General features: G+C 40.6%; 105 protein-coding genes and 1 pseudogene (1 of these 106 cut by a window edge). 86 read left to right on the top strand and 20 right to left on the bottom strand.

Translation table 11 applies throughout. From position 1 onward, the window contains the following. From FS736_RS14240 to FS736_RS14225, 4 genes are all read left to right on the top strand, one after another. On the top strand, positions 1 to 1,692 hold a 1,692-nt coding region (locus FS736_RS14240; protein ID WP_186326796.1), incomplete at its 5' end, for an RHS repeat-associated core domain-containing protein. Beyond that, the gene (locus tag FS736_RS14235) at positions 1,692 to 2,129 is read left to right on the top strand and encodes an SMI1/KNR4 family protein (protein ID WP_144478365.1); all 438 of its coding nucleotides are present in this window, start codon (positions 1,692 to 1,694) and stop codon (positions 2,127 to 2,129) included. The genes FS736_RS14240 and FS736_RS14235, both read left to right, overlap by 1 nt. A gap of 163 nt (positions 2,130 to 2,292) precedes the next feature. Further along, positions 2,293 to 2,541 carry a hypothetical protein gene (locus FS736_RS14230; RefSeq protein ID WP_186326795.1) on the top strand — a complete coding sequence of 83 codons (249 nt, stop codon included), beginning with the start codon at positions 2,293 to 2,295 and terminating at the stop codon, positions 2,539 to 2,541. Positions 2,542 to 2,618: 77 nt separating this feature from the next. Next, complete coding sequence (locus FS736_RS14225; RefSeq protein ID WP_144478363.1) at positions 2,619 to 2,957, top strand: hypothetical protein; 339 nt, start codon at positions 2,619 to 2,621, stop codon at positions 2,955 to 2,957. 44 nt (positions 2,958 to 3,001) lie between these two features. On the opposite strand, the gene FS736_RS14220 is transcribed toward FS736_RS14225, so the two are convergent. Continuing rightward, positions 3,002 to 3,196, bottom strand: a complete 195-nt coding sequence (locus FS736_RS14220) for a hypothetical protein (RefSeq protein ID WP_144478361.1) — start codon at positions 3,194 to 3,196, stop codon at positions 3,002 to 3,004. A 296-nt stretch (positions 3,197 to 3,492) separates the two neighbouring features. Between FS736_RS14220 and mreB the strand changes: the two genes are divergently transcribed. The 6 genes from mreB (at position 3,493) to FS736_RS14190 (ending at position 7,958) form a co-directional block, all read left to right on the top strand. Next, the gene (gene mreB / locus FS736_RS14215; protein ID WP_144478359.1) at positions 3,493 to 4,497 is read left to right on the top strand and encodes a rod shape-determining protein; all 1,005 of its coding nucleotides are present in this window, start codon (positions 3,493 to 3,495) and stop codon (positions 4,495 to 4,497) included. Between the two features lie 200 nt (positions 4,498 to 4,697). Beyond that, on the top strand, positions 4,698 to 5,516 hold the full coding sequence (locus FS736_RS14210; protein WP_144478357.1) for a flagellar hook-basal body protein: 819 nt from the start codon (positions 4,698 to 4,700) through the stop codon (positions 5,514 to 5,516). A 100-nt stretch (positions 5,517 to 5,616) separates the two neighbouring features. After that, positions 5,617 to 6,465: a flagellar hook-basal body protein gene (locus FS736_RS14205; protein WP_144478355.1), complete on the top strand. Its 849-nt coding sequence runs from the start codon at positions 5,617 to 5,619 to the stop codon at positions 6,463 to 6,465. Between the two features lie 18 nt (positions 6,466 to 6,483). Further along, positions 6,484 to 6,744, top strand: coding sequence for a DNA-directed RNA polymerase subunit beta (locus FS736_RS14200; protein WP_144478353.1), 261 nt, complete (start codon positions 6,484 to 6,486; stop codon positions 6,742 to 6,744). An 88-nt stretch (positions 6,745 to 6,832) separates the two neighbouring features. After that, positions 6,833 to 7,255, top strand: a complete 423-nt coding sequence (gene fabZ / locus FS736_RS14195) for a 3-hydroxyacyl-ACP dehydratase FabZ (protein ID WP_144478351.1) — start codon at positions 6,833 to 6,835, stop codon at positions 7,253 to 7,255. Positions 7,256 to 7,643: 388 nt separating this feature from the next. Next, positions 7,644 to 7,958 (top strand): hypothetical protein, encoded by a 315-nt coding sequence (locus FS736_RS14190; protein ID WP_144478349.1) that lies wholly within the window; start codon positions 7,644 to 7,646, stop codon positions 7,956 to 7,958. Between the two features lie 100 nt (positions 7,959 to 8,058). Here the strand turns inward: FS736_RS14190 and FS736_RS14185 are convergent, their stop codons facing one another. After that, complete coding sequence (locus FS736_RS14185) at positions 8,059 to 8,493, bottom strand: YwpF family protein (protein ID WP_144478347.1); 435 nt, start codon at positions 8,491 to 8,493, stop codon at positions 8,059 to 8,061. Positions 8,494 to 8,752: 259 nt separating this feature from the next. Between FS736_RS14185 and ssb the strand changes: the two genes are divergently transcribed. The 3 genes from ssb to FS736_RS14170 all read left to right on the top strand — a co-directional run bounded on the left by ssb (position 8,753) and on the right by FS736_RS14170 (position 11,381). After that, complete coding sequence (gene ssb / locus FS736_RS14180; protein WP_144478413.1) at positions 8,753 to 9,169, top strand: single-stranded DNA-binding protein; 417 nt, start codon at positions 8,753 to 8,755, stop codon at positions 9,167 to 9,169. Then, the gene (locus FS736_RS14175; protein WP_144478345.1) at positions 9,162 to 9,368 is read left to right on the top strand and encodes a hypothetical protein; all 207 of its coding nucleotides are present in this window, start codon (positions 9,162 to 9,164) and stop codon (positions 9,366 to 9,368) included. The genes ssb and FS736_RS14175 overlap by 8 nt, the downstream gene beginning before the upstream one ends. A gap of 333 nt (positions 9,369 to 9,701) precedes the next feature. Then, positions 9,702 to 11,381, top strand: a complete 1,680-nt coding sequence (locus FS736_RS14170) for a cell wall-binding repeat-containing protein (RefSeq protein ID WP_144478343.1) — start codon at positions 9,702 to 9,704, stop codon at positions 11,379 to 11,381. A gap of 259 nt (positions 11,382 to 11,640) precedes the next feature. On the opposite strand, the gene FS736_RS14165 is transcribed toward FS736_RS14170, so the two are convergent. Beyond that, positions 11,641 to 14,466 (bottom strand): DEAD/DEAH box helicase, encoded by a 2,826-nt coding sequence (locus FS736_RS14165; RefSeq protein WP_144478341.1) that lies wholly within the window; start codon positions 14,464 to 14,466, stop codon positions 11,641 to 11,643. 91 nt (positions 14,467 to 14,557) lie between these two features. Continuing rightward, positions 14,558 to 16,186: an SWIM zinc finger family protein gene (locus tag FS736_RS14160; protein ID WP_222125073.1), complete on the bottom strand. Its 1,629-nt coding sequence runs from the start codon at positions 16,184 to 16,186 to the stop codon at positions 14,558 to 14,560. 470 nt (positions 16,187 to 16,656) lie between these two features. On the opposite strand from FS736_RS14160, the gene FS736_RS14155 reads away from it, so the two are divergent. Further along, the gene (locus FS736_RS14155) at positions 16,657 to 17,319 is read left to right on the top strand and encodes a hypothetical protein (RefSeq protein ID WP_144478337.1); all 663 of its coding nucleotides are present in this window, start codon (positions 16,657 to 16,659) and stop codon (positions 17,317 to 17,319) included. A gap of 15 nt (positions 17,320 to 17,334) precedes the next feature. Beyond that, positions 17,335 to 18,564 carry an efflux RND transporter periplasmic adaptor subunit gene (locus FS736_RS14150; protein ID WP_144478335.1) on the top strand — a complete coding sequence of 410 codons (1,230 nt, stop codon included), beginning with the start codon at positions 17,335 to 17,337 and terminating at the stop codon, positions 18,562 to 18,564. Between the two features lie 31 nt (positions 18,565 to 18,595). On the opposite strand, the gene FS736_RS14145 is transcribed toward FS736_RS14150, so the two are convergent. Together FS736_RS14145 and FS736_RS14140 are read right to left on the bottom strand one after the other, a co-directional pair. After that, positions 18,596 to 19,666 (bottom strand): DUF4367 domain-containing protein, encoded by a 1,071-nt coding sequence (locus tag FS736_RS14145; RefSeq protein ID WP_144478333.1) that lies wholly within the window; start codon positions 19,664 to 19,666, stop codon positions 18,596 to 18,598. Further along, complete coding sequence (locus tag FS736_RS14140; protein ID WP_144478331.1) at positions 19,611 to 20,177, bottom strand: sigma-70 family RNA polymerase sigma factor; 567 nt, start codon at positions 20,175 to 20,177, stop codon at positions 19,611 to 19,613. The genes FS736_RS14145 and FS736_RS14140 overlap by 56 nt, the downstream gene beginning before the upstream one ends. A gap of 321 nt (positions 20,178 to 20,498) precedes the next feature. On the opposite strand from FS736_RS14140, the gene FS736_RS14135 reads away from it, so the two are divergent. Next, a complete protein-coding gene (locus FS736_RS14135; protein WP_144478329.1) occupies positions 20,499 to 22,181 on the top strand; it encodes a cell wall-binding repeat-containing protein in 1,683 nt (560 codons plus the stop codon). A gap of 81 nt (positions 22,182 to 22,262) precedes the next feature. Here the strand turns inward: FS736_RS14135 and FS736_RS14130 are convergent, their stop codons facing one another. After that, a complete protein-coding gene (locus FS736_RS14130; RefSeq protein WP_260983608.1) occupies positions 22,263 to 23,234 on the bottom strand; it encodes a C40 family peptidase in 972 nt (323 codons plus the stop codon). 210 nt (positions 23,235 to 23,444) lie between these two features. Here FS736_RS14130 and FS736_RS24355 point away from each other — a divergent pair, with 210 nt between their 5' ends. Together FS736_RS24355 and FS736_RS14125 are read left to right on the top strand one after the other, a co-directional pair. Further along, positions 23,445 to 23,600, top strand: a complete 156-nt coding sequence (locus FS736_RS24355; RefSeq protein ID WP_186326793.1) for a YwzD family small protein — start codon at positions 23,445 to 23,447, stop codon at positions 23,598 to 23,600. A 119-nt stretch (positions 23,601 to 23,719) separates the two neighbouring features. Next, complete coding sequence (locus tag FS736_RS14125) at positions 23,720 to 23,914, top strand: hypothetical protein (RefSeq protein WP_144478325.1); 195 nt, start codon at positions 23,720 to 23,722, stop codon at positions 23,912 to 23,914. Here the strand turns inward: FS736_RS14125 and FS736_RS14120 are convergent. Continuing rightward, on the bottom strand, positions 23,901 to 24,683 hold the full coding sequence (locus FS736_RS14120; RefSeq protein ID WP_144478323.1) for an SGNH/GDSL hydrolase family protein: 783 nt from the start codon (positions 24,681 to 24,683) through the stop codon (positions 23,901 to 23,903). The two genes, FS736_RS14125 and FS736_RS14120, sit on opposite strands and share 14 nt — an antisense overlap. A 211-nt stretch (positions 24,684 to 24,894) precedes the next feature. On the opposite strand from FS736_RS14120, the gene FS736_RS14115 reads away from it, so the two are divergent. The 19 genes from FS736_RS14115 to FS736_RS14025 all read left to right on the top strand — a co-directional run bounded on the left by FS736_RS14115 (position 24,895) and on the right by FS736_RS14025 (position 45,040). Next, the gene (locus FS736_RS14115) at positions 24,895 to 25,638 is read left to right on the top strand and encodes a YveK family protein (RefSeq protein WP_144478321.1); all 744 of its coding nucleotides are present in this window, start codon (positions 24,895 to 24,897) and stop codon (positions 25,636 to 25,638) included. Beyond that, positions 25,628 to 26,332, top strand: coding sequence for a CpsD/CapB family tyrosine-protein kinase (locus tag FS736_RS14110; RefSeq protein ID WP_144478319.1), 705 nt, complete (start codon positions 25,628 to 25,630; stop codon positions 26,330 to 26,332). The genes FS736_RS14115 and FS736_RS14110 overlap by 11 nt, the downstream gene beginning before the upstream one ends. Positions 26,333 to 26,445: 113 nt before the next feature. Then, on the top strand, positions 26,446 to 27,210 hold the full coding sequence (locus FS736_RS14105; protein WP_144478317.1) for a tyrosine-protein phosphatase: 765 nt from the start codon (positions 26,446 to 26,448) through the stop codon (positions 27,208 to 27,210). A 346-nt stretch (positions 27,211 to 27,556) separates the two neighbouring features. After that, complete coding sequence (locus FS736_RS14100) at positions 27,557 to 29,377, top strand: polysaccharide biosynthesis protein (protein ID WP_144478315.1); 1,821 nt, start codon at positions 27,557 to 27,559, stop codon at positions 29,375 to 29,377. A 331-nt stretch (positions 29,378 to 29,708) separates the two neighbouring features. Then, complete coding sequence (locus FS736_RS14095; protein WP_144478313.1) at positions 29,709 to 30,839, top strand: DegT/DnrJ/EryC1/StrS family aminotransferase; 1,131 nt, start codon at positions 29,709 to 29,711, stop codon at positions 30,837 to 30,839. Further along, a complete protein-coding gene (locus tag FS736_RS14090; protein ID WP_144478311.1) occupies positions 30,839 to 31,498 on the top strand; it encodes a sugar transferase in 660 nt (219 codons plus the stop codon). Before FS736_RS14095 ends, FS736_RS14090 begins: the two co-directional genes overlap by 1 nt. After that, positions 31,495 to 32,013, top strand: coding sequence for a GNAT family N-acetyltransferase (locus FS736_RS14085; RefSeq protein WP_144478309.1), 519 nt, complete (start codon positions 31,495 to 31,497; stop codon positions 32,011 to 32,013). The genes FS736_RS14090 and FS736_RS14085 overlap by 4 nt, the downstream gene beginning before the upstream one ends. A 1-nt stretch (position 32,014) precedes the next feature. After that, complete coding sequence (locus FS736_RS14080; protein ID WP_144478307.1) at positions 32,015 to 33,076, top strand: aspartate aminotransferase family protein; 1,062 nt, start codon at positions 32,015 to 32,017, stop codon at positions 33,074 to 33,076. Positions 33,077 to 33,129: 53 nt separating this feature from the next. Then, positions 33,130 to 34,233 carry a lipid II:glycine glycyltransferase FemX gene (locus FS736_RS14075; RefSeq protein WP_144478305.1) on the top strand — a complete coding sequence of 368 codons (1,104 nt, stop codon included), beginning with the start codon at positions 33,130 to 33,132 and terminating at the stop codon, positions 34,231 to 34,233. 2 nt (positions 34,234 to 34,235) lie between these two features. Next, on the top strand, positions 34,236 to 35,447 hold the full coding sequence (locus FS736_RS14070) for a glycosyltransferase family 4 protein (RefSeq protein ID WP_144478303.1): 1,212 nt from the start codon (positions 34,236 to 34,238) through the stop codon (positions 35,445 to 35,447). 19 nt (positions 35,448 to 35,466) lie between these two features. Continuing rightward, entirely contained in the window at positions 35,467 to 36,504 is a 1,038-nt protein-coding gene (locus FS736_RS14065; protein ID WP_144478301.1) for a polysaccharide biosynthesis protein, read from the top strand. A gap of 16 nt (positions 36,505 to 36,520) precedes the next feature. Continuing rightward, the gene (locus tag FS736_RS14060; RefSeq protein ID WP_144478299.1) at positions 36,521 to 37,630 is read left to right on the top strand and encodes a capsular polysaccharide biosynthesis protein CapF; all 1,110 of its coding nucleotides are present in this window, start codon (positions 36,521 to 36,523) and stop codon (positions 37,628 to 37,630) included. Between the two features lie 3 nt (positions 37,631 to 37,633). Next, positions 37,634 to 38,764: a non-hydrolyzing UDP-N-acetylglucosamine 2-epimerase gene (gene wecB, locus FS736_RS14055; RefSeq protein ID WP_144478297.1), complete on the top strand. Its 1,131-nt coding sequence runs from the start codon at positions 37,634 to 37,636 to the stop codon at positions 38,762 to 38,764. A 414-nt stretch (positions 38,765 to 39,178) separates the two neighbouring features. Then, entirely contained in the window at positions 39,179 to 39,400 is a 222-nt protein-coding gene (locus tag FS736_RS14050) for a hypothetical protein (protein ID WP_144478295.1), read from the top strand. Positions 39,401 to 39,517: 117 nt separating this feature from the next. Next, positions 39,518 to 40,684, top strand: coding sequence for a glycosyltransferase family 4 protein (locus FS736_RS14045; RefSeq protein ID WP_144478293.1), 1,167 nt, complete (start codon positions 39,518 to 39,520; stop codon positions 40,682 to 40,684). Further along, positions 40,684 to 41,820, top strand: coding sequence for a glycosyltransferase family 4 protein (locus FS736_RS14040; RefSeq protein ID WP_222125072.1), 1,137 nt, complete (start codon positions 40,684 to 40,686; stop codon positions 41,818 to 41,820). The genes FS736_RS14045 and FS736_RS14040 overlap by 1 nt, the downstream gene beginning before the upstream one ends. Then, complete coding sequence (locus FS736_RS14035) at positions 41,810 to 43,135, top strand: O-antigen ligase family protein (RefSeq protein WP_144478291.1); 1,326 nt, start codon at positions 41,810 to 41,812, stop codon at positions 43,133 to 43,135. Before FS736_RS14040 ends, FS736_RS14035 begins: the two co-directional genes overlap by 11 nt. Positions 43,136 to 43,185: 50 nt before the next feature. Further along, entirely contained in the window at positions 43,186 to 43,686 is a 501-nt protein-coding gene (locus FS736_RS14030; RefSeq protein WP_186326792.1) for an acyltransferase, read from the top strand. Between the two features lie 85 nt (positions 43,687 to 43,771). Then, positions 43,772 to 45,040 (top strand): MATE family efflux transporter, encoded by a 1,269-nt coding sequence (locus tag FS736_RS14025; RefSeq protein ID WP_186326791.1) that lies wholly within the window; start codon positions 43,772 to 43,774, stop codon positions 45,038 to 45,040. Positions 45,041 to 45,162: 122 nt separating this feature from the next. Here the strand turns inward: FS736_RS14025 and FS736_RS14020 are convergent, their stop codons facing one another. The 3 genes from FS736_RS14020 to FS736_RS14010 are packed head-to-tail and all read right to left on the bottom strand — an operon-like array spanning position 45,163 to position 46,938. Next, entirely contained in the window at positions 45,163 to 45,465 is a 303-nt protein-coding gene (locus tag FS736_RS14020; protein ID WP_144478284.1) for a hypothetical protein, read from the bottom strand. Positions 45,466 to 45,475: 10 nt separating this feature from the next. Beyond that, positions 45,476 to 45,787 (bottom strand): hypothetical protein, encoded by a 312-nt coding sequence (locus FS736_RS14015; protein ID WP_144478281.1) that lies wholly within the window; start codon positions 45,785 to 45,787, stop codon positions 45,476 to 45,478. Then, entirely contained in the window at positions 45,784 to 46,938 is a 1,155-nt protein-coding gene (locus FS736_RS14010) for a lipase family protein (protein ID WP_144478279.1), read from the bottom strand. Before FS736_RS14010 ends, FS736_RS14015 begins: the two co-directional genes overlap by 4 nt. A 187-nt stretch (positions 46,939 to 47,125) precedes the next feature. Between FS736_RS14010 and FS736_RS14005 the strand changes: the two genes are divergently transcribed. Beyond that, entirely contained in the window at positions 47,126 to 47,425 is a 300-nt protein-coding gene (locus FS736_RS14005) for a hypothetical protein (RefSeq protein WP_144478277.1), read from the top strand. 397 nt (positions 47,426 to 47,822) lie between these two features. Here FS736_RS14005 and FS736_RS14000 read toward each other — a convergent pair. Then, positions 47,823 to 49,171 (bottom strand): IS3 family transposase gene (locus FS736_RS14000; RefSeq protein WP_144478275.1). Its coding sequence is split into 2 segments (ribosomal slippage): positions 47,823 to 48,727 and positions 48,727 to 49,171, totalling 1,350 coding nucleotides; the frame shifts between segments, so codons are not numbered across the junction. 304 nt (positions 49,172 to 49,475) lie between these two features. Between FS736_RS14000 and FS736_RS13995 the strand changes: the two genes are divergently transcribed. After that, a complete protein-coding gene (locus FS736_RS13995) occupies positions 49,476 to 51,431 on the top strand; it encodes an N-acyl-D-amino-acid deacylase family protein (protein WP_144478273.1) in 1,956 nt (651 codons plus the stop codon). A 31-nt stretch (positions 51,432 to 51,462) separates the two neighbouring features. Here FS736_RS13995 and FS736_RS24350 read toward each other — a convergent pair whose 3' ends face one another. Next, positions 51,463 to 51,636 carry a hypothetical protein gene (locus FS736_RS24350; RefSeq protein WP_186326790.1) on the bottom strand — a complete coding sequence of 58 codons (174 nt, stop codon included), beginning with the start codon at positions 51,634 to 51,636 and terminating at the stop codon, positions 51,463 to 51,465. Between the two features lie 908 nt (positions 51,637 to 52,544). Between FS736_RS24350 and FS736_RS13990 the strand changes: the two genes are divergently transcribed. From FS736_RS13990 to FS736_RS13955, 8 genes are all read left to right on the top strand, one after another. After that, the gene (locus FS736_RS13990) at positions 52,545 to 54,656 is read left to right on the top strand and encodes a BglG family transcription antiterminator (RefSeq protein ID WP_144478271.1); all 2,112 of its coding nucleotides are present in this window, start codon (positions 52,545 to 52,547) and stop codon (positions 54,654 to 54,656) included. 44 nt (positions 54,657 to 54,700) lie between these two features. Beyond that, positions 54,701 to 55,141 carry a PTS sugar transporter subunit IIA gene (locus FS736_RS13985; RefSeq protein WP_144478269.1) on the top strand — a complete coding sequence of 147 codons (441 nt, stop codon included), beginning with the start codon at positions 54,701 to 54,703 and terminating at the stop codon, positions 55,139 to 55,141. Then, positions 55,141 to 55,407: a PTS sugar transporter subunit IIB gene (locus FS736_RS13980; RefSeq protein WP_144478267.1), complete on the top strand. Its 267-nt coding sequence runs from the start codon at positions 55,141 to 55,143 to the stop codon at positions 55,405 to 55,407. The genes FS736_RS13985 and FS736_RS13980 overlap by 1 nt, the downstream gene beginning before the upstream one ends. Before the next feature lie 25 nt (positions 55,408 to 55,432). Continuing rightward, the gene (locus FS736_RS13975) at positions 55,433 to 56,728 is read left to right on the top strand and encodes a PTS ascorbate transporter subunit IIC (RefSeq protein ID WP_144478265.1); all 1,296 of its coding nucleotides are present in this window, start codon (positions 55,433 to 55,435) and stop codon (positions 56,726 to 56,728) included. 70 nt (positions 56,729 to 56,798) lie between these two features. After that, positions 56,799 to 57,791 (top strand): phosphotriesterase family protein, encoded by a 993-nt coding sequence (locus FS736_RS13970; protein WP_144478263.1) that lies wholly within the window; start codon positions 56,799 to 56,801, stop codon positions 57,789 to 57,791. Positions 57,792 to 58,049: 258 nt separating this feature from the next. Next, positions 58,050 to 58,781 carry a creatininase family protein gene (locus FS736_RS13965; protein ID WP_144478261.1) on the top strand — a complete coding sequence of 244 codons (732 nt, stop codon included), beginning with the start codon at positions 58,050 to 58,052 and terminating at the stop codon, positions 58,779 to 58,781. After that, positions 58,759 to 59,493, top strand: coding sequence for a KDGP aldolase (locus tag FS736_RS13960; protein WP_395883518.1), 735 nt, complete (start codon positions 58,759 to 58,761; stop codon positions 59,491 to 59,493). The genes FS736_RS13965 and FS736_RS13960 overlap by 23 nt, the downstream gene beginning before the upstream one ends. Continuing rightward, positions 59,493 to 60,227, top strand: coding sequence for an SIS domain-containing protein (locus FS736_RS13955; protein ID WP_144478257.1), 735 nt, complete (start codon positions 59,493 to 59,495; stop codon positions 60,225 to 60,227). The genes FS736_RS13960 and FS736_RS13955 overlap by 1 nt, the downstream gene beginning before the upstream one ends. A 455-nt stretch (positions 60,228 to 60,682) precedes the next feature. Here FS736_RS13955 and FS736_RS13950 read toward each other — a convergent pair whose 3' ends face one another. Further along, the gene (locus FS736_RS13950; protein ID WP_222125071.1) at positions 60,683 to 61,444 is read right to left on the bottom strand and encodes an SDR family NAD(P)-dependent oxidoreductase; all 762 of its coding nucleotides are present in this window, start codon (positions 61,442 to 61,444) and stop codon (positions 60,683 to 60,685) included. A gap of 34 nt (positions 61,445 to 61,478) precedes the next feature. Next, positions 61,479 to 62,249, bottom strand: a complete 771-nt coding sequence (locus FS736_RS13945) for an SDR family oxidoreductase (protein WP_313959726.1) — start codon at positions 62,247 to 62,249, stop codon at positions 61,479 to 61,481. 225 nt (positions 62,250 to 62,474) lie between these two features. Here FS736_RS13945 and FS736_RS13940 point away from each other — a divergent pair, with 225 nt between their 5' ends. The 19 genes from FS736_RS13940 (at position 62,475) to FS736_RS13855 (ending at position 81,153) form a co-directional block, all read left to right on the top strand. Then, positions 62,475 to 63,230 carry an IclR family transcriptional regulator gene (locus FS736_RS13940; RefSeq protein WP_144478255.1) on the top strand — a complete coding sequence of 252 codons (756 nt, stop codon included), beginning with the start codon at positions 62,475 to 62,477 and terminating at the stop codon, positions 63,228 to 63,230. Between the two features lie 18 nt (positions 63,231 to 63,248). Beyond that, positions 63,249 to 64,229, top strand: coding sequence for a tripartite tricarboxylate transporter substrate binding protein (locus tag FS736_RS13935; RefSeq protein ID WP_144478253.1), 981 nt, complete (start codon positions 63,249 to 63,251; stop codon positions 64,227 to 64,229). A 72-nt stretch (positions 64,230 to 64,301) separates the two neighbouring features. Beyond that, the gene (locus FS736_RS13930) at positions 64,302 to 64,748 is read left to right on the top strand and encodes a tripartite tricarboxylate transporter TctB family protein (RefSeq protein ID WP_144478251.1); all 447 of its coding nucleotides are present in this window, start codon (positions 64,302 to 64,304) and stop codon (positions 64,746 to 64,748) included. Positions 64,749 to 64,762: 14 nt separating this feature from the next. Further along, positions 64,763 to 66,262, top strand: coding sequence for a tripartite tricarboxylate transporter permease (locus tag FS736_RS13925; RefSeq protein ID WP_144478249.1), 1,500 nt, complete (start codon positions 64,763 to 64,765; stop codon positions 66,260 to 66,262). Positions 66,263 to 66,295: 33 nt separating this feature from the next. After that, a complete protein-coding gene (locus FS736_RS13920; protein ID WP_144478247.1) occupies positions 66,296 to 67,255 on the top strand; it encodes a sugar kinase in 960 nt (319 codons plus the stop codon). Positions 67,256 to 67,265: 10 nt separating this feature from the next. Continuing rightward, positions 67,266 to 67,910, top strand: coding sequence for a bifunctional 4-hydroxy-2-oxoglutarate aldolase/2-dehydro-3-deoxy-phosphogluconate aldolase (locus FS736_RS13915; protein ID WP_144478246.1), 645 nt, complete (start codon positions 67,266 to 67,268; stop codon positions 67,908 to 67,910). Between the two features lie 296 nt (positions 67,911 to 68,206). Beyond that, positions 68,207 to 69,652, top strand: coding sequence for a cell wall-binding repeat-containing protein (locus tag FS736_RS13910; protein WP_144478244.1), 1,446 nt, complete (start codon positions 68,207 to 68,209; stop codon positions 69,650 to 69,652). 496 nt (positions 69,653 to 70,148) lie between these two features. Continuing rightward, on the top strand, positions 70,149 to 70,928 hold the full coding sequence (locus tag FS736_RS13905; protein WP_144478242.1) for a transposase: 780 nt from the start codon (positions 70,149 to 70,151) through the stop codon (positions 70,926 to 70,928). Positions 70,929 to 71,011: 83 nt separating this feature from the next. Then, the gene (locus tag FS736_RS24345) at positions 71,012 to 71,185 is read left to right on the top strand and encodes a hypothetical protein (protein ID WP_186326789.1); all 174 of its coding nucleotides are present in this window, start codon (positions 71,012 to 71,014) and stop codon (positions 71,183 to 71,185) included. 248 nt (positions 71,186 to 71,433) lie between these two features. After that, positions 71,434 to 72,699 (top strand): ribulose-bisphosphate carboxylase large subunit family protein, encoded by a 1,266-nt coding sequence (locus FS736_RS13900; RefSeq protein ID WP_144478240.1) that lies wholly within the window; start codon positions 71,434 to 71,436, stop codon positions 72,697 to 72,699. A 13-nt stretch (positions 72,700 to 72,712) separates the two neighbouring features. Continuing rightward, a complete protein-coding gene (locus tag FS736_RS13895) occupies positions 72,713 to 74,071 on the top strand; it encodes a four-carbon acid sugar kinase family protein (RefSeq protein ID WP_144478238.1) in 1,359 nt (452 codons plus the stop codon). Between the two features lie 31 nt (positions 74,072 to 74,102). Continuing rightward, positions 74,103 to 74,753, top strand: coding sequence for a GntR family transcriptional regulator (locus tag FS736_RS13890; protein WP_144478236.1), 651 nt, complete (start codon positions 74,103 to 74,105; stop codon positions 74,751 to 74,753). Between the two features lie 29 nt (positions 74,754 to 74,782). Then, positions 74,783 to 75,805 carry a zinc-dependent alcohol dehydrogenase gene (locus FS736_RS13885; protein ID WP_144478234.1) on the top strand — a complete coding sequence of 341 codons (1,023 nt, stop codon included), beginning with the start codon at positions 74,783 to 74,785 and terminating at the stop codon, positions 75,803 to 75,805. A gap of 31 nt (positions 75,806 to 75,836) precedes the next feature. Then, entirely contained in the window at positions 75,837 to 76,853 is a 1,017-nt protein-coding gene (locus tag FS736_RS13880) for a TRAP transporter substrate-binding protein (RefSeq protein WP_260983607.1), read from the top strand. Positions 76,854 to 76,944: 91 nt separating this feature from the next. Continuing rightward, entirely contained in the window at positions 76,945 to 77,433 is a 489-nt protein-coding gene (locus tag FS736_RS13875; RefSeq protein ID WP_144478232.1) for a TRAP transporter small permease, read from the top strand. Then, on the top strand, positions 77,433 to 78,707 hold the full coding sequence (locus tag FS736_RS13870) for a TRAP transporter large permease (RefSeq protein WP_144478230.1): 1,275 nt from the start codon (positions 77,433 to 77,435) through the stop codon (positions 78,705 to 78,707). Before FS736_RS13875 ends, FS736_RS13870 begins: the two co-directional genes overlap by 1 nt. Before the next feature lie 13 nt (positions 78,708 to 78,720). Next, positions 78,721 to 79,374: a class II aldolase/adducin family protein gene (locus FS736_RS13865; RefSeq protein ID WP_144478228.1), complete on the top strand. Its 654-nt coding sequence runs from the start codon at positions 78,721 to 78,723 to the stop codon at positions 79,372 to 79,374. Continuing rightward, positions 79,374 to 79,679, top strand: coding sequence for a hypothetical protein (locus tag FS736_RS13860; protein WP_144478226.1), 306 nt, complete (start codon positions 79,374 to 79,376; stop codon positions 79,677 to 79,679). The genes FS736_RS13865 and FS736_RS13860 overlap by 1 nt, the downstream gene beginning before the upstream one ends. A 364-nt stretch (positions 79,680 to 80,043) precedes the next feature. Beyond that, entirely contained in the window at positions 80,044 to 81,153 is a 1,110-nt protein-coding gene (locus FS736_RS13855) for a M20 family metallopeptidase (protein WP_313959724.1), read from the top strand. A gap of 404 nt (positions 81,154 to 81,557) precedes the next feature. Here FS736_RS13855 and FS736_RS13850 read toward each other — a convergent pair. Together FS736_RS13850 and FS736_RS25165 are read right to left on the bottom strand one after the other, a co-directional pair. Next, positions 81,558 to 81,742, bottom strand: a pseudogene (locus tag FS736_RS13850) (DNA polymerase III subunit beta); the annotation flags it as partial. A gap of 48 nt (positions 81,743 to 81,790) precedes the next feature. Continuing rightward, positions 81,791 to 82,054, bottom strand: a complete 264-nt coding sequence (locus FS736_RS25165; RefSeq protein ID WP_260983606.1) for a DUF805 domain-containing protein — start codon at positions 82,052 to 82,054, stop codon at positions 81,791 to 81,793. A 370-nt stretch (positions 82,055 to 82,424) separates the two neighbouring features. Here FS736_RS25165 and FS736_RS13840 point away from each other — a divergent pair, with 370 nt between their 5' ends. The 7 genes from FS736_RS13840 (at position 82,425) to FS736_RS13810 (ending at position 89,037) form a co-directional block, all read left to right on the top strand. Next, complete coding sequence (locus FS736_RS13840; protein WP_144478224.1) at positions 82,425 to 83,405, top strand: LacI family DNA-binding transcriptional regulator; 981 nt, start codon at positions 82,425 to 82,427, stop codon at positions 83,403 to 83,405. A gap of 15 nt (positions 83,406 to 83,420) precedes the next feature. Then, positions 83,421 to 84,311: a ribokinase gene (rbsK, locus tag FS736_RS13835; protein ID WP_144478222.1), complete on the top strand. Its 891-nt coding sequence runs from the start codon at positions 83,421 to 83,423 to the stop codon at positions 84,309 to 84,311. Positions 84,312 to 84,313: 2 nt separating this feature from the next. Beyond that, the gene (gene rbsD / locus FS736_RS13830) at positions 84,314 to 84,709 is read left to right on the top strand and encodes a D-ribose pyranase (protein WP_144478220.1); all 396 of its coding nucleotides are present in this window, start codon (positions 84,314 to 84,316) and stop codon (positions 84,707 to 84,709) included. Next, entirely contained in the window at positions 84,709 to 86,211 is a 1,503-nt protein-coding gene (locus FS736_RS13825) for a sugar ABC transporter ATP-binding protein (protein WP_144478218.1), read from the top strand. Before rbsD ends, FS736_RS13825 begins: the two co-directional genes overlap by 1 nt. Continuing rightward, positions 86,198 to 87,130, top strand: coding sequence for an ABC transporter permease subunit (locus tag FS736_RS13820; RefSeq protein ID WP_144478216.1), 933 nt, complete (start codon positions 86,198 to 86,200; stop codon positions 87,128 to 87,130). Before FS736_RS13825 ends, FS736_RS13820 begins: the two co-directional genes overlap by 14 nt. 29 nt (positions 87,131 to 87,159) lie before the next feature. Next, entirely contained in the window at positions 87,160 to 88,101 is a 942-nt protein-coding gene (gene rbsB, locus FS736_RS13815) for a ribose ABC transporter substrate-binding protein RbsB (protein ID WP_144478214.1), read from the top strand. A 219-nt stretch (positions 88,102 to 88,320) separates the two neighbouring features. After that, complete coding sequence (locus tag FS736_RS13810) at positions 88,321 to 89,037, top strand: hypothetical protein (protein WP_144478212.1); 717 nt, start codon at positions 88,321 to 88,323, stop codon at positions 89,035 to 89,037. A 1,102-nt stretch (positions 89,038 to 90,139) separates the two neighbouring features. On the opposite strand, the gene FS736_RS13805 is transcribed toward FS736_RS13810, so the two are convergent. Next, positions 90,140 to 91,117 carry a hypothetical protein gene (locus FS736_RS13805; RefSeq protein ID WP_144478210.1) on the bottom strand — a complete coding sequence of 326 codons (978 nt, stop codon included), beginning with the start codon at positions 91,115 to 91,117 and terminating at the stop codon, positions 90,140 to 90,142. 372 nt (positions 91,118 to 91,489) lie between these two features. Between FS736_RS13805 and FS736_RS13795 the strand changes: the two genes are divergently transcribed. The 13 genes from FS736_RS13795 (at position 91,490) to FS736_RS13735 (ending at position 107,410) form a co-directional block, all read left to right on the top strand. Beyond that, complete coding sequence (locus tag FS736_RS13795; protein ID WP_144478208.1) at positions 91,490 to 92,497, top strand: LacI family DNA-binding transcriptional regulator; 1,008 nt, start codon at positions 91,490 to 91,492, stop codon at positions 92,495 to 92,497. Between the two features lie 73 nt (positions 92,498 to 92,570). Further along, positions 92,571 to 93,803: an ABC transporter substrate-binding protein gene (locus FS736_RS13790; RefSeq protein ID WP_144478206.1), complete on the top strand. Its 1,233-nt coding sequence runs from the start codon at positions 92,571 to 92,573 to the stop codon at positions 93,801 to 93,803. Between the two features lie 59 nt (positions 93,804 to 93,862). Continuing rightward, positions 93,863 to 94,726, top strand: coding sequence for a carbohydrate ABC transporter permease (locus tag FS736_RS13785; protein ID WP_144478204.1), 864 nt, complete (start codon positions 93,863 to 93,865; stop codon positions 94,724 to 94,726). Further along, positions 94,726 to 95,547, top strand: a complete 822-nt coding sequence (locus FS736_RS13780) for a carbohydrate ABC transporter permease (protein WP_144478202.1) — start codon at positions 94,726 to 94,728, stop codon at positions 95,545 to 95,547. The genes FS736_RS13785 and FS736_RS13780 overlap by 1 nt, the downstream gene beginning before the upstream one ends. A 45-nt stretch (positions 95,548 to 95,592) precedes the next feature. Next, complete coding sequence (locus FS736_RS13775) at positions 95,593 to 97,278, top strand: glycoside hydrolase family 13 protein (RefSeq protein ID WP_144478200.1); 1,686 nt, start codon at positions 95,593 to 95,595, stop codon at positions 97,276 to 97,278. Between the two features lie 48 nt (positions 97,279 to 97,326). Further along, positions 97,327 to 98,961, top strand: a complete 1,635-nt coding sequence (locus tag FS736_RS13770; RefSeq protein ID WP_144478198.1) for a glycoside hydrolase family 13 protein — start codon at positions 97,327 to 97,329, stop codon at positions 98,959 to 98,961. 198 nt (positions 98,962 to 99,159) lie between these two features. Further along, positions 99,160 to 100,167, top strand: coding sequence for a LacI family DNA-binding transcriptional regulator (locus FS736_RS13765; RefSeq protein ID WP_260983605.1), 1,008 nt, complete (start codon positions 99,160 to 99,162; stop codon positions 100,165 to 100,167). A gap of 221 nt (positions 100,168 to 100,388) precedes the next feature. Continuing rightward, complete coding sequence (locus FS736_RS13760) at positions 100,389 to 101,690, top strand: ABC transporter substrate-binding protein (RefSeq protein WP_144478196.1); 1,302 nt, start codon at positions 100,389 to 100,391, stop codon at positions 101,688 to 101,690. A gap of 129 nt (positions 101,691 to 101,819) precedes the next feature. Beyond that, positions 101,820 to 103,088 carry a carbohydrate ABC transporter permease gene (locus FS736_RS13755; RefSeq protein ID WP_144478399.1) on the top strand — a complete coding sequence of 423 codons (1,269 nt, stop codon included), beginning with the start codon at positions 101,820 to 101,822 and terminating at the stop codon, positions 103,086 to 103,088. Positions 103,089 to 103,104: 16 nt separating this feature from the next. Continuing rightward, on the top strand, positions 103,105 to 103,926 hold the full coding sequence (locus FS736_RS13750; RefSeq protein WP_144478194.1) for a carbohydrate ABC transporter permease: 822 nt from the start codon (positions 103,105 to 103,107) through the stop codon (positions 103,924 to 103,926). Positions 103,927 to 103,955: 29 nt separating this feature from the next. Beyond that, a complete protein-coding gene (locus FS736_RS13745; RefSeq protein ID WP_144478192.1) occupies positions 103,956 to 105,899 on the top strand; it encodes a glycoside hydrolase family 15 protein in 1,944 nt (647 codons plus the stop codon). Between the two features lie 500 nt (positions 105,900 to 106,399). After that, entirely contained in the window at positions 106,400 to 106,843 is a 444-nt protein-coding gene (locus FS736_RS13740) for an MFS transporter (protein ID WP_144478190.1), read from the top strand. 285 nt (positions 106,844 to 107,128) lie between these two features. Then, entirely contained in the window at positions 107,129 to 107,410 is a 282-nt protein-coding gene (locus tag FS736_RS13735; RefSeq protein ID WP_144478188.1) for a hypothetical protein, read from the top strand. Positions 107,411 to 107,856: 446 nt separating this feature from the next. Here FS736_RS13735 and FS736_RS13730 read toward each other — a convergent pair whose 3' ends face one another. Both FS736_RS13730 and FS736_RS13725 read right to left on the bottom strand, forming a co-directional pair. Then, positions 107,857 to 109,071 (bottom strand): M14 family zinc carboxypeptidase, encoded by a 1,215-nt coding sequence (locus FS736_RS13730; RefSeq protein ID WP_144478186.1) that lies wholly within the window; start codon positions 109,069 to 109,071, stop codon positions 107,857 to 107,859. Between the two features lie 399 nt (positions 109,072 to 109,470). Next, positions 109,471 to 111,314 carry the 3' portion of an NEW3 domain-containing protein gene (locus FS736_RS13725; RefSeq protein ID WP_144478184.1) on the bottom strand. Its footprint extends 667 nt past the window's final position, so only the last 1,844 of its 2,511 coding nucleotides appear in the window; its start codon lies off the right edge, out of view; the stop codon is at positions 109,471 to 109,473.

Genomic DNA, 111,314 nt, shown 5'->3' with positions numbered 1-111,314 from the left:
CGCAAGATGTTCGGCATGCATGGATTGTCCAACCCGGCACACGACCCGGCTCTGAAAACAACCGGCGGCATGCTTTACTACCAGTATGACGGCACACGCGCAGTGTCCGAGGTGACCGACCGCCACGGCGACATCATCGAGCGTTACCGCTACGACGCGTTCGGCAGCATCTTCACCGGCACGACGACGCCATACAACTATCATGGCTACACCGGCATGCGCTACGACGGGAAGTCCGGTTTGGTCGACATGAACGCCCGCTGGTACAACCCGGGCGCGGCCCGATTCATGAGCGAAGACACCTATCCTGGTGATGTAAGCCAGACCCAGACACTGAACCGCTATTCCTATGTCATGAACAACCCGGTCAACCAGTGGGATCCAACGGGGCATATGGCAGAAGATTTATTCGGAGCAGCAGTTCCAGCATGGGTGAAAGCAGGGGAGACCAACCTGATCCAGGTGGGTACCAACACCTATGAAAATTGGGAGCCAGTCTACCCGGGCACATCACCGAAACCAGTGCCATCGGAGATCGTCCTGGTCAACACAAGCACAGCGAAGGATGGAATCACTGACACATACCGTCAGTCATTCACCACGACGTGGTATTACCAGTACACGACGATTCTGATTCAGGATGATATTTTCAAACGGCTTCATGATCCAAGGGAGCAATCATTCTCGGAAACAGAAACCTACCAGTGGGACGTCTTCATCTCCGCAGAGGAAATTGCTAAAGGGAACCAGGAGAAGATCAGGGCGATGGTCGGGTTCCCGGCGGATGCAAAGCTTGTCTCGGTAGATGTTTCGTTGCCGTATCAATATCAGCAACTAGAAAAAGAACTTATGAAGCAATTTAGGACTAGCCAGGTTTATGGTCCTTCCAATCAGTATGCCACCGGATTCTCGGAAAAAGAGATTGCTGGAATAAGAAGCTATTTAAATGCGATTAATCAGTCATATACCGATTCGAACGGAATTCTCAGAGATAAAGGTGGAAATGTATTCTGGTCCTATTATGAAAACCAGTTAATGGTTTACGGACCTAACGATATACCAGCTAGTATTCTCAGTGAAATTACCGGGAACGGTAAACCAGATATAGTAGGCGAAATAGCAATAGACTTATTATCTGGCAGTTTAACTGGAGCCGGGGTAAGATCTGTACGTACCTTAGGAACAGTTTCAAAATCAACGACGAATTTTGTTAAAAATGGAAATATTGGTAGATATGTTTCAAATCAGAATGGATATATTAATTTTTCAAAGGGTACGGATGAGGTTAACTATGCTTTATTTAATAAAACACATAAAGGCGCACAGCCAAAGCCTAGAGTTGTTGGACCAAATGAAGGCAGATTACAGTCTCATCATGGATTACAGCAGGAATGGGCAAAGAACAACCTTAGTCAATATGGTTATAACCCTGATCTTGCTCCAACAGTGACTATCGAAACAGGAAAAGGGTTACCACATACTTTAATAAGCAATTCACAAAATGCTAGAAGGAATGCAAGGGTTGCATCAGGACAAGGCAAGTGGAGTTCTTCCTTACAAGATGAATTACAGTATTTAGTGGATGATTTTACAAAAGCAGGATATAATCGTTCAACTATTGAAGGGGTTTTAGAACAACAATATAATATGTTTGATAAACTAAAAGTACCTTACAAAAGGATTGATTATTAATGGGTATATTTGATAGATTAAATAAAATATACACAATAGAGACAAAGGATAGGCCGGCAACAGATGACGAAATAAAGCAACTTCAGGCATTTTCACCTGTAAGTTTACCATTGGATTATATTAGTTTTTTACAAGATGCAACTGATGTGGAAATAATGGTAAAAAATGGTAAATTGATTAGAGTTTGGGGGATTACCGGGATGAATGGTGTTATTGAACTAAATGAGGCATATGAAGTTCAAAAAAATATCCCTAATTCGTTAGTAATTGGTGATGATAGCGGTGATATGGCATTATTGCTTCTAAATGGTAATGATGGATTTGGTCTATATTTAACTGGTTTTGGTGACCTAGATGAAGAAACCGCTGTAAAGATAGCACCAACTTTGAACGATTTTTTTATTGATAAAGTTGGTGTAGAAAAATTTCTCTGGTAATAATAATTACATTAAGTAAGAGGAAGTAAGAATGTACTAAAAATTTATAAAACGAAAGCTTGGTTAAAAACCTTGATTGGCTTTATGCCTTTCAAGGTTTTTTTATAAACAACTAATCAAAACTACTGGCAAAATCCATTTACTTAACTTGAGCGACGGACCAGTGGATGACCTGCCAGATTACTTAGTCAATCCACAAAGCAAAGTCAAGTACACCTACGATTCAGCCGGAAACAGGCTGACGATGACGGATGACGAAGGAGCCACCGAATACACGTATAACGCGATGAACCAGCTGCAGACAGGCGGAAAAGAGCGTTATGAATATGACGACAATGGCAATGTCATCTCCAAGACAAACAGTGAAGGCAAGGTACAGTCCAGTACAGCTACAACAACAGGGACCAGCTGACACTCGTCGAGTTCGAGGATGAAAGCTACGTCGGCTACTCCTATGACGGAATGGAACGCCGCATCTACCGGGAAGAAATGTCTAGGAAGGATTTCGACTGCCTGAAAAAAGGGCAGGAAAAAGGAAAAGGCAAAGCCAACTGCAACGACAACGCCAAATCCGGCAACGGCCAATTCAACAACCCGGGACAGGGCAAGAATGGCCTGTACAAAAAATTCGGCGAGAATGACCAGGATCATGTGTACCACAAGGAAACAATGTACCTGTACGAAGGTCTGTCCAATGTCCTTCATAAGGAATACAGCGCGACCCGATCTCCTTATGCACAGTACTACAACGAGTCGGACAACCAGATCATCTCACGCAAGATGTTAGGCAAGCGTGGATTGTCCAACCCGGCTAGTTTACTATCATGATTCACCATATAACTATGTTAAAGTGTGCAATTACTGTCCTAGAATTAATCCCCACTATCCCCTCCATCACTATCCCCATCATCATCCGAATCACGTCCTTCCCCTCCGATGCTGTCGGGTGCTGAGGATGGATTGCTGATATCTGGTGCCTCGCCGCGTTGTGCGGATTGACGCAAATTTTTAATGACTGTATAGGAAAGAAATAAGATTACGACGACTGCTGCTGTTAATAAGCCCATATGATTCCTCCGTTCTCCATTTTTTCTATTTTACCATTTTACAAAAAAACCGTGAATTTTCGCTAATATGACAAATTTCCGCAAAACCTATCAAATTTATTAACAGTTAGTTACTTCTTTATTACAATTGTGATAAAATAAACAATTAGGGTAGAATATGGTTCGCAGATTGCGGCAACGTCTGAATATTCTCGGACATAGTGGTCTATTTTTACATAGATGAGGGTTTCGACAGCTGAGATAACGAGGCTAAAGTCAGCCGCAGCCAGCGCATTTGTCAAGGAGGAAAAAGAAGAATGTTTGCTAGGGATATTGGGATTGACCTTGGTACTGCCAATGTATTGATCCATGTTAAGGGCCGTGGAATTGTCTTGAATGAACCGTCTGTTGTGGCGATTGATAAGAATACGAATAAGGTTTTGGCTGTCGGGGAAGAAGCGCGCAAAATGGTTGGGCGTACACCTGGCAATATCGTAGCGATTCGTCCATTGAAAGATGGAGTAATCGCAGATTTCGATGTAACAGAATCCATGCTTAAACATTTCATCAATAAATTGAATGTAAAAGGGTTCTTGTCGAAACCGCGCATCCTGATTTGCTGTCCGACGAACATTACAAGCGTCGAGCAAAAGGCGATCAAGGAAGCAGCTGAAAAAAGCGGCGGCAAGAAGATTTATCTTGAAGAAGAACCAAAGGTTGCGGCCATCGGCGCAGGCATGGATATCTTCCAGCCTAGCGGGAATATGGTTGTTGATATCGGTGGAGGTACTACTGACGTTGCGGTCTTATCAATGGGAGACATCGTTACATCCCAGTCAATAAAAATGGCCGGTGACAAGTTCGACTCAGAAATTTTAAGTTATATTAAACGTGAATATAAGCTGTTAATCGGTGAGCGTACAGCTGAAAACATCAAGATTCAAATTGGGACTGTCTTCCCGGGCGGCCGCAGTGAGGAAATGGAAATCCGCGGACGTGATATGGTATCTGGACTTCCGCGCACGATTACGGTCCATTCTGATGAGATCGAAAAGGCATTGAGGGAATCTGTTGCTGTTATTGTCCAAGCGGCAAAAACAGTTCTGGAGAAGACTCCTCCTGAATTGTCTGCAGACATCATTGATCGAGGTGTCATCCTGACTGGCGGCGGTGCATTGCTTCACGGCATCGACCAACTGATGCAGGAAGAGTTGAAAGTTCCTGTGCTCATAGCTGATAATCCAATGGATTGCGTAGCGATTGGTACGGGTATCATGCTTGATAATATTGATAAAATCGCGGGTCGCCGCAGAATTGTATAAAACAGAAAATCTGGAATTTTCTCGGTTAAAAGGCCGCAGGATTCCAGATTTTTTTATGTTCTACCCAATTTTTCTGGAATAAAACCCAAAATCCTACATTTTCCTGCAAATTTTTAATGTTTCTTGCCGATATATTTCTTATAATAGAGAGTAGTGAAAAAATTTCCTGTCATAGGGATTTTTCCAATAGAGGTGGAAATATGTTTAGAGGCTTTTACACAGTGGCTTCCGGGATGCTTGCGCAGCAGCGCAGGACCGAAATGCTGACGAATAATATGTCCAATGCCAATACGCCAGGCTATAAGGCGGACCAGGCGGGAATGAGGGCGTTCCCGGAAATGCTGCTCCAACGCTTTGACAAGCAGCAAATTCCGACAGAAAATGGCCTGAATCTTCCGTTTAACAAGGAGATTGGCACAATCAATACAGGTGTGTACATGCAGGAAGCGATCCCGAAGTTCATTCAGGGTGATTTACGTGAAACTGGACGGAAGACGGATGTCGCGCTGCTAGATATAAATATGCCGGAGAATGGCTCGGTATTTTTTACAGTCCGCAATGCAGATGGTACGGTTCGTTATACAAGGAACGGAAATTTCACAGTCAATGCGCAGGGGTATTTAACGACGGGGAGCGGCCATTATGTCCTTGATTCAGCCGGACAGCAGATCCAGCTTTCAAGCGACCGTTTTACCATCAGTGAAGGCGGTGTGCTGACTGGTGAAAATGGAGAGACTGCTGCACTAGGTGTTGCCTACGCAAACAACCCGCTCAGGATGATCAAAGAAGGAGACGGCCTGTTTCGTACTGAAGATGGCGGCGAGCTGCCGAATGCTACTGGAGCTGAAGGTGTCCAATTCAGGACACAGCAGGGCTTTCTTGAACAATCAAATGTTGATATCAGTAAGACTATGACCGACATGATGACAGCATATCGCGCGTTTGAGGCAAACCAGAAGATCCTTCAGGCTTATGATAAAAGCATGGAGAAGGCTGCGAACGAAATTGGAAGACTGTAACTTGTATTTTGGATCGCATTGCCAGTCCGGTGGAAAACTGGATTCGAATAACGGTGCAAACTATTCCGTGTCTGTTATGGCACGCATCGAGGTATAAAATATGAACAGAACAATGATTACCGCGACAAATACATTATCCCAGCTGCAAAAACAGATGGACCTGATCAGCCACAACCTGGCGAATGTTGATACTGCAGGATATAAGCGCCGGGATGCGTCCTTCACTGATTTGCTTGTGCAGGAATACCGGAACCAGCCGAATAATGCGCTGGAGCCGCAGAACCGGATGACGCCTTTTAACATCCGCCAGGGGAATGGAGCAAGACTTGGACAGGTTCAACTGACGTTATCTCAGGGAAACCTGAAATCAACTGGCCGTTCGCTTGATACAGCCTTCACATCGGAAGGCCAATTTTACCGGGTGCTAGTTCGCAATGAGGACGGAAGCTCGGCAATGCGCTTGACTCGCAATGGTGCACTGTATCTGACACCACTGTCTGATAATGAATCCATGCTGGTCAATAGCGATGGGCATGCTATTCTGGATGAAAACAGCCAGCCTGTCACGATTTCCGGCAATGTGAAAAACTTCCGTATCAATGAAACGGGCGGTTTTTCAGCAGAAATGTACGATGGGACGAGCCAGAATTTCAATCTTGGTGTAGTATTGGTAGAGAAGCCGCAGTTTTTGGAGCAAAAAGGCGGCAATCTGCTTGGATTGCCAGATAATCTAGCGGAACTTGGAGTGGAAGAGGCAGACATCCTTACCGCTCTCAATGGTCAGCAGCGCAACAGGGTTTCGATCCAGCAGGGCTCGCTTGAGCAATCGAATGTTGACATGAGTAAAGAAATGACGGATTTAATCAATGTACAGAGGAGCTACCAGTTCCACTCGAAATCGATTACGCTGGCCGATCAAATGCTCGGGCTGGTGAACGGAATCCGTTAAGAGGGGAAGAACTAATCAATGGCTTTAAACAAGAATAATCAAGAAGCAATAACGCGTGAAGATATGAAAAAAGAAAAAAACACGCGCGAAAAAAAGAAAAGAATCCGGGTTCGCCTTATTCCGATCTGGCTTCGGATTATTATTGTAATCGTCCTTTTAGCTGCAAGCATTGTGCTTGGCGCCATATTCGGCTACGCAATAATGGGCAACGGCAAAGTGAAGGATGTTTTTGAGAAGTCTACCTGGACTCATATTATGGATTTGGTCGATAAAGAATAAATTTTCGGAAGGAAGGGAGATTTCCCTTCCTTTTTAATTGCGTTTTTTAGTACAATAGTTAGTAAGTATTAGTAGGAGGTACTAAAAAATGCTTGATATTACTCAAATCAAAGAAATCATCCCGCACCGCTATCCATTTCTGCTTGTTGATAAAATTCTTGAAATCGAAGAAGGCAAAAGGGCGGTCGGTATCAAAAACGTGACGGCAAATGAAGAGTTCTTCAACGGACATTTTCCGGATTACCCGGTTATGCCGGGTGTGCTGATCGTTGAAGCTTTGGCGCAGGTCGGGGCAGTTGCTGTTTTGAAACTAGAAGAAAACCGCGGTAAAATTGGCTTTTTCGCTGGAATCGACAATTGCCGTTTTAAAAGGCAGGTGAAACCAGGCGACCAGCTTCGACTTGAGGTGGAAATGGTCAAGCTTCGCGGACCGATTGGCAAAGGAAAAGCAGTTGCGACAGTTGATGGCGAATTGGCTTGTGAAGCCGAAATTACGTTTGCGATAAAATAATCATTTAGAGGGCCCAATTGAGATTGGGTTCTTTTTTTACATATTTAGTAAAAAGTAGTGATTATAGTTCTTTTTGTAGTGATTTTAGAAGAAAATGGAGTGATTTACTCCGGTTTTGTAGTGATTGCCATCGATTTTGGAGTGATTAAACGGAGAGGCCGATTGATTATTTCATTTTTGGATTGTATGACAACAGAAGATGAGGGTATATCAAAAACTTTATCGGTGAATAATGGTTCTTTGAACATATAGTGTTACCTTTTTATAGATAAACGATTTGAAATCTTTTTTTACAAAATAATGCAAGTTTTTTTCATAGGTGGGCAATCTAACTGCAGACCCGTGCAACAGGTCTCAAATTACCTATTTATGAAAGGGGCTTTTACCTATGAAGAAAAAGCTATTGATGTTAATCGGCGGTTCTTTGCTGTCGGCTATGTTCCTTGCTGGCTGCGCGAATAATGACGATCAAAATCCTCCACCGGATGATAACATCGAGAATCCAACGGATAATGACATGAACGATAATAACGGAAATGTCGATGACGATGGCGTAATCGATAATAATGATGAGAATGTTCCAGACACTCCGGATGTCAACACTGACGACGACGGCGATATGATGAAGGACAACAATGAGCCAGGCGAGGATGCTGTTGAAGACAACATCGATATGAATGACAAGGATAAAGAGGACGAGTAAGAAAAACGGGCAGGGATGGATTTCCTGCCCTTTAATATTGCATTCAGTACTTCACCCATTTTTCGCATAAAAAAACTCCAGCCAGTCAGCGGGAGTTCGGTTACACTTTTTTTGGCTGCAGAATCTTCGGCCGTGTAGTGATTTTATCCTTGAATTCCGAGAGCAGTTGGTCGCCTTTGTATCCTTTATCAAGCAGGTACTCGAGCAGCCTTTCCGGATAATCGCTCTTCGGTTTTGTCAGCTTTCCTGTTAAAAGGATGCTGGCATGGTTCTTAAGCTTCTTCACACAGCAAACCTTCGTAAGGAATGCAGCCGGGTCGTTTTCTCGTTTGGTGATGACGACTTGAACGATGATTTCTTTGTCGTGGTCGCATGCGTCCTGGAAATACGGTATATACTTATGGTCGGTAAAAACCTCGACAAGCCAGGTGCCTTTGTCATCCTCTTTGTTGATAATCAGGCCGTCTTCCATATCGATATCCACTAAAGAATCCTCATCTGCCAGCTGCATTGAAATCAACTTGAACGTCTTCATGTCAACCACCTCCCGTATACTTGTCCAAATTATAACACAGTGAAACTCGAAAACGAAAAAAACACCTTTTGTCGAAAGAAAAATTTCTGAATAGGCAAAATTCATTTTTGGCAGGGTGGGTATAATTGAAAACTGATTTATAGGTTGAAAATTTATGCCGTTACAGCCATTTTTTCAGCAAAAAGGCTCATTTTCGACATTTTACTCCCGGCTTAAAAAGGAATATCATCAGGCTATAACTGAGAAAGGAGATGAAAAGGTGATCAATCAAGTAACGCTAGTAGGCAGGCTGACGCGTGATCCCGACCTAAGGTATACGCCTGAGGGCAAGGCGGTGTCGAATATCACGCTCGCAGTCAACCGGCATTATAAAAATGCAAGCGGCGAAATCGAAGCCGACTTCGTCCATTGCATCCTCTGGGGCAAGACGGCCGAGAACACGACCAACTACTGTAAAAAGGGCGCTGTCCTTGGGGTGACCGGCCGAATCCAGACACGGCACTATGATAATCAGGAAGGGAAACGTGTCTATGTGACCGAGGTCGTTGCCGAGGGAGTCAGGTTTTTAAGTTCAAAACCGGTCAGTAACAAAGAAGCGCCCCAATCCCAGCAACCGGCCCAGCCGCCGCAGCCCGTCCCATCTGTGCCGCAAAGAGAGGAGCTTCCATTTGTATAACGAATCCGACTCAATCGAAAAGCTGCTGGTCAGCCTGATTAAAATGGTTGGAAAAAACAATGAGAAGATTGATGAACTTACAAAGCGTGTCCGCCAGCTAGAAATTGCCTCCAAAGAACAGCAGGTCAATCGTGTCTACTCCTTTATAGCCGAGCCTCCACGACCTAATTCCAGCCGAAAAGAATACGCCAGAAAATAACGAAGAAAATAAAATACACTTACGAATTTCCTCGGAACACCTCACTAAGGACCTTCAAGAGAGAAATTCAATAACCTGATCTCCAATATACCCTCGAATTTTGATGCCGGCTAAAATCAGCCGGTTTTTTTGTTTAGCGAAGCACCGGGAAGAAGCTTTCTTCCTTAGTTTTCCAATGGGATAAATGCATGGAATACGTGCAAATCCCCATTTTCATCTACGCGTCTATTTTACAAAAAATACTTAATTTATAGGTAAAAGTACTCGTTTTTCCTACCGTTATATCCATTAAAATATAGAAGATTAAATTTGTATAATGGGGGATTGCTTACATTGTCGATTGTAGTAAGACTGATTGTATTGTCAGTTACATTCCTGCTTGCAACTAGTCCATTTGGTAATATGACGTATGCTTATGGCCTTGATTCCGAACTGACCGATAGAGAGTCGAAAATTAACATGTTGTTTTCGCAGAAACCACAGAATGGAAATGAACCTTTATTTCAACAGCAGTTGTATACGGATCCAGTAGCAACAACAGTGAATTATCAAAGTGTGATGGATGCTTACCACATCCATGAGTATCGCTTTGGAACAAACGGAGGAAAATTCACTGTTGATTTTGCGGATAATGAGGACATTGAATTTCTCATATATGATGTGAATTTACAGGAAATAATCGAAGAAGATGCTGAAAATACCTTTGATCTGGTTCCAGGATACTATGCTTTTGTCGTTATGGGATATAGCGAGAACCCAGTTGGTTATGATTACAATTTAAATGGACCCTTCTCCCAAGTTCCTGATAATACTCTTCCTGAATTGGAGATAACCAATTGGAAGAGTAATGAATTTCGATTGCCTAAAGGGTCATCACCGGTATATCCGGTAGAAGGTTATTTTAAGGGTTACACGCTAGAATTATCTGTGAATAGTGAAAGATTCTCTATTTCAAATGGAGGTAATTTTCGTTGGGATAATGTAGTTTTCGGAAAAGGTTTTAACGAAGTCACGTTCGAGGCATACAATCCTACCGGAAACTCAATAACAGAATCCTATTATATTACTCTGCCAGGAGTTTCAAGAATATATGGGAAGGATCGATACTGGGTTACAAGCGGAGTATACAGTACCCTGGAATATTGGGAATATGGCAGTAATACTGTGATTCTTGCCCGAGGAGATATGTATCCTGATGCTTTGTCTGGAGGACCGCTTGCTTCGCTCGAAACGGCACCTATCTTATTGACGCCAACCAATAAACTGTCTGATAGAGTCGTAATGAAACTTGAACACTATCAACCTGAAAATGCCATTATTTTAGGAGGAACAGGCTCAGTATCACCTGAGGTGGAAAGCCAACTGAAGAATTTAGGGATTAAAGAAATCAATCGGATTGGCGGAAAAGATCGTTATGCTGTTTCTGCAAGTGTTGCTGAAAGGGTTTCTGAATACTCTGGTTCAGATACAGCGATTATCGCGAGTGGGGAAGTGTTCCCGGATGCTCTCTCTGCCTCTACCATTGCTGGTCCTATGGGGATGCCAATTCTGTTGGTCCAATCTGGAAAAGTACCAGATCCTATCCAAACCTTCATCAAAAATCATCCGGAGATCAAGAATTTCATTATTGTTGGAGGACCTGCAACGGTGAAGGACAATGTCGCAACACAGCTAAAACAATTACGCAGCGGATCCATTGTCAAGCGAATTAGCGGTAAGGACCGTTACGAAGTCTCAATCAATGTTGCCAAATATGGAATGGATAACTTTGGGATGGATTTAAGTACGACTGCCTTTGTCAGGGGGGATATTTTCCCGGATGCTTTATCAGGAGCGCCGCTGGCTAATTACTTCGGAGCACCTATTTTATTGACTACGTCAAATAAACTTGAAAGTAAGGTATATAACTTCCTGGTGAACAATAAGGGGAAAATGGAGCACATGTATATAATCGGTGACGTCGGATCAGTCTCTGCGAATGTCGAGCAACAGCTCAATACATTTATACAATAAGTATTCTCAAATGGCTCCGTTCTCCACTTAAAACCCATGGTGGTTTTTACACTGTTTTTATTAGAAGAGTAAAATTATGAATTTAGAACTCATCGCGGGAGAATCCTATGGAGATTAATGCCGAATACAATTTTCTGATGAAAAACACGGGGAATTAAAAGATGAGTTAAGTAAGAAAATATATGAGTTAATGGAAGAATTAAAGAAGGCAGAGCTGAATCTTAATCGCTCTGCCTTCTTTGTATGATAAGAATATAATTTACGACAAAAACACCAACTCATGCAATTCATCAGTCGACAGCTCGGTAATCCAGCTGTCACTTTGAATAATCTGATCGTTCAGCGACTGCTTCTTCTCAAGCATCGCATCGATTTTTTCCTCAAGCGTGCCGGTGCTGATTAGCTTGTGAACATGCACGAAGCGGCTCTGGCCGATGCGGTAGGCACGGTCGGTTGCCTGGTTTTCAACAGCCGGGTTCCACCAGCGGTCATAGTGGACAACATGGTTCGCCGCGGTCAGGTTGAGCCCCGTTCCGCCAGCCTTCAATGACAGCAGGAACACAGGGAACTCGCGGTTCTGGAATTTCGTGATCAGCTCATCACGCTTTGTCTTCGGCAGGCTGCCATTCAGGAACGGCACATCGATGCCAAATTTCTTTTTCAGCGCGGACTGGATCATCTCGCCCATTCCGATATACTGGGTAAAAATGATGCAGCTTTCTTCCTGTTCGAGGACGGCGCTCACGAGATCGATCATCTTCTCCATCTTTGCAGACCGGTCAATCAGCTGCTTCGGACTTTCTTCCTTCAAGTACAGTGCAGGATGGTTGCACAGCTGCTTCAGTCGGCTCAGCAACTGTAAAATCAACCCTTTGCGTTCGAAACTCGATAACGTCTCGATTTGCGCGAACGTGTCCTTCACGAGCTGCTCGTATAAGGAAGCCTGTTCGGCCGACAGCGGGCAGTATTCCTTCTGCTCGACCTTGTCCGGCAGGTTCAAAGCGACCTCTTCATCCTTCTTCGTCCGTCTCAGCAGGAACGGCTTGATCAATGACTGTAGCTTGGTGATTTTTTCTTTTTTATCTTCCTTTTCAATCGGCAAAATGAACTCTTTCTGGAATTGCCCTGCGCTGCCAAGATAGCCGCGGTTCGTGAAGTCGAAGATCGACCACAGCTCTGACAAACGGTTTTCCATCGGGGTCCCGGTCAGGGCGATATGGTGCTTGCCCTTCAGCTTCCTTACCGCACGCGACTGCTTTGTATCGGCGTTCTTGATATTCTGCGCCTCATCAATCGCGATGCTGCTCCATTCAACGCTCTCAAGATCATCGAAATCAAGGTGCGTCAGTCCGTAAGATGTCAGCACAATATCCGATGCCATCGCTTCTTCTATAAAAAGAGTACCCTTCAGGCGGTTCGGTCCGTAATGCAGATGGACGCGCAAATCGGGGGCAAAACGCTCGATTTCTTTTTGCCAGTTGCCGAGCACGGAAGTAGGGCAGATGATCAACGACGGATGATCGTCAGTTTCCTGTTCTTTTACCGACAGGATATACGAAATCAGCTGGATCGTCTTACCAAGGCCCATGTCATCGGCAAGCAAGGCGCCGAATCCATATTTCCTCAGGAATAGCAGCCAGTTCATACCGAGCTTCTGATACGGGCGCAGTTCACCGTGCAACCCCGTAGGCACCGGAGAATCCGGGATTTCCTTCGTTTCCGACAGCTGCTTCATCATCTGCTTCCAGTGGCGGTTCAGCTCGATCTGGATTTTCGCGAATGCGCGCGGATCATCGAGTGCTTCGCCGTCTTCTTCCTCATCGGAAAGCTCCTGCTGCAACAGGTCACGGATGTGCAAGCCTTCTTTATCAGCCTTTTTCATCATTTCCTGGATCTGGCGGATAAAGCCATGGTCAAGCTTGATCCAGCGGCCCTTAAGATAAACGAGCCTCCGCTTTTCATTCACCAGGCGCTGGAAGTCATCCTCACTCAGGTCCACACCGTTCATCGAGAATCGCCAGTCATAGTCGAGCATCGCGTTCAAGCCGACGAACGAGCGGCGGTAGCCAGTCTGGCCCTTCAATCGCGCCTTCACCTTCAGGTTCGCATTCTTGATCGCTTCCCACCAGGAAGGAAGGAGGATTTCAATGCCAAGCGCAATCAGCGTCTCGCTCGCCTCGGTTAAAAATATCCAGGCTTCATCTTCGCTAAGGGTAGATTTCAGGCGGCCGTCTTCCTCGATCCAAGGAAAAATCGAAGCCAGCCGCTTTTCTTCGTCTTCAACCTTGTCACTGTAATCATCCCAGCCGGCAGGGTAGCTTTCATAATCATGAGCTTCAATCATCATTGGCTCTTCTTTTCCGCGTAAAAATAACCCCAGTTTCCAATCACCGAGATCATCCATCGGCTCCTCGAGGCGCATCCCAATCGAAAACGGCGCTGGATTTTCCTTAAGTCCAATCCACTCAAGCCAGCGGTCCTCATCAAAATAAGCTGCCAGCTGCGAGGCCGAAAGCTGCTTGTTCCGCAGCACATCCAGCTTATCGCCAAGCAGGTATTTCATCGTCTCATTTTCATGGAAGTATGACTCTAAACCATGATGGAACAACTCAGCCACGAAATCCTGCACGAGAAGCTTCTCGTCTCCAATCACAAGCTCTTCCTCCCAGAACGGGTCATGGAATTCATCAAGCACACTCTCCGGGAGCTTCCAGCGGAAATCCTCGCCATCAAGCTGGGTAAAATCAGGATGCCATTCCTTCGCAAGGATCGCATCGTAAATCGCATGGGCAGTGGACAGGCAGATATCGCCGACATCATCCCATTCCCACTCAACAAGCCGGTTGAAGCTCTCCTCGCCGAAAAGCGTCACAAGCTGCCACGCGCTAAGTGTCACACCCTCAGCAACGCCCCACTTGTCAGACTCCACCATCGTCCCGTAATAACTCTCCTTATGACGGAAAAACAGCAGCTTCTTCCATTCAGAGGTCTTAAGCTCGAAGCCATCGAAATCCTCGGCACTCAAAAAATATCGTCCGCCCGCAACCGGCATCACATCTATATGAATCTGCTTGATTTCAAGCATCAAAACACCTCCTTGGGACATGGGGACGGTTCTGTTGTCCCCTTTTGTTTCGCTAAACTAAAGGAGCAAAAGGTACGTCCCTATGCTTCCGTCACTCCACCTCAATCAACTTGCTCCTTGTCAATTCTTCATGAAACGCCCGAAGTCTCTTCGTCTTCACGAGCAGCTTCGCGAAAAATTCTTCCCACTCCGGCACCCGCTTCAGCTTTTTATAGACTGTCCGCAGTTTTTTCAGCAACCGAGCTGCCTGCTTGTAGCTGCTGCGGTTTTTCATGTCGATCAAATCCCCTACCATCTGGTGGTACAGGGGAATTAGAACCTCAGGCGCCGCCTTTTGTAATTCTTTAAGGCGATCGTTCGAAATCGAATTATATTCAAAGCCAAAATACGATTGGAGCTCGCCCCATTGTTCATACTGGCCTTTTTCAAACAAAGAATCTTCATATTCGTAAAAGCTGTATGGCATCGCCTGTGCCAGCCCTCGGTCGTACAGTTCGCCGCGTCCGATCTCGCGGGTGTAAGCCCCGACAAGCTTCAACGCATAGCGCGTGAATTTTTTACAAGTATAATACTCACCCAGGTGCTTCAGATAATTCCGCAGCTGTTGGACGAGGTATTCGATGAACGGTCCCATCCTATTCCACTCGCGCTGTACACGGAAACCATCCAGCCAGTAAAACATGTAAGGAAGGGCACTGACAGGAAGAGCCGTTAACCGTTTCAGCGCGTCGCCGTCCTGCTTTGCTAAAACAAGCTGGTGAATCAAGGCAATTTCCTCAACCTGATCCCGCTTGCCCTCGCCAAACGCTTCAAGACGAGCCAACTCAGCCTCACGCCACCCTGTGTTTTTAAAAAGCTTTTCCCACAGCAAGCGGTATAAATCAATCCGGTCATAGCCGCCAGAAGCGTCAGGCTCTGTCAATCTTACGACATCATCCTTCAAGCGCTCCAGGAATGTATCGAACGAAAATGGCATCGTCCCGTAGGCGAGCCGCTCGATGTATTCCTCGGCGTCATGGAACAAATCCTCAAACAACGGCCGGTAATACCGGTCCATCGTCGCTTCCTCATCATGGCCTTGATCAATGGCAAGGTCAGTCAGCAAATTGAAGGAATGTACAGACACCGCAATCAGATAGAGGTTTTTCCAGACAGCCTCAAGCGGTGCGGAAACCTCCACACGGCGTATATACGAGCGGAACAAACCTGGCACAACATAGGCCCGCGGTTCGCCCTGGCCCTTAATGATTTCTTCGAAACTCTCACGGAAGGAGGCGGCCCAGCTATCGTAATCATGTCCAGACCGAGAATCTCTCTTGACCAGATCCTTCGCGCGCTGCAGTCCCCATTTTTCCGCATTCAGCTGTTCCTTTGCAGGTTTCCGCCAGGCCTCTACCCAATCGGAAACACTAGCGACATCGCTGTATGCCTGGAAAAATGCAGCCAGCCGGTGCCGGCAAAACGAGTTGGCAGGGCAGGTGCAGCTGCTTTCTTCAGGATCGGAAACATTTATGTACACACGGACCGGTGTCACGTCCTGGACCGTTGCCCAAATCGATTTCACCATGTATTTCAGATGGTGGACCGTCCCCTGGCGATAGAGCATCAGCCCTTTCTGCACCAAGCGCGCATCCTCCTCGACTTCGGATTTAAGGATACTATTCAGTTTTGCAGCAGCTTCTTTAAAAATCGGTGCCTGGTTATCAGGTATGACAGCCACAGCGATTCCCCCGTTCACGCAGCATCGTTCGTTCTTCTTTTCCAAATGTATTACAAAATTCGACAAGCACATCGGACATGCTTTGGTAAAATCAAAATAAGAAAAGGCTGTATTCGTAAAAATTGTTGTTAAAATCCTAAAGCCGATTTTAACGTAATAATAGTCATTTTGTATGTCGGTACTAAGTTTGCAAGCTCTTTTCTCATAATAAGCGTGTGTGAATAATCTTAGGTAATTCAATCCTATTTTGTAGGCAAACGCAGCAAAGTATTAGAAAAGAGCCTAAGAAAAAAACATATTCTTCTATTATACCCAAAAATGAGCCATTCGAGGAGTGGGGAAGTAAGATGAAACAAAATCATAGGACTAATCGTCCAACTTTATAAGAGGCTTTGGTTAATATTTCATTAATGGAAATCATTCATATAAAATAGAAGGTAGACAAGCTACTACAATCTGGGGGACTAGAGATGGAGAACAGAATAGGAGTATTTCGCGGACTTTTTAACTATAACTACTATACATATACGCTAAGAGATACTGAAAGATTTCCGGGAGCTTGGAAAAAAACGATCCTGTTCATCCTGCTTAGCGGATTGATTTTCGGGTTTAGCGCCTATTTTGGGATTGATTCCGAATATCTTTCTAGAAAATTGACCTCACTTCCGAGGGCAGAATATGAAATGAATAAATCCCTGTTCCTTGCAGGGCAGATCATCCAGGGGCTATTTTTCGGTGCGATCATGCTTTTCCTGCCGGCACTATTTTTCTGGACAGTGACAGACTTGGAGTTCAAAAGATTGCTTACCATCCAGCTGTTCGTCATGCCAATCTTGCTTCTGGAAAAATTGTTGATTGTACCAATGGCATTATATCTTGGGCTGACAAAGGTATCATCACCGTTTTCTTTAGGTGTAATTGCTCAATACATAACAGGGAATGATTTCATCATCCATTTTCTTGCTTACATATCAATCTTTAAAATCTGGGTTATTTTCATAGAATATAAGTATTTAAAAGCAATGACAGAAAAGAATCCGAAAATCGTCCTGCTGCTCGTTATTGGCATTCATCTTGTCATCTGGCTTTTTGCTGCACTCTTTTCATTTATTCGAATGGAAAATATCCTTTAAGGGAGGGGAACAACCATGAAAAAGAAGACAATCATCCTGTTGTCCGCAGGAATTCTCTTTGTATCAGGCAATCTTTATCTCGCCCTCAGGGATGACGGCAAAGCGGTTCGCTCCTCCTATATCAATAGCTGGGCAAAAATCGGGAAGGAGACGCTGACAGAAACTCTTCATGCAGAAGGCGTTGTCACTCCTAAAGAGGAGCATCATGTCTACTATGATCCCAATTCCAGCGAATTTAAAAGTTTTCTTGTAAAAGAAGGCGACGAGGTGGATTCTGGAACTCCGCTTTTTGAATACTCCTCCGATAACATCGACAAGGAGCTGGCCAGACTTGAAGCAGAAAAGGACCAGCTGGAAACAGAGGCGACATTGCTTGATGAGCAAATCAAGCAGCTTTCCTACCTGCAGACCGTTTCCGCCTCCACCACTGACAATAGCCTGCCTGTTGCCGGCAACGGAACAGCAGCCGATTCATCAAACGATCTGATGGCTGTATCAATTGAGAAAGAAATCTATGACAAGGAATTGGAGAAAAGCCGTGTTGAAGCAGAAATCGAGAAGTACGATGATCTGATTGATTCATACGATGGCAGCGACCAGCTTGAAATCAGCAGTGAAGTTGCTGGATCGGTGAAGAAAGTTAATTATGAATTGAACAATCCAATCGTGACGATCATTTCAGACACTCCAAAGGTTGAAGGGACTTTTTCAGAAAGAGACCTGAAAAATGTCCAGGAAGGCATGGAGGTGTACGTAAAATCGGATATGCTAAAAGGTGCAATCGGCGGTACCCTCACCAAAATTGCCAAACATCCAGAATCAGACCCTTCGGTAAAAAAAGAAAGCCACTTCCCTTTTGAGATCGAACTTGAACTGGAAGAGGAAGAGATTGTCCACGGAACACATGTCGATGTATCAGTCGTCACCAACCAGGTGGTCAATGCCGCCGTCGTTCCACAACGGTCAATAGATAAAGGCAAGAAAAACAGTTATGTCTATATCCTGAACGAAGTAGGAAAAGTCGAGAAACGCAAAATCAAAAAGGGTTTAGAAGTCGGCGGGAAGACCGAATTGAAAAAGGGAGCCAAGCCAGATGAACTCTTTGTCCGCAAACCTGAAAACGTCCAAAAAGCGGACAGTCCATTCTTTAGCAAACTAAAACCAGGTATTCTTAGCAAAGAAACGTTTAGCGAAGAAGGGAAACGAAATATTTTTAAGCAAATCATGGTTGGCTTTTTTAAATAAGAAGTAAAGCATGGGAATCAATCCCATGCTTTTATTTGCCTTCAATATCAGAAATCAGCCATTTATCATTATTGTAAGTAAAGGTGGCGGTGATACCGCTGTACAAGCCTTCTTTGAATGTTTGTGATAATACGTAAGTGTTTTCGTTAACCTTTTCAAAACTATATGGATCCGTTTCTGAATAAAAGGCAGGGAACTCGGTAGGGACTGCATACAAACCGCCATCTTTCTCTTCTAGTCGGGGCTCATATAGTTTAACAGCTGCCTCTTCTGTCATTAAATCATAATATAATTGATAATAGTCTTCTTTTGTATAAAGATTATTGTATTTTAAATTATCCCGACCTGAGCTGATACTTCTATTCTTTTCTTCATATTTCACAAGCAGGGCAATCGCTGATTCTTCAGTCAGTGCCTCGATAGTTGGCTGTTCCTCCGCTGGCGGCACAGCGGCTTCCTCCAATTCAGCGATTTCGCCTGCCAGCCAGGAATCATGTCCTTTCTTTAACAGGATTGAATCAACGACTTTCAATAAATCAACCTTGCTCATTGAGCCATTCTGCTCAACAACCTGATTGAATTTTTCATCTTCCCAAATTATATAGGAATGGCCCTCGTTTACGTCTACATACTTTCCTCTAATATCAGCAGTAAGCTCCAGCTCTTGCGCTTTTCCTTCACCAAGCTCTGGTTCTCCGGAACTCATCCCATAAGTAAAATTTTCCTTCTCATCTTCAGGATTTACATATACATGCTCGTAAATGTCCCCATCTGTGTGAGTGTGCTTAAAAACATATGGCTCTGGAATATAACCTGGCTCGATCAATTCAGGTTTTTCATCCTTTCCATCGGTAGCGGCCCCAGGCGGGCTTGCTGGTGCTGGATTACTTGTATAATTAGAATCTACAAGAAAATACATTCCTGAAATGAACACTGCAGCCAAAACAAAGCTTAATCCTGCAGGAACTAATCCGCGAAAGCTGAAGGATTTTGTTTTGTTCATTTTCCGGACAACTTCATCCTTCATCCTTGATGTGAATTCAAAATCAGCTAGTTCGTCCTTTAACAGCTTGCTTTTTATCTGCTTCAACTGATCCTCCATATTCATAGCTCCTTTCATCTAAAATTTTCTTTAACAGCTCCCTGGCCCTTGTAAGGCGTGATTTCACCGTATTAACATTCAAACTGCAAATAGCTGCGATTTCCTTCTGTGAACACTCCTGAAAATAATATAAGAATAGAATTTCTCTGTATTTGATTGTCAGATTGAACAGTGCATCCTGGAGCTGGTACTTTTCATCGTTCTGTAAAAACTGTTCCTCAGGTCCGGGTTGACTGTCTTTGAAAAAACCAGAAATAAAGGCCGTTACATGGGTTTTCCTAAAATACCAGCTCTTCAGGTAATCCTTGCAGTGATTGGATGCAACCCGATAAAGCCAGGTCTGCAGGCCTGCTTCCCCACGGTAGGTATCAAGATTTTCAAAGCATTTCAGGAAAATCTCCTGTGTTAAATCCTCGGCTGTCTGACGGTTGCGCACATATGAATAGGCAAGGTGCAGAACGCTGGTACCATATTGATCCATTAAATCGCTGATCATTTTATGTTTATCCACTACTTCACCTCCCGGCTTATAGACATTCGTTCAGGTTTTAGACGAGACGTAATGATAAAAAGTTGATTCTTAATCATTAAAATTTTCGTTATATTGCTTTTCTTGTCTTCATTAGAGTTTTTAAGAAGGGGAGAAATTTACAGGAATGGCTCCTTATAAAAGTTTTAAACCTATAAGAAATATAGAAATCTTGGAATATAGTTGGATAAAAATTACCAAATAGTTTACTATATTAATAGTCCAAAATATTCATTACATTTCAATATTATCCGATTAAAATGGATTTTGGATATACTTCCAATTTATTGAAGGAGCGGAAAAATGAAATCTATTACAAAGTTATATTCAACTCTCACAACAGCAGCTCTTCTAACCTCACTAGTTTTTACCCCAGCCACTCTTGCTGAAGGACCAGAAGTTCCGGATTATCAAAAAGAATTGGCCGCACAGCAGCTTGTATCAACATTGAAAAATCGTGATTACCAGCCAGAAAAACAAACTTCTTTTTCTGCTCTAGCTTCTGTCACAAAGGCAGTGTATGCTAACAAAGTAGATTACTATCACACACACGAATATAATTTTCAGTCAGCAGGCGGAAAGTTTACCGTCACTGATAATAACCATGAAAATATCGACTATATTATCTACACATACGAAACAGAAGAAATGGTTTATCCAGAAGCTGATGGTTCCTACAACCTTCCAGCCGGCAACTACTCACTTGCAGTAACGAACTTTGGCGATGGAGAAATCGACTATCGTTATGAACTAAACGGGAATTTCGTTGGACAGCCTGATTTGACATTGCCTGCATTGCAGGTTACATCACCAGCCAGCAATGAAATTCGTCTTGCCAAGGGTGCCTCCACAACCTTTACGGTAAAGGGAAGCACAGATGCTCGATATCTTACAATTGAAAGCAACGATATTGCCTATGAGCAGAATGAGAATCCGGGATCATTCAGCCAGGGTGTGAAGATTGAGAAAGGTTTAAATGGCCTTTACATGAATGCGGTAGAATCGACTGGCAACGCAGTGTACTCCAGTCACCTTATCACTCTTCCTGGTATTTCAAGAATCGCGGGCAAGGATCGCTATGAAGTATCAGCAGGTGTAAGCAAACAATTGAATAAATGGCATTACAATACGGGCACAGTGGTGATTGCGCGCGGTGATATGTACCCTGATGCGCTTTCAGGCGGACCACTGGCAGCAGTTGAGGGAGCTCCGGTACTGTTAACAGCAACAAACTCACTTCCTGCAGCAATCCAGAACCAGATTGTCAATCTTGGTGCTGATCGCGCTATCATCCTTGGCGGAACAGGCTCCGTTTCTACAAACGTAGAAGCACAGCTTAAAAAGCTTGGCGTAACAGATATCGAACGTATTGGCGGAAAAGACCGCTTTGTTGTTTCAGCTGATACAGCAGAACGTGTAGCAGCAAGTTACGGTTCTGATACAGCGATCATCGCGAGCGGAATGGTATTCCCTGATGCCTTGTCTGCATCTACGATTGCTGGTACAACAGGAATGCCGATTCTTCTTGTAAAGCAGGACGGAATCACAGATCCGGTTCAGACATTCATCAAAAACAACCCGCAAATCACGAACTATATCGTTGTTGGCGGACCAGCAACCGTGAAGGACAGCGTTGTTACGAAAATCAAGCAGCTGCGTCAAGGCGCTTATGTTGAAAGAATCGGCGGCAAGGACCGCTACGAGGTTGCAATTAATGTTGCGAAGTTTGGAATAGAAAACTTCGGGATCAGCATGGATACCCTGACAGTCGTTCGCGGGGATATCTTCCCGGATGCCCTTTCAGGTGCACCGCTTGCGAACTATCACAGAGGACCAATCCTGCTGACTACATCAGCAAAGCTTGAAGCGAAAGTCAACAGCTTCCTGCAGAGCTACCAGGCAGAGATTGATAACATCCATATAGTCGGAGGAACAGGTTCCGTTTCGACTACTGCAGAAAGTCAGCTTAATGGACATATTCGATAAAAACACAAAGGCAGCTTCCAATTGGAGGCTGCCTTGTTTTTATTTAGGTTTAAAAAGAAAAAGAACGTGGAATAAAGAAGCTTAGTAGAAACGTTTAAAACTGTCAAAATGCTTTTTATAATAAGAGTTATCCAGATTGGTAATTTCTACTCCATTGGATCCAGCGTGAATGAACTCATTGTTCCCGATATAAATGCCCATATGGGAAATACCTGGCTTATAGGTATTCGCAAAGAATACAAGGTCGCCGGGCTTCGGCTTGTCAATATAATAAGATCGGCTGAAATAACCTTCTGAGGAATAGCGGCCTATTTGTTTGCCTGCCTTATTGAAGCTGTAGTAAATGAAACCGCTGCAGTCAAACCCATCCGGTGTATTCCCGGCCCATTTATATGGTACTCCTAAAACCTTATATGCCTCATCAACAACAGCCGGTCTGTCCGGATTGGCTGGAGGAAGGGCTGTGTCGCTTGAACCGGTCACTTTTAATGTCTGTCCGACATAAATCAAATCGGAACTCAGGTTGTTCAACGTTTTAAGCTGCTGTACAGTCATTGAGTATTCGCTGCTGATCTTGCTTAATGTATCGCCAGCTTTCACGATATAAACACCCTCGTTTGCCGGTGCGGGTGCAGGGGTATTAGCAGCAGGGGTAGTGCCCCTTGGGACGACAAGCTTTTGACCAGGCTGGATGACATGGTCCCTGATTCGATTCCTGACCATAAGTTCAGCAAGGGAAACTTTATGTGTGTTGGCAATTTTAATCAGGGTATCCCCTTTTTTAACGGTATATGTATTGCTTGCATTTGAATTGGAAACTTGGCTTTTGTATACAGGTTTCGATGGAACTTCAAGTGTTTGGTTGACATAGATTACATTAGAGGTTAAGTTATTCGCATTTATGATTTCAGATACTGTGATGTTGTTTTTCTGAGCAATGCTGTACAGTGTATCGCCATTTTGAACAGTATAGGTCATGGCTGAAGCATTTGCGGCAAAGGCAGTCGAGGCAAGAAGGACAAAAGTAGCGTATGCAGTGGCTTTCTTTTTCAAATTGTTTTCAGCTCCTATAGGATTGATCGAATAGTCTATGGTCATTTTATCATATGAATCTCTTAATTTATACCTTATCTGACAATTAATAACACAATTTTTAATAGTGTGACGACAATTTTAAACTTTTGTGACATACTGGAAAAATATTTACATTGTTGATTGTTTTATATAAAATATCGATATTGGATCATCAGGGAGGTTCTTGTAGTGGAACAGCGTTTAGAGGGTACAGGACTCAGTCAGGAACACTTTTTCAATATCCTGAAAAAAGCCTATGATAAAGGCATGAATGAAAAAGAAATTACTGTGAAAAGTATTATGGATGAATTAAAAATAGAATTGAAGAATTCTTCAGCAAGATAATAGATGGCAAATGGCTGCACAGTCCATTTGCTTTTTTGTTTTAATTAAATACCTTCCTAATGTGTCATAGCTTCATGCTTTTATGATAGTTTTGAAGACTTCCTAAGGGTGCTAATTCGATGAGAAAACTACCTAAAGCAATCAATACCGAAGCAAACTTAGCAACGCATTTTTCTGCCACGGCGATGCCCAAAGCAATGCTGCCATTATTAGATAAACTAACCAATAGATTTTTTGAGGAAGCAGGGGCTTCTGGTATAGAAATAAAAAATGGTGACTCAGCTTCGAGTCACCATTTTCTTATTCTGCAATGAAATAATCAATTAAGTATTCTGCCCAAAGTTTATGACCATCTTCATTCGGGAAGTTTGGGTCTCCGCCAGCCAATAATTCCATTCTTTCCTTCTCTGTTTCCGGCCATGCCTGCCAGTGGTCAAGGTAGGTCAATCCATTTGCAGCGGCATACCCTTTAAGCGCATCAACCTGCAGAGGGTAGAATCTTGCTTTTGAGAGCGGATTCGCCGGCTGGAGAATGACTACCGTATTAGGATTTGCTGATTGGATTGCATCAATGATCACAGAATAATGATCTGATGCCTGGTCATTGGCAACTTTGCCGTTATTCATCAGGATGAAGGGCTCCAGCAGAACGAGATCTGCCTGTTCAGCAGCCAGTTCGTTTTGCTTTTTTTCCTGGATGAACTCCTGAGAGGTCATCGCATAGCTTTTCACTGTAACTTCTAAGGCATCGCCATAAGTACTTTCCAGCTTATTTTTTAAAAGTTCTGCCCAGCTGGATTCGTCATTCCCCAATGCGGGTGAACCTGCCAGGATAACTTTGAATGGTCGTTCTTCTTGAACTGCAGCCTTGAACAAAGCTTTTGCACTAACTGGCCAATTTTTTGTAAGCGCACTCAGTTTTTTATGTGAATCTTCATCAGGATTGTTATCCTGGTTTCTTTCTGTCATCGCTGCACTTGTTGAACGGCTTTTTACCTGTACCTTTTCCTTCCACTGCTGATTGCCAAGGAACAGCACAAGGGCGCAACCAATTGAAAATAAAATGAGTATAAAGTTTTTCATAATGTCAAATATTCACCCCTCAATCAATGCATGTAATTTATACCAATTTTAAAAAATCCCAAAAACATACAGATAAAATAAGTTAAAGATGATAGAATAGGGAAAGATTACAAACTAATTAAAATTATGACAACAATCAACATTTTTTACAAGCTGTTATGATATAATACCCGGGGATTTTCATTTTTTTTACATATTCAGGAGGAGCAAAATGGAAGAGACTATTAGTTTAAAAGATTTATTTGAAACACTGAAGAAACGTTTACTCCTAATCCTGGCAATTACATTAACTGCAGTTATGGTAAGTGGTATTGTCAGTTTTTTCTTTTTGACGCCAATCTACCAGGCATCGACACAAATTCTTGTTAATAAGTCGAATTCTGATCAGGTAAATTATAACCCAGCTGAACTTCAGACAAGCCTTCAGTTGATCAACACCTATATGGTCATCATTAAAAGTCCGGCTATCCTGGATAAAGTGATTGACGAAATGGATTTGGATATAACCTCGGCGCAACTGAGCGAAAAAATCACTGTTGGCAGCGAAAAAGATTCACAGGTAATGAATATTTCCGTGCAAGATGAGGATGCGAACCGTGCAGCAGATCTTGCGAACAAGATTGCGGAAGTCTTTAAAGAAGAAAACATCATGAAGGTAGACAATATCAGCATCCTGGCAAATGCACAGGTGACGGATGGCCAATCTCCAATCAAGCCACAGCCTGTTTTAAATATTGCGATTGCTTTGGTTGTCGGCCTAATGGCAGGGATTGGGCTTGCTTTCTTGCTGGAGTATCTGGATAACACAGTTAAAAATGAGCAGGATGTCGAAAAGAATCTGGAGCTTCCTATTCTGGGAGTGATTTCAGTCATTGAAGATGCAAAAATGGAAGAAATGAAGAGAAGACGTACAGATAGAAAAACAAGATCAAGAGGTGAGTCTTTTGGCTCTTAAAAAAAATAGAAAAAAGGCTGCGTCCGATTCGAAAAGGAAGCTTATTACGTTTTTTGATCCTAAATCTCCAATATCCGAGCAGTACCGGACAATCAGGACAAATATTGAATTTTCCTCCGTGGATGAAGAGATCCAGGCAATCATGGTAACATCCGCTGGACCAACGGAAGGGAAGTCAACAACTGCGGCAAACCTGGCTGTTGTATTTGCGCAGCAGGAGAAGCAGGTACTGTTGGTGGATGCAGACCTAAGGAAACCTACCGTTCATTATACATTCAATTTAACCAATACTTTTGGGATGACATCTGTATTATCGAAGCAAATGCAGCTGGTCGAGGCAGTGGATGAATCGGACATTGAAAACCTTAGTATTCTCACAAGCGGGCCAATTCCGCCCAATCCTGCAGAGTTGCTTGGGTCAAAAGCTATGGACCTATTCTTAAGAGAAGCAAGGGAGCATTTTGATATCATTATCTTTGATACACCACCTGTAATGGCAGTGACGGATGCCCAGGTAATTGCGAATAAATGTGATGGTTCCATTTTGGTTGTATACAGCGGAAAGACGGATATGGAAGAAGCAGCAAAAGCAAAGGAAATGCTGAGAAATGCTAAAAGTAAGCTGTTGGGGGCGGTCCTTAACCATAAGAAGCTGCAAAAATCAGATTACTATTACTATTATGGAAATAAATAACTGTAATTCGACTAGAATTCGACAAAATTCCCCCATTTACCCATTAGGGGTATAAATGGTAATATAAGAAAAGACCTATAAAAGTTACAAAATAATGGAAATGGGGGAGCGCGATGATAGATTTACATTGTCATATATTAGCAGGAATAGACGATGGTGCGCAATCCATGGAAGACAGCATCGAAATGGCACGTGCTGCGGTCCGGGAAGGAATCGACACAATCATTGCTACCCCTCATCATAAAAATGGACGCTACGTAAATACAAAACAGGCAATCATCCAAAAGACGAATGAACTAAATGAAGTCTTGCAAGCGGAGAAGATCCCTTTGAAAATCCTTCCCGGCCAGGAACCGGCCATTCATGGAGAACTGATGAGTGGAATTACGCTTGGGGAAGTCAGCACGCTGAACCATTCGAAATACATATTCATCGAGCTGCCTGCTGGCCATGTGCCGAGATATACCGATAAGCTATTGTACGATTTGCAGATGGAAGGGAAAATTCCAATCATTGTTCATCCGGAACGGAACCAGGAAATCCTCGAGCGCCCGGACATTCTTTATCAGTTGGTCAAAAAAGGCGCATTTTCACAGATTACTGCGTCAAGTATTTGCGGAATTTTCGGAAAAAAAATCAAAGGATTTTCAGAACAGCTAATCGAGGCCAACCTGGCTCATTTTATCGCCTCCGATGCACACAACACAAATAAACGTGCCTTTCATATGGCACACGCCTACGATCAGATTGATACCCATTACGGTGTTGATATGGTGTATTTCTTTAAAGAAAATGCGGAGTTGCTAGTTCAAGATCACCATGTATACAAAGAAGTGCCGCAGCGAGTCAAAAAGAAAAAATTCCTTGGACTCTTCTAACACCTCGTGATTCAAAATACCTCTTTTGTCAGGAAGACCTGACCGGCGATGCCTCCTGCCCGTTACCCATGGAGACACTCGGCTGTGCTGTGGGGGAGAATTTTCTCTCCTTAGATACTACGGTTATCACTAGCGCGGTGTGAGGGGGGGTTAGATGCCCGATTTTTACCAATTTTAAGAACAGAGAAAAACGAGCTGCTTTTCAACTTTTGTTTAAATCAATAATGTTCTTATAGATATCTAGTGAAAGCATGTGTCCTGACACGTGTGTTTTCATTAGATATTTATTTTTACGGCGAATTATTATCTGAATATAATCAATTTACAAATTAATAGGGGGATATGGATGAGCTACCATAAGCGTTTATTTTTACTGGCCGGCCTGGATTCATTGATCGTGTTTGCTGCAGTCTACATCAGTTATATTCCACTTCATCCAAGGATTGATACCTTTAGTTACACAAATATTCTTATGACCGCCTTCGTCCTCTTGATCTGTCACCACCTTTTTGCTTCTTTATTCATGCTTTACAACAAAGCATGGGAATACGCCAGTATCGGAGAACTGATCGGGATCACCAAATCGGTGACACTTTCGGTATTGATGGTGACACTTTTTCAATTTATTGTAGACTACGATGTGTATGGACGTGTGTTGTTCAGCGCATGGACATTGCTGATCCTGATGATTGGCGGCAGCCGTTTCTGGTGGCGCATTACTCGCGACCGCTTCATGAAGGCAGATAAAAATATGACGAAGTTACTGATTGTTGGTGCAGGACAAGCAGGCACACTGGTAGCGAGACAATTGAAGAATAACCGTGAATTAGGACTAATGCCGGCGGCGTTCATTGATGACGATCCAAACAAATACAAGCTGCATATCCTTGGTATCCCGGTAGCAGGTACAAGCAAGGATATCGCCACAGCCGTCGAAAAGTACAAGGTCGATAAAATAGTCATTGCCATTCCGTCATTAAAAAAGGAAGAGCTGACAAGAATCTTCGAAGAATGCACAAAAACAAATATCAAGCCGCAAATCATGCCAAAGATTGAAGACATCATGATTGGCAAAGTAGCCGTCAGCAGCTTCCGTGACGTCGAGGTTGAGGATTTGTTGGGACGTGAGCCGATACAATTGGATATTGACGGCATATCAGATTATGTTTCTGGAAAAACTGTGCTGGTTACCGGTGCAGGTGGATCGATTGGGTCGGAGATTTGCCGGCAGATCTGCAAGTTTGAACCAGAGAAGCTGGTGCTTGTGGGTCATGGAGAGAACAGCATTTATTTAATTGATATGGAATTGCGGAACCAGTACGGAAAACAAATCGAGATTGTGCCGGTGATCGGGGATGTCCAGGACCGTGAGAGGATGTTCGAGGTTATGGAAGAGCATGCTCCGGATGTTGTGTATCATGCAGCGGCTCATAAGCATGTACCGTTAATGGAGTATAACCCGAGAGAAGCCGTTAAGAATAATGTGTTTGGGACGAAGAATGTCGCAGAGGCGGCTGACACATTTGGGATTGGGACGTTTGTGCTTGTCTCTACTGATAAGGCAGTAAATCCAACCAATGTCATGGGATCCACAAAGAGAATAGCAGAGATGATTATTCAAAAACTCGATCAGGAAAGCAAGACAAAGTTTGTGGCTGTTCGATTTGGGAACGTGCTTGGCAGCCGTGGCAGTGTTATTCCGCTATTCAAGAAGCAAATTCAGACAGGCGGTCCGGTTACGGTTACCCATCCTGATATGACACGTTACTTCATGACGATCCCGGAAGCATCAAGACTGGTGATTCAAGCTGGATCGCTTGCTAGTGGCGGGGAAATCTTTGTGCTTGATATGGGTGAACCGGTTAAGATTGTGGATTTGGCGAAAAATCTGATAACGCTTTCGGGCTATTCTACTGATGAGATTCCGATACGTTTTTCAGGGCTGCGTCCTGGGGAGAAGATGTTTGAGGAGTTGCTGAATGAGAAAGAGATTGATCCTACTCCCGTCTTTCCAAAGATTTTTATCGGGAAGGCCGTTTTGGAGCAGGAGGATGAGATTGGATTTCTCCTGGAACGGTTTGAGAATTTTAATGCTCTTCAATTGAAGGAGTATGTGATTAATCTCGCCAATCGCAAAAAGAACAGGATGTTCCTGGTAGCGAAATAAGTTGTCACTATAAACACTATATATAATAGTAGAAACTCGGCTTTAGTTCTGTCTGAATGCATATTTTTAGATATCGGGTATACAAGAAAAGTTACTAAGATAACGGCTAAAAAAGCTAAACAGTATTGATTGACCCGGGTTCATTTTGAGTTTGAAATAAACCAGGGTGTTTTTTGATGTTTAAGCCCATGATAATTTACTTTTAAGAAAAAAAGTGAATTCGGTTTGTTTGAATTAGAGGGTTTTAGTAGTTGGTTGGAAGTATTATGAAAGTTCCAGTTAAATCCTAATCAACTAAAGTGTTTACCTAATAGAGGAGGGAAGGCTTGGGATGGAGACAACAAAAGTAAATGAAAGAATATTCCTTTCATCACCTCATATGAGTGATGAAGGTTATGAAATGCAATATGTAAAGGAAGCTTTTGATACTAACTGGATTGCTCCTCTAGGTAAGAACGTAAATGAGTTTGAAAAAGAGCTAGCTGCAAAGGTTGGTTCTAAAGCTGCAGCGGCACTTTCCTCTGGAACGGCTGCTATCCACTTAGCTCTTAAAGCCGCAGGAGTTGGAGAAGGGGATATTGTATTCTGTCCAACACTTACTTTCTCAGCAACTGCAAATCCAATCATCTATCAGAATGCCATTCCGGTTTTTATAGATAGTGATTTTGAAACCTGGAACATGAGTCCGAAAGCTTTAGAAAAAGCATTTGAGAAGTACCCAGAAGTAAAGGCGGTCATTGTTGTTCATTTATATGGCTTATCTGCAGATATGGATAGGATAATGGATATTTGTAAAAACCACAATGTAGCGGTTATAGAAGATGCTGCTGAGTCTCTGGGGACTTACTATAAAGGTAAGCATACCGGAACTTTTGGTGACTATGGCATCTTCTCTTTTAATGGAAACAAGATCATCACAACTTCGGGGGGTGGAATGCTTGTTTCTAATAATGAAGAGAGAATTGCTAAGGCAAGATTTTGGGCCACTCAATCCCGAGATCAAGCAAGGCATTATCAACATAGTGAGTTAGGGTTTAATTATCGGATGAGCAATGTAGTTGCAGGGATTGGTAGAGGGCAGCTTAAAGTGTTAGATCAAAGAGTTACCAAAAAGAACTACATTTTTGAATTCTATAAGAGAGAACTTGGTGAACTTGAAGGTGTTGGATTTATGCCTAGTAATGAATGGGATGAACCGAATTACTGGCTAAGTTCGATTACACTGACTGGTAAAGTACGACCGATTGATATCTTTAATGCATTGGAAACAGAGAATATTGAGTCAAGGCCAGTTTGGAAACCGATGCATCTGCAACCGTTCTTTGAAAAGTATGATTTTGTGGGTGAAGGTATATCGGAAAAGTTATTTAAGAATGGGGTTTGTTTGCCGTCTGATACGAAAATGACGGATGAGGACTTAGAAAGAGTCGTTAAGACTATTAAAGGGTTGTGGTTTGAATAATGAAGAATTCCAAAGGTGGTATTTATAGAAGGTTTGTAAAAAGACCGATGGATTTTATACTTTCTTTGATCGCTATTATTGTTCTAAGTCCAGTATTTCTAGTGGTTGCGTTTCTTGTGAGAACTAAACTGGGGAGTCCCGTGCTTTTTAAGCAGAAGAGACCTGGGCTTAACGAAGAACTTTTTATGATGTATAAGTTTAGGACTATGACGGATGGAAGAGATAAGGATGGAGAGTTTCTTTCTGATAGCGTTAGGTTGACGAAGTTTGGAAGACTACTAAGATCTACATCTTTGGATGAACTACCGGAACTATTTAATATTCTAAAAGGGGATATGTCTATTATTGGTCCTAGACCATTAGCAGTTCAGTATTTACCTTATTATACAGAGCAAGAAAGAGTTAGGCATACTGTGAGGCCCGGCTTATCCGGATTAGCCCAAATAAACGGAAGGAATACTGCTTCATGGGAACAAAGATTTTCTTATGATATAAAATATGTTACTAAAATAACTTTTATTGGTGATTTGAGAATTATCATAGGAACAATCATGAAAGCTGTGAAAAGAGCTGATATCGGTGAGCGTGGTGTTGATTCACCACCTGACTTTGATAAATACAGAAAGAATAAATTAGAAGTAGGAGGAACTTCAAAGTGAATATTATAGGTGAAAAAGTACTCTTACGTGCAATTGAAATGTCTGATAAAGACATATTACTAGATATTATTAACGATAGTGAAACCGAGTATTCGCTTGGAGGGTGGTCTTTTCCTACTTCTTCTTTAACTCAAGAAGAATGGATTAAAGCCCAAAAGCCAAATGCAAATATCTTAAGATGTATGGTTAGTGATAAAAAAGACAACAAGACCATAGGTACTACCATCTTATCAAGTATTGATTATAAAAACGGTACTGCGGAAATTCACATCAAGTTAATTAGTGATGCTAGAGGTAGAGGTTACGGCGCCGATACCATCAGTACCCTGGTAAAATATGCACTCGATGAATTGAGACTTGGTTGTGTTTATGCTCATGTTAATGCTTATAATATTGCATCTCAAAAGCTGTTTGAAAGATGTGGATTTGTAAAAGAGGGCGTATTACGGAAGAGGATTTATAAAAAAGGTAAATATCATGATGTCACATCGTTTTCAATAATAAAAGAGGGATAGTATGGAAATTGGAAGTGAGTTTTGGCTACAAAATATACCAGAAGAGGACTTCTTTAAAGAAGTGCCTGATTGGTTAAGTAAATATGGGGATACAATCCTTACATCATCAGGACGAGGGGCAATTAGTTTATTTTTGCAACAAGTTACCCCACAACATAAATCAGTACTACTGCCCGCGTATATTTGTGATTCTGTCATTCTTCCTTTTATTGAACAAGGTTACACATGCTACTTATATGAAGTTGATGAAAAACTATCACCAATTATCGAGAATATCGAAATGTATGAGAATATTGGTGTTTTTTTTCATATGGGATACTATGGTTTTCAAACCAATTTTAATCTATTAAAGGTACTTCGTTATTTTCAAAAGCAGTCCACTATAATCATAGAGGATGTTACGCATACATTATTCTCTCAATTTAATAGATATGAGGAAAATGATTTTTATGTGGGTAGTATTAGAAAATGGTTTGGAGTGCCAAGCGGTGGGTTTTTAGCTTCTTCTAAGAGAATTGTTAAAAGACCAGTTTCAATTAATTATGATTTTTCAATGTTAAGAACAACTGCTTTAACCAATAAAGGGAAGTATATGAAAACCAATGATGACAGTCTGAAAAGTTTATTTTTAAGCCAGTTTTCTAATGCGGAAATTTTATTAAATGAAGATTTAAATCCTTATTGTATTGATAGCTCCTCGATTATACTAATTAATTCTTTGGATGTTGATGAATTAATTAGCAGAAGAAGGGAAAATTTTAAAGTGCTTTTGGAAGGTTTAGAGAGTATTAGTTATTTAACATCTCCCTTTAAATATCTAGCCAATAATGAATGTCCATTGTTTTACCCAGTAATGGTTAAGAACAATAGGAATTATGTACGGAAAAAACTTATTGATGAGAAAATTTATTGTCCTATACATTGGCCGGTTCCAGCTCAAATTAAAGTAACTGATTTATCCAGTACTTTAGAAGTATATAATACTATCCTTTCAATACCCTGTGATCAAAGGTATGGGAAAGTTGAGATGGACAGAATAATTTCAATTTTGAGGAGCATATAAGTCAAAGGAAACCAAAGGAAACAATGTCATCCATTTGTGAGGGGAGTGAATAAATGTTGACAGTAAAAACAATTATCGAAGGTCAAAAGGAAATACACGATTTATCGGTAGTTAAATTTGATAATCCGGAAAAATGGGATCGAATTGTGAAAGGTTTCAAAAATTATGATGTGTACTATCTTTCAGATTATGTTAAAGCATTTAATATACACGGAGATGGAGAGCCAACGCTTTTCTATTATGTAGATGAAAATATTAAAGCAATGAATGTTGTTATGAAAAGGGATATTTCCTTAGATAAGAGATTTACTGGAAAAATACCTTCTAATACTTATTTTGATACAACAACACCGTATGGTTACGGTGGTTTTTTGTTAGAAGGGAAAATAACAGAAGATAGCTTGAATAATCTTAATATTGAATATAGTTCCTTATGTGAAAAAACGGGGATTATTAGCGAATTTGTTCGCTTTCATCCAGTTCTTAAAAATGGAGATGATTTAGAAAATATTTATGATATCACTACACTCGGGAAAACTATTATAGTCGATCTAAATTCACGAGAACAAGTTTGGGACAATTTAACTAGCAAGAATAGAAACATGATTAGGAAAGCTAATAAATCAGGGGTTGAAATTTACTGGGGACGCGATCCTAATTTGTTCGATAAATTTATAGGCTTATACAATGCAACAATGGATAAAGACAATGCTCATGATTATTACTACTTTAATAGTGATTTTTACAACAGTATTCTTAATGATTTGAAATATAACTCTTTAATTTTTTATGCAGTCTATGAGAAGAGGATAATTGCTATGTCAATGGTTCTTTTTTCTAACGATCAGCTTCATTATCATTTGTCTGCGTCTGTTAGAGAGTATCAAAATCTTGCGCCAACAAATTTATTATTATATGAAGTTGCATGTTGGGGTTGTGAGAATGGATATAAAACCTTTCATCTAGGTGGAGGCCTTGGAAGTAAAGAGGATAGTCTGTATAAATTTAAAAAAGTATTTAATAAAAACTCAAATACTACTTTTAAAATTGGAAGAAAAATCTTTTCAGAAGAAATGTATAATGAAATGATTTCACATAGAAAAGGTGAGTTGCCGAGTGGTAGTAACACAGGTTATTTCCCGGAATACAGAGGTTAATCATGAATATTTTATTTTTGACACTAAGTAATATTAATTCTATATATGAAAGTACAATTTATACTGATATGTTGAGAGAATTTATTAATAATGGTCATAATGTGTATATTGTAAGTCCTAGTGAGAGAAGAACCAATAACCCTACTCATATAATAGAAGAAGATATATGTAAGATATTAAAAGTTAAGGTAGGGAATATTCAAAAATCAAATGTTGTTGAAAAAGGTATTTCTACTTTAATGCTTGAAAGAAACTATAAGTCTGCAATAAGTAAGCATTTAAATAATATAAGGTTTGACTTGATACTTTACTCGACACCCCCAATTACATTGGTAAGTACAATTGAATATCTTAAAATACGTGATAATGCAAAAACATATCTTTTATTAAAAGACATTTTCCCACAAAATGCAGTAGACCTTGGGATGCTAAGTAAAACTGGAATGAAGAGCGTTCTATATAATTATTTTAGGGCAAAGGAAAAAAGGTTATATGAATTATCAGATTATATCGGGTGTATGTCACAAGCAAATGTTGATTTCTTGTTAGAACATAATCCTGAAATATCCCCCAATATTGTTGAAGTATGTCCTAATACAATAGAACCGCTCCCTGTAGAGAAAAATGAGAGAAAAATAGAAGAAATTAAGCAAAAGTATAAAATACCACTTAACAAAACAGTGTTTATTTATGGAGGAAATCTCGGAAAACCACAGGGGATTGACTTTTTGATAGAGTGCTTGGATTCTAATAAAACAAATGATCAGGTTTACTTTGTAATAGCCGGGTCCGGGACAGAGTTTACTAAACTTAAGAATTTTTTTAAAAGAGAAAAAGTAACTAATGCACAGCTATTCTCTTATTTACCAAAAGAGGATTATGAAACTTTAGCGAATTCATGTGATGTAGGATTAATATTTCTTGATAAGAGGTTTACAATACCGAATTTTCCCTCAAGACTCCTCTCCTATATGCAAGCATCAATGCCTATCTTAGCTGCGACAGATGTAAACACAGATATTGGGGACATTATTGAACAAGGAAAATTTGGTTTTTGGTGTGAAAGTAAGAGTGTTGAACAATTTGATAAAAAAGTGCAGCTGTTATGTGATAAAAAATTAAGAACCCAAATGGGTGTTAAGGGTAGAAGGTATTTAGAAGTAAACTATACAAGCAAGCATTCGTATGAAATTATAATGAGTCATTTTAAATAAAATGAAAAGAGGTAAGTGCATGTTTAAAGATAAAATTTTATTAATAACTGGTGGCACTGGTTCTTTTGGTAATGCTGTAATGCAAAGATTTCTAGATACAGACATAAAGGAAATTCGTATCTTTTCAAGAGACGAGAAGAAGCAAGATGATATGAGGAAGCTTTATAAAAATGATAAGTTAAAGTTTTATCTTGGTGATGTGAGAGACATAGCCAGTGTAAAAAACGCTATGCATGGGGTCGATTATATTTTTCATGCAGCAGCATTAAAGCAGGTTCCATCATGCGAGTTCTTCCCTCTTGAAGCCGTAAAAACTAATGTAATGGGTACTGAAAATGTGTTAACTGCCGCAATTGAGTATGGAGTAAAAAAAGTAATTTGTCTTTCAACGGATAAAGCAGCTTACCCAATTAATGCTATGGGGATTTCAAAAGCAATGATGGAAAAAGTATTTGTCGCTAAATCGAAAACTGTTGATCCTGATAGGACACTAATTTGTGGAACTAGATATGGTAATGTGATGGCTTCACGTGGATCGGTTATACCTTTGTTTATTGAACAAATTAAAAGTGGTCAGCCTTTAACAGTAACTGATCCTAATATGACAAGATTTCTCATGAGTTTAGAAGAAGCAGTAGAATTAGTAGTGTTTGCATTCCATAATGCTGAGGCAGGGGATATCATGGTTCAAAAATCTCCAGCTAGCACTATTGGAGATCTTGCTCAAGCTGTTAAAGAATTATTTAACGCGGATAATGAAATAAAAATTATTGGAACTCGTCATGGAGAAAAGCGTTATGAAACACTTCTTACCAAAGAGGAATATGTAAAAGCTGAAGATTTACCTGGCTTCTATAGAGTTCCTGTTGATCAAAGAAATCTTAACTATGATAAGTATTTTGCGGAGGGAGATAAAAAGCTCACTAGTGTAGAAGAGTATAACTCGGATAATACACAAATCCTTACTATTGAACAAATTAAAGAAACACTACTTAAATTAGATTATATACAAAATGAATTAAAAGAATGGAATAAAAAAGTTCCCGTAATGAATTAAAGGGTGGTATTGGATTATGAATATTCTTGTTACAGGGGCAAAAGGGTTTGTAGGAAAAAACCTAATAGCAGAGCTTAAAAACAACGGTTATAACGATATATTTGAGTTTACTAGGGAAAGTAATCTATTACTACTTGAGGAGTATACTAAAAATTGCGATTTTGTCTTTCATTTAGCTGGGGTCAATAGACCAAAAGATGAAAAGGAATTTATGGAAGGTAATTTTGAATTAACTTCTCAATTACTAGAGCTATTAAAGAAACATAAAAATAAAGCTCCCGTTCTTCTTACTTCTTCTATTCAAGCAGAAAAGGATAATCCATATGGAATAAGTAAGAAGGCTGGAGAGAATTTGTTTTTTAATTATTACTATGAAACAGATGCTAAAGTATATGTTTATCGACTTCCCAATTTATTTGGTAAGTGGAGCAAACCTAACTATAATACCGTGGTAGCTACATTCTGCCATAATATAGCTAATGGCATAGATATTCAGATAAACAATCCGGATGCAGAGCTTACTCTTTGTTATATAGATGACGTATTAAAGGAGTTTTTAAGAGCTCTTGAGGGAAATGCCACTATGCAAGATAATTTCTGTGTTGTGCCTATAACACATAATATTAAACTTGGAGATTTAGCGAACCTTATTAAGAGTTTTAAAGAAAGCAGAACAAATTTAAGTATCCCTAATATGGAGGATGCTCTAAATAAAAAGCTTTATAGTACCTACTTAAGCTTTTTACCAGAAGATCAGTTTTCTTATGATCTTAAAATGAATTCCGATCAAAGAGGCTCTTTTACAGAGTTTATAAGAACCCCTGAAAGTGGACAAGTTTCTGTAAATGTATCAAAGCCAGGTATCACGAAAGGAAACCATTGGCATCATACTAAAAATGAGAAATTTTTAGTTGTTAGTGGTGAGGGTTTGATTCGGTTCAGAAAAATAGATTCTGAGAATATTATTGAGTATAGAGTAAGTGGAGAAAAGCTACAGGTTGTAGATATTCCTACCGGATATACACACTCAATTGTAAACGTGGGAGAAAGTGATCTAGTAACAGTTATGTGGGCAAATGAATGCTTTGACCCAGAAAAGCCAGACACTTATTTCGTGGAGGTATAATTAATGCAAAAATTAAAGGTTATGACAGTCGTTGGTACTAGACCGGAAATTATAAGATTGTCAGCAGTTATAAATAAATTAGAGGAATCAGGTGCTATTGAACATACACTTGTCCATACGGGACAAAATTATGATTATGAATTAAATGAGGTATTTTTTAAGGATTTTAATTTAAAGAAACCAGATTATTTTCTTAATGCTGCTACGGGAACGGCAGTAGAAACTATCGGAAATATTCTGGTTAAAATTGATCCGATATTTGAAGAGGTAAAACCAGATGCTTTCTTGGTTCTTGGTGATACAAACAGTTGTTTAACTGCAATTGCAGCTAAAAGAAGGCAAATCCCGATTTTTCATATGGAAGCGGGAAATAGATGTTTTGACCAAAGGGTACCAGAAGAAACCAATCGCAAAATAGTAGATCATACAGCCGATATTAACTTAACTTATAGTGATATAGCTAGAGAATATCTTCTTAGAGAAGGTTTTCCTTCAGATCGAATTATTAAAACTGGAAGCCCTATGTTTGAGGTTCTTAATTCTAGAAAAGACGACATTGAAAAATCAGATGTACTAGAAAGATTGGATTTAGATGAAGGAAAATACTTTGTAGTATCTGCTCATAGAGAAGAAAATATTAATTCGGAAATTAATTTCTTAGATTTAGTTGATTGTTTAAATGCGATTGCAGAAAAATATAATATGCCTATTATTGTAAGTACACACCCTAGAACAAGAAAGATGATTGAAGCTAAAGGGATAGAGTTTAGTCCATTAGTGAAAACTATGAAACCTTTAGGATTTAATGATTATGTAAAACTTCAAATTAAAGCTAAAGCAGTACTTAGTGATAGTGGAACAATAAGTGAAGAATCTTCTATTCTTGGTTTTAGTGCGTTAAACATTAGACAAGCTCATGAAAGACCAGAAGCTATGGAAGAAGCATCAGTTATGATGGTAGGTTTAAATAAGGAAAGAATTTTTCAGGGATTAGAAATATTAGAAACACAAGAAAAAGGTACATTAAGAGTTGTAGGAGACTATAGTATGCCTAATGTATCGGATAAGGTACTTAGGATTATATTGTCATATACAGACTATGTAAATAGGGTTGTCTGGGGGACGAGTAAATAAAGTGAATTTATATGAAGCTAATTAAAATATGTAGTATGCCTCTAGCTGTAGCCTTTGCTAAAAAGACACATGTCATTGGTTTTGATATTATCGTGATAAAATACCCTGCTATAGTAATGGAAAAGACGTATGAAGTGATAATGAAACATAAAAATTGACTTCGGTAGTTTTTACTAGCGAAAAGGGAAAGATATAGCTTTCATGTTGTTGCTGTACCAACTCCTATAAATTCAAATAAAAATTTAAGACCATCTCCTGTAATTGATACAAGTAAAATGGAATGCCGTAAGTTAACAAAAGGTTCAATCGGTGTATGAATCGGCTGTTTATACTGGAGGAACTGAAGATATTCGTATACCTATATTGGAAAAAGAGCCGGAATTATAATATGGAGATGATTACGGCGTCTAAGTTATGGTAGTAGAGCCGTTAGTTGAACAAAAAGAAGTATTTAAGGAATATGAAATTAAATTGAAAAATGTGGAAGAGTTACTAGATTTAATTGTTGCACTCCAAAATGATTGTTTTAGAGAAATGAATTTAAAAGATATACGGAATTTTTATAAAGATGGAATTTTAAACATTGACTTTATTAATAATGAAGTAGCTGCAACTTTAAAAAAACCACATCAATAGATGCTCCTTTTGAAAATAAGGTATATGAAAGGAAGATGTAATAGCTAAAGAGCAGGAGAATTAGGTTAGCTATATGCTATATTACTTTTTGAATTTGGAAAGAAAGTAGTTGTATACATGAAAAAAAATGTATTAATAATAGGTCCATATTTACCTGGAAAGTATTTTGGAGGACCGGTTAAGTCTTTATTAAATCTTGTGGAAACTTTAAGTGATTATTTTAATTTTTATGTTGTTACTGGGGACAGAGATCTTAATGCGAAAGAAATCTATAATGATGTTGAAATAGGTTCATGGAATCAAGTAGGTAAAGCAAGAGTGTTTTATGTTCCAAAAGGAAAAGAATTTAAATATATAAGGTTTATACTAAAAGAGATAGATTATGATTTAGTATATACAAGCAGTTTTTTTTCTAAAAAATCTATAATTATACAGATGCTAAAATATCTAAATATCATAAAAAAGCCTGTTATAGTGGCTCCACGAGGAGAATTCTCATCAGGTGCTTTAGCAATTAAATCGGCAAAAAAGAAATTCTTTTTAAAGATATATAAATTACTTAAGGTATCAAGGAATCTTTCTTATACATGTACTTCAAAAAATGATAAACAAGATATCCTAAATGTACTTGGAAATAATAACAAGATAAATATAGCAGAGAATATTATAAGTGGTGATTTAGAAGTAGGTAAATCTGTGAGGGAGAAAAAATCAGGGTATTTAAAAATAGCAACAGTATCTCGAATTTCTAAAATCAAGAATATAGATTATTCTTTACGCTTACTTCAATTAATAGATAATAATGAAGTTTCATATGAAGAAATCGTTTTTGATATTTATGGTCCACTTGAGGACAGGAATTATTGGGATGAATGTTTATCGATTAGCGGAAACTTAAGCGAAAAAATAATTGTTAATTATAAAGGTCCTGTTGATTATAGTGAGGTGATAAAGATTTTATCCAATTATCATATCTTTCTATTTCCAACAAAGGGTGAAAATTTTGGACATGTAATACAGGAGGCTTTCTTATCGGGATGTCCAGTAATTACGAGTGATCAAACACCATGGAGGGATTTAGAAGAACTAGAGGTTGGTCATGATATCGCGCTAGAAAATCAAGAAGGGTTTATTGGGGCCATTAAACAATACTTATATATGAAGGATAAAGAATATAGATTAACCTCTATTAATGCGTATAGATATGGTGTTAGTAAAGTGGAACAACAATTATCCATAAAAGAACATATAGACATGTTTAATAGCGAAAGGAGTGCATTTTAGTGAACCATAAAATAAAGGTGCTTTTTTTAGCTAATATTCCTTCACCGTATAGGGTGGATTTTTTTAATGAGTTAGGTAAATATTGTGAGTTAACTGTACTGTTTGAAAGAGGAACTTCAGATGAAAGGGATTTATCTTGGTACAATAATAAATTTGATAATTTTCAAGCTATCTTCTTAAAAGGGAAAAAAATAAACAGAAATACTGCCTTATGCTTTGGTGTTTCAAAATATTTAAAAAGAGATTTATTTGACATTATTATAGTGGGTGGTTATAGCACTCCTACAGGGATGTTATCTATTAAAATACTGCGGAAAAGAAAAATTCCTTTTATTTTAAACACTGATGGTGGAATTATAAAGGAAGATAGTAAATTCAAGTATTTACTAAAGGAACACTATATTAGTAGTGCAACATATTGGTTAAGTACAGGGAACCATACTACAAATTATCTTATTCACTATGGGGCTAATAAAGAAAATGTATTTACTTATCCTTTCACATCTTTATTAGAAAAAGATATTCTAGCAAGTCCTCCTCATGACAATTTAAAAAGGGAAATAAAGACTAAGCTTGACATTAAGGAAGATAAGATTATCCTATCTGTGGGACAGTTTATAGCTAGAAAAGGTTTTGATATTCTATTAAACGCTTGTGCAGCCCTTCCTGAAAATTACGGCGTTTATATTATCGGAGGTGAACCAACACAAGAGTATTTGGATTTAAAGAACAATTTAAACTTGTCAAACGTATATTTTATTGGCTTTAAATCCAAGGAGGAGCTAAAAGAATACTATTTGGCAAGTGATTTATTTGTATTGCCGACTAGAGAAGATATATGGGGACTTGTAATAAATGAGGCTATGGCCTACGGTTTGCCGATTATTACAACAAATAAATGTGTTGCAGGATTAGAACTTATAAATAACAATGAGAATGGCTTTATAGTACCCGTTAATAATAGTAATATACTTTCACTAAAAATAAACGAGATCTTAAGAGATAATAGTGTTGTTGAGAGGATGTCAAAAAGAAGTTTGGATAGGATACAAAAATATACAATTGAATACATGGCAAAAGAACATATAAGTATTTTTAAGTCAATTTTATATAAGGATAGGGTATATGTTAACTAGTAATTCAAGTTCATTAAAGAATAATCGAGACATTAAAATTAAAAAGTCAACATTAGAGTGGTTAGTTTTAATATGTTTAATAATATTTAGCTTTATAAACTCAATTACATTATTACTATCATTAATTCTATTGCTATTTTTGTTAAAGCAAAAAGAAATTGGAGCAATAAAAATAATAAATATTATTACTTTTAGAACAGTCATTAATCCAGGAGTTGCTGTTGTTATTGACAGTTGGCAAAACCTTAAATGGGTTATTCTTTTTGGGTGTTCAATCTATTTATTATTCTCATATTTCAAATTAAACAAAAATGAATTGATGAAAATTAATAAAATTGCCTCACTAGTTATACTGTTTACTATTTATAATATTGTTATTGCTTTTGTTTTTAGTTCTTTACCAATTGTAGCTATATTTAAACTGTTTAGCTATGTAATTATTTTTTTGGGATGTTTAATTGGAGTGGCCTACACCTATAAAAATTTTAACTGGATAAAGTGGTTGTTTAATCTTTATTCTTTGATTTTTATATCTTCAATAATCTTTCTTTTTTTACCGTTAGGTTATTTAAGAACTGGAGTTTCCTTTCAAGGAATAACTAATCAGCCTAATATGTTTGGGATACTCATGGTTTTATATATTGCTCTAGTATTTTCATATGGTCAAACTAATAAAAATATTAATAGGCGTTTTTTATTTGTATTACTTGCATTAGTTTTTTATATGATTATATTGAGTGCTTCAAGAACAGCGTTAATATCCAGTTTAACTTTAACTTTGATTTATTTATTTTTTATAAAAATTAATAAGCTTATAAAGAGGGTTATTATATCATTTTTTAGTATATGCGTAATTTTACTACCTTTAAATAACAATTTTAATGAATTTTTTGTTAATTATTTATATAAAGGTCAAGAACAAGGTGAACTATTAAACTCTCGTGTCAATCAAATTGAAGGTTTGACATCAAATTTTCTAAATAACCCATGGTTTGGAAATGGGTTCATGGTTCCTGTTTTACCATTCAGATCTTTTGAATTTAATTCCAATTATATTGTGGAACCTGGAAATATAATTTTATCAATACTTTCATTTAGTGGTATTTTTGGTTTTCTTATCTTCATAGCATATCTTATTAAAATAATTTGGGTAAACAAAAGTAATTTTATATTTGTTGTTTTTTTACCTATTGCTACGATACTAGTTAGTATGGGAGAAATGGTGTTTTTTAGTAGTAATAATATAGGTATTTGGTGCTATATGTTTTTGGCGATTTATATGTTCTGGGAAAATGAAGTGGAATCTGAGATATGATCGTTCCGGTATAATTGTTAAATGACTTTAAAGGTGAAATGAGTGGTCATATGATTAAAAAGATATTATTTTATGTGATTCTTTCAATTATAAATAAGGTGCTAAAAGGTACAAGATTCTTCAAGTTAAAAAGATTTCTATTTCATACGATTGGTATAGAGGTTGGTAAAGACACTAAAATTGTTGCTCCTATTTATATAGGATATATCAATAAACTTAGTATGGGAAGTAACTGTTGGATAGGGAAAAACCTAACTATAGAAGGTAATGGAAATGTTGTTATTGGCGATAGATGTGATTTAGCTCCCAATGTGTTAATTAATACTGGTGGACATTTAATAGGTGATAAAAATAGGAGAGCGGGAGCAGGCATAAAGAATAATACACAAATTGAGAGTGGTACCTGGATTGGAACCAGGGTTACTATTATTAATGGTGCTAATATAGGAGAGTCTACAGTTGTTGCTGCAGGTTCGGTTGTAATAAAAAATGTCGAAAATAGCACTTTAGTCGCAGGAGTTCCTGCTAAAGTGAAGAAGGTGCTTGATTAATTTGGTAATAAAAATAAAGAAGATCTGGAAAAGGTTGTTAAACAATCACATAATGAAAAACATTATTGGTATAGGAGCATTTAGAATGCTTGGTATACTATCGAATTTTTTATTAGTTGGTTTAGTATATAGATATCTTATCAGCGAAGAATTAAATGGAATATGGTTAACTATTTCTTCTATTCTGACTTGGATAACTTTTTTTGATTTCGGTATGGGAAATAGCTTGAGGAATAAACTAACGGAATCTATTACTAATAAAAATGGAATTTTATCAAATATGTATATAAGCACTACTTACATACTTATGATATTCCCAACTTTAATAATTATTATTATTTCAATTACAGTTGCGTTCTTATTCGACTGGAGATCCTTTTTTAATATACACAGTACTATCATTACAAATTATTATTTAGCATTATTTATAAGTATTGTTTCTATACTTTACTCATTAAATTTTTATTTATCTATTCTTAACGCTATATTACATGCTATATATAAGTCCTATTTAATTTCAGGGATTCAATTATTGGTAAATATAATTAATATAGTTATTATATCAGCACTTCTTTTTCTTAATATAAGAGATTTAATCTTATTAGGTTTCTTTTATATAGGTACCTCTGTTATTTCTCTTATTATTTCAACAGTATTGTTGTTTAAGTTTAATAAATATGAATTGAAATTTAGTTTTAAGTACTTTAATGGAAAGTTAATAAAAGATATATTTAATCTAGGGTTAAAATTTTTAGTATTACAATTAGCAATAATTGTACTATTTAATACAGATAATGTCTTAATAAGTAAATTTGTTGGAGTTGAACAAGTAGCAACTTATCAGTTAGTAAATAAATTATTGAGCCTAAATACTATTGTATTAGGAATATTACTAACTCCAATATGGACAAAAATAATAAAAGATCATACTAACAGGAGATTTGAGGAAATAAAAGGAACAATTAATAAACTCCTTATCATTTTTTTTGTATTAATAATAGGAGTAATGATAATAGGTTTTTTTTCTACAAAGTTGATTAATCTATGGGTTGGGAGCAACTTGCACTTTCCTAATAAGCTTATTAAGTATATGGTTGTTTTCACTATTCTTCACATGTGGTGTAATATATTTCAAAGTATCTTGAATGGTATTAACAAGTTGAAAGTTCAAGTTTATAGCTATGGTATAGCAACAATTATTAATATTCCTTTATCAATTTTTTTAGTTAAGAATACTGGTCTTGGGGTTTCTGCGATTATCCTAGGAACTATATTTTCGTTATTGCTACCTAGTTTTATTTTACCTTTGTATACTATAGGATATTTTAAAAAGATCACAATACCTAAGCGATAAATACAAATGCGAAGAGAAACAGGGAGACACAGGAAAGGGAGTGGAAATAAAATGTTAGAGGCGTAAGACCGTGGCTTTGCGCTTTTTTAGTTCTTCTGTTTAAATAACCCGGGAACCCCGGGTTATTCTTCATCATATCCTATTAATGATACTTCGTATTTGTCTTCAGAAAAATTCACCATAGCATGAATCCTGTTATCCTTATTTCCCTTCTGATATCCAAAAAGAAAAATCTCCGTACCATTAGTGCGGGTTGTGAATTCATGCTCATTAATTACGACGTCCCATCCTTTTTGCTCTTTGAAATATTGGACTGCCGATTCTGTAGCTTCCTTTACGATCTTCTCTTTTTCTTCCTTGGACATATCATTACACCCCTGCAAGATTAATACTGCCAAAATCAATAACAGGCCTTTCCTTAACATCGCCATCCTCCTACCACTTTGGACCGGAATTAATCTCAGCCCGCATAAGTGAATCCAGTCTTTTTCTTGTCTGGATTATATTATACCGTTTGTCTTCCAAACGATGAATCCTTTTGGAGAGTTCCATAAAGAAGCCCTCTGACCATTGAGTTACCCGATCTGTCGCTTCGCCTGCCTTCCAACTATAAAGCAGCTCCATGCTGTTCCTGTATTTAAGTTGGATCCTTCTAAGAGTTGCTATGAAATGGTCAAGCTCTCTTTCGGCGGCACTTAGATTCTGGATATCATTTAAATATTGAGCTGTCTTTTTATTATTCATCATACCAGCTTATCCGCCTTTTCATATTCATTTGCGGCAAATTTCAAGAAGTGGGTGAATTTTGAGGTCTCTTCGTTGAGCCAGTTTGCCATACTGGTTAATTCATTTAACACTTCATAGCCAATTTCCCTTGTTTGCGGACGCTCTGCATCGTTGATCAACCTATTTTTCATTTTGCTTTTTACATCAGGTAATTCATTTAAAACACTCCGGCTTACTCTCCCCACGCTTTCTGCAACTTCATGCAAATGAGAAGGAGTTACCTGGATCAACCCAACATCCGCACTTACATAGCGTGGAGACCTGGATACTTCTACACCAGCTAGAACATCGTAAAGAATGCCGTTATTGATGTTTCCGTATTTATCAAACGAATAGTTCTCCATTCCATGATAAGTACCGATTGATTCTAGTAACCTCTTGAAAGGCCTTCCTTCATTGTCCATATTTTCATATTTGAATCTTGAGCCAATGTAATAGGTGGAACCAATATGTCTGTCATAAGGTTCTAGTCCGCCTGCTCCAATAGAATCCTTAGGATGAACGTAATTGACAATGGAGGAATCAAAAACCCCTGCGAAAGCTTTTGCCTTTGTTTGTTCATCTAGTAGATCAATGACGCTTGGTGCACTGTATGTTACTGCACCCAAGCTGAAAATTGCAGCTGTATATTGTGCAAGTGCTCCTCCCAAAGAATGGCCAGTCACAGTTATTTGCGCAGAAGGGTTATTACTTTTGATATCTCTAACTAGCTGTTCCGCTTGCTGGAACTGGTTCTTCTTATACCATTCTTTTTTCTCCGGATTATAATAAACATCCAGCCGGTCTCCTCTTGGATTGGACTGTTTTTCATGTACTTTATCCTTCATCATGATGTATTGAATATCGGTTTCTAAATCTGCCATGCCTGCTCCGAGCATATCATCCCCCTGGGTTCCACGGAACGAAACTACAATCTGGTCTTTCTTCTTAACAACCAATGCATCAAATCCAGTAGTGGAATCGGTTGTGATGTAATCCTTCTCGTTCACAACCTCCCATTTATGAGTTTGCTGATTGTTGTTGTATTCGATGAATTTAGGCAATCGTTTGTGATCAATATAATAGGCCTGCTGTGATAAAAATAAAAAAAGCTTATCCTCATTCTTCGTCATGGATGACCTCCACAAGTTTCGGAATATTTTCTTAATTTTACCATACTGAATGCAGGAAATAAAAAAAGGAAACGAGGGAAAATCATTTGAAGAGAGTTATTTCCCTTGATAAGATTATTCGCAGGTGAATAATAACCTGTATGATTCTTACATCAATTCTGGGCCAAAATGGTAAGGAGAGCGAGCGATGAAAAATCTTTTGGTGGTGTTGCTTTTTTCACTATCCATCCTCCAGGGGTGCAATAATATGGACGAAAATAAACAAGAAGAAATACTTGAAAAAGCCATTCATGCAGCAAACGAAGAATTCAAAAAGCAAATGGGATGGGAAATCGTCGTGGACGATCATGAATTCACCACAAGAACCGAAGGAACCGAACTATTCCTTTACGGATACAAAAAAGGTGATAAACAAAACAAAATCACCGCCACAGTCGACTACAGCGAAGAGTACAAAGTCCAATCTATCGGTTATACGGAGAAATAGGTAGCGGGGGAGAGGGGCACAGGGGCGGTTCTTATGTCCCTTCGGAATTCAATTAGTTAGCTGATGGTCAGGTTATTAAACTTTTTTATATTAAGTGATAATAAGAGGATAAAATAAAGTTTTAATTCTAAATCCAGGTCGAAGGGATGTTTCTGTTCTGGTTTTTGGTATATTAGGGCTTATCCTAAAGCTGTAACTGCTAGACTAAGGTGAACAGTTTTTGCTAGATAAAAATGAACACTTTTCAATACAAATTCGAATGGTATATGGTACCATCCATTTTCCAATGGACACTTTTAGTTGATTTTAATGGAGATGAGGTTAGGAATATTGAAGAGTACTAAGAAAATACAAAAAGGACTGGAGTGAAGTGAACCAAAAAAGTTAGACAATTATATTAGGCAACTTGTTGGACCTGGGTTCGGTACTCTACCGGACTCAGGTCCTTTAATTTTTCCTTTATACGTATATTGTTGTAGTAATAAATATAATCGTGTAATTCTTGTATAAAATGATCAACACTTTCAAATTCCTGAAGATAGAGGAGTTCTGTCTTAAGTATGCCAAAGAAGTTCTCAATAACGGCATTATCGAGACAGTTTCCCTTTCGGGACATGCTTTGTATAATGTTTTTCTCCTTAAGCGTCTTCTGATACTTACCCATTTGGTAATGCCATCCCTGATCTGAGTGGAGGATTAACTCATCCTCTGGTTTAAACAGCTCTAAAGCCTGTTCAAGCATGTCACCTACTAGATCAAAAGTGGGACGGGATTTAACTGTATAGGTGATCACCTCACTATTGTACAAATCAAGAATAGGGGATAGATAAAGCTTCTGTCCGAATAGACTAAATTCGGTTACATCCGTTACCCACTTCTCATTTGGTTTGTCAGCCTTAAAATTTCGATCAAGAACGTTGGGGGCAACTTTTCCTGTATTTCCTCGATAGGACTTATATTTCTTCATACGAACCTGACACTTGATTCCTAACTGATTCATTAGCTTGAGGACAGTCTTAGGATCCAGAACGAAGCCTCTTTTGTCCAAAACCTTTTTGATATTCCGGTGGCCATAACGACCTTTATGTTGATGATGAATTTCTTTTATTGCTTCTTTGGCCTTGGCGTATTTATCTGGGCGGTCTTTGTGCTTAGTCCAGTAATAATATGTGCTTCTTGGAATTCCTGCAATTTTGATTAAATCAGCGACTTTATATTCATTCCTTAGCTCAAAAATTACTTGCGCTTTGAGTTTCGTGGTAATTTTTCCTGTTCCCGAACCAAGGCATTCAACTTTTTTAAATAGGCAATTTCCATTCTCAGACGTTCATTTTCTTCTATTAGGGATTCATTGGTTTGATTGACTGACTTATTCCTTTTACTATCTTTGGTCATGGCAGGTCGCCCCTTTTTCCTTGGTAATAGGGCGTCCACTCCTCCTGTTTCAAAGGCTTTCCTCCAAACAAGGATGGTGGAGGAATCGGGTATTTTAAACTTCGCTGCAGCCTCATTTAGAGAAACCCAATGGTCGTCCATATATTTGAGTACCTCCATTTTAAACGCAGCCGAATAGTTTGTATAACTTTTTCTTAAAGAATCTTGCCCATGCGACTGATATAATTTAAACCACTTATGAATATGTTTATGACCAGTTCCCAGTTGTTTCCCGATATCCCGAAAAGATAATATTCCTTTTTCATACTCCTTTACTGCCCATAACTTATCTTCAAATGTAAATTTAGCCATATAAAAACTGCACCTCCATTGTTAGTTTTGTGTCTAACTATTTCGGTGCAGTTCAGAGGAGTCCTTTTTTATTTGGCAAAATTCAAAGATTTATACGTAAGATTAGTGTGGTGGACTAATTTACTAGCTCATTAGGAAAATATTAGGGTACCGAAATATAAGGCCTAGTTATTTACTCTCAATTATTATCTGAAATATTAGAAAAATTAGTAAACTGTGTTAATGTAAGTTTGTTAAATATTGGAGTGAGAGGAGGCGAAAAGAACAGTTTCGGTCGATATTGAAATATTAGGGAGGCTAAAAGGTGAAAAGTTTAAGCAAAAATATTCTGTCTCTAACATTATCTGTTGTTTTGCTTGTGGGAATTTTATTTGTAGGGTACCCTCAAACCGGCCAATCAAAGGAGAAAACCAAACAGGAATTTGATTTAATCCTTCAGGATGGCACAATTATTGACGGTACTGGTTCCAAACGCTATAAGGCGGATATTGGAATATCTGATGGGTATATTCAATCGATTGGAAACTTGGATGATGCCAGTGGAAAAAATGAAATCAATGTTTCGGGTAAAATTGTTTCTCCAGGATTTATTGATATGCACAGCCATGCAGATACAGATGTACTTACAACAGCAAAAAGCTCATTAACCCAAGGGGTTACGACTGAAATGATAAGCCCGGATGGAGGAGGCCCGGTTGACCTTTCCTATCTGTCCGAGCTGGAAGAAAAGGGACTTGCCATCAATGTGGGGAGCTATATTGGATTTAATTCGGTTTGGGAAGGAGTCGTGGGATATGACGACCGCCGTGCCACTCCTGAAGAAATTTCCGATATGCAGTCACTGATTGAAACAGCCCTCCAAAAAGGAGCCTGGGGAATTTCTGCAGGATTATTCTACGCTCCCGGGAACTATGCAAAAATACAGGAAGTCATTGATGTTGTCAGTGTTGCCGAAAAGTGGAGAACCAATTTTCCAAATCACATCAGAAATGAAAATTATCACGTTCTCGAAGCAACCTCTGAAACGATTGAAATAGGTGAAAGTGCAGGAATCGTCCCGGTTATTACTCATATGAAGGTAATGGGGCCGAGCAACTGGGGTAAATCTGTGGAAACGATTAAAATGATACAGGATGCCAATAAGCGGGGAACATTTGCAGCGGCCGACCAGTATCCTTACCTGGCCAGCCAAACAGGCTTAACTGCGATTGTTCCTCAGTGGATTCAGGATGGCGGCCGGGAAGAGATGCTCAAGCGCTTTGCGGATCCTGCCATGCGCACACAGATTGAAGAAGAAATCCACGCGACCATTGCCAGTAGGGTAAGAGATGCTGGTGACGTCTACTTTCCGACTAAGCAAACAACGTTAGGGGATATAGCCGCAGAACAAGGTGTTTCACCTGGAGAAGCGACTATGCAGATCCTTGAACAAGAAGGGAACATTAGAACCATCTATTTCTTTGGCCACCAGGAGGATTTTGAACGGATACTTAAAAACCCTACGACCGCCATTGCTTCTGATGGAGGAGCAACTGTTTCAAGCAGCACTCATCCGAGAAGGTATGGAACTCAGCCTAGGGTTCTAGGAAAGATTGTAAGAGAAGATGGGTTATTATCTTTGGAAGAAGCTGTTCAAAAAATGACAGGCCTTCCTGCCAATATCATAGGAATGGTTGACCGCGGATTTATTGCTGAAGGAATGGCAGCTGATATTACGGTATTTGATCCCAATATAGTAACTGATAAGGCTACATTTGATAATCCAAAGCAGTATGCGGAAGGGATTGAGAATGTGATTATCGATGGGCAGTTTGCCATAAAGAACGGTGACGTAACTGGTGTGCAGGCAGGAAAAGCTCTTAAGCGCAGCTACGACATGCCAAGCCGTCCAATGAGTCTCAATGAAGCTCACAAAGTTTCGGCCAAGGGACAGCTCGTTAATGATAAAACTCAAGGGCCTAAGATTAAAATTATGGTTGAGCAAAATGCTGATCAATCTCAATCAAAAGCTAAACTTCAAATTATCGACAAGAAGAACAATATCCATATTGAACTTGATGAACTTGGATTCCTGCAGACCTATAAAGGCTGGGCTAGCTTTACAGGAACTGTGAAATTAAAGAAATCCGAAAGATCCGTCCCTGTTCTTGTCACTGTTGATGAGGAGGATCCTTTCACTGGGAAAGAAACAATTCGTATTAAGATTGGTGAAGAATACCTGTACAGCGGTACTTTGAATGGAGAATTAGAGGTATATTAATAATTAAGAAAAAATTTAAATGTGTTACCACTTAAGGCAGAGAGATACTCTGTCTTCTTTCTTTTGAGCCATGGCCAAAGGGATGGTCTTGTTCCTTCATGAAAGAAGTGAATGAACGTATCCTTCTTCCATAGGACTCTCTTGAAGACTCGGGAGTATTTTTCAGTTCAAAGTACAAGTTTACTTTTTGATCATATGTATTCATGGTGTGCCTCCTGATTTTAATTTTGAAATTAAGATCAGAAGGCAGGAGGAGGCCTGGAAAGGGAATTAGTGTTATATATTTCTGTGTTATAATCATGGACGAAAAGTTCTTTTCTATTGTATTTGTTTGGTTTGGCGATTAAACAATACCATAAGAAAGGGAACTTTTTTTTTTATGCACTTTTTAACTGTTTAAACTAAACTTGGAGGCCATCGCGTAGCGATTTCGTTCTTCTGCCGTCGCGTTCGGGGTCGGAATAGTTTGGTTGAGGTTCATTGATGTTTGGAGGTTGATGGTGTAATTATCTGATTAGATCAGGAACTGTATTTGGGTGGGATTCTTACGAATTTTGACCTCATTTTTTTATATATCCTTACTGATTTTCAATTAAGTGAAATTGATGGTGGTTTTCTCTTTTTCGATATATTTTAGGTAGTACTTATCTTAATAATCAGTTTATGAAAGATTTGATGATTGTTTTCCTCTTTGTCGTTTCCCTCTTTTGAGTTGTCCTTCTACTTATCATCACTCCTTTTTCTTTGAGTCTATCTCTTAAGAAGCATGGGGACGTACCGAGGGTATGTCCCTATGCTTCTGTAATTTGTGTTAAGTTGCCAGGTGGCATGTTTTAAAAGGTCCAATTTTGCACAGAATCTTCGAGCGGCATTTGGTCTACTTTTTGCAAAGAACCCACAGTATAGTAAAGATAAGCAATTGCTAAAGCAAGTAATAATAAGATTTATAACAACACCTTGGGATGGAGTGGAAATTACTGCGCCAACCGAGAAACCTTTATAAGCTCATCTTTGCACCATGATTAGTATAATTGAGTCTGAAATTGCACAATTGGAATGCGCAATAATCAGACTGTATTGTGCAAACTAACAGGGCAAAGGAGGTGAACGCTAATGTCATTGGATCAACGAAGTAATGCCATATTGGCCTATTTGGTCCAGGCGGATTCCAATGTGCCGATCAAAGAACTTACGGAAAAATTCAAGATTTCGCGGAGGACGGTCTACTACGATATTGAAAAAATTAATTCGTGGCTTAAAGACCAGAAGCTTCCTGAAGTGAACTATGTAAGGTCTGTCGGCTTCCATTTGGAAGAGGAAGCGAGAAGTCAAATTCCAGAACTGATTGGTACATCTGCTGGTGTCTGGCACTATGAATATTCTCCCGATGAGCGTAAGGCTCTGATCGCGATTTATTTGATGGCCAGGGAGGCACCTATTTTTCTAGAGGATTTAATGGGAAAAACAAGGGTCAGCAGAAACACCACGCTGGAAGATGTTAAAGGCTTAAAGAACGAGCTATCCAGGTTTGACCTTGAGCTTAAGTCGGATCGAAAGTCCGGATACCTGATCCTTGGAGATGAAGATGATAAACGAAAGGCAATCGTGTTTTATCTTCAGCAGGTTTTATCGGATCAGAAACTGCAGACGATTATTAATCAAATTCCATTGCTTATCAACCAAAACCGTGAGGAATTGAACCTTTTTGATTTTGAAAAATTGAAAGCGGTTCACGGAATATTGGTGGAAACGGAAAAGGAACTGAATGTCGTTTTTACGGATGATTTCATGCAGAATCTTTCTTTAAGGCTCCTTTTATTCGGAAGAAGGCTCGCGCAAGGCAAGAGGATTGAAATTGATCCTGTTGAAAAAGAAGTTCTTAAGGAAGCAAGTGAGTTCGAAGCGGCAAAGGAAATAGGCGCCAAGCTTTCCAGGTTGTTTGGAGTTCATTTTCCGGAGGATGAAATATTTTATCTGACCAAGCATTTGCTAAGCTCAAGAGTCCAGTTTTCCGAAGCCAGGGATGAGAATATCTCACCTATGCTTGAACAGGTTGCTGATTCCATGGTTACAGATTTTCAAAAATATGCCTGTGTATTTTTTGAAGATATCAATGAAATCAAAAAGAATCTCCTTCTTCATATAAAACCTGCCTACTACCGGCTGAAATATGGGCTGGAGGACCAAAGTGATTCCGCTGAATTGATCAAGGACAAGTATCAGGTTATTTTTCAACTGACAAAAAAAGTTGTCCACCATCTTGAGGAGGCAGCGGGAAACTCGGCCAACGACAACGAAGTAGCACTGATTGCCACTCATTTTGGCGGCTGGATGAGAAGGGTTGACGCTAAGCCTCCGGAACGAAAAACTGCGTTGCTGGTTTGCACGAAGGGGCTAGGCACTTCCAAATTGCTGCAGCATCAGCTGGAAGGGCTGTTCTCTACTGTTGATATTTATGGAAGCGTTTCACTTCGGGAATATGAAAAAAACCTGATTGACGCCGACTTTATCATCTCGACCATTCCGCTTGAAAAAAGCGATAAGCCGGTTTTTGTCGTATCTCCGATTTTATCGGATGCTGAAAAAGAGGGACTTTTAAAAAAGGTTAATGCGTTGGTTGATGACTCGGCGCCACACCAAAAAAGGGCTTCAGCCGAGATCCTGCTTGACTTGATTGGCCAATATGCCGACATTCATAACCGAGATGCGCTTGAAAGGGAGCTGAAACGGTTTTTGTCTGCTCCCGTCCAGAAAGTGGCAACGGCAGAAAAGCCTTCTCTTGCTGACATTCTTCCTGTTGAAAACATTTTGATAAGGGAAGGGGCAAGCGATTGGAAGCACGCTATAAAGCTGGCTGCCGAGCCACTTTTGAATAAAGGATCTATCACCCGTGATTATATTAAAGCCATGATTGATTCGCTGATTAAAATGGGTCCTTATATCGTGATCGCGCCAAAATTCGCTATCCCGCATGCACGCCCGGAAGATGGAGTGAATAGGCTTGGCATGAGCCTTTTAAAACTGGACAGCAGTGTCGATTTTTCCGATAAAGGAACTCACCCGGTCAATCTTATACTCGTTCTTGCAGCTACCGATGGAGAATCCCATTTAAAGGCACTCGGTGAGCTGACGGACCTATTGGGAAATCAGGCAAATATAGAAGAAATAATAGCTTCAGAATCACCAAAAAATATTTTTGAATTACTAACAGCTCATAAGGTCTAGTTTTAAAATCAACAACTAAAATTGTAACAGAAAGGGTTTTCATCATGAAGTTTTTAGAATCCAGTCTGGTTGCCCTTGATGTGGAAGCGGCGACTCCCGATGAAGCAATCCGGGCGGCGGGAAGCCTTCTGGTGCGGGAGGGTGCCGTTGAGGAAAGATATGTCGATGCAATGATTGAATCGTACCACAATAATGGGCCATATTTTGTACTCGCTCCCAAAATTGCCCTGCCACATGCAAGGCCGGAGGATGGAGTAAGTGAAGCATCTGTTTCGTTTGTCCGCCTGAAGAATCCAGTAGTTTTCGGCAATGCAGCAAATGATCCTGTAACCTTTGTATTTGCCCTTGGTGCTTCAACAAGCGATCAGCACCTGCAAATTTTGCAAAAGCTAATGCTCCTTCTTGGAGACCAAAGCAATGTGGGAAAACTGCAACAAGCAACAAACTATAAAGATATTAAAACACTAATCGGGGGGAAAGAATAATGAAAATTTTATGTGTATGCGGACTTGGACAAGGAACGAGCCTTATTTTGCGAATGAATGTTGAAACTGTTCTGAGGGACCTTGTAATCACTGCGGACGTTGAAAATACGGATGTATCAACTGCTTCCAGCATGTCGCCGGATTATATCGTGACAAGCAATGAGCTTGCTCAGACACTTGAAGGAACTAGCTCGAAAGTGATTATCGTCAACAACTATTTCGACATGAACGAAATTAAAACGGCTTTACAGGAAAACTTGCAATAAAAAATTCTTTTAGGGGGAAAAAAGAATGGAAATAATCAAATGGGTTGCCACCAACGTCTTTGGAACACCTGCAATTCTGCTTGGTTTCATCGTCCTGCTCGGGCTTTTGCTGCAAAAGAAAAACTCAAGCCAGGTCATAAGCGGCACGTTTAAAGCTATTATTGGATTCCTGATTATCGGTGCTGGCGCAGGTGTTATTGTAAACGCTCTTATGGTTTTTGAACCAATGTGGAAAGAAGTGTTTAACCTTCAGGGAGAGTCGCTTGGCAAATTCATGGGCCAGGAAGGCTTCAATGCCAAATACGGAAGTGCGGTTACTTTAGCTATGACACTCGGCTTCCTGATCAACGTTCTTCTGGCGCGTTTTACTAAATTTAAGTTCATCTATCTTACAGGCCACATGATGTTCTGGACCACAACTATTTTTGCCGGGATTGTCGTTCATGCGGTCGGCGATGTTTCTTTTGTCAAACTGGTCATTTTCCTTGCTGTCATCATGGGTCTATACTGGACCATTCAGCCGGCCTTGACGCAGCCGTTCATGCGTAAAATTACTGGGAATGACAATATCGCACTCGGCCATACATCTGCATCTGTCGCACTTCTTGCAGCACTTGTCGGTAAAATTGCAGGCAACAAAGAAAACGATTCAGAAAAAATCAAGCTGCCAAAGGGACTTGAATTCCTTCGCGATTCAAATGTTATTACAGCATTGACAATGGGGCTGCTTTTCCTGGTTGGCGCAATCATTCTTTCAACAAAGGATACCCAGGGCGCAGCTGATCTTATGGCCAAAGCTGGGGAACAGAACTTCATCATTTACTCAATCATCCAGTCCTTCACTTTTGCCGGCGGTATTGCCATCGTGCTCCTGGGTGTAAGGATGTTCATTGGAGAAATCGTACCTGCATTTAACGGTATTGCAACAAAGCTTGTTCCTGGTGCCAAGCCAGCGCTTGATTGCCCTATCGTATTCCCATTTGCTCCAAACGCTGTTATTCTTGGCTTCCTTGGAGCCTTTGCCGGGGCTCTTATCTGGCTGCTGGTTCTTGGAAGCACTGTAAGCTACGTTTTTGTTCCAACTATGATCGTCCTCTTTTTCCACGGTGCGACTGCCGGGGTATTCGGAAACGCAACTGGCGGTGTGCGCGGCGCATTGCTTGGAGGATTCATCACTTCAACAGTTGTAGCCTGGGGACAATTCATCATGGTAAAAATGCTGATTTCAAGCACAGTGCCAGATACTGCAATGTGGGCAGCGGATTCAGACATGTTCATCCTGGGACCGATCGTCCGCTTCCTGGCTCAGCTTTTCTTTTAAAACTTGATTTAATTGAGGGTAAAGGGCATCAATAATGCCCTTTACCTATTCCATTAGGGAGGGAATCACCATGAGCTTCATACGTACGTTACGGGGGGATATTGCCCCAACCGACCTGGGTTTCACTTACTCTCACGAACACATTGTCTGCCGCCCCGCCTTTTGGCAGGAGAGGGGAGAAGACGATCTTCTTCTTGATGATAAGGAAAAATCCAAAAAAGATGTTGAGGATTTTAAAAACCATGGCGGGAAATCAATTGTGGATGCCACGGCGATCGACTATGGCCGCGACGTTCAGGCAGTCAAGGAAATTTCCGAAGAACTCGATATCCATATCGTCGGGACCGCCGGTTTCAACAAAAGCTTTTTATGGGATGCAAAAATCAAAGACGAGCTAAAGCCAATCATCGGTGATTATAAAACTTATTATGAGTGGATTGACCGTGCCACCATCAACCAACTGACTGAAGTAGTCATAAGGGAAGTTGAAGAAGGCTTGGAGGGCACTCCTTTCAAAGCGGGCCAGGTGAAATTTGGGACAGGTTATAACCGCATCACGCCGCTCGAGGAAAAAACTCTGCGTGCCGTTGCCCGTGCCCACCATGAAACAAAAGCACCCCTTCATTCTCACACAGAAGCTGGGACGATGGGTCTAGAGCAAATCGAACTTTTAAAATCGGAAGGCGTCGACTTGAATTTCATGAGTTTTGGTCATATGGACCGAAATCCTGATCCATATTACCACGAGAAGATCGCTTCAACAGGTGCCTACCTCAGTTTTGACGGCATTGCCAAAATCAAATACGCGCCCGAAAGCACACGCATCTCCTCCATCCTTGACCTTGTCAAAAAAGGCTATGAAAACCAAATCCTTGTCAGCGGTGATACAGCCCGTAAAACCTATTACAAACACTATGATTACGGTCTTGGGCTTGAATATATCATCGCAAAATGGGTACCGCGGTTCATTGACGATGCAAATCGGCAGGGGTTTGATGGAGAGGCTCTAATCCATAAGTTCTTTGTTGAGAATCCGGCTCGATGCTTCACTTTTAAAAAATAGGCTAGGTTAAACACGCGGTTGATTTTTGGTTCAGGCATTTGCTTCCCTAGGGCGGTTGAGCCGTCTAATCGGCTTCTGCGGGGTCACATCTTACCCTGCTGCTTGTGCAAGAATCAAATGCCCAATCAATTATATAACCAGTATCCTTAACACAGCTAAAAACAAAAGCCAGACAAGCATTTTCAAAGCTATAAAGGCGGCTGGCGAACTTACAATCCAGCCGTCTTTTTATTCCAGCAGAATTGGGAGGGAACAGCATTGATTTTTCAAAACGAAAACTCCTTTGAAGTGAAAGAAAAAATCGAGAAAAGCCAGATTGCGATTTTGCCGATTGGGGCGGTGGAGGCGCATGGCCCCCACCTGCCATTGGGAACAGATAACTTTTTGGCTGAGCGGCTATCCGAAAGGGTTGCCAAAAAGACAGGGGCGTTTGTCCTGCCTACATTGCCTTATGGGCAGGTATGGAGCCTGAAGAACTTTCCCGGAAGCATCAATATCAGCAATGAATCGCTGATCAACTTTCTGTTCGATATCGGAACCAGTCTGTACGAGCAGGGTTTCAAGCTGTTCGTCATGATTAACGGCCATCTTGGCAATGCTGTCGCCATGAAGGAAGCGGCCCGCAAATTATATAGTGAATATCCGGATCTTCGTGTTTTGTATTTATTTTATCCGGGAGTGAAGCAAATCACTGAAGAAGTTCGAGATGGTAAGTCAGCCCATTCCACTTACTTTCATGCCTGCGAAATCGAAACTTCCTATATGTTGTATTTGGCACCTGAGTACGTCGATATGTCACGAGCTATCACCGATATTCCGAACATCCCGCCAAGTGCAGATATCACGCCGACACCTTGGGAGGAATTCACCAAGACGGCAGTACTGGGTGATGCGAAGGCAGCGACAGCGGAAAAAGGCGAGAAAATCATCGAAGTAGCTATCGAAAATATGATCAAGCTGATTGAGGGTGCAAAAAATGGACTTAAGTAAACTAAAAAAAATAGACGACTTTCTTTTATTTAATTTTTTGGCAAAAGACAAGGAAAATGCAGCAGAAATTGTGGAAGCTGGAGAAGGCTATGTAGTTCCTGGAATTGTGGCTTCTGATTTTGAGAAAATTGAGGACGGGATTGCAAAAGTAAATGAGCTGAAGGAAGCTGCCCCGGTTGTTTCAGTAGGGCTTGGCGACAACGGCAATCCGGCGAATTGGGATAAGGTCCTTGCGATTGCTGCTGGCTCCAGCCCAGGCCATATCAACCAGCCATTTGATAAATCCAGCTATTCAAGAGGATATTTAAAGGCTCTTGGGCAGGACCAGACCGTTAACGCCCTTGTTTCTCCAAGCGGCAAGCCCGGAACAGTCAAGCTTGCTACTGGACTTGAAATGACAGTTGAAGACTTGCTGGACCTTGCATCGGCAATGCAGATTGAATCCATCAAGTTTATGCCGTTAAAAGGAATCCAGCATCTGGATGAACTGGTTTATCTGTGTAAGGCAGCTGCAGAGAAGGGAATCACTGCAATCGAGCCTGCCGGGGGAATCACTGCCGATAATATCAAGGAAATCGTCAATGCGGTCAAGGATACGGGCATCCCGGTATTTATGCCGCATATTTTCGGGTCGACAATTGACAAAGAAACCGGCAGGACTATTCCGGAGGAAGTCATCAGAATCCTAGACCGGGTAAGGGGGATGTTTTAGTGCTTAATAATTATTTTGAAAAGATCCATTTACTGCTTGAAGAAGTTATGAAATCTGAGCAAGATGCGATGGAGAAGGCAGCCGGGAAAGTCGCCGAAGCTATTATGAACGGGGGTATCATCCAGTTGTTCGGCTGCGGGCATTCCCATATCTTGACCGAGGAAGTTTTTTACCGTGCTGGCGGCCTCGTGCCAATCAGGCCTATCCTGGTTGAACCATTGATGCTTCATGAAGGTGCGTTGAGATCATCCCGGCTTGAACGCCAAAACGGCTATGCTGAAGGATTTATGAAGGAACAGGATATTCGTCCGGAAGATGTCGTGTTTGTATTGTCCACCTCTGGCCGCAATCCCGTTCCGGTTGACGTGGCCCAAGTGGCGATAGAAAATGGAGCCTTTACAATTGGCCTGACATCACTGGAATACTCTCAAAGCCAGCCGTCCCGCCATACAAGCGGCAAACACTTGTTCAATTCTGTTGATCTAGTGATCAATAACCACTCAGTGCCAGGGGACGCCATCCTTGCCCATGAGAAAGTAAAAGTACCCTTTGCCCCCACTTCAACAGTCATTGGGGCGGCGATTCTTAACGCCATCCTTGCAGAATCAATCAAAATCATGGCTGACAAAGGCTTCGAACCTCCAATCTTCCTGAGCGGAAACATCGACGGAGCTGATGCACACAACACTAGCCTGGTAGAAAAATATCAAAAAAGGATTCCATTATTATCTTAGAAAGCATAGGCGCGGTGCTCTTGTCTTATACAAGAGACAAAATAAAAAGGTGAGAAGCGTGAAGAGTATAGATTTACGCTTTTTTCCTTATTGTTTATATTAAAGGATTGAAAAAAATAAAATCGTTGTTTCATAATACAGGTAAATAGAGCGTTTTACATATAAAAACCAGTGTAGGGCCACTGGTCAAAATGGTGAAAAAATTTGGGATATCGGAACGGGTCTCAAGTACAGTTTCGGATCCTAAAATCAGTAGCTTCAGTTTTTAAAATCTCGCAAAAGAATCCAGCTTAATATGCCGCTGGATTTCTTTTGTTAAGCAGGGAGATGTGTGAAAATGAATATTGTTATTTTGAAATATTAAATTTACAAATAAAAAAACCATACACTATCACTTGTGTAAATTATTAATATATATTTCATTCTGTTAATGATTCAGTATTCCATAGTTAGAATTAATCCATCAACTGTCCACCATTTACTTCAATAGTTTCACCACATATGTAGCTTGCAAAGTCCGAGGCAAGGAACATGGCAGTACCCACAATTTCTGCAGGCAATCCTTCTCTCCCCATTGGGATGCCTTTTAAAAAGCCTTCACGAATCTCCGCTGGAGTATACTTATCCTGGAAAGGGGTACTGATTACACCTGGGCTTATGGCATTCACTCTGATTCCTGCAGGGAGAAATTCTTTTGCCATACCTTTAGTAAGTGTCAAAACAGCTCCTTTTGCAGAGGAATAATGAAGAGCACCGGGGCCTCCGCCATTCCTGGACGCGATGGAGGTAATATTAATAATGCTGCCCCCGCCATTCTGCTTCATAATTGGATAAGCCTCTTTAGAGCAGAGAAAAACAGATTTTACGTTAAGGTTGTAAGTCTGATCCCAAACTTCTTCCTGAAGTTCTGCAAATGGCATCCTTTTTACCAGGGCTCCTGCGTTATTAATGAGAATGTCTATTTTCCCGAACTCCTCTATCGCAGCCTCAAAAAGGGTTTTTACATCACTGGAAGAGGTAACGTCTGCTTTAATAGCAATGGCGGTTCCCCCAACTTCTTGTATTTCTTGAACAAGATGATCAGCACTAGCTTTGCTGTTTAAATAATTTATGACTACCATCGCACCCGAGGCAGCAAAACCTTTGGCAAACTCCGCTCCTATGCCTGTACTTGCCCCAGTGATTAAAACAACTTTATTATCGTAATTGATTTCCACTGAATAATCCTCCTAATACTATTCTTGAATAATTTTATCTTCCCATCCAGCCTCCATCTACAGTGACTACCGAGCCGGTCATATAATCGGATGCCTTCGAAGCAAGGAAAATAGAAATCCCTGTAAAATCGTCCGGCTGTCCCCACCGGTTTGCCGGGATTCGACTGAGGATAGCTTGGCTCCGGTCAGAATCTTCTCTTAATGCCGATGTGTTGTCTGTTGCTATGTATCCGGGTGCTATGGCATTAACCTGAATGCCGTACTGCGCCCATTCATTCGATAGGGCTTTTACTAACTGTGTAATCGCCCCTTTGCTCGCTGCATAGGAAGGAACATTGATTCCTCCTTGAAAGCTCAGTAATGAAGCAATAAAAATAATTTTTCCGGATTCCTGCTTGACCATCATTTTGCCGATTTCACGGCTTAAGATAAACTGTGAATCCAAATTAATATCCATTACACGATCCCAATAATCATCGGGGTGGCTTAATGCAGGCTCTCTAAGAATAGTACCTGCATTATTAACAAGAATATCAATTCTATCGAATTTAGCTTTAATATCCGAGATGAAATTGTATAAGTCATTCCTCTTAGAAAAGTCACAAGAAAAAGCGTGAAATTTCCTTCCTCTTTGTACTACCTCATTTTCGACACTGCTTCCAGATGATTCTAGTGTACTGCTTACGCCAATAATGTCAGCACCTGCTTCTGCCAGGGCAATAGCGATTGCCTTTCCTATACCTCTTTTGCAGCCAGTAACAAGAGCTGTTTTTCCTTGTAAAGAAAACAAATCATGAATGCTCAACTTTTTCTCCTTTCCGGTATCCTTTAATCCATATGGTAATCTTACCCACCACTTTAAAGCTAGATTATTAAATTAGTCAAATATAAAAAATATAAATATAAAAATAAATTTTCTGCAAATTATTTCTTTTGGTAGTATTGACACCGCTTTCATCAGTTACTATACTTAAACCATATTAAGGAATGCTGTTCCGTAATACGGAACAACCTCGAGGGGGGAGGTTAGTTGATTCAGTCTGTCAGCAGGGCGTTACACATTTTAGAAATCCTGAAAGATTATCCAAAAGGATTAGGTGTAACTGAATTAGCTCAAAAACTGGATGTAGCCAAAAGTACAGTCCATAGATTGTTAATGTCGCTTGAAGAGTATGATTATGTACAAAAGTTAGGTAAAGATAGTGTTTATCGGCTTGGTTTGAAATTCATCGAAATGAATGAGGTAGTGGTCGAAAATCTAAATATTGTGGAGGTTGCACGGCCGCTAATAGAGGGATTAAGCAAAAGCACAGGTGAGATTGTGCATTTGGTTATGCTAGACAACAACGAGATTATATACATCGATAAAGTCGAAAATAATTCCGCAATCAGGATTTATTCCCAGGTTGGAAGAAGAGGACCGCTGCATTGTACGGGTGTAGGCAAGAGTATTCTTGCTTTTTTAAGTGAACAAGAGGTCGATCGTTTGTTATCGGGCTATACAATGAAAAGATTCACTGAAAATACACTGACAACCATTGAGGAGTTAAAAACCGAACTAAAGTCAATCAGGGAAAATCAATTTTCTTATGATAACGAAGAACATGAAAAAGGGATTCGCTGTGTTGCAGCCCCAATTTTTGACCACAGGCAAAGGCCACAATTTGCGATTAGTGTTACTGGTCCGCTAACTAGAATGTCAGATGAACAACTGGAAGAAATCATTCCGAAGATGAAAGAAACAGCAGCAGAAATTTCCCGTCGGATGGGATATGTCCACTCATAAAATAGGGGGTAAATAATAATGAAAAAGTTTAAGTTTAGTTTTGTCCTTTTATCAATCATGCTCATATTGGCTGCTTGTGGTAACAACAAGGAAACTGGGGGAGATGGCAAGGAGGAAGCAGCGGATTTCCCTAAAAAAGCAGTTGAAATCATTGTCCCATATGCAGCAGGTGGAGGAACTGATACAGTGGCCCGTTCGTTTGCAGATATGGCGAAAAAGGAACTTGGAGAATCTGTAGCAGTTGTTAACAAAGAAGGTGGCGGCGGTGCAGTCGGCATGCAAAATGGTATCAATGCCAAGGCTGATGGGCATACAGTAACAATGGTTACTGTGGAGTTGCTGACATTGCCGCATTCCGGACTGGCTCAATTCTCATATAAAGATATTAAACCAGTAGCTTTATTGAATGAAGACCCTGCTGCAATCACAGTTCCTGCTGATGCACCTTACAATACGATCGAAGAATTCATTGAAGCAGCTAAAAAGGAAAAACTAAAAGTTGGGAACTCAGGAACAGGTGCAATCTGGCATCTGGCAGCTGCGGCTTTTGAAAAAGAAACTGGGGTTGAATTTAATCACGTACCATTTGAAGGTGCAGCTCCTGCGATCACAGCATTACTTGGCGGGCATGTGGATGCAGTTTCTGTCAGCCCGGCTGAGGTAAGCTCGCAAGTGAAGTCTGGCAAACTTAAGGTACTGGCCGTAATGGCAGAAGAAAAGGTTGCTTCGCTTCCAGAGGTCCCAACTTTAAAAGAGAAAGGAATCGACCTTTCCATTGGTACTTGGCGCGGTCTTGCTGTTCCAAAAGATACACCTGCGGAAGTTGTAAAGGTTCTTGAAGAAGCTTTTGGAAAAACAGCACAAAGCGACGAGTTTAAAGCTCAGCTTGAAAAAATGAATCTTGGATACCGTTATGAAAACAGTGAGGGTTTTTCGAAAATGCTTGAAGAAAAAGATCAATTATTTGGTGATTTAATCCCTTCATTGAAACTAAACTAAAAGCTTAATAACTACTAAACTCAAAAGGCTAGCATTGTCTAGCCTTTTGTAACATTGAGTGGAGGTATTACAATGATTGTGGCGAATCGTGTGATTGGCATAGGCCTCTTGTTATTGTCCGTTTATGCTTGGCTTGCTGCAAATACTTTTCCTGCGTCAATGGGACAGGGACCAGGTCCTGACTTTTTCCCGAAAATGTCGGCAGTCATACTGGGTATTTTAGCAATTATGCTTGTCTTTAAAAAAGAGGAGACCGAAGGGAAAGTCTATGCGTTTCATGGTAGATCTTCCGTTCGATCTTTTATATTAGCTTTCATCGCAATCATCTTATATGTAATTCTGATTGAATTTATCGGATTCGGGGTTTCAACTGTTTTAGTATCCCTGGCCTGGATGTGGCTAATGGGCGTTCGTAAGTGGACTACTCTGATTGGGGCGTCGTTAATTATTAGTGCAGGAATCAGTATCATTTTTGAATACCTGCTCGGTGTGCCGATACCTCATGGCATTCTTTATTAAAGGGGGCATGGAAAATGGATTTGCTCTTTCAGGGTATGGTAAATGTCTTTCAGCCTGAAGTTATTGCGCTTGTGATAGCAGGAGTTATAGTTGGGATCATTATAGGGGCACTGCCCGGTCTGACAGCAACAATGGGTGTAGCTTTGTTTTTGCCATTCACATTTGGTATGGAACCAACAACAGGAGTTCTTTTGCTGATAGGTGTTTATTTCGGATCTATTTATGGCGGTTCAATCTCTGCGATTCTATTGAATACTCCTGGGACCCCTGCTTCCGCTGCAACGGCAATTGATGGTTTTCAATTGACTAAGCAAGGAAAAGCGGGGAAGGCACTTGGAATTTCTGCCATTGCTTCAGGTGTAGGAGGATTAATAAGTGTGCTTATGCTTGTGTTAATTGCACCGCAGCTAGCAGAAGTGGCTCTCAATTTCAGCGCCCCTGAAATGTTTGGCCTTGCACTGTTTGGTTTGAGTATCATCTCCAGTATTTCAGGTGGTTCGGTGTTAAAGGGTCTAATCGCTGGAGTTTTCGGTCTTTTAATATCAACTATTGGAATGGACCCAATGACAAGTTTTCCTCGCTTTACATATGACCAGCTTTCTCTTTTGAATGGATTATCTTTTATTCCTGTCATGATTGGATTATTTGCTGTTTCGGAAGCACTTGTCATTATGGAAGAACAGCTTGCTGGTGAGAAGGGAATCGGAAAAGTTATTGCCAGTTATGTTCTCCCTAAATGGAATGAACTTAAAACATTATGGGTTTCCATATTCCGTTCAGGGCTGATTGGAACATTTATCGGAATTATCCCGGGAGCAGGCGCAGATATTGCTGCCTTCGTTTCCTATAATGAAGCTAAACGATTTGCGAAAAAAGAAGAAAAAGAAACTTTTGGAAAAGGGAATAAAAAAGCCATTGCTTCAGCTGAAGCAGCAAATAACGGAGTTACAGGCGGAGCGATGGTTCCATTGTTAACATTGGGAATTCCCGGTGATGCAGTAACAGCCATTCTCCTCGGTGCACTTGTGGTTCAAGGAGTACAGCCAGGACCGCAGCTGTTTGAAACAAGCGGTGAACTGGTATACACGCTGTTTGCAGGCATGATTGTGGCCAATATTCTTATGGTTGCTTTTGGACTAAGCGGGATTCGACTTTTTACAAAGATTTTGATGGTGCCAAAGAATATTCTTGGGCCAATCATTTTGGTTCTTTCTACAGTAGGAGCTTATGCGATAAGTAATAACTTTTTTGATGTTTATACGATGTTAGGTGCAGGAATCATCGGATATTTTATGAAGAAATACGGTTTCCCGGCTTCTCCTATCGTCCTAGCGCTTATTCTTGGTCCAATGGCCGAAAGTGAATTAAGAAGGTCGTTAGTTATGTCAGAGGGAAGTTACAGTATCTTCTTCGAACGTCCGATTGCGCTGGTTTTCATTATCATCTCAATCCTTTCCTTAGTCTTGCCGTTAGTATGGAGCAGATTAAAGAAAAATAAAACAGCTGCTCAATAGTCGGGAAATTCAGCAGGTTGGAGGTTAATCATTATGTTTCCTGAACTTGTAACAATAGGAGAAACGATGGCAATATTTGAAGCCAATTTGGACGGACCGCTTCGATATGTCCAGAATTTCAGCAAAAGATTCGGCGGAGCTGAATCGAATGTTGCCATAGGAGTAGCCAGACTAGGACATTCTGCAGGGTGGATCAGCCAGGTGGGGAACGACGAACTTGGCAAGTATCTTGTTTCATCAATCCGCGGTGAAGGAGTGGATACATCTCGGGTTGTCACCACTACCAAGGCAGCAACAGGTCTATATATAAAAGAAAGAATCCGTGAAGGATCTACCCAGGTATATTATTATCGAAGCGGATCCGCAGCCAGTCTTCTCACAGCTGAAGATATTGACTGGGATTATGTGAAAAACGCTAGAATTCTTCATCTGACCGGAATCACACCATTTTTAAGCAATAACTGTATGGAACTGGTTTTTGAAGCAATTCGGGTCGCGAAAAATAATAATGTGATGGTTTCCTTTGACCCAAACCTCAGATTCAAGTTGATGGAAGGGAAACCGAATGCTAGAGAAATCGTAATGGACATAGCCAGGGAATCAGATATTTTTATGCCTGGATTGGATGAAGCCGAGTTTTTAATGGGAACAAGGGATTATGACAAGATAGCTCAGCATCTTCAAAATACAGGCGTTTCTCAAATTGCAATTAAAAATGGAGAAATAGGGACGTATTATGTTTCAAAGTCTGAGGGATCTGGTTTTTCTCCGAGTATAAAAGTAGACAGAGTGATTGATCCAATTGGAGCCGGGGACGGGTTTGCGGCAGGCTTGCTTTCGGGAATCCTTGAAGGAAAGTCCCTTAAGGAATCAGTAGAACTGGGTGCAACAATAGGTGCAATGGTTGTTACTGTAAGAGGAGATATCGAAGGACTTCCAGACCGTGAAGCAATCGCTGGATTCAGGAAGAATAATAGGGACGTTTTACGTTAGGAGGTAAACCATGAAACAGGAACTGCTAAATAGAATACTAGAATCGGGTATTGTTGCGGTTGTCAGGCGTGTACCCGAAGATAAAGTCATGCATGCCATTTCAGCTCTGGTAGAAGGCGGAGTTACAGGCATCGAGATGACAATGGACTCTCCAAATGTTCTTGAAGTGATTAAAATGGCAAAGAAAGAATTCAATGGCCGGGCAGTAATAGGAGCAGGAACTGTTTTGGACGCGCAGTCTGCCCTCATGGCTATCCACGCAGGAGCCGAATTTCTGTTTGCTCCAACATTGAATGAAGAGACAATAAAAGTAGCGAACCGATATGGGAAAATTGCTATTCCAGGAGTTTTTACCCCGACTGAAATGCTTCAGGCTTATGAATGGGGAGCGGATATTGTGAAGATCTTTCCGGCCAGCACGCTTGGACCATCATTTATTAAAGACGTAAGAGGACCACTTGGGCATATAATGATGATGCCGACAGGTGGAATCGACCTGAACAATATTTCTGATTATATTAAAGCAGGAGCCGTTGCTGCAGGGGTAGGAGGCTCTTTGTTGAAAAAGGAATATATCGAAAAAGAACAATGGAATGAACTCACCCAACATGCTGGCAAGTTTGTTGAAATTGTAAAAGCTACAAGAAATGGATAGGTATTAGGAAGCATGGGAAGCATGGGGACGGTTCTCATGCTTCCTTTTTTATTTTGAAGCATGGGGACGGTTCTCATGCTTCTGGGGACATCGGTTTTACTTCTTCTTAGAAATGTGGTCACCATTTTAAAAAGGAAGCTGCCCTGCCGTCCCCCTCCGCTTAAATTAAAGAGAGGGAGCAGAAGAACCGTCCCTCTGCTCCTACCTCTGCTCCTACCTCTGCTCCTAAACATTACAATGAATAGTCCGATATGACTAGTGTGCTGAAAATTATGTAAAGAAAGGAGGATATTGGGTTGTTTAGAAAAATTGCATTTGTATTTTTGTTAACTGCGTTCATATTAGCAGGTACGATTACACAAGAGGTTTGGGCAGAAGGTGTCAAGTTGGACTCTGATGATGTAAGTTTGAAAATGAACGAATATGAGTTTGGCAAATACACTACTGGTACCGTCCAAGGCGTTTGGGAACCAGGTGAAACGGTTGACCGCTTCATCTTTAATGCTGGAGAAAATGGTCTTTATGGGGGTTTAAGTTTTGACTTAAAACGTTCATGGGCAAGGACATTGGATGATGTTAGACTTGAGAACACCCTTTTTGCAGAACTAAAAAGTGGCTCATATATTAAAATCTTTTTTGATCCAGGCGATGATGAAAATACAACAGTAAGTGGCGGACCAATACTATCCAGGAATGATGAAGTTCGAAAGCATGGCGGAGTAGGGCAGTTAACGGGAAAATTCATATTCGAGACCAAAAGAATAACTAATTTAGAAAAGGAATATACTTACGAACTTACATTCACTTTTTCAGAGCGTGCCAATGTGATCAGGTACGGAGGGAAGGATCGTTATGAAGTAGAGAAAAATTTAAATTCAGAACTATCTAATCAGAGCTTAGATACTATACTAATTTCAAGTGGCCTTAAATACTCTGATACTCTAGTAGGAGCTACCTTGAATAAGAAGAAAAATGCCACCATTCTTCTAGTGAACGACAATGATACTATTCTTGGGGCGAAAATAGAAGAGGCAAAGCGTTTGTTGAAGCCATCCGGCAAGGTATACTTACTAGGTGGGCCAGCTACCGTATCCACAAAGATTGAATCAGCGTTTAAAAAGCATTTTTCAGTAGAACGTATTGGAGGAAAGGATCGTCTCGAAGTGGCTTTGAATGTAGCAGAGATGGCAAATCCGCAGCCTACTGAACTATTTTTGGTGTATGGTTTAGTATTCAGTGATGCCTTAAGTGTTTCACCTGTTGCAACCGAACGGCAGGCTCCAATTTTGCCTCAATGGGGTGACAAACTGAAATCAGAAATTAAAGATTATGTAAAAAAGCACTCCAGCATTAAAAAGGTATACATCGTAAGTGGGACAGGGGTAGTCCCAGTTTCAATCGAGAGTGAATTAAAATCGATAGGTATTAGTGAAGTAGAAAGAATTGCTGGGAAAGACCGATTTGATACTTCTTTGGCTATTGCACAAAAGTTTTATCCCAACCCTTTAAGTGTATCAATTGCAAATGGACTGGTCTTTGCTGACGCCTTATCCGGTTCAAGAAATTCATGGGAAAATAATAGTCCCATGGTGCTAGTTAAGAGAGAGGGTGTCCCTTTCAATACACTTCAATATATTTTAAATCTAAGAAGACTTTGGTTTTTAGGCGGGCCAGCCACACTATCAGATGATATTAAAGTACTCCTGACTGGTGAAGATAGATTGGAGACTATTAAGTTTTAGTAAGCAAGGGGACGGTTCTCATGCTTCCGGAGAAATGTGGTCAGCATTTTTAAAAAAGAAGCTGCCCCGCCGTCCCTCCACTTAAAATTAAGAGAGGGAGCAGAAGAACCGTCCCTCTGCTCCTACTCTTAAAATAGTGAAACTTCTAATAAAATGGGATATGATTAATATAACTTCTAAATCACCTGTTACCTGCTTATCACCTCAATATTTCCTTCTTGCCTTTATACCATCCAAGCTAAATTACCAAGATAAAAGAGTACCCCCACTTTGACTAAAATGTAGAAAATCCGCTCATCTAATCAATCCAATCGTTATCCAACTACTTTTTGAAGCAAGGGGACGGTTCTCTTGCTTCTTGGTGCACCAGTTTTATCTCTTAGGGGAAATGTGGTCTGCGTTTTGTAAAAGTAAGTTGCCCAGCCGTGCCCCAATTAAAATTAGGAGAGGGAGCAGAAGAACCGTCCCTCTGCTCTCGAAGGGAGCGATAGATGGAATGCCACGGAAAGCAAGAGTGAAAAGTGTGAATGGAATTTATCATGTAATCCTCCGAGGGGCGAATCGACAGGTGATTTTCCATGATGATCAGGATAGTATGAGGTTTCTTGATATTTTAAAGAAATATAAAGGTAAGACAGGACTGAAGGTCTATGCCTGGTGTTTGATGAGCAACCATTTACATCTTCTTTTGAAAGAGGGGGACGAAAGCCTGTCTGTCTCTATGAAGCGAATAGCGGTAAGCTATGTCTCATATTACAATTGGAAGTACCAGACAACAGGTCACTTATTTCAAGATCGGTTCAAGAGTGAAAATGTTGAGACCCGTCTATACTTTCTTAACGTTCTAAGGTACATTCATCAGAATCCCGTTAAGGCAGGAATTACTCGTCGTGCCGAGGAGTGGGCTTGGAGCAGTTATGCTGGATACTATGAACAAGAGTACTATCCTGGAGGGTTGCTGGACCGTAAGAAGGTACTCGAATTGTTTAATGAAGATAAAGAAATTGCGGTTTTAAAACTCAAGGAGTTTAATGAAAAAGAAAGTGATGATTCCTGCATGGAAGATGAGAACTATAATCGAAGGAGAATTCCAGACGATGAAGCCAGAGCGAAGATCGAGCAGACGCTCGGTGGAATTGTAATTGCCCAGGTGAAAAGTATGCAAAAATCAGAAAGGGAAGAAGTACTAAGAAAGGTCAAAACAATCGAAGGCCTATCACAAAGACAGGCAGCGAGAATTTTAGGTATATCTGCTAGTTTAATTTTCAAAGCGTAAAATTAGGAGTGCAAGAAAACCTGACAGCTAATCTAAAGAATTAAATCTTTAGATTAGCTGTTTTTGTTTACAGGATAATAAAAATGAACAAAGGAATTTACCAAATGGGCAGCAGGGGTTACTGGTTATCTGCTAGTTTGTTTTTGGAAGGATTGGAAGCATTAGAACCGTCCCCATGCTTCCCCATGCTTCAAATTTATTGTTATTTTAAAAAAGTTTATATTTTTAATGGAAAAACTTCAGCTATTGATGAATAACGGTGTGGCTGCTATCTAAGTAATTTGGTACAGGAGGTTATATAGAAAAGAATTTTCTTAAAAAAAATCCTTCACTGAAGATCCCAAAGATAAGTTTAGTATCTCGAAATACTGTTACTATTTTCACAAATAAAAATATTCAGAAAACCATTTGACTTTGTAAGCGTTTTAAAATAATCTTAAAAACAAGAAATCTAACATAGATTTATGTTGGATATAAGTTAGATTACGAGAGCGAGGTGTGGAAATTGGAGAGTAAGAGAGTACTGGCCAGCTATCTTATTGAGACTGCTTATCCACTTGAATATGCTGCTGAAGTCATGGCAGGGGAACAGTCAACTGGTACATTCGTTAAGGTGCCAGGTGAAACTGCGGAATTGAAGGAACGGCATGGTGCCAGAGTAGTAAGCATAACAAAGCTGGAGAAAGTAAAGAATCCCTCTCTGCCGGGATCGAGAACTCCGCAACAGAAGGAAGGGGCAGCTTCGGATTATCAAAGGGCAATCGTAGTTTTATCCTTCCCATTCGATAATTTTGGTCCCTCTATACCTAATTTAATGTCGACTGTTGCGGGCAATTTGTATGAGCTAGGGGAGTTTTCAGGACTTAAATTAATCGATATCGAACTTCCTCAGGATTTTGCTGAGAAATATCCAGGTCCTCAGTTTGGAATAGCTGGAACAAGAAAACTAACTGGTGTGGAAAAGGGACCTTTAATCGGGACCATCATTAAACCGAGTATTGGTTTGCATACTGAGGAATACAGGCCAATAGTAAGGCAGCTAGCAGAAGCTGGAATAGATTTTATTAAAGATGATGAACTGTGTGCCAATCCGTCATTTGCTCCACTTGCACAACGGGTGAAAGTGATTATGGAGGAAATTGAACGGGCTGCCGACCGAACTGGGAAAAAACTGATGTATGCCTTCAATATTACAGGAGACATCGAAGAGCTTCGAAGAAATCATGATTTAGTATTAGAGGCGGGCGGAACTTGTGTAATGGTTTGTATCAACAGCGTCGGGTTTGCTGGCACCTCTTATCTTCGCAATTACTCTCAGTTGCCTATCCACGGCCACCGTACTCAGTGGGGGGCAATGTCTAGAAGTTCGCTGCTGGGGATGAGTTTCACTGTTTTTCAGAAGCTGGCAAGATTGGCTGGGGTGGATCACTTACATACAAATGGGCTGGATAATAAGTTTTCAGAGGATAACGATACAGTAGTTCAGGCGATTAAAGACTGCTTGACTCCCTTCATGGGGGGTTACGAGGTAATGCCGGTCCTCTCTTCAGCACAGTGGGCTGCAAGCGCAATCCCAACCTATGATGCAGTGTCTACAACCGATGTTATTCATCTGGCAGGTGGCGGTATTTTGGCGCATCCTTCCGGCAGTGCAGCTGGAGTCCTCAGTATGAGGCAGGGTTGGGAGGCGGCTGTGAAAGAGATACCTTTAGATGTATACGCTATGCAGCATCCTGAATTAGAACAGGCAATAAAGAAATTCACAAAATAGATTGGGTGGAATTATGAATCAGACAGAGTTGCTTCTGGCCTTTTACGGAGACGATTTCACAGGATCAACCGATGCAATGGAATCATTATCTTCCAGTGGATATCGTACAGTGCTGTTCCTTGAACCTCCATCGCAACGAATGCTGGAGAAATTCGATGGCCTGCAATGTATAGGGGTTGCAGGAACAAGCAGGGCAAAGACACCGGAAGATATGGAGGCGGAACTTAGACCGGTCTTTGAGCGGTTTGCAGAAATAGGCGCAACAGTTACACATTATAAAACATGTTCTACTTTTGACTCAAGTCCCCAGGTGGGCAGCATTGGGAAAGCAGTTGAAGTGGCAAGGGAGTATTTTACGGATCAAAAGGTGATTCCTCTTTTAGTCGGTGCACCCCCTCTTGGCCGGTATACCTTGTTTGGCAACCATTTCGCAAGAATGCATAACGCGGTATATCGACTTGATCGACATCCGGTTATGTCGAAACATCCAGTGACCCCAATGAATGAAGCAGATTTGCGAGTCCATCTGTCCGGACAATCCGCAGAAAGAGTCGGCTTAATGAGTATCCTCGATTTGGAGGGGCCGATTGAGAAGGTCAGAGAATATTTCCAAAACAAGATGAGTGAGCCGGGGATGCTGCTATTTGATGTACTTGATGTTGACAGGCTTGGGGTAAGCGGACAGCTCATTTGGGAGAAGGCAAAGGAACATAATCTGTTCATCGTAGGATCATCGGGGGTAGGATATGCCCTTGCCACACATTGGAAAAAGGCAGGAATCCAAAATACAGCACAAAACATAAATCCTAGTGAGTTACGCTCAGGTAAACCTGTTTTAGCCGTTTCCGGAAGTGCTTCCCCAGTTACACAAAAACAAATTGTAAGCGCAATTGAAAATGGGTTTCAAGGCATCAGGGTAACTCCCCAACAGATTCTAGAAGAGGAAACAATGCCTGCAGAGCTTATTGAAAAGGCAATTCAATTTATTAACGAAGGAAAAAGCGTCATTTTTTACACCGCAATGGGACCAGATGATTCCTCCATTAAAGATACTCGTGAACTCTTCGCTAAAAAGGGGATGTCAGAATTCCAATCAGGCGAACTCATCGGCAGGCAGCTAGGCAGGTGGAGCAAGGAGATTATTCGAGCTACCGGGCTTACCAGAGCGATTGTTGCTGGCGGTGATACTTCTGGATTTGTCACTAGAGAATTAGGTGTATATGGTTTGGAAGTATTACGTCAAGTTTCACCGGGTGCTCCTTTGTGCCAAACCTTTTCTGAAGATGAAGAAATGAATGGATTTGAATTGGCGTTAAAGGGAGGCCAACTGGGCGGACCAAATTATTTCTCTGATGTTAGGGACGCCAAGTAATAAACAAATGAAACATTAGGGTGGTAAGTAAATGGAAATGAAGACGAAAAATGCTGCAGCTCCTCTCCTTAAGGATGTAGCCTATCAGAAAATAAAAGAACAGATATTAGATGAAAGTTTTGCACCGGGATCGTTTTTATCTGAACGAGAATTGATTGAAATCTTGCAAATGAGCAAAACACCAATAAAGTCAGCTCTTGTCCGATTGGAAACTGAAGGTTTTGTCACAGTCTCTTCAAAGCAAGGCATTATCATCAATCCGCTTTCAATTGACCAGATCATTGATATTTATAATCTGCGAATTGCGCTGGAGAGTTATATTCTCACCCAAATATCAGGTAAGTTGACTGAAGAACAATGCAGATTGATTGAAATGAATCTAGCAGATACTGAAACAAAATGTGATGAGCTTGATATTAAAGGATTTACGAATGAAGATCATGCTTTTCACTTGCTATTATGCGAGTTCTCCGGGAATCGGGAAATTTATCGAGTGCTGCTGAATTATCAGGACCACCTCCATAGGATTACCTTAAGGCATTTGAAAAAAGATCCTCATCGTATGCACAAGTTCCATCAGGAGCATGTAGAGATTTATAAGAGTTTAAAGAGTGGGAATAATCAAGCAGTTGATCTAATCACGAATCATTTGCAAAAGTCTAAACAGAAATTACTTGATTAAGTCAGTTGTGGAGTAGGAGGAGGACAAAAATGAAAGCGGTTTATGTTGAGGATGCCTATAAGGTAGTAGTAAAAGAGGTGGAACTGCCTGAGGTCGAAAGCAATGAAGTGTTGATTTCAACAAAGGTAGCAGGTATTTGTGGCTCCGATATTCATACGTACAAGGGACTGCATCTTTTCAGAAAGCCGCCTGTGATTATTGGCCATGAAATTGCGGGGGAAGTAGTAAAGGTTGGAAGCGATGTACGGAATTTTAAAGCTGGTGACAGGGTAACAGTGGAGCCACAAACTGGCTGCGGAAAGTGTGACGACTGCCTGACAGGAAACGTGAATTATTGTAACAACAGAAAGGCACCTGGCATTAAAGGCTGGTATGGTGCCATGGCAGAGTATTTTGCAACGCCAGAAGAAACAGTGTTTAAATTGCCGGATGGCATGACTTATGATCAGGGAGTTTTGGTTGAACCTTTTGCTGTAGGAGTACATGCGGTGAGAAAGGCTGATGTGCAGCTTGGCGATAAAGTGGCAGTCTTGGGTGCAGGGCCGATTGGCCTTTTGACTGTTGCGGCTGCCAAAGCGGCGGGTGCGACAACAATCCTTGTTACGGATGTCATTGATTATGCACTTGAAGCTGCCGGAAAAATGGGTGCAACACATTCTATGAATATATCAAACAAAAATGATTGGATGTCAGAAGCTAAAAAGCTTATAGATAGCGAGTTTGATAAGGTCTTAGTTGCTGTGGGCGTACCTGGCATCATTGATCAATCCATTGCGCTTCTGAGGAAAGGGGGGAAATGTATAACCATTGCCATGTTCCATGGTACTCAAACCTTTGACATTGTCAATTTGCAACAGGGGGAAAAAGAAATCATTGGCTGCATGACTTATACAAGAGAGGATACATTGGCTGCTATCGATCTATTGGCAGCAGGGCATGTGAATGAGGAAGCTCTTATTAGTCACAAGCTTAGTTATCAAGATGCAGCAAAGGGCTTTCAGTTGGTAGATAAGAAAGAAGACTCATCTTTGAAGGTACTCGTAGAGTTTTAATCTTATTAAACAAACAAAGGGGAAGATGAAAATGAAAAAAGCATGGTTGATTATGATGACATTCATTCTAAGTATTGCTCTGTTGGGGTGCGGAGCAAAGGAATCTACTAAAAGTGCCAGTGGATCATCAGGTGAAGAAAAACAGGTTACGTTGAAGCTTGGACATATTGCGGCAGAAAATGATCCATGGCATCTTGGCGCGAAAAAATTCGCTGAGCTTGTGGAAGAAAAGACAAATGGTTCAGTTAAAATTGATTTGTATGCAAGCTCTACACTTGGGAATGACCGTGATTTGATCGAAGGAATGCAATTAGGTTCAGTTGACTTTGCGCTTGTAGCAGGTGTTCTCTCCAACTTCTATGAGCCTTATGCGATTTTAGAACTTCCATACCTATTCCGTGATCGTGAGCATATGCAGAATGTTTTGTACGGTGAAGTAGGTCAAAAGTTGAAAGAAGATCTGCTGGCTAATGCTCAGGTTCGAGGACTTGAGTTCTGGGAACGTACTCCGCGCCAATTAACAGCTAATGAAAAGATTACAAGCCCATCAGAATTAGATGGGATCAAGATTCGTGTCCCTGAAATCCCGGCTTCCATCGCCGCGTGGGAAGCAATGGGCGCAACACCGACACCTATGGCGTTCAGTGAAGTATACTCTTCACTTCAGACAGGTGTAATCGATGCACAGGAAAATCCAGTTGCACTGATTGAAAGCACAAAGCTGAACGAGGTACAGAAGTACTTAATTAACACAAACCACGTATATGGTTATGTCATGCTTACTATGAGCGACATTGCTTACAAGAAACTTTCAAAAGATCAGCAAAAAGCTGTAGAAGAAGCTGCTAAAGAGGCAACTGAATATGAAAACAAAATCGTTTACGAGCAAGAAAAAGAACTGCTAGAAAAGTTAACTGGTGCAGGCATGGAAGTAGTAGAAGTTGATACAGCACCTTTCATGGAGAAAGCAAAAACTGTACATGGTGAATTTGCTAAGAAATCTCCTGAAGCACAAGAGCTATATGACAGTATTGTAAATACAAAATAAAAGAATAAGTGGGGCGGGTACAGGATTGTTGATCCAGTGCCCACCTCTTTTTAAAAGGGATTGAAAACTTATTCCTAAAAGGGGAGTTACCATGCAACAGGTTGTTAAAGCCATTGACATGATCAATAAGATGGTCGGCATTCTCCTTGCTTTGATGCTGGGTGTAATGTCTATACTGATAATTTTACAAGTCATAAGCCGCTTTGTGATTAATTTGCCGCTTACGTGGTCAGAGGAATTGTCCCGGTACTTAATGATTTATATTGTTTTCCTGGGGGCCAGCTTAGCAATGAGGCACAATAAACTAATCTCGATAGAACTCTTGCCGGAGACCTTGACGGGTAACAAGCGCAAATCTGTCATTATTTTAGTAATGATTATTTCAATTATTTTCTTTGGAATTTTATTTATGCAAGGAATCGATATGCTACCTCTTGTCCAGATGCAATCATCACCAGGTCTCCAATTATCCATGGCAATTCCATATGCCTCAATTCCCATTGGCTCCTTTTTGCTTGCATTAAATTCACTTGCTGTCATATTGGATGAACTATCCACGAAGAAGGAGGGAGAGAGCTGATGGCTGCAATACTGATGGTTTTTATGTTGATATTTTTTGCTTTAAGTGTTCCAATTGCCGTTTCCATAGGACTTGCATCTGCCATTGCTCTTTGGTGGGATGGTGGAACACCACTTATTGTATTGGTACAGCGTTCGTTTACTTCCATTGATTCATTCCCTTTGATGGCCATCCCTTTCTTCATTTTAGCGGGAACCTTAATGGAGTTCGGCGGGATTTCAAAAAGGCTGATCAACCTGGCTAATGCTATTACAGGCCATCTGCCAGGAGGTCTTGCGATTGTCACAGTCGTAACTGCGATGTTTTTTTCTGCGATATCCGGATCGAGTGCCGCCACGACTGCTGCACTGGGTAGTATGCTGATCCCAGGCATGATCAGAAGGGGATACGATCCCAAGTTTGCTGGTGCAACACAAGCAGTTGCTGGAGAACTAGGTGTCATTATTCCGCCAAGTATTCCAATGATTTTATATGGTGTAACAGCATCAGTTTCAATCGGAGATTTATTCCTGGCAGGATTTGTACCTGGAATACTTATTGGCTTTGCTTTGATTTTGACTGTTTATGTTCTATCTAAGAAACATAACTATGTCAGGGAGCCAAGAAAATCTTTTAGGGAAATACTAGTCGCAATTAAGGAAGCGTTCTTTGCCTTGTTAATGCCTGTGATTATTCTTGGCGGTATCTATGGTGGCATTTTTACACCGACGGAAGCAGCAGGTATAGCGGTTGGTTATGCATTTATCGTAGGGGTTTTAGTCTACAAAGAAATAAAATTAAAAGAGCTTGCGAAAATCTTTACTCAATCGGCTGTGACGACAGCTACAATCATGTTCATTATATCAAGTGCGGGGTTATTTGGCTGGATTATGACCAGGGCAAATGTACCTCAACTGGTTGCAGAGTTTTTCATAAATATTTCGGAAAATCCAATCATTTTCCTGCTGCTGGTCAATCTTTTCCTTATTATTGTGGGAATGTTTATGGAGACTAACGCATCGATTATTATCCTGGCTCCATTATTGTTACCGGTTGCCACACAACTGGGAATCGATCCTGTCCACTTCGGAATCATCATGATCGTTAACCTGGCTCTTGGTATGTGTACACCACCTTTGGGTGTTAATCTTTTCATTTCATCCCAAATCGCCAAGATCCGGCTGGACCAAATATCAAGAGGGATGCTTCCGTACTATGGTGTGCTCTTGATAACGTTAATGTTACTCACGTTTATTCCAGCACTATCAATTGGTTTGGTAAATCTATTTAAATAAAGGATGAGCTCCATTGGAAAACTACGAAACTAACAGACAGGATCTTATCAAGACTGGTAAATTCATGATGGAATACGGATTAGCATGGGGAAACGCCGGGAACATTAGTGCCAGAGTGAATGAGGATACTTACCTCATTACCGCCAGTGGAACATTCCTTGGTGAATTAGAAACTGAGGATTTGGTTGAATGTGCTGTACTGGGTCAATCTATGGTTCAAGAGAAAAAACCATCAAAGGAAACGCCAATGCATCAGGCAATATATCAGAACCGTCCTGAAATTAATGCTGTCCTTCATGCATCACCTTTTTACAGCACATTGGTTGCCTGCTCCAATATTGATATCCCTTCAAATTGGTTTGTCGAAACCATGTACTATTTAGAGAGAGTTGAAAGAGTTGCTTATTACCACCCGGGAAGCCAGGCACTGGGAGAGGCGGTGGCTCAAAAAGCACCTAAAGCCAATATCCTGCTGCTTGAAAACCATGGGGTGCTGGTTTATGACACCAGTCTCAAGGAAGCAAGGATGGCATTGCAGACTTTGGAAATGGCATGTAAAATGCTTGTCACTGCCCATGGTGCAAAAATTGAAATGATGGGATTACCAAAAGAGATAGAGAAAAGCTTTCTTGATAACGCTGGCTATAAACCGCGGAGAACGTGGTGATGTACATAAGATGCCGGGATTATCAATGGACTCATGTGCTCGCCGGTATTTACAGCCATTTTAAAATTCTGCGAAAGAGCATTGCAAAAAAAATTCATCATGCGGTGACAGAGGTCAACCAATGTATTGAAAATATGCAAGTGGTCAACGACTATCTTTCCAGCCTTTCGTCCACCGCAGCATTGTTGGCAAAGGAACTGCATGCAGTAGAAGAGGTATTTTGGAGCTTGCTATACGAGCTGTCAGAGACATTTGGAAATAAGCCTGATTACAGAAATTCACCGAGGATGAAATTACACTGCTAGATACAAATATAAAGCTTGTCCATGTGATTGTCGCGCTCTTAAACACCCATCTATTCAAGCAAAAAGCACCTGACGCAAATGGATTGAAACCAATTAATCAAGCAGGTGTTGAAAGGGTTGCCAAAGAATCTAAAGAGACAACTGCTCCCTTAACGCAGCCAGTTTAGAAATCCTTTTGATGCAGACATGCCGGAAAAACAGGTAAAGCTGAAGCACAGGGTACGTCCCCATGCTTCTGAATGATATAATAGTAAAATCGTTATATTCTGAGGCTGCATAAAATATTATGCAGCCTTTATTAAATACAAAAAGAGAAAGCAGCGTGATATTAATGGATTCCATAAGGCAGTTTATGGAGGACCATTTGCAAGATATTTTAGATGATATCAAGTTTCTGGTCGAATGTGATTCTCCATCATTGAATAAAAAACTCGTCGACCAGTGTGGAGAGAGGATTCAGGAGCTTTTGTTTCACTACTTTGGTAAACATGCAGAAGTGTTGGAAGAAGAGAAATACGGTAATCACCTGAAATTTGAGTTCGGAGAAGGAGATGAAACAATCTTAATCCTTTCCCATTTTGATACAGTATGGGAGCCTGGAGATTTAGAGTTTAAAATCGAAGGCGATCTTGCCTACGGGCCTGGGATCCTGGATATGAAGGGTGGCCTTGTACAAGCAATTTGGGCAATAAAAGCCATCAAGGAATTGAATATCCCGTTCTCAAAGAAAATTGTATACCTTTTTACCAGTGATGAAGAGGTGAGCAGTCCGTCTTCGCGCTATGTTATTGAAGAGATAGCGAAAGATTGCGATTATGCTTTAGTTACGGAACCCCCCGTTGTTCAGACGGGTGCCTTAAAAACGGCAAGAAAGGGTTCAGCGCGGTATTATATTGATATTACAGGGAAGGCTGCCCACGCTGGCAACAACCATCATGAAGGAGCTAGTGCTATTCAAGAGGCTGCCAAAACCATCGATTTTTTAGAGTCCTTGACGGATTACGAGGTTGGAACCACCGTCAATGTTGGATTTATTAAAGGCGGAGGCAAGCTCAATGTCGTGGCTGATCATGCAGAGATTGGCATTGATGTACGGGCGATAACCAGTGAAGAACAGGAAAGAATTGATGAAATAATTTGTGAGCTGACACCTTTCACAGAGGGTACAAGTTTCGAGGTTACAGGAGGCGTCTCTCGCCCACCGATGGAACGAAACGAAGATACAAAAATCCTTTTCCAGACCGCAAAAGAAGCAGCAAAAGAAGAAGGCATCAAGTTAAAAGAAGCTTCTGTTGGAGGAGGAAGTGATGGAAACCTCACAGCCAACATGGGAGTCCCAACCTTAGATGGTCTCGGTATCATTGGAGACGGAATCCATGCAAGAAACGAACACATAATCATCAGCCAAATCCCTGAACGAGCAGCTTTTTTCTCCAACCTACTAATTAGTATTGGAACGAAAGAAGGGACGTAAGGACGGTTCTCCTATCCAATTCGGGAGTCGATATATTTTGGTGAAGCTGGACTTGGGCGGATCATCTCCCGTTCAACTCTATCCATTAAGCATGGTCTCAAACAGCTTAAAAGTAAATGATTCGCCTCGATTGGACGATTTGCCTATCTGAAAGGTGATAAAACACTTCTCTAGAAGCCCTTGAGAAAGCGATAAAGGAGTGATTGCGGCAGGATAATACATCGCATCGTTTGCGTACGTGAAAAAAGGCCCAATGAGCAGTTATTTACTGCTCATTGGGCCTTTTTTAAAATTTAAAGAAAGCACATGAGATTTTAAGATACATCATCATTTTTGAACAAACGTTAAGGTAGTCATCCAGCAGGTTTTGTAGTGAATTAGCCTATTGAATGTTGATAGTAAATGTCTTCTTCTTTAGGAATGAAAGATTCAATGGAAATATCGGAATCGCTGCCTGTAAGAGTTACTCCTCTTCATTTGCAACAATCTTGATACCAATCGAAATGGGGATCGTCATTCTACTTGTTACTGCCTTCATGACGTCCTGGACGCTTTGCAGCAGAAAGTCGCACTGGATAATAAATCTCATTTTTTAGCATCCGTTTTGGAATAATTTTTTTCTTAAGAACTTTAAGGTTCATGCCATACTTGTAATTGTTTGCTTCGCTATCAAAACAAGTAAGATCAGTAAGATAATTCCACCAACCAAAGGAATGAAATTAACTAAGTACATCCAGCCGCTGTGGCCAATATCATCTAATCTGCGAACTGTGACAGAAAGGGATGGAATCAGCATAAATAAATAATAGATAGCTAGGTGTACAAACAAAAAATCCGAATTCGCTGCCTCTTCTAAAAGATAGAGCGCACCAATAATTATTAGGTTAAATAAAGTAAACATCTAGTATTCTTTACGCCTTGCTCTGCCTTAAAATTGGCGTAATTTTTTATTGCCTTTAAATACCACTGCATATAATGACCCCACCATGACGTAATTATATATTTCTCTTATTTAACTTTATCAAATTTGAACTAAAAGCCTATCACCCGAAAAAGCGTACCTCTTATTGTATTTACCGGTATAAAGACACTCATCTGAATATATGATTACAAAATTTGTTAATGGGGTGAGACAAAGATCGATTTTCCCTTTAATTTTTCTATCCGGATTTAAAAGAAAAAAAGTTTCCTTGACCAAACTAACCTATGACATTTATACTGTATGTAACCGGTTACAGAAATTAAGATTGAGAGAAACGGAGAGAAAAAGATTGGTTACGATGAGAGATGTGGCTAAAAGAGCTGGGGTCTCAGTTGCAACTGTGTCCAGGGTTTTGAATGACAGTGGATACGTCAATGAAGACACACGAAAAACTGTATTAGCCGCAATCGAGGAAATGAATTTTAAACCAAACTCCGTGGCGCGCAGTTTATTTAAAAAACAATCGAAGACGATTGGACTTATTGTCCCGGATATCAATAACCCATTTTTTCCCCAGCTGGCAAGGGCTGTTGAAGATGTGACGAGTGAGTCGGATTTCACTGTCTTCCTTTGCAATAGTGATGGGAAGATTGATAAGGAAATTCGCTATTTTGATATGCTGCAGCAGAAATATGTTGATGGAGTGCTGGTGGTATCCAATACTCTTAAACCTGAGCATATTTCACACTATAATTTTCCGATTATTGCTCTGGATAGACCTTTGGATTCAACCATTCCCTATGTTACCTGCAACAATTACGAAGGTGCCCGAAAGGCGACACAGCATCTAATAGAGTGTGGATGTGTGAAGGTTGCCCATATCAGCGGACCTGAAAATATTGCTAACGCGAAAGATCGATTAAAAGGGTATGAAGATGCTGTCAGTGAAGTGGGATTGCATGATGAAAATTTGATTTTCCCTGCGGAGTACCAGATAGAATCGGCCAAGCAGGCTGCTTTTAAGTTGTTAACAAAATATCCTGAAATCGATGGGATTTTTGCGGGCAATGACGTAATGGCCATTGGTGTGATTAAGGCAGCTGAACTGCTCGGCTATAAAGTTCCGGAACAGCTTAAGGTAGTTGGATTTGATGGGATTGAATTCGGGGATATCATTTCACCAGAATTGACAACGGTTTCGCAGCCGATTTATCAGATGGGATCGACCGCAGCTTCCATGTTGCTGGATATGATAGAAGGAAGGCCTATTCATCAAAAGGAAACTACATTTCAAGTTGAACTAATAGTGAAACGCTCCACACAAACATAGAAAGGGGCATGTTTAATGGCAAAAAAAATCACTGTCATCGGCAGTATTAATATGGATTTAGTCACTCAGACGGATATGGTTCCAAACAGGGGAGAAACGGTCCTTGGGAATCAATTTTTCACCATTCCCGGGGGCAAAGGGGCAAATCAGGCTGTCGCCGCTGCAAAAATGGGAGCGGAAGTCAGCATGATAGGCTTAGTGGGTGATGACGCTTTTGGACATGAATATCTCGGTTATTTGCGAAAACAGCAAATTGATGTAAGTAATGTGAAACCGGTTACACATGAGAAAACTGGAATAGCTACAATCGTTTTATCCGAGGGTGATAACTCAATTATTGTTGTTCCAGGTGCTAATAACATGGTTACACCTGAACTTGTTGAAAGTTTGGAAAAGGAAATAGCAGCAAGTGACCTTTTGTTGCTGCAACTGGAAATTCCGATCGAGTCTGTTGAAATGGCCTCTCAGATTGCAAAAAAACACGGGAAGCAGGTGATCCTTAACCCAGCACCTTTCCAGCCTCTCCCAGAAGCATTGATTGAAAATACCGACTATATAACACCGAATGAATATGAAGCTGAGCTCCTGCTGGCATCTGTTATGGATCCCGCCTCACTGAGAGAAAAGTTGATCATAACTAAGGGCTCAAGGGGAGTAGCTTTTTACGAAGGTGAACAGGAATGCCATCAGGACAGCTTCAAAGTTGAGACGGTCGATACGACGGGAGCTGGCGATACGTTCAATGGCGCATTAGCAGTCGCAATCCTTGAGGGGAAATCTATAAGAGAAGCTTGCAAAATAGCTGCTGCTGCAGGTGCGATATCTGTTACAAAGCTTGGAGCACAATCAGGAATGCCGACAAGGGCCGAAGTAGAAGAATTTTTGAGTGACAGGAAGGGGGATTGAGCATGAAAAAGCAAGGAATCTTGAACAGTCATATAGCTGAGGTTCTCGCTAATTTGGGACATACAGATACCATTGTGATTGCGGATTGCGGGCTGCCTATTCCTGACGGAGTGAAGAGAATTGACCTATCCCTTAAAATCGGGACGCCCGGGTTTATCGAAACGCTTGAAGCCATTCTTGAAGACATGGAGGTTGAACAAGCCACCATTGCCGATGAAATTCAGGAGAACAACCCTGAAATACTGTCTTTCATTCAAGAGAAGTTTAATAAAGGCCAGATTCAGTCGGTAACTCATGAAGACTTCAAGAAGAATACGGCACAAGCCAAAGCAGTGATCCGAACGGGAGAAGCAACACCATATGCAAACATCATTTTGCATGCAGGGGTGATATTCTAATGGAATTCATTAAAATGAAAGGGATTTCAAAATCGTTTGGCCCCGTTCAGGTACTGAATAAGGTCGATTTTGAGCTTGAAACTGGAGAAATTCATGCACTAATGGGAGAGAATGGTGCAGGAAAGTCCACGCTCATGAAAATCCTGACTGGAATTTATCAAAAAGATGAAGGTGCAATTGAAGTTAAAGGTAAACAAGTCAGCTTCAAATCGGCTAAAGAAGCTGAGTTATCTGGCATTACCGTCATCCACCAGGAGCTTAACATTATTCCCTATCTGACAGTTGCGGAGAATATGTTCCTCGGCAAGGAATTGACCCATGGGAAGATAGGGTTGATGAAAACGAAGGAAATGAAGCGTAAAACGAAGGAATATCTTGAAAGGCTTGGAGTACAGCTCGATCCGGACCAAGAAGCTGGGAGTCTATCTGTGGGCCAGCAGCAGATGATTGAAATTGCGAGGGCTGTTGCCACCAACTCTGAAGTGCTGATCATGGATGAGCCCACCGCGGCATTGACTGACCGTGAGATTGAAGTTCTTTTCAAGGTAAATGACAAGCTTAGAGAGCAGGGAGTAGGCATTGTCTATATCTCTCACAGGATGGAAGAAATATTCCGGATGTGTGACAGGATTACCGTCTTGCGTGATGGCCAGTCAGTCGGAACAAAGCAGATTAAAGAAACAAATTTTGAAGAAATCGTCAAAATGATGGTTGGCCGGGAACTTGGCGAACGCTTTCCTGCAAGAACCGGCAAACCTGGTGAAGAGAGAATCCGAATCGAGAATTTTACGGCAGAGAACGCTTTTAGTGATATCTCCTTTTCTGTAAAAAGTGGCGAAATCCTGGGAGTAGCGGGGCTTATGGGTGCCGGCAGGACGGAAATCATGGAAGCGATTTTCGGAAAAAGACCGATTATATCCGGAACAATTTTTCTGAATGGGAAGGAAGTCAAAATCAAACGCCCATATGATGCCATAAAGGCAGGCATCGGTTTCATAACAGAAGACCGGAAAGATGAAGGTCTGGTCCTCGGTCTGAGTGTTCGTGAGAATCTGATTTTGACCAATTTACGGAGGTTTTCCAACAAAGGCATTATGGCTGATAAAAAAGAAGCCGATTATGTCAAAGCAATGATTGAGAAGCTCAAGGTCAAGACATCTGGCGGAGAGCAGGCTGTCAAATCGCTGAGCGGGGGAAACCAGCAGAAGGTCGTTATTGGCAAATGGCTGGGTATCGACCCCAAGGTCCTGATCTTGGATGAACCGACCCGCGGAGTGGATGTGGGAGCCAAAAAAGAAATTTACACAATCATGAATGAACTTACAGAAAAAGGCGTTGCCATCATCATGGTATCTTCTGAACTGCCTGAAATCCTCGGAATGAGTGACAGGATCATGGTTGTCCATGAAGGGAAATTGACAGGGATGCTCAACAGGGAAGACGCTGACCAGGAAAAAATCATGCAGGCCGCCACGGGAGGGAAAACTCATGAAAAAAATTAATGTTTTTCAAAAGCTTGGACCACTAATCGGACTTTTTCTAATAGCTATTATTCTATCAGTCATGAGCGCGGACTTTTTGACTGTAAATAATATTTTCAACGTCCTGCGCCAGGTTTCAATCAATGCATTAATTGCATTTGGTATGACATTTGTTATTTTGACTGGTGGAATTGACTTATCAGTTGGATCTATTCTCGCATTGTCGTCAGCTCTGACAGCAGGAATGCTGGCTGGCGGAACTGATCCAATTCTTGCTTTACTGATTGGCCTTATGGCGGGTGCGGCTATGGGTGCAATAAACGGCCTGATCATCACCAAAGGTAAGGTTGCCCCGTTCATTGCAACACTGGCAACGATGACGATTTACCGGGGTTTCACTCTTGTCTATACAGAAGGACGTCCGATTACCGGACTTTCTGATGCTGTATCTTTCCAAATGCTTGGAAAAGGGTACTTTTTGGGAATACCATTTCCGGTCATCACGATGCTGATTACTTATGCAATTCTATATTTCTTGCTTAAAAAGACGACATTTGGCCGGGGTGTGTACGCAATTGGAGGAAATGAAGAAGCTTCCCTTTTATCTGGTCTAAGAGTTGATCGTATTAAAATCGGTGTCTATTCCCTTACTGGATTGCTTGCGGCTCTTGCTGGTACGACACTAACCTCAAGGCTGAATTCAGCACAGCCAACCGCAGGTGTCTCTTATGAACTCGATGCAATCGCTGCGGTAGTTTTAGGTGGTACAAGCCTTTCTGGAGGCAGAGGATGGATTTTCGGAACACTAGTCGGCGCTTTGATCATTGGTGTATTGAATAACGGCTTGAACTTGCTGAATGTATCTTCTTTTTATCAGCAAGTTGTAAAGGGTGGAGTTATTCTGCTTGCAGTATTGTTAGACCGCAAAAAAGCGGCTTAATAATAATAAAAATTTAGGAGGAATTATAAATGAAAGGTCTTTTTAAAGGTTTATTACTTGCATTAATAGCTGCAGTATTCATGGCTGGCTGCTCACTTGACCAAAATGGCAATGGTTCTGATGAAGGCAGTAAAGACACAGGCTCAAAAGATGATAAGGTTAAAATTGGGCTTTCCATCTCAACACTGAACAACCCGTTCTTTGTTACGTTAAAAGAAGGCGCAGAAAAGAAAGCAAAAGAAGAAGGAATCGACATTACGACTGTAGATGCTCAAAATGACCCGGCAAAACAAGTAAGTGATGTAGAAGACTTGATTCAAAAAGGCATTGATGTTCTTTTGATCAACCCAACAGATTCAGCGGCGATTACAGCAGCAATCGAGTCTGCAAATAATGCAGGTATCCCGGTCATCACGGTTGACAGAAGTGCAGAAGGCGGCGAGGTAGTTGCGCATATCGCATCTGACAACGCAGCTGGCGGCAAGATGGCTGGAGAATACATGGCTGATGCGCTTGGCGGATCAGGAAAAGTGATTGAATTAGAAGGTATCCCAGGTTCATCCGCAGCACGTGAGCGCGGCAAAGGTTTCAACGAAGCAATTGCAGCAGCAAGCGGAATTGAAGTAGTGGCAAAGCAGCCAGCGAATTTTGACCGTTCACAAGGACTTTCTGTCATGGAAAACCTGCTTCAAAGCAACAAGGACATCCAGGCTGTATTCGCTCACAACGATGAAATGGCACTAGGTGCAGTAGAAGCATTGAAAGCTGCCGGTCTTGAAAATGTCATTGTTGTTGGATTCGATGCAACTGACGATGCAGTAAAAGCTGTCGAAGAAGGCACAATGGCCGCAACAGTTGCCCAAAAGCCAGAAATGATCGGACAACAGGCAGTTGAAACAGCCATCCAGGTGAAGAATGGTGATAAAGTAGAAGAATTTATCCCGGTCGAGCTTGAGTTAATTAAGAAGTAAGGGACCATTGGTTGAGCGTAAAGCGTGTGCTTTACGCTTCTTTTTTTGTTGATGAAAGTGCTATTTTTAGAGGTCTTATGTCCAGTTAAGGAGTGCATTTATGTTTAAAAACAGCCTTACTTTTCCGATAAAAAGAACAAGATGCAATTTAGTGAAAAGTTAATTTATTCACACGAATTGCTCCATCATATTGCTTTTTAAGGAAAAGAGGTTGCGTTGATGAAAGGTTCTTTTGAAGTGAAATCTGTTTCTAGGCTTTGTAAGGCAGGAGGCATGGAGCATCATATATTAATCGCTAACCTGCCTATCAATAAACTTAAACTAGTGGATGGTAAGTATCGGTATTCAATGAATGGTCAGGATACTAAACATGAAGTAGGAATTACATTAACATTTGAAAAGAAAGTAATCGAAAAGCGAAAGAATCAAAAGTTTGATATTGTTTCTATCGAATTTTCAGCTAATCTTGTCACAATCAACCTGAGGAGAATCCTTTCTCTAAAGCGAATCTATAAATTAAATGATCGCTATACAACCAGTTACAGTAATAGTAATGGTCTGCACCCTATATCCTATGAGGTTAGTCTTGCATATAAGAAGGAGTTTTTTGAGTCAAAGATATCCTCCGGAGTTAAAAGATCTCCACAAAAGAACAACAGTCAGTCAGGCCAAAGCATCAGGAGACAGAAGGACGACACAACAAAAGTGAATAAACCCGAAACCCACCAAGTCGGTCCATTTAATCTTCCTAACAGAGTCAAGATAGGGAATTCTTCAAGCCCATATGCAGGTGTTAGTAAACTTTCACCAAATGAACTCCGTCATCGTGATATTTGCCAGGCAGATGCAACCCCTTATAATTATTCTCCCAATGCAGATAGTATACGGCCCAAGAATGAGGTTCTGGGAGGTACTGGGTCGAATATGCATAGGTAGAAACAGGGATTAGCGACTACTGTTATCTGTTTCCCTGGACTCCTTCAGGCAGCTTGTCCGAAAGATGAAATCAAAAACAAAAGTAAAGAATCCAATTGCTTATTATACCGGGATTCTGAATAGGAAGTACCAGGAACATTATTTTGAGGAACTTTATGAGCTGGGGTATTGTTAAATCCAGATGCACATCACCTTACTCATATTGGCCTGGCACACTAGTTCAGATAATTATTCCTATAGGCAGCATTACTGCTCATCCGCCAGAATTCCTCGTATATTTTACGAGATTGACGAAAGCACATGGGATGCGGTTGCTTACAAAAAAGCCAGAGAAGAGGGATATGACGAAGTCGCGGATACACTGATCAAGCAGAGGGAATCGTTTCAGCGCAAAGGAAAATGACAGTCTTCAAATGCATAAAAATCACGGAGAAAATAAAACAAGCACCATCAGTATTTCTTAACCGATTTAACATACGCCTATCATACTCATAAAGAATTTATGGAAAGTCGTCCACAGAGTGACAATGGACAAGATGGCCAATTGAGCATCGATGCTTGTGAAGCCCTTGAATATTCTGTGGACAGCAATGGGAATGTATCGGTTCCTGATGGACAAGTTTTAGGTGAACCTGAGTCCGAATGATGAAAAACAAAAGAAACAAAAAAGACGGTAGGTCAATTCTTGGCCGCCGTAATAAAGAAATGTCGGATAAAGCCTGGGAAATATTTTTGTGAAAGCTGGAAATCTAAGTGATAACAAAGACCATCTAGAAAGATGATCTCACTTGAAAAAGATTGTTGAAAGAGTTTCGGTGTGCTTTCCTACAATTCAATAAAGTAAAGTGATGCAGCAGCTGCAACGCAACTGGCAATAAAGTTTTTAACCAAGACATTATCTCCAAGATTTATAATTTGATTCTATCAAATTTCTCTAAAGGAAATATCCCAAAATGTATTACTTTATAAAAATAATAAATGGCGACTCAAGCTACGAAGCAAATTAGTTCATTCAATCAAATATTTTTTAAATTAGTAGTTAAGAAAGGTAAAGTTTTTGCCCAATATTGCGCAAAAAAAAAGCAGGAAATGCGGTTATGTTTCAAAGGGAATGTATTCTTTTTTTTCTTAAAAATTCATCTATAAGGTAAAATAATAATGCACATAAAGTAGCTAAAACCATTAATGGACCAAGAAAGAAAAATGTAATTAGGCCAAATCCAATATGAAGTAAAAATGATAGGTGTAAACGATATTTCTTAACATTTTTGGTTATAGAATCTGAGAATAACGAAACAGGTATTCCATAAATAAAGCTGCCTAACAAGCTAGATAAAAAAATAAAAGTAATGAAAGAAACATCATTGAAATTAAGGTTGGGCTCTGTTATAGACGTCTGTATATCAAGAATAAATATTAAAAAGGTAAAACAGAAAGAAGTATAAAGTGCAACTTTACTTTTTCTAATAACAAGTGGAACTTTGTAAACTTTTCTTCTTATATTCGGTATAAATGTTAGCCCAATAATACCAAGAACAATCTTTATTTGTATAGATTCTACACCTAACCAAACTATTAAATAGAGCATTGAAAAAAATAATGCATATAAAAACTGTTTATAAAGTTCTTCCCCTCCATTTGTATTTTTATTATTAAGAAAGTTAACTACTTTAAATCTTGTTCTCAATAAGAAAAGAATATGAAAATAGGTATATACGGCAATAACAACAACAATCAAGCTTTCAATACTATTACTCAATAAGAAAAGATAAGACCCTAACGCTAGTGCTGATAAAGTGTACAGTAAAAGTTGAGGGAAATAAGTTTTTTCATTACTGTTCGACTTTGTATCCTTTATAATCCAATCAATAAGTAGGGTTACAGGAATACCAACAATGATATAAATTGGCACTTGATATATTGCGACAATAAATACACCTCCCCAGAATGTCCAATATTCATAATAGGACTCCTGGGCAGTTACAGGCATTAATAATTGACTGATGTAATTAATTATGAGTGAAGACAATGGAGAAGCAACAATAATTGCAAAAAATATAATTAAGTATTTTATCATCATAACACCTCAGGATAATATTAACATTTTATTTATTTTTTGTTAACGCGTAGCTTGATGAAAACAGGGATGGAAAATGGGGATGATTTAAAAGATGATCAGGTTAAAACATTCGTCTTCGTATGTCTGACAGGTCAGTTCAGCTTCGGATATTTAAAACAGGCTGGAATCAAGGCTGTTACGACACTTACAAAACAGCTAACAAAGGTACATAAACATCAAAATTACTTCAATCGCTCCTTTATTTATATATCGACAAAAATCATGAGTATATTTTTAGTTCAAAAAACTATTGAAAGGGTTTGCATAACATGCTATTATTTTTACGTAAACGTTTTCGTTTTTTATTAATCTTTGGTGTAAAGCAGGTGGGATATGTCCTATACGATTAAAGACGTTGCCAAGATGGCCAATGTCTCGATAGCTACCGTTTCAAGGATTCTGAATGGCCAGGCTGGCTACTCGGAAAAGACCAAACTAAAGGTATTGAAGGTCATTGAAGAGCTTGGATACTCACCAAATGCGGTAGCCAGAGGATTAATCAATAAAAGAACCCATACGATCGGCGTCCTTTTTCCGAAGCTTTCCAGCTCGCTGGTTACAGACTTGCTGGATGGGATCGAGAAGGCGGCAAATGAAAACGGCTCCAGTGTCATTGTTTGCCATACTGAATCAAATGGCGAAAAAACAATGAACTATCTTCAGCTATTGATCGAAAAAAGGGTTGATGGAATCATTTTTGCAAGTGAAATACTGAAGGATGAATATTATCAGTATGTCACGAAATCAAAAATGCCCATTGTTCTCCTATCAACAGAATCCTATGCATTCCCGGTTCCATATGTTAAGGTCAATGATTTTCATGCAGCCTATGCAGCTGCGAAGTATTTAATTGATAAAGGACATACTGAAATCGGCATGATCAGCGGGAACAAAGAAGATATCGTTGCCGGGAAACCGAGGATCGATGGTTTTCAAAAGGCTCTGGCAGACCATGGGATTGCCTGCGGTGAGAGAAATATCGTTAACAGCAAGGGCTTTGGCTTTCATGATGGCTTGGATGGTTTGAGGAAAATGAAAGAACAATTTCCTGAGGTAACAGCGATTTTTGCGGCCAGTGATGAAATTGCCATGGGTGTGTTATCAGCGGCTTATCAGCAGGGAATAAAAGTGCCTGAAGAGCTGTCAGTGATGGGTTTCGATAATCTGAATCTTGCGGAAATGACGATTCCGCCGCTTACTACAATCGGCCAGCCGCTGGCTAAAATGGGTGAAGCATCAGCACAAATGTTATTTAAAATACTCGAAACAGGTGAAATCCCGGAAAGCCGGATTATGCCTCATAAAGTAGTTGAAAGATTAAGTGTAAAAAAGAGAGCTTAATGACTCTCTTTTTCTCAGGACATTTAAGTAAACGTTTACGTAAAAAAAGCGTGAAAACTTAGGAGGAATAGACATGTTCAAGAAAGTGACAGCAGGTGTAATGGCAGTAGCCCTGGGAGCTTCCTTATTAGCAGGATGCTCATCAGACAAAGCGGATGATGGAAAAGTAACATTAGAGCTGTTTTCAAATAAATCCGAAAGTATCCAGACTTATAAGGGATTAATTAAAGAATTCGAAAAACAAAATCCAGACATCAAAATCAAACTGGATGCACCGCCTGAAGCGGAAACTGTTTTAAAGACACGTCTTACTAAAAATGACCTTCCTGATATTATGTCCATCGCTGGTAATGCTACATATGGTGAATTAGGCCGTGCAGGTGTATTGGAAGACTTCTCAGGTTCAGAGTTGGAAAAGAAAGTCCAGCCATCATATGTTGATATGATTAACCGCCTGGTTGGACCTGAAGAAAAGGGTACGTTTGGTCTTCCATATGCTACGAATGCAAATGCTGTTATTTATAATAAGGCAAAGTTTGAAGAACATGGACTTACAGTTCCAACTACCTGGGATGAATTTATCGCTAGCCTTGAAAAAGTGAAGGCTGCGGGAGACACTCCGATTTACTTTACATTAAAGGACGCATGGACTGGCATGATTGCCTGGAACTCACTAGGTGCTAATGTCGCAGGTGAAGATTTCGCTGAAAAGAAGAATGCCGGAGAAACATCCTTCGTAAAAAGCTATGATGAAGTAGCTGATAAGATGGCAACTTTGGTGAAATATGGCCACAAGGATAATATGGGTGTTGCGTATGGCGATGGAAATAATGCTTTTGCCAACGGAAAGTCTGTATTCTATCTTCAAGGTAACTGGGCGATTCCAGAAATCCTGAAAGCAAATCCGGACATGGAATTGGGTGTATTCCCAATGCCAGTTACTAATGACCCTGCAAAAAATAAATTAGTATCAGGTGTTGACGTACTTCTGACTGTAAACAAAGATACTGAGCATAAAGAAGAAGCAATGAAATTTGTTGAATTCATGATGAATCAGGAAACGGCCAAAAAGTATATTGACGAGCAAAAGGCGTTCTCTGCTATTGAAGGTGTTTACCAGGAAAACCCTGTATTTGAAGGAATCAAAGGCAACTTTGAAACTGGTGCCATCACTAGCTTCCCAGATCACTATTATCCAGCAGGAATGGGAGCTGAAAACCTGGTACAGGAATTCTTGATCAAGAAAGACAAGGAAAAATTCTTGAAAAAAATGGACAGCGAGTGGGAGAAAGTACAAAATCGTTAATCCGCAAAGAAGCCAGGGTGTCTAAGGATCCCTGGCTTTCCTAAAAAGGAGTTGTCATCATGAAAAAGAAAAATAATGTTTTCCTGGTCATTGCCATACCTGCCTTCATCCTTTTTTTTATTTTTCATAGCTATCCTGCATTGCAGGGGATTTTTTACAGCTTCACAGACTGGAAGGGCTATGGGGACTGGAACTTTGTAGGATTAAAAAATTACTTGAATGTCTTCAAGGACGGCCGTGCTGGTGATGCGTACCTGTTCACATTTAAATTCGCTATTGTTTCTACCATTCTCGTAAATATCATAAGCCTTGCTGTTGCGATTGGGCTTAACTCTAAGATTAAATTCCACAAGACTCTTAGGGCAATCTACTTCTTGCCTTATATTCTTAGCATATTGATTGTTGGTTTTATTTTTAACTTCATTTTTGCACATGTTCTGCCTAGAGTCGGCGAGGCAATGGGCTGGGAATTCCTTAGCATGAATATCCTTGGTAATCCGGATCTTGCGTGGATAGGGATTGTCATTGTCGCGGTATGGCAGGCTGTATCCTTCAATACGATTCTATACCTTGCTGGACTGGTGACGATTTCCGAGGATTTATATGAGGCTGCGAGCATTGACGGAGCTGGTATTTGGACGAAGTTCTGGAAGATTACATTCCCGTTAATCGCACCTTTCTTTACGATTAATATGGTTTTGTCCCTTAAAAACTTCTTGATGGTGTTTGACCAGATCGTCGCATTGACCGGCGGCGGACCAGGAAAATCAACCGAATCGATTTCGTTGCTGATTTACCGCGGCGGTTTTGAAGGCGGGCAATTTGCCTATCAATCTGCGAATGCCGTCATTTACTTTATCGTCATCATCATCTTTTCTGTCATTCAATTAAAATTCTTAAATAAAAGAGAGGTGGAAAACTGATGAATCGCAAAAAACATAGCTGGGTCATTACCACTCTCTTGATTTTAGGTTCATTATTGATTCTATTTCCACTATATTTAACAGTTACCATCGCTTTTAAAACACCGCCAGAAATGGCCGGCAATTTATTGGCGCTTCCGAAATCATGGTCTTTTGATAACTTTGCCAATGCGATTGAAATGACAAATTTCTTTAATGCCTTCAAAAACAGTGCGTTTGTGACGGTTTTTGTGGTCATCTTTACGGTAATGACCAATTCACTTGTCTCTTATGCAATAGCCAGGAACATGCATAAGAAGTTTTATAAGTTTTTATACTTCTACTTTTTAAGTGCGATGTTCATTCCTTTTCCGATTATCATGCTGCCGCTCGTAAAGCAGACAAGTGCATGGGGAATGGATAATCTGGTGGGTCTGATCATCCTGTACATCGTGTTCAATCTATCCTTCAACGTATTCATTTACATTGGATATATCAAGTCCATCCCTGTGGAACTGGAAGAAGCGGCGATCATGGATGGAGCAAGTACCTGGGGTGTTTTCTGGAAGGTCATCTTCCCGCTGCTTGCACCAATGAACGCTACAGTCGCGATCATTACCAGTCTTGGAGCATGGAATGACTTCATGCTGCCGCTCGTCTTGCTGAGTGACAGGGATATGGCGACACTGCCGCTTGTTCAGTATATTTTCCAATCGCAATTCAGCACAGATTATAATCTGGCATTTGCCTCTTACTTGATGGCTCTTGCACCGATGATTATCGTGTACATTTTTGCCCAGAAATGGATTATTAGCGGTGTGATGAAAGGTTCGATAAAATAACTTTAGCAGTAAAATAGATTTTTAAATTGATCGGAGTGTTTTGATGTGAACAAGACCTGGTGGAAAGAAAGTGTTATTTATCAAATTTATCCGAGGAGCTTCAATGATTCAAATGGAGACGGAATTGGCGACATCAATGGAATAACGGAAAAAATTCCATATTTAAGCGAGCTTGGCATTGATGTGATCTGGCTATCTCCAGTTTATCAATCACCTAATGATGATAATGGATATGATATTTCTGATTATCGGAATATTATGGACGAGTTCGGGACCATGCAGGACTTTGATAATATGCTGGCAGAAGCTCACCGTCATGGAATCAAAATCATGATGGACCTGGTTGTTAACCACTCTAGCGATGAGCATGCATGGTTCCAGGAGTCCCGGAAGTCAAAGGACAATCCATACAGAGACTATTATATTTGGAAAAAGCCAGAGAATGGCGAGCCGCCGACGAATTGGGGTGCTGCTTTTGGCGGGAGTGTCTGGGAATATGATGAAGAGACAGGCGAGTATTATCTCCACCTTTTTAGCAAAAAGCAGCCGGACCTTAACTGGGAAAACCCTGTATTGAGAAACGAAGTATATGAAATGATGCGTTTTTGGCTGGATAAAGGCATTGACGGATTCAGGATGGATGTCATCAATTTTATCTCTAAAGATACAAGCTATCCTCAGGGAGAAGTCCGGGAAGGCCATAAATATGGGGACGGAAGCAAGTATTATATGAACGGGCCGAAAATTCATGAATTTCTCCAGGAAATGAACAAAGAGGCACTAAGCAGTTATGACACCATTACTGTAGGAGAGATGCCAGGTGTTACGGTTGACGAGGGTAAGCTCTATACAGGTACAGACCGCAAAGAATTGAATATGGTGTTCCATTTTGAACATGTTGGCCTCGGTGACGGACAATACGGCAAATGGGATCCGCGTGAATGGAAGCTGACACAGCTGAAGGAAATCTTCACTAAATGGCAAAAGGGTCTCGAAAAAGACGGCTGGAACAGTCTTTACTGGAGTAACCATGACCAGCCGCGGGCTATTTCACGCTGGGGCAATGACTCTGATGAGTACAGGGTTATATCTGGCAAGATGGTTGCTACCTGCCTCCACATGATGCAGGGTACGCCATATATTTATCAGGGTGAAGAAATCGGCATGACGAATGTGAAATTCGATGATATCAATGATTACCGGGATATCGAAACATTGAATGCCTACCGCGATTTAACTCCCGATTCATTGACACATGAAGAAATTTTCAAGGGAATCCATGAGCGCGGCCGTGATAATGCAAGGACTCCGGTTCAGTGGGACAGCAGCGCCAATGCCGGCTTTACAACTGGGACACCATGGATCAATGTGAATCCTAATTATGAGACGATCAATGCCGAAGCAGTTTTAAAAGATGAAGACTCTATTTTCTATTACTATAAGAAGCTCATCGAACTAAGAAAGCAAAACGAAGTAGTGGTCTACGGCACATATGATGTAGTAATGGAAGAGGATGAGCAGATTTTTGCTTACATCCGGACACTTGGGGATGATCAATTATTGGTGATCTGTAACTTCAGTGACCAGAATCCTGTCTTTACCCTTCCTGAAAGTGTACGTTATTCATCAAAGGAATTACTGATTTCAAATCTTAGCGTTGATGGAAATGAATCTATCGAGGAATTAACGCTTCAGCCTTATGAAGCAAGGGTGTATCGATTAACAAAATAATGAAAAGGGCCTATGATGGGCCCTTTTTCATGGAACTGAGGTGCTGACATGAAGAAAAAATGGTGGAAAGAGGCTGTTGTTTACCAGATTTACTGGCGAAGCTTTTATGACTCCGATGGTGATGGATATGGTGATTTGAGAGGGGTAATTAAAAAGCTTGATTACATCAAAAGCCTTGGAATCGACGTGATCTGGCTTAATCCTTTCTATGAATCTCCAGACCGTGATAATGGGTACGATATCTCTAATTATTTTCGTGTAATGGAAAAGGCTGGAGACATGGCTATTTTTCAGGAATTGGTCCAGGAAATCCATAACCGGGGCATGAAGGTGATCATGGATTTAGTCGTCAACCATACATCTGATCAACATCCATGGTTTCTGGAGTCCCGCTCTTCCAAGGATAACCCAAAGAGGGACTGGTATATTTGGGAGGATCCAAAAGAGGGCAAGGAGCCGAATAACTGGCGTTCCTATTTTGCCCCATCATGCTGGGAATTTGACCTGGCAACAGGGCAATATTATTATCATTCTTTTGCGGTGGAGCAGCCGGACCTTAACTGGAAAAACCCTGAGCTGCGAAAAGAAATTTATAAGATGATGCGATTCTGGCTTGATAAAGGAATTGATGGTTTCCGTATGGATGTGATCAATCTTCTTGCTAAAAGAGAGGATTTTTCAGACGCCGAAAATCCATATGACATTAGTTACCTTGCCAACAATCCAGGAATTCATGATTACCTCCAAGAAATGAATCGTGAGGTACTCCAACATTATGATGCCATGACAGTAGGCGAAATTCCTTTTGTAACGCCAACAGAGGGGCTACTCTATGTCGATGAAGACCGAAACGAGCTTAATACATTATTCCATTTCCAGGTGGCCGACGAAATGCCGAGATGGGATATGATCCGTTTTAAGAGAATCCAATCAAGCTGGTACGATGGCTTAAAGGGAAAAGGCTGGAACTCTCAATTCCTGAACAATCATGACCACACAAGGCAAGTGACACGCTATGGAAATGACGGGAAATATCGGGAACAGTCAGCCAAGCTGCTGGTAACAATGATCCATACACTGCCAGGAACTCCTTATATTTATCAGGGCGAAGAAATCGGGATGACCGGAGTCAGGTTTGATTCCATTGAGGATTATAACGATATTGCCATGAGAAACAAATACCATGAGGAAGTGGCAAAAGGACGCGATCCTCAGGAGGTTTTTGAGAGCCTGCTGCTGTTAAGCCGGGATAATTCCAGAACACCAATGCATTGGAATGAAGCTCCACAGGCAGGTTTTACAAACGGTGAACCATGGATTAAAGTCAATCCGAACTATAAGGACATCAATGTGGAGACCGCATTGAAAGACCAGGACTCTGTCTATTATTACTACAAAAAGCTGATCAGTCTGCGAAAAGAAAATGAGGTTATGGTATACGGAGATTATCAGGATTTATTGCCTGATGATGAAAATCTATATGTTTACACCCGTTCTTACAACGGGGTAACCTGGCTGATTGTCCTGAACCATTCAGACGAGCAGCAAACCTTTGTTTTCCCTGAAGAACTACAGCAAAGGGGAAAACAGCTGATCATCAGCAATTATCAGCCGAAGACGCAAAGTGGAAAAAACCTGCTTGATCCGCATGAGGCGAGGGTTTATCAGATAATCGAATCATAAAACCCGCCTTCAAGAATTAAATTTATAATGCTTTAGCCGCTCTTTAAAAGGGCGGCTTTTTGTGAGTGAAACCAGGTAGAAATTGAATTGAAAAGCTCTAAAGGAATAAATAGTCTAAAAAATGATTGAAATCGATTTCAACAATTGATATATTTAACCCATAAAGGCGATTTCATTTTAGGGGAGGCGATAGCAGGGGTGATCGAACAACGAATTACCATTAAGGAAGTGGCTGAGCTTGCCGGTCTATCGAGAGCTACTGTCTCTAGGGTAATCAATAATTATCCTCATATCTCAGAAGATAAAAAGCGTGCAGTAAAAAATGCGATGGAACAGCTTGGATACTATCCTAATTCCTCAGCTCGCAGATTGCGAAATAGGAAGACTGAAACGATTGCTGTCTTAATCAATAGGATTACAAACCCATTCTTCAGTAAGTTAATCGAAGCGATGGAGATTGCGGCAATGAATAGTGGCTATCAGCTGATTGTATGCCAGACGAGGTATTCAAAAACGAGAGAGTTGCAGTATTTGGATATGCTTAAGGCAAAGAAAGTTGATGGGATAATTCTTGCATCCATTGAAAATGACTGGAGTGAAATCGAACCGTATCAGAATTTTGGCCCTCTCATTCTAGTCAACGAATTTCACAGGGAGGCGAAAGTGCCGACCATTTATGCTGACCAGGTAATTGGCGGGTATATCGCTGTAAAGCACTTGCTGGATTTAGGGCACGAGCATATTGCTTATTGTATAGGTGACTTAAAGACAAGTGTTGGGAAAGGCAGAATGGAAGGTCTCATTAAGGCACATGAGGAGTTCGGCAAGCACTTTGATGAACATGCACTTTTTAAAGGTGTCTACACGGTAGAGGACGGTAAAAAAGCTTTCCACCAATTACCGAAAAAAATCACAGCCGTGTTTGTTGGTGGGGATGAAGCAGCAGCTGGCATAATCGCAGAAGCAAAGCTTTTTGGCGTCAGGGTTCCTGAGGATTTATCTGTAGTTGGTTTTGATGACCAGCCAATATCCGAATTGATTGACCCTGCTATAACCACAGTGCATCAGCCGATAGGTGAGATGGGAGAACAGGCTGTAAAGGTTATGATTGAAAAGATCAATAACGACGATGCACCGTTGGAGTATGAATCTTATGTATTTCCCCTTCAACTGGTGGAACGAAATTCTGCAACGGAAAAAAGATGAACCTTTCTTTTACTAAAAAGTGAAGAAAGGTTTTAAAAGCAGTGTATTGAAATCGATTTCAAGTTTTTACGGATAAAACGAAAATGATTAAAGTGTAATTTTTTTAAAGCTGTTTGAAATCGATTTCAAAGAGTGCTTCATCACTCAATAAGCATCTCTTCATTAAACATTTAATTGAAATCGATTACAAAATAAAAAGAATTTTAGGAGGCTCCATTTATATGTCAAAGAAGAAAAAAATCTTCGGTCTTGTATCTTCAGCCACATTAGCTCTTAGCCTTGCAGCGTGTTCATCTACTGATTCCAATGAAAAAGCTTCATCGGACAAGGAAAAAAAGCCATCATCTGAAGAGGTTGTAAAAATCACTTATGCACGTGGAGCAGATACTACAGGAAGCACAGAAAAGCTCATTGAAGCGTTCGAGAAAGCCCACCCAAATATAGATGTCGAATATCAAGAGATGCCAAATAGCAGCGGACAGCAGCATGATCAATATGTGACGGCTTTCAGCAGCAAGAGTACGGAAATCGATGTTTTTGATGCAGACGTTGTTTGGCCGGCTGAATTCGCCCAGGCTAACTATGCATTGGAGCTTGACCGTCTGATTGAAAAAGATGGAATCAAGATGGAAGACTACTTCCCAGGAACTGTGCAGGCAGGGAAATTCAGCGGTAAACAATGGGCAATGCCGAAGTATATGGATGCAGGTCTTTTGTATTACCGTACTGATATTGTAAAAGAAGCTCCAAAAACCTGGGATGAATTAATAGCGGCTGCTAAAGAAGGCAATGGCAAGGAAGGCACTAAGTTTGGCTATGCACTACAGGCTAACCAATATGAAGGATTGGTAGTAAACGCAATTGAGTTCATTGAGTCTTACGGCGGCCAGGTAATCGATGAAAATAATAAAGTGGTCATTGATAGCCCTGAATCTGTTAAAGGTCTTACCAAAATGGTTGAAATCGTGAATGCTGATTTTATGCCAAATAATATTTTGACCTTCTCAGAAACAGAAACTGAAACGGCCTTTATCGAAGGACAAACTGTTCTTGCCCGTAACTGGCCTTACATGTCTAAATCAGCAGCTGATAAGGAACGGTCAAAGGTATTGGACAAGGTAGGTTTTGCTGTTCTTCCATCAGGTGATGCGGGTTCAGCTGCTACTCTGGGCGGTTATATGACGATGATTAACCGTTATACAGATGAACCAGAAGCGGCATGGGAATTCGTGAAGTTCATGACAGGAGCAGATGGACAAACTATTTCTGCTGTAGAAGGCGGAAGAGCACCGACTTTAAAAGATTTATATGAAAAAGAGGAAGTAAAGAGTGCTACTCCATTGTTCGGCAATGAAGAGTTTATCAAGGTATTGCATAGTGCAGTTCCAAGGCCGATTACACCGAATTATCCAGAAGTCTCAGATATTATGCAAATTGAAGTATCCAAGGCACTGACAAAAGAAATCACTCCTGAGCAAGCTGTTAAGAACATGCAGGAGAAAATGGAGAAAGCTCTGAAATAATTTTTTATTCAAAATGGGGTGGGTGTGAAAGCACACCTGCCTCTCTTTCATTTTACCGAAAGGGTGGTTGTTGTGGCTGGGAAACCAAACAAAGAACGTTTCAGCTTAAGTGAAAAGCAGCTAGGCTATATGATGGTTCTGCCTTCACTCATATTGATTATTGGAATTATATTGTGGCCAATCAGTCTTTCATTTTGGAATAGCTTATTTGATTACAGGTTGAATGATCCTGCAAAGTCGCAGAAGATGGTATCGGAACATATTGACTTAGAAAGATATGCAAACAATTATTATTACTTATCCAGCTCCTTGGAAGAATTAGAAGCAAGTTCAAACGACTCTGAATCCAAAAAAACGATTAGTGAAATCAAAGATCGTATTGAAGGTTATCATGATCAACTATTAGAAAATCCAGAAATGAAAGGGAAATATGATCAGGTTAATGACTTGATTGCTTCCTTTAAACCAGTAGTAGATGATGATTTGAAATACGCAAAAATTGAGAGTGACCTTGCAGAGGATTATAAAGCAACTCTGCGGGATTCTATAAATTCCATCCGGCAATTGAAGCTTGAAGAAGAGCAAGAAGGCAGTCTGGCTGATATTAAAGAACAAATGAAAGCAACTGATGAAGCAATACTTGAATCGAATTTTATCGGCCTTGCAAATTACAGTCATTACTTCCAGGAAAAAAGAATGTGGAAATCACTTGCGAATACAGGCGTTTTCACTGTGATTTCAGTATTCTTTGAGCTGGTTCTCGGGTTGATGATCGCTCTGCTTATTAACCGTGCTTTCTTCGGCAGAGGAATCATCAGGGCCTCTGTACTTATACCATGGGCGATTCCGACTGCGGTTTCGGCAATGATGTGGAAATATCTTTACGACGGACAATCAGGCATTATTGCTCATTACTTCGAACAATTCGGCCTCATATCCAGTGCAGGGGACTTATTGACGACTTCAACAGGTGCTATGTTCTCAATTATCTTCACCGATGTATGGAAGACCACCCCGTACATGTCATTGCTCCTATTGGCAGGTCTGCAAACAATTCCGTCCTCATTATATGAAGCGGCAGAAGTGGATGGGGCAAACAAGATTCAGCAGTTCTTTAAAATTACCCTGCCATTATTAAAATCATCCATTTTGGTTGCATTACTATTCAGGACACTGGATGCATTCAGGGTGTTCGATTTGATCTATGTATTGACTGGCGGCGGGCCTGCAAACTCCACAGAAGCCATTACGGTTTATGCTTATAAAACTCTGTTTTCACAACAGAATTTTGGAGCTGGTTCGGTCTTATCCGTCATCGTTTTCCTATCCGTAGCGTTAATTAGTGTTATTTATATCAAATTTATTGGATCCGACCTATTCGAAGGGAAAATGAAATAATGAGGAGGATGGAGAAATGAACAAGCGAGCAGGAGCATCATTCTATCTATTTTTAGCAGTATTTGTCTTCCTTGTTATGTTTCCGTTTATCTGGGTTTTTCTGACTTCAATTAAACCGCCGGGAGAAATTTTCTCATCATTCGCCTGGTTTTCCGAGAACCCAACAATTGAATCCTATCTATCTGCCTTAACAACGAGGCCTTTGTTGACGTATATGAAAAATAGTTTCATAGTTTCTACTTTAACTACCCTGATAGCGGTAGTATTCGCTTCCTTTGCTGCCTATGCCTTAACGCGGCTGCCGATTAAGTTTAAAGGATTGATCCTGGGTATTGTGCTTGCGTCATCAATGTTCCCTCATATTGCGATAATTTCACCAATCTATAATTTTGTGACAGATTTTCATTTAAGAAACACTTATATGGGGCTTGTTATCCCGTATATTACGTTCAGTTTGCCGCTAGCTATTTGGCTGCTGTCAACATTTTTTCAAAAGATTCCTCACGAGCTGGAGGAATCTGCAAAAATGGATGGGGCAACGCCATTTCAAACTTTCCGCAAGGTGATTTTTCCCTTGGCCGCACCAGGGGTTTTCACAACTGCAATCCTTGTTTTTATAACGGCCTGGAATGAATACTTATTCGCCCTGACAATAAATTCACAGGAGTCATCAAGGACCATTCCTGTAGGGATTTCTTTATATCAGAGTGATTATACAGTACCGTGGGGAGATATAACTGCTGCGACAGTCATCGTGACCATACCGATTGTCATCCTTGTTTTGTTATTCCAGCGGAGAATTGTTTCAGGGTTAACATCGGGTTCTGTCAAAGGGTAACTAAACAACTTTAGCCAGGAGTGACTAACATGAGAAAAAAACCGTATCTGATAGATGGTATTATTGGGAATTCAAAAATGCTCGTTTCATTGACAAAGGATGGGCAGCTGCAGCGGCTTTTTTGGCCGCATATCGACTTTTCCCAGCATATGAACAGGTTTTATACTGGTGTTCATGTGGATGGTGAAGAAAATGTAACGATGTTTATGCACGAGGATGGCTGGAAACACGAACAGAAATATGAAGCTGAAACAAACATTTTAACCACAGCTGCGGTACAGGAAGAAAGCGGGTTTGCCATTCGGCAGACGGATTATGTGGTACCTGGAAAAGATGTTTTTGTCCGAAACTATAGGATTAAGAATATCTCTGACGTTAGCCGCGAGATGTCATTTGTCATCTATTCAGATTTTACTGTGGATGATCGTGTTCGTTTCAATACTGTGCTCTTCAGTCAAGAAGAAGATTGCCTAGTGCATTATCACCGCGAGTATGCATTTGCGGTTGGCAGCACATACGAAGCAGCTCAATATCAAAGTGGCCTGGCCCTGGATGCCTCAAAAACCAATAAAATGAACGGTAAAGAAATCATGAACAAGACGGATGGCTCCGTATCATGGAACTTAGGCATGCTTGAACCGGGGGAAGAAGTGGAGTTGCCTATTTTCATTGCAGCAGGTCATACAGTGGAAGATGCAATATGTGAGCTGCGAGAAGCAAAACATACAGGGGCAGATGAGTTATACAAGAAGACTGCTGATTATTGGGAGAATTACCTTAAGCAAGCGAAGCAGTTTGAAATAAAAGATACCAGGACCAGGGAAGTCTACATCAGGTCTTTATTGGCTTTTAAACTTCTAAATGATGAAGAGAAGGGCGGCTTTATTGCTGGTCCGGAAGTAGATGAAGATTATGATTACTCTGGTGGGTATGCATATTGCTGGGGACGTGACGCTGCTTATATCGCAAATGCGGTGGACAAGGCTGGTTACCATGGTACAGTTTCAAAATTCTACAACGCCACAACGGAACTGCAAAGTGAAGACGGATCATGGGAGCAGCGTCATTATATTGACGGTAAGCTTGCACCTACGTGGGGTTTGCAAATTGATGAGAGCGGGTCAATCCTTTGGGGAATCCACCAGCACTATCTTGAGTCTGGAGATGAGCAGTTTTTACAGGATATTTGGCCGGCAGTACAAAAAGGTGCTGAGTTTATCAATAGCTTTATCGACCCTGAAACGAATCTCCCCATGCCCAGCAAGGACCTTTGGGAGAAGCGGGATGGAGAACATCTCTATTCTGCAGCGGCCGTTTATGGAGGCTTAGCAGGCTCTGCAGAACTGGCAAGAAAATTTGACCGAGGCGATCTGGCTGATAAATGGGAGCGCACTGCCCATTTAATCAAGGCGACCATCGAAGAAAAGTGCTGGAATGAATCTTCAGATTCCTACTTAAGGGGATTAAAACTGGCAGTGGATCAAAAATATTACGAAGAGGCAAAATCCGAGAGAAAGGCAACATTGGTAGAGTATAACAAAAAAGGATATCCGACCTACCGCGTATGGGAAGATCCTGTAGTAGATGTAAGTCTGCTTGGCTTGAATGTCCCTTTTAATATGCTGCCAGAAAACGACCAGAGAATGATGAAAACAGCCGAAACGATCGAGCGTATATTGACCTCGCCAATCGTTGGCGGGATTGAACGTTTTCCGGGAGACGTATATATCGGAGGCAACCCATGGATCTTAACAACTCTTTGGCTTGCCCAATATTATGTGCGAATCGGTAAATATGAAAAGTCCCGTGAATACTTAAAATGGTCAGTTTCTCAGGCAAACCATCTAGGACTTCTGCCTGAACAAATTGATAAAAAAACCGGAGAACCTGCGTGGGTTATGCCACTAACCTGGTCTCATGCAATGTATGTGCTCACTGTTATTGCACTTGAAGAGAAAGGTGAATTAGATTGAATAAGGGATATTCCCCCTATTAATTTTAAATATGCTTTTTCAAATCTTAAAATCGTAGGTCCAGCAGTCTTTAAGGGCTGCCGGGCTTTATTTTGTTTAATCCATTTGAAAGGCGTTAGTTAGAGAACCAGAAAACATTTCTTACACTTTTAAATAAAATTAATATTATTTTCCATATTTTAAACTGTTGATACTTTTGATAGGTGTGAATAGGACTTATCATGAGGGAAAAAGAGCAGTTCCAACGTTTAAGGAATAAGGAATCTGAGCGGTTTAAGGAAAATTAAAAAGTCAGAAGCCCGATCCAATATCGAACACTTGCCCATCAGTCTGCCTAATATATTGTGGGATTTTTGAAGATGAGAACATTGGAGAATGGAAAGGTCACCATTATTCATATCTACTCTACTCTCAGGAATATGTAATGGCAGTGTCCTGTTTGAAATGTTCAGATCTGTGAGTTCGTTTACAAGAAACCAAAAATGAACTGAAAATTATTAGTGGAGTTAGGTGGGAGCAGAGGATACTTCGATTCTACAATTCCGACAAAAATAGATAATGGCATATTAGTTAGAATTGGTTTCTTTATCGCTTTTGTTTATTTCTTATTGTTCAGCTTAGTTACAGAGCCTTGGCAAATCTACCCGCTGCAAATCTTGAGCGCAGCTCAGGTGTCAATTACCGCAGGAATCGCCATTTCCTATTTTCAGGACTTTATTCCAGAAGCCACCGGCACAGCGACGACCCTCTATATGAATACAACACTAATTGGTTCCACAGTAGGTTATTTACTTTTTGGGTTGCTATCGGAGTTTATAAGTTATGGAAACCTGATTTTGATATATACATTTTCTGCTGGAGCGGGCTTTGTGTTTTTGGCTGTCTTAGGTAAGATGAAACATGAAGAGGGGAAAGACACAGGTTCCCAAATACACGGGGGTTAGCGAAGTTATCATAGGAGTTGGTTGTAGTTATTGTGGAGCGAAAAGGAACCCAGTGCAGGTGATTTTGGCCCTTTAAGAAAGTGCGTGGGAGGGTGCTTGCGTATTGAAAAATGAAAACATAAATTAAATTGTGGAGCTTTAGAACCGCTTCCTTGCTTAATGACGTGTGAATTGTCACACGTCATTTTTTATTTGTCAAATTAAATGAGGCGGACGAGTAAGGACAGATAAACGGTCATCATGTTTATAAAATGAATAACTTATTATAGAAAGGGAGTGAAATTTATGAACGACATGAATTTTCATTTGACCGCTCGAATTAGACAGCAATTTACTTTCACCGCGGACGATAAAACGCTTAATAAGATTCTAAAGGATATATCAGATAGAGGAGTAAGTTTTACTGCTGCCACCATCACTAAGCTGCAAAACACCAATCTTGTCAGAATCGTTGTTGGTCCCCCACAATCGAATCATCCAGAGGAAAATGAGGTTGTCAGAGAGGTTCTTCGCTCAGAAGGCGTAAGGTTCAGGAGGAAAAAGTCATCCAGATTCTTGGGCTGGTAACCGGAACCACAGGCGTCTTAAGCGGTATTTATGAGGCTTTATTCCATAAGGTAAAAGTGAAAGCTATATACTATGGAGAAAACAATGCCATTATAGTCAATGTTTCCGATGTTAAAATCGCCCTTCGGTTATTGGAGGCAAATGGAATAATTGGTTAGGTGCGAATTACTTGGTTCTTGTGTCTCATTCGGGAGACGCATAAAAGGGGAGCAGTTTGTTTTATCTCTTGAAAATCCAGGACAATTCTTGTGGAAAATATAAAAAAACGCTGTTGAATTTGAATTCAATCGCGTTCTGTTTTAACTATCTTTTTACTTAAATACTGCCAGATTAAAAAGGGGAAGCAAAAATGATGCTTCCCTTTTGTCTTTGATGTGGAGGGTACTTTTTCCTAATGAATAACCAATATGGGAATTTGTTATAAAAGAACTGTCCACATGACTCTTTTAGATTCCTGGTGAATACGATGTGAGCGGGATGTTGTCATATTCTGCAGGGTCTAGCTGTTCAACCGAACCATCAACTACGCCGTTAATAATTCCATATAGTCCTGTTTCAACAGCTTTCACCAGCTGGCCTTTTTTCTTTTGTCCTAAAGAATGGGATTGGCCACGTACTTCAAATAAGACGGTACCGCTGCCATTCAAGGCGAAACTGCCAAGTGCTGTACCTGGAAGATCTAAATTTTGGCTGTAAAGGGTGATGTTATTGAAAGGTGAGTTTTCACCCAATGATTGTAGTGCGTTATATGCAGCTAGATTCAGTTGCTTGGAGAACTCGAAATTATAGTTGTCTGCATATTGAGCGTACTTTGCTCCCTCTGGCTTGTTTGGATCTGGAACAAAGTCAGCGGAAAGGGACATAGTGACAATGTCATCTGTACCTTCAACATAATATTGTCCCTGATGATGAAGATCGATGAACACATCTACATTTCCAAACTCTGCTTGAAGGGATTTATAGACATCTCGTACAGTTTGGGATTCAGGTGTAATGTACCAGCCAGCTTTGCTTGAATTACCTGGAAAGTCAGAAGCCTGAGGGACATAATTCAAGTCTGGATTAAAGTCACGGTTCACATCGAAACCAGGGCGGCCATTATAATCTCTGTCCTGAAGGATGCGATTGTTATAGTAATTCCATGCAGGGCCTGCAGCATCAGCCAGCTTTGGGAAGTCATCGACAACTTCTTCCCATGACATATCATTGCCGCGGCGGTCAAGTTCTGATGCATCTGGATTCATTTTCGGCAGAGTAACAAGGGTGATTTCCTCGCGGATTTTCTTAGCTTCTGGAGAATTGCTGGATCCAAGATATTGAAGCATGCTAAGGATTGCTTCCGTGCCCGTGTTTTCATTTCCGTGGATTTCACTTTCAATCAAGACCACTTTATCGCCAGTTCCGACTCGAGCCTGGTAAATATCTCTTCCTTTGTTCGACTGGCCGACAATCTCCAAAGCAACTCTGCCCTGGCTGTTTGCCTCAATTTGCTGTAGACGCTTCACCATCTCAGCATAATCAGTATAGCCGTTTACCGAATAAACCTGGTTTTCATTGTAAAGATTTCCGTTCGGTGAATTGGAAGCTAATGCAGGAGCAGTAAGTGAGGCGCACAAAGCCAGTACGCTTAATCCTGCCAAAACCTTTTTGCCTTTTTTCATAGAATCAATCACTCCTAATCTAGTAAATTAATTTCATGGTTATCATAATCAGTTTAATAGGGAAAAGGGTGCTGCAATTTGTCGAATATTTCGTTTTCCTAAATAAATGAGTGGAAGGCACTAGAATATTATTGATCTATTAGTAGTTTAGTTCCAACACTTAAGAGAAAGAGGGGGCGAAGAGTCATGTTTTTTTTGTTTATCTCTCAATGGACCTGATTTTTGAGAGAGAAACATTAGGCGCTGGAAACGCCCTCCTTTTTTAACCCGGGAGTTACCTCTCTTGAAAATTCGATAAAGATAGGTGATCGCCATCATGTAATGCGGTAAAAAAGGAGCAATCATCCTCTAAAGTTAATTGCTCCAGGGTTAAAGCTATCAATCTAAAGGGGTTCTTTTTTACTCCTGTGCCCCATAACTGATCAGGTTCGTGAAAATCCTATACCCACCAGGTACTTGCCCCTGGATCTGGCGGTAGAATACAAGGTTTGTATAAAGGTAGGTTCCTTTGCCGTAATTCGCCATCAGGATGCCGCCGTCGAATGCGTCTTCTCCTGGGTCAGCCATGCTGACGAATGTCTGGTATTCTGGTCCCCATGCCATTGGGTAGTAGAGTCCTCTTTCCTGGATCCAGTGATCCCAGTCGCTGTCTGTGATTTTGTTTGGATAGTTGAATAACGGTGATTCTGGCTGCAGGACGTTTACTTTTGCGTTTTCATCGGTTACGCGCCATTTGATCGAAACATTTCCGATTGTTAATGGATATGGTGCAGTGGTGTCTTTATTCCAGCCATCGTTTGGCTTGTGATACTGGACGACCAGGTGTCCGCCGTCTTCAACGTATTTAAGCAGGCGGGCGTTATTCGCGATCAGGTCTGCTCTTGACAGATAAGCGCGGATGCCGACTACGATTGTGTCATACTGGCCTAAATCTGCTGTCGCCAGATCGGCTTCAGTCAGTTTTGTGATGTTCATGCCGGCATTTGATAAATAGTCAGCAACCAAATCGAAGCCGCTGTCGATATAACCGACTTTCAGGTTATCATTTGTCAGCAGTTCGAATGCTACGCCATTCACCTGGGCAGGGTACTGATAATAGAATGTGCCGATATGGTCGTAGCTAATTTCCTGGATTGTTGAATTGAATGTTTTGCCATTCACTGCCACTTCAGCGTCTATATTGAAGTCTCCTGGTTGAATGCCTTTAGGTGGTGAAAGGGTGAAGGCTACTTCTTTTTCCTCGAACTGTGAACTGAAATCAACGGTTGCGGATTTCGGTTCTACATCCCAGCCTTCAGGAGCTTTTAGAGACACAACGGCTTGTGATGCTCCGTTAAAATAGTTCTTCACTTTTGCGGTCACCGGAATTTCATCCTGGACATTGGCTGTATTGACGATGATATCCTCAGGATTCAGGGTAACGGCAGCGTCTGGCAGGACTGCGATTGTGCCTTCGAGCTGTTTTACTTGTTCAACGGAAGCACCTTTATTTTTGTATGAAACCTTTGCCTGTAAAACAGGTTCTTTGTACGCATGATAGAAATCGGCATCTTCTGGGACAGCCACATCGAATGTGAGGGTTGCGGTTTTTCCTGGAGCCAAATCAGAGTCCTTTGCTTTTGATGTAATGGCCCAGCCTTCAGGTGCGAGTAATTCAACATTCAAATGCTCCAGCTTCTGCGAGCCATTGTTCTCTAGTGTTACGGTAACCGTAGTATCCTGGCCTTTTGTCAGGACAGTGGATTCTGCTTCAGCAGTCACATCCAGGCTGGATGAAACGAAGCTTGCTTCTTGTAGCTGCTCTTCTTTCAGGCTCAGCTTGTGGAGCAAATCAGTTTTCAGTTCATCATCAAGCTTTGCATTTTCCGTCTTCTTTTGCAGGCGGAGGACATCCTTCAAAGCTTTCTGTGATTGTGTGAATACTGCATCTCTGTCAGGATAGGAATCAATGATGGATTCAAGCTGTTCCTGGAGTTTTGTGTATTGGACTGAGAGAGAGTTTGCGTTCTTTGGAAGAGTTTTTGCCCATGCTGCAAAATCATATGGTACACCTGCAAATAGTTCGTTGCTGTTGTTTGTATCAACAGCGCTGTAAAGCAATTCTAGGTGAGTCTGGCGTGGTGCGACAGGGATGTCATTGCCCATTCCCTGGCTTTTGTGCATATAACGGGATGCTTCTCCCAGCTGTGGATAGGACATTTGATAAATTGGATCGTACATTCCAATTTCAATTGAAGTGGTGG

Origin of the sequence: Cytobacillus oceanisediminis 2691 (assembly GCF_007678455.1) — a bacterium.
Classification (GTDB): Bacteria; Bacillota; Bacilli; order Bacillales; family Cytobacillaceae; genus Mesobacillus; species Mesobacillus oceanisediminis_A.
The sequence above is the reverse complement of the archived record's forward strand: the minus strand, read 5'-3'. Positions and strand labels throughout refer to the sequence as shown.

Coding starts and splice junctions, on each gene's coding strand:
- FS736_RS14235 (WP_144478365.1), top strand. CDS start 1,692: ATGGGTATATTTGATAGATTAAATAAAATATACACAATAGAGACAAAG.
- FS736_RS14225 (WP_144478363.1), top strand. CDS start 2,619: ATGTCTAGGAAGGATTTCGACTGCCTGAAAAAAGGGCAGGAAAAAGGA.
- FS736_RS14220 (WP_144478361.1), bottom strand. CDS start 3,196: ATGGGCTTATTAACAGCAGCAGTCGTCGTAATCTTATTTCTTTCCTAT.
- mreB (WP_144478359.1), top strand. CDS start 3,493: ATGTTTGCTAGGGATATTGGGATTGACCTTGGTACTGCCAATGTATTG.
- FS736_RS14210 (WP_144478357.1), top strand. CDS start 4,698: ATGTTTAGAGGCTTTTACACAGTGGCTTCCGGGATGCTTGCGCAGCAG.
- FS736_RS14205 (WP_144478355.1), top strand. CDS start 5,617: ATGAACAGAACAATGATTACCGCGACAAATACATTATCCCAGCTGCAA.
- FS736_RS14200 (WP_144478353.1), top strand. CDS start 6,484: ATGGCTTTAAACAAGAATAATCAAGAAGCAATAACGCGTGAAGATATG.
- fabZ (WP_144478351.1), top strand. CDS start 6,833: ATGCTTGATATTACTCAAATCAAAGAAATCATCCCGCACCGCTATCCA.
- FS736_RS14190 (WP_144478349.1), top strand. CDS start 7,644: ATGAAGAAAAAGCTATTGATGTTAATCGGCGGTTCTTTGCTGTCGGCT.
- FS736_RS14185 (WP_144478347.1), bottom strand. CDS start 8,493: ATGAAGACGTTCAAGTTGATTTCAATGCAGCTGGCAGATGAGGATTCT.
- FS736_RS14165 (WP_144478341.1), bottom strand. CDS start 14,466: ATGCTTGAAATCAAGCAGATTCATATAGATGTGATGCCGGTTGCGGGC.
- FS736_RS14155 (WP_144478337.1), top strand. CDS start 16,657: ATGGAGAACAGAATAGGAGTATTTCGCGGACTTTTTAACTATAACTAC.
- FS736_RS14150 (WP_144478335.1), top strand. CDS start 17,335: ATGAAAAAGAAGACAATCATCCTGTTGTCCGCAGGAATTCTCTTTGTA.
- FS736_RS14145 (WP_144478333.1), bottom strand. CDS start 19,666: ATGGAGGATCAGTTGAAGCAGATAAAAAGCAAGCTGTTAAAGGACGAA.
- FS736_RS14135 (WP_144478329.1), top strand. CDS start 20,499: ATGAAATCTATTACAAAGTTATATTCAACTCTCACAACAGCAGCTCTT.
- FS736_RS14125 (WP_144478325.1), top strand. CDS start 23,720: ATGAGAAAACTACCTAAAGCAATCAATACCGAAGCAAACTTAGCAACG.
- FS736_RS14120 (WP_144478323.1), bottom strand. CDS start 24,683: ATGAAAAACTTTATACTCATTTTATTTTCAATTGGTTGCGCCCTTGTG.
- FS736_RS14115 (WP_144478321.1), top strand. CDS start 24,895: ATGGAAGAGACTATTAGTTTAAAAGATTTATTTGAAACACTGAAGAAA.
- FS736_RS14105 (WP_144478317.1), top strand. CDS start 26,446: ATGATAGATTTACATTGTCATATATTAGCAGGAATAGACGATGGTGCG.
- FS736_RS14100 (WP_144478315.1), top strand. CDS start 27,557: ATGAGCTACCATAAGCGTTTATTTTTACTGGCCGGCCTGGATTCATTG.
- FS736_RS14095 (WP_144478313.1), top strand. CDS start 29,709: ATGGAGACAACAAAAGTAAATGAAAGAATATTCCTTTCATCACCTCAT.
- FS736_RS14090 (WP_144478311.1), top strand. CDS start 30,839: ATGAAGAATTCCAAAGGTGGTATTTATAGAAGGTTTGTAAAAAGACCG.
- FS736_RS14080 (WP_144478307.1), top strand. CDS start 32,015: ATGGAAATTGGAAGTGAGTTTTGGCTACAAAATATACCAGAAGAGGAC.
- FS736_RS14075 (WP_144478305.1), top strand. CDS start 33,130: ATGTTGACAGTAAAAACAATTATCGAAGGTCAAAAGGAAATACACGAT.
- FS736_RS14070 (WP_144478303.1), top strand. CDS start 34,236: ATGAATATTTTATTTTTGACACTAAGTAATATTAATTCTATATATGAA.
- FS736_RS14065 (WP_144478301.1), top strand. CDS start 35,467: ATGTTTAAAGATAAAATTTTATTAATAACTGGTGGCACTGGTTCTTTT.
- FS736_RS14060 (WP_144478299.1), top strand. CDS start 36,521: ATGAATATTCTTGTTACAGGGGCAAAAGGGTTTGTAGGAAAAAACCTA.
- wecB (WP_144478297.1), top strand. CDS start 37,634: ATGCAAAAATTAAAGGTTATGACAGTCGTTGGTACTAGACCGGAAATT.
- FS736_RS14050 (WP_144478295.1), top strand. CDS start 39,179: ATGGTAGTAGAGCCGTTAGTTGAACAAAAAGAAGTATTTAAGGAATAT.
- FS736_RS14045 (WP_144478293.1), top strand. CDS start 39,518: ATGAAAAAAAATGTATTAATAATAGGTCCATATTTACCTGGAAAGTAT.
- FS736_RS14035 (WP_144478291.1), top strand. CDS start 41,810: ATGTTAACTAGTAATTCAAGTTCATTAAAGAATAATCGAGACATTAAA.
- FS736_RS14030 (WP_186326792.1), top strand. CDS start 43,186: ATGATTAAAAAGATATTATTTTATGTGATTCTTTCAATTATAAATAAG.
- FS736_RS14025 (WP_186326791.1), top strand. CDS start 43,772: ATGCTTGGTATACTATCGAATTTTTTATTAGTTGGTTTAGTATATAGA.
- FS736_RS14020 (WP_144478284.1), bottom strand. CDS start 45,465: ATGTTAAGGAAAGGCCTGTTATTGATTTTGGCAGTATTAATCTTGCAG.
- FS736_RS14015 (WP_144478281.1), bottom strand. CDS start 45,787: ATGATGAATAATAAAAAGACAGCTCAATATTTAAATGATATCCAGAAT.
- FS736_RS14010 (WP_144478279.1), bottom strand. CDS start 46,938: ATGACGAAGAATGAGGATAAGCTTTTTTTATTTTTATCACAGCAGGCC.
- FS736_RS14005 (WP_144478277.1), top strand. CDS start 47,126: ATGAAAAATCTTTTGGTGGTGTTGCTTTTTTCACTATCCATCCTCCAG.
- FS736_RS24350 (WP_186326790.1), bottom strand. CDS start 51,636: ATGAATACATATGATCAAAAAGTAAACTTGTACTTTGAACTGAAAAAT.
- FS736_RS13990 (WP_144478271.1), top strand. CDS start 52,545: ATGTCATTGGATCAACGAAGTAATGCCATATTGGCCTATTTGGTCCAG.
- FS736_RS13985 (WP_144478269.1), top strand. CDS start 54,701: ATGAAGTTTTTAGAATCCAGTCTGGTTGCCCTTGATGTGGAAGCGGCG.
- FS736_RS13980 (WP_144478267.1), top strand. CDS start 55,141: ATGAAAATTTTATGTGTATGCGGACTTGGACAAGGAACGAGCCTTATT.
- FS736_RS13975 (WP_144478265.1), top strand. CDS start 55,433: ATGGAAATAATCAAATGGGTTGCCACCAACGTCTTTGGAACACCTGCA.
- FS736_RS13970 (WP_144478263.1), top strand. CDS start 56,799: ATGAGCTTCATACGTACGTTACGGGGGGATATTGCCCCAACCGACCTG.
- FS736_RS13935 (WP_144478253.1), top strand. CDS start 63,249: ATGAAAAAGTTTAAGTTTAGTTTTGTCCTTTTATCAATCATGCTCATA.
- FS736_RS13930 (WP_144478251.1), top strand. CDS start 64,302: ATGATTGTGGCGAATCGTGTGATTGGCATAGGCCTCTTGTTATTGTCC.
- FS736_RS13925 (WP_144478249.1), top strand. CDS start 64,763: ATGGATTTGCTCTTTCAGGGTATGGTAAATGTCTTTCAGCCTGAAGTT.
- FS736_RS13920 (WP_144478247.1), top strand. CDS start 66,296: ATGTTTCCTGAACTTGTAACAATAGGAGAAACGATGGCAATATTTGAA.
- FS736_RS13915 (WP_144478246.1), top strand. CDS start 67,266: ATGAAACAGGAACTGCTAAATAGAATACTAGAATCGGGTATTGTTGCG.
- FS736_RS13905 (WP_144478242.1), top strand. CDS start 70,149: ATGCCACGGAAAGCAAGAGTGAAAAGTGTGAATGGAATTTATCATGTA.
- FS736_RS24345 (WP_186326789.1), top strand. CDS start 71,012: ATGAACAAAGGAATTTACCAAATGGGCAGCAGGGGTTACTGGTTATCT.
- FS736_RS13895 (WP_144478238.1), top strand. CDS start 72,713: ATGAATCAGACAGAGTTGCTTCTGGCCTTTTACGGAGACGATTTCACA.
- FS736_RS13890 (WP_144478236.1), top strand. CDS start 74,103: ATGGAAATGAAGACGAAAAATGCTGCAGCTCCTCTCCTTAAGGATGTA.
- FS736_RS13885 (WP_144478234.1), top strand. CDS start 74,783: ATGAAAGCGGTTTATGTTGAGGATGCCTATAAGGTAGTAGTAAAAGAG.
- FS736_RS13880 (WP_260983607.1), top strand. CDS start 75,837: ATGAAAAAAGCATGGTTGATTATGATGACATTCATTCTAAGTATTGCT.
- FS736_RS13875 (WP_144478232.1), top strand. CDS start 76,945: ATGCAACAGGTTGTTAAAGCCATTGACATGATCAATAAGATGGTCGGC.
- FS736_RS13870 (WP_144478230.1), top strand. CDS start 77,433: ATGGCTGCAATACTGATGGTTTTTATGTTGATATTTTTTGCTTTAAGT.
- FS736_RS13860 (WP_144478226.1), top strand. CDS start 79,374: ATGTACATAAGATGCCGGGATTATCAATGGACTCATGTGCTCGCCGGT.
- FS736_RS25165 (WP_260983606.1), bottom strand. CDS start 82,054: ATGTTTACTTTATTTAACCTAATAATTATTGGTGCGCTCTATCTTTTA.
- rbsK (WP_144478222.1), top strand. CDS start 83,421: ATGGCAAAAAAAATCACTGTCATCGGCAGTATTAATATGGATTTAGTC.
- rbsD (WP_144478220.1), top strand. CDS start 84,314: ATGAAAAAGCAAGGAATCTTGAACAGTCATATAGCTGAGGTTCTCGCT.
- FS736_RS13825 (WP_144478218.1), top strand. CDS start 84,709: ATGGAATTCATTAAAATGAAAGGGATTTCAAAATCGTTTGGCCCCGTT.
- FS736_RS13820 (WP_144478216.1), top strand. CDS start 86,198: ATGAAAAAAATTAATGTTTTTCAAAAGCTTGGACCACTAATCGGACTT.
- rbsB (WP_144478214.1), top strand. CDS start 87,160: ATGAAAGGTCTTTTTAAAGGTTTATTACTTGCATTAATAGCTGCAGTA.
- FS736_RS13810 (WP_144478212.1), top strand. CDS start 88,321: ATGAAAGGTTCTTTTGAAGTGAAATCTGTTTCTAGGCTTTGTAAGGCA.
- FS736_RS13805 (WP_144478210.1), bottom strand. CDS start 91,117: ATGATGATAAAATACTTAATTATATTTTTTGCAATTATTGTTGCTTCT.
- FS736_RS13795 (WP_144478208.1), top strand. CDS start 91,490: ATGTCCTATACGATTAAAGACGTTGCCAAGATGGCCAATGTCTCGATA.
- FS736_RS13790 (WP_144478206.1), top strand. CDS start 92,571: ATGTTCAAGAAAGTGACAGCAGGTGTAATGGCAGTAGCCCTGGGAGCT.
- FS736_RS13785 (WP_144478204.1), top strand. CDS start 93,863: ATGAAAAAGAAAAATAATGTTTTCCTGGTCATTGCCATACCTGCCTTC.
- FS736_RS13780 (WP_144478202.1), top strand. CDS start 94,726: ATGAATCGCAAAAAACATAGCTGGGTCATTACCACTCTCTTGATTTTA.
- FS736_RS13770 (WP_144478198.1), top strand. CDS start 97,327: ATGAAGAAAAAATGGTGGAAAGAGGCTGTTGTTTACCAGATTTACTGG.
- FS736_RS13760 (WP_144478196.1), top strand. CDS start 100,389: ATGTCAAAGAAGAAAAAAATCTTCGGTCTTGTATCTTCAGCCACATTA.
- FS736_RS13755 (WP_144478399.1), top strand. CDS start 101,820: ATGATGGTTCTGCCTTCACTCATATTGATTATTGGAATTATATTGTGG.
- FS736_RS13750 (WP_144478194.1), top strand. CDS start 103,105: ATGAACAAGCGAGCAGGAGCATCATTCTATCTATTTTTAGCAGTATTT.
- FS736_RS13745 (WP_144478192.1), top strand. CDS start 103,956: ATGAGAAAAAAACCGTATCTGATAGATGGTATTATTGGGAATTCAAAA.
- FS736_RS13735 (WP_144478188.1), top strand. CDS start 107,129: ATGAACGACATGAATTTTCATTTGACCGCTCGAATTAGACAGCAATTT.
- FS736_RS13730 (WP_144478186.1), bottom strand. CDS start 109,071: ATGAAAAAAGGCAAAAAGGTTTTGGCAGGATTAAGCGTACTGGCTTTG.